Annotated in this window: 117 protein-coding genes and 4 tRNA genes (2 of these 121 running past the window's edge); 29 read left to right on the top strand and 92 right to left on the bottom strand. The window is 39.2% G+C overall.

Annotated elements, in window-relative coordinates:
- Positions 1-340, bottom strand: the beginning of a protein-coding gene (locus MB14_RS05540; RefSeq protein ID WP_062590355.1) for an alpha-2-macroglobulin family protein. It extends 5,216 nt beyond the left edge of the window; 340 of the gene's 5,556 nt are visible here — the first part of the coding sequence; its start codon is at positions 338-340; the stop codon falls past the left edge of the window.
- Between the two features lie 151 nt (positions 341-491).
- Positions 492-872 (bottom strand): hypothetical protein, encoded by a 381-nt coding sequence (locus MB14_RS05545; RefSeq protein WP_062590357.1) that lies wholly within the window; start codon positions 870-872, stop codon positions 492-494.
- A gap of 234 nt (positions 873-1,106) precedes the next feature.
- Between MB14_RS05545 and MB14_RS05550 the strand changes: the two genes are divergently transcribed.
- On the top strand, positions 1,107-1,562 hold the full coding sequence (locus tag MB14_RS05550; RefSeq protein WP_062590359.1) for a hypothetical protein: 456 nt from the start codon (positions 1,107-1,109) through the stop codon (positions 1,560-1,562).
- A 103-nt stretch (positions 1,563-1,665) separates the two neighbouring features.
- Here MB14_RS05550 and MB14_RS05555 read toward each other — a convergent pair whose 3' ends face one another.
- The 10 genes from MB14_RS05555 to MB14_RS05600 form a co-directional block, all read right to left on the bottom strand.
- Complete coding sequence (locus tag MB14_RS05555) at positions 1,666-5,562, bottom strand: DUF2194 domain-containing protein (RefSeq protein WP_132644081.1); 3,897 nt, start codon at positions 5,560-5,562, stop codon at positions 1,666-1,668.
- A 1-nt stretch (position 5,563) separates the two neighbouring features.
- The gene (locus MB14_RS05560) at positions 5,564-7,537 is read right to left on the bottom strand and encodes a hypothetical protein (RefSeq protein WP_062590362.1); all 1,974 of its coding nucleotides are present in this window, start codon (positions 7,535-7,537) and stop codon (positions 5,564-5,566) included.
- An 11-nt stretch (positions 7,538-7,548) separates the two neighbouring features.
- A complete protein-coding gene (locus MB14_RS05565) occupies positions 7,549-8,355 on the bottom strand; it encodes an endo alpha-1,4 polygalactosaminidase (RefSeq protein WP_062590363.1) in 807 nt (268 codons plus the stop codon).
- Positions 8,342-9,952: a hypothetical protein gene (locus MB14_RS05570; RefSeq protein ID WP_062590364.1), complete on the bottom strand. Its 1,611-nt coding sequence runs from the start codon at positions 9,950-9,952 to the stop codon at positions 8,342-8,344. The genes MB14_RS05565 and MB14_RS05570 overlap by 14 nt, the downstream gene beginning before the upstream one ends.
- A 13-nt stretch (positions 9,953-9,965) precedes the next feature.
- Positions 9,966-11,489: a GT4 family glycosyltransferase PelF gene (gene pelF / locus MB14_RS05575; RefSeq protein ID WP_221405464.1), complete on the bottom strand. Its 1,524-nt coding sequence runs from the start codon at positions 11,487-11,489 to the stop codon at positions 9,966-9,968.
- Positions 11,490-11,648: 159 nt separating this feature from the next.
- Positions 11,649-15,095 (bottom strand): pyruvate carboxylase, encoded by a 3,447-nt coding sequence (locus MB14_RS05580; RefSeq protein WP_062590368.1) that lies wholly within the window; start codon positions 15,093-15,095, stop codon positions 11,649-11,651.
- A 124-nt stretch (positions 15,096-15,219) separates the two neighbouring features.
- Positions 15,220-16,146, bottom strand: coding sequence for a glycosyltransferase family 2 protein (locus MB14_RS05585; protein WP_062590370.1), 927 nt, complete (start codon positions 16,144-16,146; stop codon positions 15,220-15,222).
- Positions 16,143-17,399 carry an MATE family efflux transporter gene (locus tag MB14_RS05590; RefSeq protein ID WP_132644083.1) on the bottom strand — a complete coding sequence of 419 codons (1,257 nt, stop codon included), beginning with the start codon at positions 17,397-17,399 and terminating at the stop codon, positions 16,143-16,145. The genes MB14_RS05585 and MB14_RS05590 overlap by 4 nt, the downstream gene beginning before the upstream one ends.
- A 17-nt stretch (positions 17,400-17,416) precedes the next feature.
- Positions 17,417-18,352: a GNAT family N-acetyltransferase gene (locus MB14_RS05595; protein ID WP_062590374.1), complete on the bottom strand. Its 936-nt coding sequence runs from the start codon at positions 18,350-18,352 to the stop codon at positions 17,417-17,419.
- Positions 18,349-18,735, bottom strand: coding sequence for a sugar 3,4-ketoisomerase (locus tag MB14_RS05600; protein WP_221405465.1), 387 nt, complete (start codon positions 18,733-18,735; stop codon positions 18,349-18,351). Before MB14_RS05600 ends, MB14_RS05595 begins: the two co-directional genes overlap by 4 nt.
- A gap of 55 nt (positions 18,736-18,790) precedes the next feature.
- Between MB14_RS05600 and MB14_RS05605 the strand changes: the two genes are divergently transcribed.
- Positions 18,791-19,663, top strand: a complete 873-nt coding sequence (locus MB14_RS05605) for a hypothetical protein (RefSeq protein ID WP_062590377.1) — start codon at positions 18,791-18,793, stop codon at positions 19,661-19,663.
- Between the two features lie 56 nt (positions 19,664-19,719).
- Here the strand turns inward: MB14_RS05605 and floA are convergent, their stop codons facing one another.
- The 3 genes from floA to proS are packed head-to-tail and all read right to left on the bottom strand — an operon-like array spanning position 19,720 to position 22,726.
- On the bottom strand, positions 19,720-20,724 hold the full coding sequence (floA, locus tag MB14_RS05610; protein WP_062300463.1) for a flotillin-like protein FloA: 1,005 nt from the start codon (positions 20,722-20,724) through the stop codon (positions 19,720-19,722).
- A 2-nt stretch (positions 20,725-20,726) separates the two neighbouring features.
- Positions 20,727-21,200, bottom strand: coding sequence for an NfeD family protein (locus MB14_RS05615; RefSeq protein ID WP_053222857.1), 474 nt, complete (start codon positions 21,198-21,200; stop codon positions 20,727-20,729).
- Positions 21,201-21,247: 47 nt separating this feature from the next.
- On the bottom strand, positions 21,248-22,726 hold the full coding sequence (gene proS, locus MB14_RS05620) for a proline--tRNA ligase (protein WP_062590378.1): 1,479 nt from the start codon (positions 22,724-22,726) through the stop codon (positions 21,248-21,250).
- A 133-nt stretch (positions 22,727-22,859) separates the two neighbouring features.
- Between proS and MB14_RS05625 the strand changes: the two genes are divergently transcribed.
- Together MB14_RS05625 and MB14_RS05630 are read left to right on the top strand one after the other, a co-directional pair.
- Entirely contained in the window at positions 22,860-24,359 is a 1,500-nt protein-coding gene (locus MB14_RS05625) for a hypothetical protein (protein WP_157716545.1), read from the top strand.
- Positions 24,360-24,384: 25 nt separating this feature from the next.
- Positions 24,385-25,923 carry an OmpP1/FadL family transporter gene (locus tag MB14_RS05630; protein WP_062590382.1) on the top strand — a complete coding sequence of 513 codons (1,539 nt, stop codon included), beginning with the start codon at positions 24,385-24,387 and terminating at the stop codon, positions 25,921-25,923.
- Positions 25,924-25,936: 13 nt separating this feature from the next.
- Here the strand turns inward: MB14_RS05630 and MB14_RS05635 are convergent, their stop codons facing one another.
- The 3 genes from MB14_RS05635 to MB14_RS05645 are packed head-to-tail and all read right to left on the bottom strand — an operon-like array spanning position 25,937 to position 27,992.
- On the bottom strand, positions 25,937-26,455 hold the full coding sequence (locus tag MB14_RS05635; RefSeq protein WP_062590384.1) for a shikimate kinase: 519 nt from the start codon (positions 26,453-26,455) through the stop codon (positions 25,937-25,939).
- Entirely contained in the window at positions 26,455-27,447 is a 993-nt protein-coding gene (locus MB14_RS05640; protein WP_062590386.1) for a MauE/DoxX family redox-associated membrane protein, read from the bottom strand. The genes MB14_RS05635 and MB14_RS05640 overlap by 1 nt, the downstream gene beginning before the upstream one ends.
- Positions 27,444-27,992, bottom strand: coding sequence for a DUF1599 domain-containing protein (locus tag MB14_RS05645; protein ID WP_062590389.1), 549 nt, complete (start codon positions 27,990-27,992; stop codon positions 27,444-27,446). Before MB14_RS05645 ends, MB14_RS05640 begins: the two co-directional genes overlap by 4 nt.
- Positions 27,993-28,023: 31 nt before the next feature.
- Between MB14_RS05645 and folP the strand changes: the two genes are divergently transcribed.
- Entirely contained in the window at positions 28,024-28,881 is an 858-nt protein-coding gene (gene folP, locus MB14_RS05650) for a dihydropteroate synthase (protein ID WP_062590391.1), read from the top strand.
- Positions 28,878-29,726 carry a diadenylate cyclase CdaA gene (gene cdaA, locus MB14_RS05655; RefSeq protein ID WP_053222864.1) on the top strand — a complete coding sequence of 283 codons (849 nt, stop codon included), beginning with the start codon at positions 28,878-28,880 and terminating at the stop codon, positions 29,724-29,726. The genes folP and cdaA overlap by 4 nt, the downstream gene beginning before the upstream one ends.
- A 15-nt stretch (positions 29,727-29,741) precedes the next feature.
- Here the strand turns inward: cdaA and MB14_RS05660 are convergent, their stop codons facing one another.
- The 9 genes from MB14_RS05660 to MB14_RS05700 form a co-directional block, all read right to left on the bottom strand.
- Positions 29,742-30,905, bottom strand: coding sequence for a DUF4934 domain-containing protein (locus tag MB14_RS05660; protein WP_062590392.1), 1,164 nt, complete (start codon positions 30,903-30,905; stop codon positions 29,742-29,744).
- A gap of 20 nt (positions 30,906-30,925) precedes the next feature.
- Positions 30,926-32,083 (bottom strand): DUF4934 domain-containing protein, encoded by a 1,158-nt coding sequence (locus MB14_RS05665; RefSeq protein WP_062590393.1) that lies wholly within the window; start codon positions 32,081-32,083, stop codon positions 30,926-30,928.
- 13 nt (positions 32,084-32,096) lie between these two features.
- On the bottom strand, positions 32,097-33,254 hold the full coding sequence (locus tag MB14_RS05670; protein WP_157716546.1) for a DUF4934 domain-containing protein: 1,158 nt from the start codon (positions 33,252-33,254) through the stop codon (positions 32,097-32,099).
- Positions 33,255-33,256: 2 nt separating this feature from the next.
- Positions 33,257-34,435, bottom strand: coding sequence for a DUF4934 domain-containing protein (locus tag MB14_RS05675; RefSeq protein ID WP_062590395.1), 1,179 nt, complete (start codon positions 34,433-34,435; stop codon positions 33,257-33,259).
- 31 nt (positions 34,436-34,466) lie between these two features.
- Positions 34,467-35,606, bottom strand: coding sequence for a DUF4934 domain-containing protein (locus MB14_RS05680; protein ID WP_084375972.1), 1,140 nt, complete (start codon positions 35,604-35,606; stop codon positions 34,467-34,469).
- 136 nt (positions 35,607-35,742) lie between these two features.
- Positions 35,743-35,991 carry a hypothetical protein gene (locus MB14_RS05685; RefSeq protein WP_062590397.1) on the bottom strand — a complete coding sequence of 83 codons (249 nt, stop codon included), beginning with the start codon at positions 35,989-35,991 and terminating at the stop codon, positions 35,743-35,745.
- A complete protein-coding gene (locus MB14_RS05690; RefSeq protein ID WP_157716547.1) occupies positions 35,988-36,617 on the bottom strand; it encodes a DUF4934 domain-containing protein in 630 nt (209 codons plus the stop codon). The genes MB14_RS05685 and MB14_RS05690 overlap by 4 nt, the downstream gene beginning before the upstream one ends.
- Positions 36,592-36,897 (bottom strand): 6-bladed beta-propeller, encoded by a 306-nt coding sequence (locus MB14_RS05695; protein ID WP_062590400.1) that lies wholly within the window; start codon positions 36,895-36,897, stop codon positions 36,592-36,594. Before MB14_RS05695 ends, MB14_RS05690 begins: the two co-directional genes overlap by 26 nt.
- Before the next feature lie 27 nt (positions 36,898-36,924).
- Entirely contained in the window at positions 36,925-38,085 is a 1,161-nt protein-coding gene (locus MB14_RS05700; protein ID WP_062590401.1) for a DUF4934 domain-containing protein, read from the bottom strand.
- A gap of 391 nt (positions 38,086-38,476) precedes the next feature.
- On the opposite strand from MB14_RS05700, the gene MB14_RS05705 reads away from it, so the two are divergent.
- Positions 38,477-38,683, top strand: coding sequence for a YgaP family membrane protein (locus MB14_RS05705; protein WP_062590402.1), 207 nt, complete (start codon positions 38,477-38,479; stop codon positions 38,681-38,683).
- Positions 38,684-38,744: 61 nt separating this feature from the next.
- Here the strand turns inward: MB14_RS05705 and MB14_RS05710 are convergent, their stop codons facing one another.
- From MB14_RS05710 to MB14_RS05720, 3 genes are all read right to left on the bottom strand, one after another.
- Positions 38,745-39,917: a DUF4934 domain-containing protein gene (locus tag MB14_RS05710; RefSeq protein WP_062590403.1), complete on the bottom strand. Its 1,173-nt coding sequence runs from the start codon at positions 39,915-39,917 to the stop codon at positions 38,745-38,747.
- A gap of 64 nt (positions 39,918-39,981) precedes the next feature.
- A complete protein-coding gene (kbl, locus tag MB14_RS05715) occupies positions 39,982-41,175 on the bottom strand; it encodes a glycine C-acetyltransferase (protein ID WP_062590404.1) in 1,194 nt (397 codons plus the stop codon).
- Between the two features lie 2 nt (positions 41,176-41,177).
- Entirely contained in the window at positions 41,178-41,441 is a 264-nt protein-coding gene (locus tag MB14_RS05720; protein ID WP_311316238.1) for a hypothetical protein, read from the bottom strand.
- 222 nt (positions 41,442-41,663) lie between these two features.
- Between MB14_RS05720 and MB14_RS05725 the strand changes: the two genes are divergently transcribed.
- Positions 41,664-42,614, top strand: coding sequence for an NAD-dependent epimerase/dehydratase family protein (locus tag MB14_RS05725; protein WP_062590405.1), 951 nt, complete (start codon positions 41,664-41,666; stop codon positions 42,612-42,614).
- A gap of 282 nt (positions 42,615-42,896) precedes the next feature.
- A complete protein-coding gene (locus MB14_RS05730; RefSeq protein WP_062590406.1) occupies positions 42,897-44,309 on the top strand; it encodes a CotH kinase family protein in 1,413 nt (470 codons plus the stop codon).
- 277 nt (positions 44,310-44,586) lie between these two features.
- Here the strand turns inward: MB14_RS05730 and MB14_RS05735 are convergent, their stop codons facing one another.
- The 4 genes from MB14_RS05735 to MB14_RS05750 all read right to left on the bottom strand — a co-directional run bounded on the left by MB14_RS05735 (position 44,587) and on the right by MB14_RS05750 (position 48,954).
- Entirely contained in the window at positions 44,587-45,456 is an 870-nt protein-coding gene (locus MB14_RS05735; protein ID WP_062590415.1) for a transglutaminase-like domain-containing protein, read from the bottom strand.
- 2 nt (positions 45,457-45,458) lie between these two features.
- Positions 45,459-47,087 (bottom strand): acyl-CoA carboxylase subunit beta, encoded by a 1,629-nt coding sequence (locus tag MB14_RS05740; RefSeq protein WP_062590417.1) that lies wholly within the window; start codon positions 47,085-47,087, stop codon positions 45,459-45,461.
- 103 nt (positions 47,088-47,190) lie between these two features.
- A complete protein-coding gene (locus MB14_RS05745) occupies positions 47,191-48,144 on the bottom strand; it encodes an MlaD family protein (RefSeq protein ID WP_062590420.1) in 954 nt (317 codons plus the stop codon).
- 3 nt (positions 48,145-48,147) lie between these two features.
- Positions 48,148-48,954 carry an N-acetylmuramoyl-L-alanine amidase family protein gene (locus MB14_RS05750; RefSeq protein ID WP_062590422.1) on the bottom strand — a complete coding sequence of 269 codons (807 nt, stop codon included), beginning with the start codon at positions 48,952-48,954 and terminating at the stop codon, positions 48,148-48,150.
- Positions 48,955-49,063: 109 nt separating this feature from the next.
- On the opposite strand from MB14_RS05750, the gene MB14_RS05755 reads away from it, so the two are divergent.
- Positions 49,064-51,760, top strand: coding sequence for a putative LPS assembly protein LptD (locus MB14_RS05755; RefSeq protein WP_062590424.1), 2,697 nt, complete (start codon positions 49,064-49,066; stop codon positions 51,758-51,760).
- 299 nt (positions 51,761-52,059) lie between these two features.
- Positions 52,060-52,665: a HEAT repeat domain-containing protein gene (locus MB14_RS05760; protein WP_157716548.1), complete on the top strand. Its 606-nt coding sequence runs from the start codon at positions 52,060-52,062 to the stop codon at positions 52,663-52,665.
- A gap of 70 nt (positions 52,666-52,735) precedes the next feature.
- On the opposite strand, the gene lysS is transcribed toward MB14_RS05760, so the two are convergent.
- Positions 52,736-54,457: a lysine--tRNA ligase gene (gene lysS / locus MB14_RS05765; RefSeq protein WP_062590535.1), complete on the bottom strand. Its 1,722-nt coding sequence runs from the start codon at positions 54,455-54,457 to the stop codon at positions 52,736-52,738.
- A 327-nt stretch (positions 54,458-54,784) separates the two neighbouring features.
- Between lysS and MB14_RS05770 the strand changes: the two genes are divergently transcribed.
- Together MB14_RS05770 and MB14_RS05775 are read left to right on the top strand one after the other, a co-directional pair.
- On the top strand, positions 54,785-55,144 hold the full coding sequence (locus MB14_RS05770) for a BlaI/MecI/CopY family transcriptional regulator (protein WP_053222979.1): 360 nt from the start codon (positions 54,785-54,787) through the stop codon (positions 55,142-55,144).
- Positions 55,137-56,354: a M56 family metallopeptidase gene (locus MB14_RS05775; RefSeq protein WP_062590429.1), complete on the top strand. Its 1,218-nt coding sequence runs from the start codon at positions 55,137-55,139 to the stop codon at positions 56,352-56,354. Before MB14_RS05770 ends, MB14_RS05775 begins: the two co-directional genes overlap by 8 nt.
- 79 nt (positions 56,355-56,433) lie before the next feature.
- On the opposite strand, the gene MB14_RS05780 is transcribed toward MB14_RS05775, so the two are convergent.
- On the bottom strand, positions 56,434-57,645 hold the full coding sequence (locus MB14_RS05780) for a proline dehydrogenase family protein (protein ID WP_062590431.1): 1,212 nt from the start codon (positions 57,643-57,645) through the stop codon (positions 56,434-56,436).
- 82 nt (positions 57,646-57,727) lie between these two features.
- On the opposite strand from MB14_RS05780, the gene MB14_RS05785 reads away from it, so the two are divergent.
- From MB14_RS05785 to MB14_RS05815, 7 genes are all read left to right on the top strand, one after another.
- Positions 57,728-58,825, top strand: a complete 1,098-nt coding sequence (locus tag MB14_RS05785) for a bifunctional 3-deoxy-7-phosphoheptulonate synthase/chorismate mutase type II (RefSeq protein WP_062590433.1) — start codon at positions 57,728-57,730, stop codon at positions 58,823-58,825.
- The gene (locus MB14_RS05790) at positions 58,818-59,360 is read left to right on the top strand and encodes a prephenate dehydratase domain-containing protein (protein ID WP_062590434.1); all 543 of its coding nucleotides are present in this window, start codon (positions 58,818-58,820) and stop codon (positions 59,358-59,360) included. The genes MB14_RS05785 and MB14_RS05790 overlap by 8 nt, the downstream gene beginning before the upstream one ends.
- 199 nt (positions 59,361-59,559) lie before the next feature.
- Positions 59,560-60,657, top strand: coding sequence for a bifunctional 3-deoxy-7-phosphoheptulonate synthase/chorismate mutase type II (locus tag MB14_RS05795; protein ID WP_062590436.1), 1,098 nt, complete (start codon positions 59,560-59,562; stop codon positions 60,655-60,657).
- Positions 60,654-61,688, top strand: coding sequence for a 3-dehydroquinate synthase (gene aroB, locus MB14_RS05800; RefSeq protein WP_062590439.1), 1,035 nt, complete (start codon positions 60,654-60,656; stop codon positions 61,686-61,688). The genes MB14_RS05795 and aroB overlap by 4 nt, the downstream gene beginning before the upstream one ends.
- A gap of 2 nt (positions 61,689-61,690) precedes the next feature.
- The gene (locus tag MB14_RS05805; protein WP_062590441.1) at positions 61,691-62,905 is read left to right on the top strand and encodes a 3-phosphoshikimate 1-carboxyvinyltransferase; all 1,215 of its coding nucleotides are present in this window, start codon (positions 61,691-61,693) and stop codon (positions 62,903-62,905) included.
- Between the two features lie 81 nt (positions 62,906-62,986).
- Positions 62,987-64,738: an ABC transporter ATP-binding protein gene (locus MB14_RS05810; RefSeq protein WP_062590443.1), complete on the top strand. Its 1,752-nt coding sequence runs from the start codon at positions 62,987-62,989 to the stop codon at positions 64,736-64,738.
- 148 nt (positions 64,739-64,886) lie between these two features.
- Positions 64,887-65,396, top strand: coding sequence for a DUF1036 domain-containing protein (locus tag MB14_RS05815; RefSeq protein WP_062590445.1), 510 nt, complete (start codon positions 64,887-64,889; stop codon positions 65,394-65,396).
- Between the two features lie 34 nt (positions 65,397-65,430).
- On the opposite strand, the gene MB14_RS05820 is transcribed toward MB14_RS05815, so the two are convergent.
- The 3 genes from MB14_RS05820 to MB14_RS05830 all read right to left on the bottom strand — a co-directional run bounded on the left by MB14_RS05820 (position 65,431) and on the right by MB14_RS05830 (position 68,943).
- Entirely contained in the window at positions 65,431-66,210 is a 780-nt protein-coding gene (locus MB14_RS05820; protein ID WP_246032617.1) for an ABC transporter substrate-binding protein, read from the bottom strand.
- 5 nt (positions 66,211-66,215) lie between these two features.
- Positions 66,216-67,286, bottom strand: coding sequence for a M42 family metallopeptidase (locus tag MB14_RS05825; RefSeq protein WP_062590449.1), 1,071 nt, complete (start codon positions 67,284-67,286; stop codon positions 66,216-66,218).
- Between the two features lie 76 nt (positions 67,287-67,362).
- Positions 67,363-68,943, bottom strand: coding sequence for an acyl-CoA carboxylase subunit beta (locus MB14_RS05830; protein ID WP_062590451.1), 1,581 nt, complete (start codon positions 68,941-68,943; stop codon positions 67,363-67,365).
- A gap of 134 nt (positions 68,944-69,077) precedes the next feature.
- On the opposite strand from MB14_RS05830, the gene MB14_RS05835 reads away from it, so the two are divergent.
- Together MB14_RS05835 and MB14_RS05840 are read left to right on the top strand one after the other, a co-directional pair.
- A complete protein-coding gene (locus MB14_RS05835; protein ID WP_062590536.1) occupies positions 69,078-70,034 on the top strand; it encodes a Ppx/GppA phosphatase family protein in 957 nt (318 codons plus the stop codon).
- 11 nt (positions 70,035-70,045) lie between these two features.
- A complete protein-coding gene (locus tag MB14_RS05840; RefSeq protein ID WP_062590453.1) occupies positions 70,046-71,119 on the top strand; it encodes an Ldh family oxidoreductase in 1,074 nt (357 codons plus the stop codon).
- A gap of 122 nt (positions 71,120-71,241) precedes the next feature.
- On the opposite strand, the gene MB14_RS05845 is transcribed toward MB14_RS05840, so the two are convergent.
- The 51 genes from MB14_RS05845 to MB14_RS06085 form a co-directional block, all read right to left on the bottom strand.
- Complete coding sequence (locus MB14_RS05845) at positions 71,242-71,817, bottom strand: hypothetical protein (RefSeq protein WP_062590455.1); 576 nt, start codon at positions 71,815-71,817, stop codon at positions 71,242-71,244.
- A 60-nt stretch (positions 71,818-71,877) separates the two neighbouring features.
- Complete coding sequence (locus MB14_RS05850) at positions 71,878-72,177, bottom strand: FtsB family cell division protein (RefSeq protein WP_053222903.1); 300 nt, start codon at positions 72,175-72,177, stop codon at positions 71,878-71,880.
- A 149-nt stretch (positions 72,178-72,326) separates the two neighbouring features.
- Entirely contained in the window at positions 72,327-73,616 is a 1,290-nt protein-coding gene (gene eno, locus MB14_RS05855) for a phosphopyruvate hydratase (RefSeq protein WP_062590457.1), read from the bottom strand.
- Between the two features lie 5 nt (positions 73,617-73,621).
- A complete protein-coding gene (gene carA / locus MB14_RS05860) occupies positions 73,622-74,734 on the bottom strand; it encodes a glutamine-hydrolyzing carbamoyl-phosphate synthase small subunit (RefSeq protein ID WP_062590459.1) in 1,113 nt (370 codons plus the stop codon).
- Positions 74,735-74,845: 111 nt separating this feature from the next.
- Positions 74,846-75,418 (bottom strand): 50S ribosomal protein L17, encoded by a 573-nt coding sequence (rplQ, locus tag MB14_RS05865; RefSeq protein WP_062590461.1) that lies wholly within the window; start codon positions 75,416-75,418, stop codon positions 74,846-74,848.
- Between the two features lie 6 nt (positions 75,419-75,424).
- Positions 75,425-76,414, bottom strand: a complete 990-nt coding sequence (locus MB14_RS05870) for a DNA-directed RNA polymerase subunit alpha (RefSeq protein ID WP_053222907.1) — start codon at positions 76,412-76,414, stop codon at positions 75,425-75,427.
- A 30-nt stretch (positions 76,415-76,444) separates the two neighbouring features.
- Positions 76,445-77,050 carry a 30S ribosomal protein S4 gene (gene rpsD / locus MB14_RS05875; RefSeq protein ID WP_053222908.1) on the bottom strand — a complete coding sequence of 202 codons (606 nt, stop codon included), beginning with the start codon at positions 77,048-77,050 and terminating at the stop codon, positions 76,445-76,447.
- An 18-nt stretch (positions 77,051-77,068) separates the two neighbouring features.
- On the bottom strand, positions 77,069-77,461 hold the full coding sequence (gene rpsK / locus MB14_RS05880) for a 30S ribosomal protein S11 (protein ID WP_053222909.1): 393 nt from the start codon (positions 77,459-77,461) through the stop codon (positions 77,069-77,071).
- A gap of 39 nt (positions 77,462-77,500) precedes the next feature.
- Positions 77,501-77,878: a 30S ribosomal protein S13 gene (rpsM, locus tag MB14_RS05885; RefSeq protein ID WP_053222910.1), complete on the bottom strand. Its 378-nt coding sequence runs from the start codon at positions 77,876-77,878 to the stop codon at positions 77,501-77,503.
- Between the two features lie 2 nt (positions 77,879-77,880).
- Complete coding sequence (ykgO, locus tag MB14_RS18810; protein ID WP_082338105.1) at positions 77,881-77,997, bottom strand: type B 50S ribosomal protein L36; 117 nt, start codon at positions 77,995-77,997, stop codon at positions 77,881-77,883.
- 6 nt (positions 77,998-78,003) lie between these two features.
- Positions 78,004-78,222 (bottom strand): translation initiation factor IF-1, encoded by a 219-nt coding sequence (infA, locus tag MB14_RS05890; RefSeq protein WP_053222911.1) that lies wholly within the window; start codon positions 78,220-78,222, stop codon positions 78,004-78,006.
- Position 78,223: 1 nt separating this feature from the next.
- Positions 78,224-78,997, bottom strand: coding sequence for a type I methionyl aminopeptidase (gene map, locus MB14_RS05895; RefSeq protein ID WP_062590463.1), 774 nt, complete (start codon positions 78,995-78,997; stop codon positions 78,224-78,226).
- A gap of 1 nt (position 78,998) precedes the next feature.
- Positions 78,999-80,327 carry a preprotein translocase subunit SecY gene (gene secY / locus MB14_RS05900; RefSeq protein WP_062590465.1) on the bottom strand — a complete coding sequence of 443 codons (1,329 nt, stop codon included), beginning with the start codon at positions 80,325-80,327 and terminating at the stop codon, positions 78,999-79,001.
- A 4-nt stretch (positions 80,328-80,331) separates the two neighbouring features.
- Positions 80,332-80,778 carry a 50S ribosomal protein L15 gene (gene rplO, locus MB14_RS05905; protein ID WP_062590467.1) on the bottom strand — a complete coding sequence of 149 codons (447 nt, stop codon included), beginning with the start codon at positions 80,776-80,778 and terminating at the stop codon, positions 80,332-80,334.
- A gap of 1 nt (position 80,779) precedes the next feature.
- Positions 80,780-80,959 (bottom strand): 50S ribosomal protein L30, encoded by a 180-nt coding sequence (gene rpmD / locus MB14_RS05910; protein WP_053222915.1) that lies wholly within the window; start codon positions 80,957-80,959, stop codon positions 80,780-80,782.
- Positions 80,960-80,964: 5 nt separating this feature from the next.
- Positions 80,965-81,483, bottom strand: coding sequence for a 30S ribosomal protein S5 (gene rpsE / locus MB14_RS05915; protein WP_053222916.1), 519 nt, complete (start codon positions 81,481-81,483; stop codon positions 80,965-80,967).
- 5 nt (positions 81,484-81,488) lie between these two features.
- Positions 81,489-81,836 (bottom strand): 50S ribosomal protein L18, encoded by a 348-nt coding sequence (rplR, locus tag MB14_RS05920; protein ID WP_053222917.1) that lies wholly within the window; start codon positions 81,834-81,836, stop codon positions 81,489-81,491.
- Positions 81,837-81,844: 8 nt separating this feature from the next.
- A complete protein-coding gene (rplF, locus tag MB14_RS05925; protein WP_062590469.1) occupies positions 81,845-82,399 on the bottom strand; it encodes a 50S ribosomal protein L6 in 555 nt (184 codons plus the stop codon).
- Positions 82,400-82,410: 11 nt separating this feature from the next.
- The gene (gene rpsH, locus MB14_RS05930) at positions 82,411-82,806 is read right to left on the bottom strand and encodes a 30S ribosomal protein S8 (protein ID WP_053222919.1); all 396 of its coding nucleotides are present in this window, start codon (positions 82,804-82,806) and stop codon (positions 82,411-82,413) included.
- Positions 82,807-82,959: 153 nt separating this feature from the next.
- Complete coding sequence (gene rpsN, locus MB14_RS05935; protein WP_053222920.1) at positions 82,960-83,229, bottom strand: 30S ribosomal protein S14; 270 nt, start codon at positions 83,227-83,229, stop codon at positions 82,960-82,962.
- Positions 83,230-83,233: 4 nt separating this feature from the next.
- On the bottom strand, positions 83,234-83,788 hold the full coding sequence (gene rplE, locus MB14_RS05940; protein WP_062590471.1) for a 50S ribosomal protein L5: 555 nt from the start codon (positions 83,786-83,788) through the stop codon (positions 83,234-83,236).
- A gap of 5 nt (positions 83,789-83,793) precedes the next feature.
- The gene (gene rplX, locus MB14_RS05945; protein WP_053222922.1) at positions 83,794-84,126 is read right to left on the bottom strand and encodes a 50S ribosomal protein L24; all 333 of its coding nucleotides are present in this window, start codon (positions 84,124-84,126) and stop codon (positions 83,794-83,796) included.
- Between the two features lie 3 nt (positions 84,127-84,129).
- The gene (rplN, locus tag MB14_RS05950) at positions 84,130-84,498 is read right to left on the bottom strand and encodes a 50S ribosomal protein L14 (RefSeq protein ID WP_053222923.1); all 369 of its coding nucleotides are present in this window, start codon (positions 84,496-84,498) and stop codon (positions 84,130-84,132) included.
- Between the two features lie 2 nt (positions 84,499-84,500).
- Entirely contained in the window at positions 84,501-84,758 is a 258-nt protein-coding gene (rpsQ, locus tag MB14_RS05955) for a 30S ribosomal protein S17 (RefSeq protein WP_053222924.1), read from the bottom strand.
- 7 nt (positions 84,759-84,765) lie between these two features.
- Entirely contained in the window at positions 84,766-84,960 is a 195-nt protein-coding gene (gene rpmC / locus MB14_RS05960; RefSeq protein WP_053222925.1) for a 50S ribosomal protein L29, read from the bottom strand.
- 2 nt (positions 84,961-84,962) lie between these two features.
- The gene (gene rplP, locus MB14_RS05965) at positions 84,963-85,382 is read right to left on the bottom strand and encodes a 50S ribosomal protein L16 (RefSeq protein ID WP_053222926.1); all 420 of its coding nucleotides are present in this window, start codon (positions 85,380-85,382) and stop codon (positions 84,963-84,965) included.
- 28 nt (positions 85,383-85,410) lie between these two features.
- Positions 85,411-86,163 (bottom strand): 30S ribosomal protein S3, encoded by a 753-nt coding sequence (gene rpsC, locus MB14_RS05970; RefSeq protein WP_062590473.1) that lies wholly within the window; start codon positions 86,161-86,163, stop codon positions 85,411-85,413.
- Between the two features lie 6 nt (positions 86,164-86,169).
- On the bottom strand, positions 86,170-86,571 hold the full coding sequence (gene rplV / locus MB14_RS05975; protein ID WP_062590475.1) for a 50S ribosomal protein L22: 402 nt from the start codon (positions 86,569-86,571) through the stop codon (positions 86,170-86,172).
- Complete coding sequence (gene rpsS, locus MB14_RS05980; protein WP_062590477.1) at positions 86,571-86,849, bottom strand: 30S ribosomal protein S19; 279 nt, start codon at positions 86,847-86,849, stop codon at positions 86,571-86,573. The genes rplV and rpsS overlap by 1 nt, the downstream gene beginning before the upstream one ends.
- A gap of 3 nt (positions 86,850-86,852) precedes the next feature.
- Positions 86,853-87,683: a 50S ribosomal protein L2 gene (rplB, locus tag MB14_RS05985; protein WP_053222930.1), complete on the bottom strand. Its 831-nt coding sequence runs from the start codon at positions 87,681-87,683 to the stop codon at positions 86,853-86,855.
- Positions 87,684-87,693: 10 nt separating this feature from the next.
- Positions 87,694-87,981: a 50S ribosomal protein L23 gene (gene rplW / locus MB14_RS05990; protein ID WP_053222931.1), complete on the bottom strand. Its 288-nt coding sequence runs from the start codon at positions 87,979-87,981 to the stop codon at positions 87,694-87,696.
- Between the two features lie 6 nt (positions 87,982-87,987).
- Positions 87,988-88,614 carry a 50S ribosomal protein L4 gene (gene rplD, locus MB14_RS05995; RefSeq protein WP_053222932.1) on the bottom strand — a complete coding sequence of 209 codons (627 nt, stop codon included), beginning with the start codon at positions 88,612-88,614 and terminating at the stop codon, positions 87,988-87,990.
- Positions 88,615-88,618: 4 nt separating this feature from the next.
- Positions 88,619-89,251: a 50S ribosomal protein L3 gene (gene rplC, locus MB14_RS06000; protein WP_053222933.1), complete on the bottom strand. Its 633-nt coding sequence runs from the start codon at positions 89,249-89,251 to the stop codon at positions 88,619-88,621.
- Between the two features lie 212 nt (positions 89,252-89,463).
- The gene (gene rpsJ, locus MB14_RS06005; protein WP_053222934.1) at positions 89,464-89,769 is read right to left on the bottom strand and encodes a 30S ribosomal protein S10; all 306 of its coding nucleotides are present in this window, start codon (positions 89,767-89,769) and stop codon (positions 89,464-89,466) included.
- Positions 89,770-89,787: 18 nt separating this feature from the next.
- Positions 89,788-91,887, bottom strand: coding sequence for an elongation factor G (gene fusA, locus MB14_RS06010; RefSeq protein ID WP_062590479.1), 2,100 nt, complete (start codon positions 91,885-91,887; stop codon positions 89,788-89,790).
- A 13-nt stretch (positions 91,888-91,900) separates the two neighbouring features.
- Positions 91,901-92,368: a 30S ribosomal protein S7 gene (rpsG, locus tag MB14_RS06015; RefSeq protein WP_053222936.1), complete on the bottom strand. Its 468-nt coding sequence runs from the start codon at positions 92,366-92,368 to the stop codon at positions 91,901-91,903.
- Between the two features lie 12 nt (positions 92,369-92,380).
- Entirely contained in the window at positions 92,381-92,764 is a 384-nt protein-coding gene (gene rpsL, locus MB14_RS06020; protein ID WP_053222937.1) for a 30S ribosomal protein S12, read from the bottom strand.
- A 264-nt stretch (positions 92,765-93,028) separates the two neighbouring features.
- Positions 93,029-93,352 carry a DUF3467 domain-containing protein gene (locus MB14_RS06025; RefSeq protein ID WP_062590481.1) on the bottom strand — a complete coding sequence of 108 codons (324 nt, stop codon included), beginning with the start codon at positions 93,350-93,352 and terminating at the stop codon, positions 93,029-93,031.
- A gap of 3 nt (positions 93,353-93,355) precedes the next feature.
- Positions 93,356-97,669, bottom strand: a complete 4,314-nt coding sequence (rpoC, locus tag MB14_RS06030; protein ID WP_062590483.1) for a DNA-directed RNA polymerase subunit beta' — start codon at positions 97,667-97,669, stop codon at positions 93,356-93,358.
- Between the two features lie 42 nt (positions 97,670-97,711).
- Positions 97,712-101,584, bottom strand: coding sequence for a DNA-directed RNA polymerase subunit beta (gene rpoB, locus MB14_RS06035; RefSeq protein WP_062590484.1), 3,873 nt, complete (start codon positions 101,582-101,584; stop codon positions 97,712-97,714).
- Positions 101,585-101,760: 176 nt separating this feature from the next.
- Positions 101,761-102,141 (bottom strand): 50S ribosomal protein L7/L12, encoded by a 381-nt coding sequence (rplL, locus tag MB14_RS06040; protein ID WP_053222941.1) that lies wholly within the window; start codon positions 102,139-102,141, stop codon positions 101,761-101,763.
- A 40-nt stretch (positions 102,142-102,181) separates the two neighbouring features.
- Complete coding sequence (rplJ, locus tag MB14_RS06045; RefSeq protein ID WP_053222942.1) at positions 102,182-102,715, bottom strand: 50S ribosomal protein L10; 534 nt, start codon at positions 102,713-102,715, stop codon at positions 102,182-102,184.
- Between the two features lie 2 nt (positions 102,716-102,717).
- Positions 102,718-103,416: a 50S ribosomal protein L1 gene (rplA, locus tag MB14_RS06050; RefSeq protein ID WP_062590486.1), complete on the bottom strand. Its 699-nt coding sequence runs from the start codon at positions 103,414-103,416 to the stop codon at positions 102,718-102,720.
- A gap of 12 nt (positions 103,417-103,428) precedes the next feature.
- Entirely contained in the window at positions 103,429-103,872 is a 444-nt protein-coding gene (rplK, locus tag MB14_RS06055; protein ID WP_062590488.1) for a 50S ribosomal protein L11, read from the bottom strand.
- Between the two features lie 2 nt (positions 103,873-103,874).
- Positions 103,875-104,435, bottom strand: coding sequence for a transcription termination/antitermination protein NusG (gene nusG / locus MB14_RS06060; RefSeq protein ID WP_062590489.1), 561 nt, complete (start codon positions 104,433-104,435; stop codon positions 103,875-103,877).
- Between the two features lie 8 nt (positions 104,436-104,443).
- Positions 104,444-104,638: a preprotein translocase subunit SecE gene (gene secE / locus MB14_RS18815; protein WP_084375975.1), complete on the bottom strand. Its 195-nt coding sequence runs from the start codon at positions 104,636-104,638 to the stop codon at positions 104,444-104,446.
- 21 nt (positions 104,639-104,659) lie between these two features.
- A tRNA-Trp gene (locus MB14_RS06065) sits at positions 104,660-104,732 on the bottom strand.
- Between the two features lie 197 nt (positions 104,733-104,929).
- Positions 104,930-106,117, bottom strand: coding sequence for an elongation factor Tu (gene tuf, locus MB14_RS06070; protein WP_062590491.1), 1,188 nt, complete (start codon positions 106,115-106,117; stop codon positions 104,930-104,932).
- Positions 106,118-106,191: 74 nt separating this feature from the next.
- A tRNA-Thr gene (locus MB14_RS06075) sits at positions 106,192-106,263 on the bottom strand.
- A gap of 74 nt (positions 106,264-106,337) precedes the next feature.
- Positions 106,338-106,410 (bottom strand) — tRNA-Gly (locus MB14_RS06080).
- A gap of 79 nt (positions 106,411-106,489) precedes the next feature.
- Positions 106,490-106,572 (bottom strand) — tRNA-Tyr (locus MB14_RS06085).
- 322 nt (positions 106,573-106,894) lie between these two features.
- On the opposite strand from MB14_RS06085, the gene MB14_RS06090 reads away from it, so the two are divergent.
- Genes MB14_RS06090 through frr form a run of 3 tightly spaced genes read left to right on the top strand, consistent with a single transcriptional unit; the run spans position 106,895 to position 108,683 of the window.
- Entirely contained in the window at positions 106,895-107,392 is a 498-nt protein-coding gene (locus MB14_RS06090) for an acyl-CoA carboxylase biotin carboxyl carrier protein subunit (protein ID WP_062590492.1), read from the top strand.
- Positions 107,393-107,405: 13 nt separating this feature from the next.
- Entirely contained in the window at positions 107,406-108,113 is a 708-nt protein-coding gene (gene pyrH, locus MB14_RS06095) for a UMP kinase (protein ID WP_062590495.1), read from the top strand.
- Between the two features lie 9 nt (positions 108,114-108,122).
- Complete coding sequence (gene frr / locus MB14_RS06100) at positions 108,123-108,683, top strand: ribosome recycling factor (RefSeq protein ID WP_062300517.1); 561 nt, start codon at positions 108,123-108,125, stop codon at positions 108,681-108,683.
- Between the two features lie 59 nt (positions 108,684-108,742).
- Here frr and MB14_RS06105 read toward each other — a convergent pair whose 3' ends face one another.
- A complete protein-coding gene (locus tag MB14_RS06105; RefSeq protein ID WP_062590497.1) occupies positions 108,743-109,168 on the bottom strand; it encodes a type II toxin-antitoxin system VapC family toxin in 426 nt (141 codons plus the stop codon).
- Positions 109,168-109,416, bottom strand: coding sequence for a DUF6364 family protein (locus MB14_RS06110; protein ID WP_062590498.1), 249 nt, complete (start codon positions 109,414-109,416; stop codon positions 109,168-109,170). Before MB14_RS06110 ends, MB14_RS06105 begins: the two co-directional genes overlap by 1 nt.
- Positions 109,417-109,691: 275 nt before the next feature.
- Here MB14_RS06110 and MB14_RS06115 point away from each other — a divergent pair, with 275 nt between their 5' ends.
- The 4 genes from MB14_RS06115 to MB14_RS06130 form a co-directional block, all read left to right on the top strand.
- The gene (locus MB14_RS06115; protein ID WP_062590500.1) at positions 109,692-110,024 is read left to right on the top strand and encodes a PadR family transcriptional regulator; all 333 of its coding nucleotides are present in this window, start codon (positions 109,692-109,694) and stop codon (positions 110,022-110,024) included.
- Complete coding sequence (locus tag MB14_RS06120) at positions 110,021-112,648, top strand: ABC transporter permease (protein ID WP_062590502.1); 2,628 nt, start codon at positions 110,021-110,023, stop codon at positions 112,646-112,648. The genes MB14_RS06115 and MB14_RS06120 overlap by 4 nt, the downstream gene beginning before the upstream one ends.
- A 153-nt stretch (positions 112,649-112,801) precedes the next feature.
- Positions 112,802-113,128, top strand: a complete 327-nt coding sequence (locus MB14_RS06125; RefSeq protein ID WP_062590538.1) for a PadR family transcriptional regulator — start codon at positions 112,802-112,804, stop codon at positions 113,126-113,128.
- A gap of 12 nt (positions 113,129-113,140) precedes the next feature.
- On the top strand, positions 113,141-115,343 hold the 5' portion of the coding sequence (locus MB14_RS06130) for an FtsX-like permease family protein (protein ID WP_062590504.1). It continues 419 nt past the right edge of the window; the window shows 2,203 of its 2,622 coding nt (coding positions 1-2,203); its start codon is at positions 113,141-113,143; the stop codon falls past the right edge of the window.

Raw genomic sequence — 115,343 nt, forward strand, 5'->3', positions numbered from 1 at the left:
GCGTTCCGTTGTACAGTGTTCCGGGTTTAAGGGGTGAAGAAGGCTGAAATTCTACCACATTATTTCCAACCCAACGGCCTTTACCAGAAATACTTGGTGTGAACTGAAAAAGTGAAGTCGGGTCAGTTTTTAACTGAGCATCCGTTACGGGTTCTACCAATCGAACCATAATGGTTGATCGTGTAGATACTTTTCCAGAAGTATAAGAGGAAACATAAGCCGAAAAAGCCTGATCGGCTTGTTTGTTCAGCTGATCTATCGGGGTTTTCTTATCACCACAAGAGGTGACAAAAAGCAGGCACAACAGGGCACCCAAAAGAGAGGTTTTGGATAATGACATTTCAATTTAATTAAGACAGTAAGAGATTGGAACGCTGATGGTTCAATATAAAAATTACCGCTCCAAATAGATAACTAAGAATGATGAATTTATTGCGTACTAATGAAAAGATTAGAAAAATAAAACTGATTTATTAATACTCAATAATCTTTCAAAAACCTTTAGCGGTTACTAAATATACTCCTTTACCTTGACAGTTAGTACATGGCATTCCCAAGCCAGTTTTTCCGGTACCAAAACAATAATAACAGGTTACCATTTTTTCCGTTCTGGCTTTTGGCTGGTTTTCTCTTTTAATATTTTCTGATTCCTTGTGGGCTTGGCGCACCTTTCTTTTTTCTGTTTTCTCAATATGCCTATCTACAGAGGCTTGCATCTCTGGAATTGACGTAAACTCAGGATGAGCACCAAGCATCTCTTCAATAGTTCTATAAGAGAGTTGAACGCCTCTATCCTCTACATGCCACAACCTACCTTTGGGAGTATACCATGCTCTTTTATTATTACAGATATGAACCTTTATGTTCTTCATACATTACTTCAAATATCACAAATGTAATATTTAATATACATATTGTATTTACGAAAATTTATAAGTATATTTTTATTTTTTAGCAAAAAGACTGGCACTTGTGCGAATGAGTTGAAATTGATATGAGAAAATCAATCAACTTTCACATTCCAAAATTTGTGTGGAGCTGTGGAAATAATTTTTAAAAAAAAATTCTCCCCAAAAGATTTACCCCATTTTGCTAACTTAGTCGGCATGAAAACGATCAGACTATTTTTTCTTCTGCTGTGCTTCTGCTTTTCTCATCAAGCCTTAGCGCAGCATGTTTTTCCAGATGTAATTGATAATTGCTATTTGGATCAATTTGTTTATGAAACTGATGAGATACTTGCTAAGCTTGATAATGAGAAAATCATTGAAGTGGTTACAGCCTCTTGGGATGAAAAAACGAAAAAGAATGCTGAAGGAATACTTGGGTTTCAGGTTTTGGTGGACAATAGAGGTACTAGTTGCTTGATGAGCATTAGAAATGAAACCAATATTAAAACCAAGAAAATGAACCTCGAAAGCAGCATTAACGACAACCTTAAATGGCCAAGAATGCAACAGAAGGTTTCTGTAATTGTGGTGATGGAGTTTAAAGAGGGTGAAATTACGATGAAAAGAATGGGCACCAAAGACATGAAAACTCTGACTGAGGTTGGTGGATAATAACTGAATTCAAACAAAAAATAATAAGGGCTTGAAGAGGAATCTTGAAGCCCTTATTATTTACACTTTGCTCAAAATGGAGTTTTCAATCGCAAATAATAAACTAATAAGACCTAGGCTTGTAAGAGTATTTTCGTTTTCGATCTAAGAAATGCTTGATACCGAATTGAATACCATTGGAGTAATAAAGCGATTGATTGAACAACTCAAATTGGGTAGTCACATAGGTAAATTCTTTTATTGGGAAAGACAGGTTACCCGTTACTCTTAAGAAGCCATCGGTATAGCTATCGAAGAAATAACCAGCTTCTATTCTGCTCTTTAACTTTCGTTCATCTTTTCCATAAGTCCAAGCCAAACCTCCTCCACCGTATAACCTACTATCGATAATCCAATAAGGGTTTCCGTTTTCCTGACTTGTATTGGCTGCCGACAGAAACAGTTCTGCAAAAGGCGAGAACCTCGATTTATTATCTCGTTTTAAGTTGGCAAACAAACGAGAGGTTAATGCTCCTTCCACACCTCCATTGGTATAATAGCTGCCCACTAAGGCAAAGCTTGATTGCAAAAGCTTGGTGGAGCCACGTTCATAGTAACCAATGATTTCAGACTTATAAATTTCTTTTGAAATACCCACACCTGTTTGTACGGGGGCAAAGTCGAAACTTAATGACTTAAATACGTTTTCTTTTGATTGAGAAATACTAGCCTCCAAATCAACAAACATCTTATTGAAGTTATCCCTTTGCAAACCAGCCCCCGCACTAAACAGTGGCTTAGACGGATTATTGGCAGTTTGGTAGCGGTAGCGCAAACCATAAAGCTCATGTGCTACATTTTGCGGGTCGATATCTGTTAGCGCTAAATCGGATACACTTGCATGAGTAACCGAAAAGCTATGCTGCCTCCCTCTTTCTGTTCTGAGATTGAAAGTAGCGCTGCTTTCCCAAACGGACTGATTGAAATTATCTTCTACATAAGCCGTATTTACTTCAACAGAATTATTCTCATTATAACGAAGCTCTTTCTTTAGGGTATGGAGAGTTTCTGGACTAAAAAGTTCAGGGGTTCTATCGATCAAAAATTTCTGAACATCGGCATCGAAGTAAATTACATCTGGATTAAAGCGCTTTTCAATTTCAATCTTTTTCTCATGATCTTCGGGCAACTGATTGGCTACTAGAGCTGACCTTTCGTATTCACCGATGTCATACCAAGCAGAACTCACAAACGCCTTAGCCTCGTGGTCTTCTGGATGCTCTACAATATATTCATTATAAACGCTTTCCATTTTGTTGAAGGCTTCTAGTTCAATCCACCATTGCAATACTGTAATCATTGGGATTTCATCTGAATAATCAGACCATAATAATGCCTCCTGAATTCTTCCCTCATCGGAAAATGTGTAAGTAATGGTAGTTGCCTTCGGCCAAAGAAACGGAAACTCTTCTGGATTTTTGCCTATTAACTCTTCACTAAGATTTTCGAGCTCAAAATCTATAAGGAACTGAATATATCGAGCATAATTTTCAGGCGTAGGGTTGTTTTCGTTTAAGTGAGTAAGCAACTGCTTGATTTGCGGCACATATTCGGTAGTATAAAAGAAAGTGAAGTAATCCTTGATGGCTGCTTCGTCTTTTGCGCTAAAGAAAATTTTCCGATAGAGCCATCTTTCTGTTAACTCTTCATTTGGGTATGACTCCTTCTTTAAATAGAGGTTCAGATAATCCAAGGCTAAGGATTTCGACTGTTTTTGATATACCTCTTCCATAAAACCCCAAACATCCATTGGCTTTTCTTGGTAGCCAGAATAGAGCATAAAATCAGAAAAAGTTACTGAATCAACCGAGGCTTGTTTAAGAAGTTTAGCTTCAAGTATTACTGTTGCTTGCTCTAACTGACTATTTTCAACAAACCATGCTACCGAATCTTCTGTGGTAGTTAATTGGGAAAGAACCTCCTCTGTCGATTCATCAGTTTCACTACTTTCAGCCAAATAACCATTAATTATTTTAGCCCTTTCCGATAAGTAGTTCCCATAGTCTTCCGTAACCATAGCCCTAGCCTCTGACAAATCAAATAAAGGTTCCTCCTTCCATTTTACATCGTTAAATAAAAGTTGAGGTTTTGATGTTTTAAGGGTGAATAGAGTTCCACCAAAAAAAGCTGTTTTCGTATATGCCTCTACTACTTTGGAAAAAGCCTTTTCCATCGCCTCTGCATTTTCTTCTTTTGCAAAAACAAACCAATAGAATTCCTTGTAATTCCATTTATTCGAACTACTCTTTCTCACCGAATAAAAATCTCCGCTTTTACTGTATTGATAAGAAGAGTTTCTCCAGTTTCTGGTAATTGTACCTCCTTCGGTTGCTGTAAGGAATCTGGTGGTGGGATGTATTGTTCTCACTTTATCAAGATATGACACCCATCTAGAATACATCCCTTCTTTATTACCTGAAGTTCTGTACCAGTTCAACCCCTCTCCATTTCTGTATTCAAATTCACCGGCTGAGTTATTGGTTTCAGTAGGAAGTTGAAACACATCATCAGGGTGAATAAAATGCGTCCAAATTCCGGTGTATAAATAAAGCGACTGATGGATGTACTCCTTTTTATCATTGAAAGTATAGCCGCTTGTGATCCTAGGAAAATCAAAAAGGCTTGGTTCATACGGATCTGGGTCAAAATCTCTTCCACCTCCTTCTTCAATTTCGCCTTCATAAGTAGTACTCATAAACTCAATCTCAGGCATGGCTCTTTTCAAATGTACCAAGCCCATGCTGTCAATATAATTTGATGGTGCTACATAGCTTGTGGGATAATCTCCGAGTCGATCTACAGTCCATTTTTTTCTAGCCGCCCTAAACGCTGACTCTACGCTTTCAGGGTCATCCCAAACCTCTTTCAATAAAGACTCATGGTTATAACCATGAATTGCTAATTCAAAGTCATTTCTAATAACTTCCCTGCTCATCCAAACCGAGGTACTCAATTGTTTTCCATTTCTTTGCGTCTTTTGAATATCCCATTGATCGAAAAGAAAAGGTGAGTCCTTTATTACATTATAGTTGAAAATTGGGTAAGCTGAATACTCGATTCCAAACCTCTTTGACAGCTTAAGCATATCAGGCCACCAAACATCGGTCACAAATTCTGCTTGGGTAATATCAAATTCAGACTTAATGGGTTCAGACTTTATATCATAAGTAGGGCTAGGAAAATCATCAATAAAAATAGTACTCACGTTTACAACTGGGTAAGGTGTTCCTTCTAACCCACTCAAAATAGCCGCAAACAAAAGCCCTCTATCAGACCTTTCTAATTTGATAGTTGTATTAAAATTTATTACCCGACCATTGCCAATAAAATTTTCAAAAATGACAGGGAATTCTACGTTATTGACTGCTGTAGCCAACACATTAACATTCGGCTTAAAATTTTCTTTAGCCAAAGCAGTATGCTCTTTGTTAACGTAAAGGCTAGCACTATCTAAACCAGGTAATACGTTCTTTATAAACCTAAAACCTTTAGCTCCTAAATCATAAGCAAAGGTGGCGTCCTCTTTAATTCCTGACAGATAACCCATCCGCTGATCTTCATTAACGCTTGAGAAAATAAGCGTACCACCTTCCCCCACAAAGCCTACTAAGTAGTCTATTGCTTGTTCTTTTAACTCTACCGCACCCGTACCGTCTATTATGATTACTCTAGGCGCAGATTTAAAAACAGGGGAATCATTAAAATTTTTCAGTGAGACCTCTTTATATGGAATTTTAGTGTAATCCATAATTTTACCAATATGGCCTGAGTAAGACTCACTCAGTTCACTTCCAGCAAAATGAATATACACCACCAAAGGCTCATCTAGCGCTTCAAAAGCAACTGATTTTCGTTGTGTTTCACTTTTGACTTCATCTGAATTACCACAACTCGCCAAGGCTACTATAAAAAATAGAGCCCATAGTATAATTGGTCGATATGTAGTGCAATGGTATTCCAAACTATAACAATTCTTTAATTCTCGCTTCTCCTGGATTATTTACAATTTCGTAAACGGTTAGATCTTCCTTTTCAAAAAACACTCTGATTGTTCTTCCTTCACTTTTTAATTTTTCCATACTCACCATAACCTCATCCGTCAAGTTTAAGTTAATCGCCAACCTATTGAAGCCATCCTCACTAGTAGTATTATAGATAAACACCAATAGGCTATTTGGAATAATATACTGGGTGTTTGCTCTTAGAAACTCTTTATCTTCCTTATTAGCAAAGTACACGGAGTCTCGAACTGTGTATTCACCAAGAAAATCTCTGTAGTTAATAAAATTATGAGAGTTGGTGCTGAGTGGTTGGAATGTTCCGCTATTTACCACAGCATAGGAATAGGGTAGATAACTAGATGAAATTTCCTGATAAGCCGCAATTACATTTTTTGATAGACGCGAGGTGGGTTCTTCGTTACCAAAAAGGTTTTTCTGACCATAAAATGCCCCAGTAGCAAAAAGTATAAAAATGAATACCACAGCAATTGCTTCAGGCATAAACACTTTTTTCACTTTGGTTACGAAAGAGTACATCACCAAATAAATGGCTATACCTAAAATGATAGAAATAAATACGGGTAATACCTCATTAAATAAGTCTTGGTCTAAGTATCTGAAATTGAATGAACTTATCAGTATCAATGCGTTAACATAGATGACGAAAGCTATTAAACTAGCCCATTTATCCTTCTTGTTTTTCAACATTAATAACATGACCACAACAATAGCAACAGAGGTGATTTGTACAATGCTGATTAATTGATCATATGGAAGCACCATATTACTTGTGTAAGTAGATGATGTTACAGACAGCAAGTTTGAAACAATGAATTGAAGAAAATCTATGCCCTCGCGATAAAAATGCAGGGCATAAATACCGAACACCAGGCCTGTTGCTAGCAAATACGACTTTAATGCACGCCAATAAAAACGTCTATAATTTTTACTGATGAAGAAGGGAGCAACCAAAAAAAAGGGTGGTATTAAAACTATAAGAGCGTAAATATCTATAAGGGCGATGGCCGTGAAAATGACAAATATTTTGGAAGTGTAGGTTCGGGGAGACCTTGCATAAAGTAACCATGGTTTATAAATATATACCATAGCCGGAAGCACCAACGTAAGCGCCATTAAAGTTTCTTTACCGTGGGTGATTTGCGAAAGGTTAATGGGGACAAGATTAAAGAAAAAGGCAAAACTCAAGGTAGCCATTAATGGAACGGTAACCTTTGAGCCCGTCATTACATTCATAAACCAGAATATGATAAAGCTTAGAATAAAAGCTTGAAGTATACCGAATGATTCAAGGGTGATTTCAGGACTTATTCCTGTCATTTTTTCGTAAAAAGTCATTAGAGCATGTTGCCCTACTACCCCTGTATCATTACTCAACCAATTTTGTTGCGAAATTTCCTTAAGAATTGCGAGCTCACTAAACCAAGATTCTGAGAGTTGGTAATTATCATACTTGAGTAAGTAAAACCTTACTGTCATCGCTACGAAACCTGTTAGCGCCATAATTACAAACCCAAAGTTGACCGATAATCTTTTTGTCGGTTTCTCTTCTACAATGTCAATCAATGGTTCTTTGTCTTCTACCTTCTCAATTACATCCAACAAAATCATCTTTCTTTGGCGCCTAAACTGAACCGAATCGGAAAGCACATATTGAATACCTACTAATCGAACTCCAAAAAAGATAACCATGATGAAGAGGCAGGTCATCAAGTCGTAGCTGTTGATTTGAACCAATAGAAAAATTCCAATTACAATAACGCTGGCAAAGAAAGACCACATTCCTGCCATAGAATTGATTTGGTTCTTAGACCCTTTTCCTTTGAAAAAAAGGCGTTTCATTACATATAGGAACAGAATCCAGAGAAAGAGCCTAATGAGGCCAATAAATATGGAGTCGGTATATGGAATGTTCATCTCCTAGATTCCTATTTAAAATTTGGAATAGTTTGTAAGCCTATCTGACCAATAAAGTAATCCCAGTTTAATGGAGTTATTTGCTGTTTAACCTTCTGATATAGTTTTTTACTATCGGCATACTCAATAAGTATTACCGGCAATTGATATTTCTTTCTTATTTCTTGCAACTCTTCAACTCTTTTGTAGAACTCATGCCATTTATGCATTCGGTATTCTGACTTGTCGAATGAGTAGTTCGTGGCTACCGATTCAATAGCGACAGTATTAATGTACTTGGACGACTTTGGAATTAAGGAAAGTCCAGCATTCTGCATTAAATGAAAATCAGGGTATTTCTCCTTTATCATTTTTAAGAGATTTACCAGATCATCTCCCATATTGGGATATGGTCCCCATTCTGCAAAAGTATCTACCGTATCTAGAAAGAGTCCGTCAAAGCCTTTTTTGGCCATTTTATCTACAAAGCTTAGCAGTACCTTCTGGGTGTTTTCATCCCTTAAGTTCAAGTAATAACTCTCCCAAATCTTGTTCTTACCGAGGGTACTTTCTTTTAGTTGATTATAGTAAAAACGGCCTTCGCTTACTTCACCTACACTTATATAACCCAATACATTTTCGTTATTTTCCTTGATTAACTTAATATCAAATGCGGTATAGTGTTCTGATTCTAGAATTACATATTTATACCCTTGAATTTGATCAGGGTTGATTTTACCATAACAAATAAGCACAGAACTGGGCTGTACCTTTTGGGCGAAAAGCCCCGAAAACGAAAACAAGGCCATAAGAAGGAATAGGGTTTTAATAAGCCGCATAATAGTAGTAGTCAAGATTTTTGAAAAACTCCGTTACCGACTTCAATGTCAAAAGCATGAAGGTGGTTGACCCTACCAACATGCCCACTACACTATATTCATAGGAAACCAACCTGCTTAGGAAAAGCCCTACCACCAAATTGACTACCGAGGCAATCATAATGGCTTTTAAAGGCTTAGTAGGCTTATTTAATGTAAATAAATACAAAGAGTTAAGCATACCCCAAGCCAGTAAAATATAACCCAAACCTCCCAGAATACTCACTTTTATACTTATTGGGCTGAGTGTTTCATTAAAGGCTCTTTCATAACCAAACCACACCCATATTACTGTATACAACAAGGCAATCATTACCACACCGGTAATAAGTAGTATTTGAACATGTTCCCAATAGGTTTTCAATGATTTACGATTAAATACCTTCGGCTGATTGTACGGAATCTGTTTTTGTAACAAATCGCTCAAAGTACTAAAAGAGGCGATACTAAATTCTAGAACTCCAACAAGCAGGAAGAATATTAGAATTGCGATATCCATGCCAACCTCATAATTCTTTTCATAATACACTGCATAGGGCAACAGGCCATCGGCAGAAGTAGACCATGCTAGAATCCGATCAATGAAAATGAAGACGAAAAACAGTAAACCATAAAAGAAATAGCGGTAATTACGGTAAATCATTACGGCCGCTTTTGAAGTAGCTCTACTCACATTTCGGGTGGCTTTCATCTTCTTATTGAAGAAGTAGTTCAAGTAAATCACCATTAAAATGATAGCTACCCAAATCCCTATCCAGTGAGTAAAGTAAGTATCTATATTAGTAAATAGTTTCAAGCTCAGTGCTAATCCAGTCGCCACAACAAAGGCAACTGTAATCATCCAGCGCTGCTTCAAGGGGTGAAAAACAGCAGAAATAAGCAGCAAAATTCCTATTGAAAAGGAATAGATATATACGATGTAGAGAAAACGATATGGGTAAATATTTGCAAAGAAATTAACAACCAATAGCAGCACACTCAGCACCGACATGAACAATAAGCCATCCTTAATTACTTCGATGGTACTTTTTCTCGCCATCACAAAATCATTGTTATACCAATAATGTGATATTTGCCGACCAATGACCTGAACAAAACCGCCAGTTCCTACAAGACCAAAAATAACCCCAAGCACCACAGCTGTGGATTGAAGTTGGTTAAAGCCGATATACGTCCAAAGTGAATACCCAAAAAGAATAATGGTTAGAATTTGAATAAAAACCGGAAGCCCATGAAAAAGCCCTAACGGATAGTAATAAAAGAAATACTTTGTTTTAATTCGAAGATAGTCGGAGGCAGAAGTTACTTCACTTTTAAACTGATCATTCACTTTTAATTTACTTGGGTGAACAGCTATAAAATCGGCACTCGTAATTTGACTAAAGACTATTTTAGCCAGCTCCTGCAAATCGTCTACACCATAATCAGTCTTAGCATCAATTGCTCTAATACTCATGGATTCGAGCATAGCACGCACAACATTTACGTTGACAGGCTTACCTACCTTATCGTAAACATCTAAACCCAGCTGCTCTATTTTACGCTCAAACTCCTTCATCCAATCACCTCCATTATTTCTTTAAACCCTTTGCATAAACTGACTCATAAATGTTTTCATAAGACCTAATGAAAATATCGAGAGTGAAATTATCGATCACACGCTGACGGGCCTTTTTACCCATTTCCATTCTCAGTTCATTATTGGTAAGCAATTCAACTACCTTACCTCCTATTGCCTCTGGGTCTCTGGGTTTGCATACAAAACCAGTACCTTCCTCAATCGCCTCACTTACTCCTCCAACATCGGTAGCTACAACCGGTATGCCACAACTCATCGACTCTAAAACTGTAAAGGGAAAGCCTTCTGAAATAGAAGTAAGAATTGAGATGTCTCCTTCACTAAAAATTAGGTGTGGCTGACTATGAAAACCTTTGAGAAAGAAGTTATTTTCTAAGCCTAATTCTTGAATTAAAGCTTCACATTCTTCTGTATATTCAGGCACTGCATTTTTATCTCCGTAGACCAAATACTGAACATCTGGTATCTTCTTCATTACTACCGCGCATGACCGGATCATGGTAAGCACATCCTTTAATTCAAAGATTCTAGCTACTGCTACAACGGTAGGAATTCCCTTTAAATGTTCAGGCTTTTCTCTAGGCACAAACCTTTCATGATCTACACCATTATAGGTGATTTCAACTTTTTCTCTATCGGCTCCATACATCAGCTCCCAAGTAATATTGAATTTATTCACTGAGAGAATTTTATCGGCCTTGTAGTAAGAAAGTCGAGTAATACATTCTGTTAGTTTTATCAGAAATACCTTTATGAAATATGAGTAGTCAGAACGATTAATATAAAGTAAACGCTCCCTTACGTACACCCCATGTTCTGTAATCATGAGTGGAGTACCGTATCTATATTTTAAAACCAGGGCTGGAATCAATGGGAAACCAGAAAGCGTAATGTGTGATACATCCACTTTTTCAATGGCTATGGAAAAGGGAATCAAAAACCTATACAACCAGCGTAAACCAACAGTTAAATCAAAAAGTGTAGCTTCTACGCCTCCAGCCTCTGTTTCTTGAATAGCTTCTTCCTGAAAAACGCGCCATACCTCTTCGCTCTTCATGGTTTCCTTGTAGTCGTAGTCCTTAAAGTATTCCCACATACTCCGGAACACAAAATCAAGCGCCTCCATGTTCTCAGAATCACTGTAAAGTAGGTCCAAGAATTTTTTAAAAATGGGAACAAAGTGCTTTTGGATGGCTTCTGGTGAAGTATTTTCTTTCTTACTAACAACCTTATAGTATTCTCTACTAAAGCTAACATAGTCTTGAGGTTCGTCTGGAGCCCAAAGCGGAACTTGAATGACCTTTTTTACATTCTCGCTAAGCTCAAAAATAGGTTCCTTCTCAAAGCCAGCATTGATGGAATATAGTGTATAGTTAACGTTTGACACCCTATCGCAGAGCATGTGGCTCCATGTAGAAATTCCTCCTCCATAAAACGGATAGGTCCCTTCTGAGATTAACAATACATCGATTTTTCCCTTCTTTTTAGTAGGCATATAGTTGGTACGGGGTGTCATTCATTGTAAATCCATCATTAAAGTATGGACACACGTATTGAATGAGTATATTTTATACAAAAATAACATAATAAAGTTGAGGAATAATTTAAAGCTATTGCTCAACTTTATTCTTTAATACACACAGTTTGTTTAAATATTTGGTAAGCCGATTTTTAGCTACTCCATTTCTATTACCAAATCTTCTTGATCTAGCATAGTTCCAGCCATTAAGTGAATTTTCTTCACTTTACCGGCTTTTGGAGCAGAAACCGTAGTTTCCATTTTCATCGCTTCAATCACAAATAATCCAGTATTGGCTTTTACTTCTTGCCCTTCCTTCACTTTAATTTCTGCCAATCGGCCTTGCAAAGGTGAGCCAATCTCATTTTCGGCTTCTGCTTTACGATGAACTGCTTTGGTTACTTTTACATTCTGATCTTTTACTTCAATGACTCTGGTTTGACCGTTCAAATCGAAATATACTTTTCTTATAGCATCTTCGTCTGGCTCAGACTTATGTAGCATTTTTACAATGATATGTTTGCCCTTGCCTATTTGAACAAACACTTCTTCGTTCTCTTTTAAACCATAGAAAAACGCTTTTGTTGGAAGATGTCGTACTTCTCCGTAAGTCAGCCAGTGCTCATAGAAATCCCTGAACACTTTTGGATAAAGTTTATAAGACAGAAAGTCTAATTCATCACAATATTCATCAAAGTCGATTTGAAACTGCTTAAACTCTTTATCGAAATCCACTGGCTCTAAATGAGCATTTGGCCGATCGGTATAAGCCGTTTTTCCTTTGAGAATAATTTTCGAAAGCTCTTGAGGGAAACCTCCAGGAGTTTGTCCTAAATCTCCTCTGAATAAACTCACCACCGATTCTGGAAATGAAAGAGACTCTCCACGGGTCATTATATCTTCAACCGTTAGGTTATTCGAGGTCATATAAATGGCCATATCGCCCACCACTTTTGATGATGGGGTTACTTTAACTATATCTCCAAATAACTTATTGACGATTGCGTAATTCCTTTTTACTTCTTCAAACTTATGCTCTAAACCTAAGGCTGTTGCTTGCGGGCGTAAATTAGAATATTGCCCCCCAGGAATTTCATGGTCATATACTTCTGCCGTGCCTGCTTTTAAGCCACTTTCAAACGGATAATAGTATTCACGAACGTCTTCCCAATAATTAGAATACTCATTCAGTTTTGATAAGTTGATTTTTGGATCTCTTTCATGACCTTCTAAACAAGCCACTATTGAGTTAAAATTCGGTTGTGAAGTAAGACCCGACATTGATGCAATGGCCACATCAACAATATCGACTCCGGCCTCAATGGCGTGGAAATAAGTTGTGGCTTGCATTGAAGAAGTATCGTGGGTATGCAAATGAATTGGCATTTCCACCGACTCCTTTAAGGCTGTTATCAACTTGGTGGCGGCTCTAGGCTTTAATAAACCTGCCATGTCCTTTATACAAAGTATATGTGCACCTTCATCTTCCAAAGCCTTGGCCATGTCGATGTAATATTGAAGATTGTATTTTGAGTTTGCATCTAGCACATCGCCTGTATAACAAATACAAGCCTCTGCTACCGAATTAGTTCTTTCCCGAACCGTTTTGATACTCACTTTCATGTTTTCAATCCAGTTCAGCGAATCAAAAATTCTGAAAACGTCCATACCATACTCAGCCGTTTTCTCTACAAACCGCTCAATCAGGTTGTCTGGATAAGCCGTATAGCCCACACCGTTAGAACCTCTCAACAACATTTGAGTTAAGGTATTAGGCGCAGCTTCGCGAATAAGTTTTAGTCTGTCCCATGGATTTTCATTTAAGAATCGCATGGAAACATCGAAAGTGGCACCGCCCCACATTTCTAGAGAGAAAATCTCTGGGTGATTTTTCGTGAAACCATCGGTTACTTTAAGAATATCCAAAGTCCGCATTCGGGTGGCCAAAAGCGATTGATGAGCATCACGAAAAGTGGTGTCAGTAAACAAAATCTGTTTCTGATCTTTTACCCATTTCACCAAGCCTTCTGGTCCGCCTTCCGTCAATATCTGTTTTGTGCCTCTAGGATGAGAAGCAAGTCTATCGCTGGCTGGTATTTTCGGCTCTCTAAAATGAACGTACGGATCGATTCGCTTTACATTTGGATTTCCATTTACTGCTACTTCACCCAAGTAATTTAGTAGACGCGTTGCGCGGTTCATAAACCTTGGCATTTCAAAAAGCTCAGGGTGCGATTCAATAAACTTTACCGTGGCTTCACCATTATAAAAGGTAGGATGCTTCAGTACGTTTTCGAGAAAACCCTTATTGGTTTTCACTCCTCTTATTCTAAATTCTGAAAGTGCCCTTTGCAGCCTTTGTGAAGCCCCCTTCAATGTTCTTCCCTTTGCCGAAATCTTCACCAGCATGGAGTCGAAGAATGGCGATATGGTTACGCCTGCATAGCAATTTCCGGCATCGAGCCTGATACCAAATCCACCCGCACTTCTATAAGCTATAATGGTTCCATAGTCTGGTTTGAAACCATTTTCAGGATCTTCAGTGGTAATTCTACACTGTATTGCAAAACCATTGCACTGTATATCTGACTGATCCTTAATGAAAATTCTAGGGTCAGAAAGCGGGTAACCTTGGGCAATTTCTATTTGTGAACGAACAATATCAATTCCAGTAATCTCTTCGGTAATAGTATGTTCTACCTGAACCCTTGGATTTACTTCAATGAAATAAATATTCTCTTCGGCATCCACTAAAAACTCAACCGTACCAACGTTGTTATAATTTACCTCTTTGGTAATTTTTAGGGCGTACTCATACAACTTATCGCGAGTGGCTTGACTTAAATTTATAGATGGCGCTACCTCCACTACCTTTTGATACCTTCTTTGGACCGAGCAATCTCGCTCATACAAATGCACCAAATGGCCATAATTATCACCCATAATCTGCACTTCGATGTGCTTAGGATTATCGATGAATTTTTCAAGAAACATGGTGTCGTCACCAAAAGCTTTTGAGGCTTCACTTTTGGCTTCGTTAAAGGCTTTTTCGAGCTCCACTTCTTCACGCACAACGCGCATTCCACGGCCTCCACCGCCTGCTGCAGCTTTCACCATTACAGGAAAACCAATTCTTTTAGCTTCTTTTAAAGCAACATCAAACGAATTTAGCGATTCCTGACTGTCTTCAATTAAAGGCACTTGGGCTTTACGAGCTACAATTTTCGCTTGCACTTTATCGCCAAGCCTTTCCATTACTTCAGGTTCAGGCCCAATAAAGATGATCCCCGCTTCTTTACATGCCCTTACAAAATGTACGTTCTCGGAAAGAAATCCATATCCCGGATGAATAGCGTCTACGCCTTCGTTTTTAGCCAAAGTAATAATCTCTTGAATATCGAGATAAGGCTTTAAGGGCTCTTCATTTTCACCTATCTGATACGCTTCGTCTGCTTTATATCTATGTAATGAGTAGCGATCTTCATAAGTATACATGGCCACCGTTCTGATTTTCAATTCAGAAGCAGCGCGTAAAACACGGATGGCAATTTCGCCACGATTGGCGACCAGCAGTTTTTTTATTTTCTTGATTTTAGGTCCCATAAAGAAAGGAGGTGTTCTTAAAAAGGTAAGTTAACAGAATATGGGATAAACGGCTATGAATAGAGCCTTATGATTTTCAAAAAAAGGATTTTATTTACCAAGACTACAAACAAGAGTGCAGTTTTCAAAAACGATTTCGGTCAAGACCCAACCGAATCAAAAAACCAATCAACCGTAGTTTAACGGCACCTCGACCTATTTTTTTTACCAAAACAATGTAGCTCTCAGCTAAGCCATAAGCCTGATAACGAATGCATTGACGATGTTCATAGGACAGCCTTTGGTAAAGTGAATCTAACTCTGATTTGCTTTTACATAAGCTGAAAGCCTTTCTACAAACGGTAAATATCGACTGCATCTGATCATTATGCTGATGCTTATACCTCAATGCCGACATACTGCTTGTCAATTTGCGTTTCTGCATCAGAATCTCATCTAGAAAAGTGTATTTATAGTAACGAGAGGAACGCACCCAAAAATCAAAATCTTCATAAGCCAAGCTTTCATCATAGCCACCCATTCTATCGAAAACACTTTTGCGAATGACCATAGTAGGGGTGCAAATGAAGTAGCGCTTAAGCACCATTTCGAAAATATCGCCTTGAGGAATTTCAGAAATCAACTTCTTAGCTCGAAGGGTGTCATTATGATTGCCAATTGTTTCTGACTTAGAATTGATGTAGTCAGCGTTGCTAAAACAAACCCCGTATTCTTCACCTAACGTTTCAAGTCGTTCTACACTTTTTCTTAAAAATTCAGGCTGCATTACATCGTCTAAAGCGAAATCAATGAGATACTTCCCTTTTGCTAAAGCTAAGCCCTTATTGAAGGTTCGAGTGTAGCCCTCATTTTGAGTATTAGGAATAAAAACCACTTCTGGTTTACCCTGAATCATCTTTTCAATTTCTCCAACGCTAGTATCTGAGCTTCCATCGTCCAAAACAATGATTTCTATTTCAGTATAAATTTGGGCGAAAACCGACTTTAAAGCCTCACTTATATAAGGAGCATGATTATAGGAAATGCATATTACCGAAACGAGTGGATTCATTTGAATAAGAATTTCCTGTTAAACAGAATGAGGATAAGGAAGAAGCCGATGTAGCGCCATAAGTAAGCCAATGTAAGGGCTTCTAAATTAAACCGGTCCATTAATAAATACACCAGCGTAACATAGATAAGAGCTGAAAATAACTGTGCTACAATGTATTTTACGGTTTGCACTTTGGCCGAAAGTAAATAAGCCAACAGGTAAGAAAGAATACAAAAGAAGTCGCCAATGGCCTGAAAACGCACCAAATAGGCTGCTCTTTCAAAGCCTTTTGCAAAGAAGAGGTTTAATATAAATTCACGATTGAAGTAATAAATCCCCAAGCAAATAACGGTTATGAAGCCTACGAAACCCATTACCTTGAGTACATAGCTCCTTAAGGCAACTTCATCATGAATAAGCGATGCCATTTTAGGATAATACACCACTCCTACCGTGCCGCTAAACACCAACAAATAACTACTCGACATTTTGGCTACGGACTGCCAAAGCCCAGTGCGGTCTAGGCCATACAGTTCAATTACATAATCACGGACCATAAAATCCAACAGTTTGCCAAGCACAATGGAGCTAATGGCCATCAGAACGAACTGACTTATTTTCTTCAATGAAGCTCCATCGGGGGTTCCAATCCGTAGCTTAACCTTATTTCTATTTAGAATAAAGTAAACCAGCGAACAGAAAAACATAAGCCCATAGCCTACCACAAAACTAAGCAGTGCCTGGTCTAAGTTACCTAAGCTTACCGCCCAGAGTACCACCGCCACCAGAAGAATAATTCCCGAAATACTAACTAAGGCATAGCCTTTTACATCTCGAAAAGAAAGAATTACTGAATTGAGTAAGCCGGTCATCAACATTAGAAAGATGGCCGGAAGGAAAATTGTCAGAAACTGACCAATGCTATAAAACTCTACAAATCGACTAAAAAAGTAATCTCTTCTCCAAAAAAAAAGCAAACAGAAAATGGCTATAAATATCAGGTTAGTTACCCAAAAGCCTGTTTGCCAAAGTTTATGTTTACTCTCTTCACTGGCTTTAGGGTCCGACCAATGCTTCATTACGGCCCTATTGATTCCTTCAGAAGGAAGCAGCGTAAATAATGAAGTAAGGTTTTGAAAGTGAGAGAGTAGCGTAATTCCATTGGTACCGAAGAAAACCGCAAAGAGTTTATTGATAGTAAGGCCACCAATGGCGCGAAAGACCACTGCGAGAAAAGACCATCGAGAACTTTTAAAGAATTGAGACGCCAACAGCAAAAGATTTAATGCTAAGATACGGCTTTCCGAAAACTGTAGCTCAAAAAGCTTTGGCCTCCTAAGTGCGACTTAAACTGTTTGAGTCCTTCGTTTACCCTACCGTTTAGGTAAGACGTACCTAAATCAAGGTAGTTTAATTCCTTGGCTCTACAAAAATCATAAAGCCCTTCTGTAAGCAAAACCACTGGACTCAATTGGTCATATTCAGGATGATGTGCTGGAGAGAAATTATAAAGCACTTTATCAGAAGCTAAAATGCCAATGGTAGCTGCTATAATTCGCTCATCATCTTTCACTACAAAAGGAATATAGGCTTCAGGGTTTAGCTTTTGCGCCAATTTCATCTGAGGCCAATCCATGGAGAATTCGTAGCCCTTTTTCTGACGCTGGTTCCTCACGAAATCAAATACATCGGCCAATTTGTGCTTTGGAAGCCTACTGAACTCAAAGCCCCCCTCTTTGCATTTCTTCAATTTTCGAACTTCCATTGAGGCCAAGTTTAGCTCAAAGACTTGATCAGTAACAGGAATGGCTTGGTATTCTAACTCTTCCATTAATTCAAAACCTGCATAAACCAAGTTCTCCTTCTGTAAGCGTGTATTAGTGAAATAACAATCAGGCGCCAATTTCATTTGGATGGAATTCACACCTCGTTCTTTGAGCTTTCTCAGAACTTCAAAAATAAAGAAGGTAATTTCTCTGCTGGTCAAATCATGAGCTAAAGCAAAACCTCCAAAAGGAGCTCGATAAGGACTAAAAGCGGTTCCTTCTTCCAAAGAAAAACCAATATGACCTACGCCAACTTTGGTTGCGTTATCAAGTAAGTAGAAATGGATTTGCGGCAATTGGTTATTGCCAATAAGAAAATTAGGTTGTGTATAAAGCAGTTCAGAAAAATCCTTTTTGATATTCTCTGGTAAAGCCTCAGTCACTTTTAGGTTTCTCATTTGAACTCAGAGCGTTTTCTTATGTAATCATTCTCATCAAACTCATCGGAGGCGAGCCCAATCATTATGGCGTTTTTACTGAAAATCATTCGCCCCCACCACATGGGTGGAATATAAAGCGCTTTATCTGCCCTATCTAAAGTGCAATTGAATAGGTCACCTTTTTTAGATTCTAGCAAAACTTCAACTTTACCCTTGATAGCAACAATAACCTGCTCACCGGTTTTATGAGCATGGTCCCCCCTTACTTGCTGTTCTGGCAAATCGTATAGCCAATACACACGTTTTATTTCAAAAGGAATGCTTTTCAATTCTTCTAAATAAGTAAGGTTTCCCCTCAAATCGGGTTTCGAATCGAATGTATACACTTCAGGTTTTTTCACGGCAGTTATTTAATCACTAAAGTAACAATTAATCTATTCTGTATCTTCGCGCGCTATGCTTTACCTTTTACTCGCAATACTTGGCAATGTTGCCGTTTTTCTTTCCTTTAGATCGTTTACACGATATAAAATCAACACCTTTCCTGCCATTGTTACCAATTACTTGATTTGTGTAATTACAGGAAGTATTTATGTGGGCTTTGGGCATATAAAATCCAACATCGCTTTCGATCAACCTTGGTTCTATAGCGCTTCGGCATTAGGGCTATTGTTTATAGGCACATTTTACCTGATGGCCTTAACCACCCAGTTAAGAGGTGTTGCTGTGGCCACAGTGGCCAGTAAAATGTCCTTGGCCATTCCAGTTTTGTTTAGTCTATTTATTCTGAAAATAGGAACTTCTGAACTAGGCCCATGGAACTACATTGGTATCGTTACCGCCTTTGTAGCCATCTTTTTGGTATCGAAGAAAAAGGTTTCATTAGAGATAAAAGAGCCATTACCCCTTGGCTATGTAGCCTTACCTTTTGCTGTTTTTTTACTGGGCGGGGCATTAGACACTTGGCTAAACTACGCCAGCGAAAACTTGATTGAATCGCACATTGAAGGCATTTACCCTATCATTACTTTCGGTACAGCTTTCCTTATTGGTAGCATTGTAATTTTGGTGCGTGAAATTAAAGTGCGTAAAAAAGACATTTTAGGAGGTCTCTACTTAGGCATACCGAATTACTTTTCAATTTACTTTCAAATCAAAGCACTTTCTGCTTTCGACAATAATGGTGCAATTCTTTACCCTGTACTGAACATCGGAATCATCATTGCTTCCACAGTTTTCGCAGCCTTTATTTTTAGAGAATACCCGAGCAAGCTGAATATTATAGGAATAGCACTTGCCATTGCAGCACTTATTCTCATCAGCATGTAAAACAAAAAAAGGCCGCCTTTGCAGACAGCCTTTTGAAGTTCTCCCGAGGAAGATTATTATTTTTTATCCTTGTCGTCAGACTTTCTTCTTGAAGTCGATTTTTGCTCTGGATTAGCAATGGATTCTCTCATGTCGGTATCGGCCTGAATGTTCTCCATTTTATAATAATCCATCACTCCCAAACGACCACTTCTGAAAGCTTCGGCCAATGCTTTAGGTACTTCTGCTTCTGCTTCAATTACCTTAGCTCTTGCCTCTTGCGACTTGGCTTTCATTTCTTGTTCTTGAGCAACGGCCATTGCACGTCTTTCTTCCGCCTTAGCTTCGGCTACTTTCAAGTCGGCTTGCGCTTGGTCAGTTTGAAGTATCGCACCAATGTTCACCCCTACATCTACATCTGCAATGTCAATAGAAAGAATTTCGAATGCCGTTCCCGCATCCAAACCACGGCTTAGTACTAGTTTCGAAATTTTATCTGGGTTGGCTAATACTTCTTTATGAGAAGCAGCAGAACCAATTGAAGTTACAATACCTTCACCAACTCTGGCAAGAATAGTGTCTTCACCAGCTCCCCCAACTAATTGCTGAATGTTAGCACGAACTGTTACTCTTGCCACAGCAACCAACTGAATACCATCGGCAGCCACAGCAGCTACTTTAGGTGTAGTGATTACTTTTGGGTTTACTGAAATCTGTACTGCTTCAAATACATCTCTACCCGCAAGATCAATTGCTGTAGCTTGTTTAAAGCCTAAAGTGATATTTGCTTTGTCGGCAGAAATAAGTGCTTTAATTACGGAAGGAACATGACCGCCTGCTAGGTAATGCGTTTCAAGTTCAGTAGTAGTAAGCTCCAAACCCGCTTTTGTAGCCGTAATCATAGCGTCTACCACAATTCTTGGTGGTACTTTTCTAATACGCATGAACACAAGTTCAAGCAAGCCTACCTTAACATTCGAAAACCTAGCCGTAATCCATAGATTGACCGGTACGAAATAGAAAAAAGCAAAAAACAGAATTATACCGGCTCCAATGGCAACCAGCGTTATGTATTCATTCATATCTAATTATTTATTCGTTCAACTGTAATTCTATTCCCTAGAACTTTAATGATTTCAATTCTACTACCTGATTCAATGTGAGAACCCATGGAAACTACTTCGTAACTTTTATCTCCAAACTCTCCTTTGCCAACAGGCTTTAAATCAGAAATTGCAATTCCTTCCATCCCAACTTCCAGGCCCAAGGAGTAGCCCTCATTGAATTTACCCTTGTTGGTGTCTTTGAGTGAAAACCGATCCCAGGATTTCGATTTAAAGCTAAAATAAATGGCCACCACCGAAATAAGAAAAGAGCCCACAAGCATATAGTTACCTGCTAAAGCACCGTGTTTCTCATAGGTAAGGTAAATCCCCGCGCATGTAAGGGCAAAACCAACCACGCCTACTACGGTAGTACCCGGTACAAAGAGCAATTCTATATAAATTAGAATCAACCCAATGATCACCAATAAAATAATAGCAATCCACTCTCCCATTTGCTCAGCTTTTTAAACTTGTCCGAATATACTATTTATTAGTAATATCAGTACGCTTTTGCAAAAAGTACTCGGCCAGCAGATGGTTTTCCAGAGTAGATACAAACTCCAGCTTCTTCTTTTCTATCTAAAGGAATACAACGTATGGTTGCTTTAGTCTCTGTTTTAATCTTGTCTTCAGTTTCGGCTGTACCATCCCAATGAGCAGAAACAAAACCTCCCTGTCCATCAATGACTTTTTTGAAATCATCATAAGTATCCACCTCAGTAGTATTTTCTGCTCTGAAATCGAATGCTTTTTGATAAATAGAATTTTGAATCTCGTCTAATAAAGCTTCTACTTTGTCAGCCAAGTTGCCTTCTAAGCTAAAAAGCTCCTTGACACCTGTGTCTCTTCGGGCAATTTCAACAGTGTTGTTCTCTAAATCTTTTGGTCCAATAGCCAACCTTACCGGCACTCCTTTTAATTCCCATTCGGCAAATTTGAAACCTGGCTTGTAAGTGTCACGGTTATCGAATTTCACAGAAATACCTTTGGCTTTCAAACCTTTGGTAAGCTCGGCTACTTTATCAGAAATGGTTTGAAGCTGCTCTTCTCCTTTATATATAGGCACAATCACCACCTGAATAGGCGCCAATTTTGGAGGAAGCACCAAGCCTTGATCATCTGAATGCGCCATAATCAACGCTCCGATCAACCTTGTACTTACACCCCAGGAAGTTCCCCAAACGAAATCTTGTACTCCTTCTTTATTCGTGAATTTCACATCGAAAGCCTTTGCGAAATTCTGACCTAAAAAGTGGGAAGTTCCCGCTTGAAGCGCTTTTCCGTCTTGCATCAAAGCTTCGATACAATAGGTTTCCACAGCACCTGCAAATCTTTCGCTTTCTGATTTTATTCCTTTTACCACTGGCATGGCCATATAATTCTCAGCGAACTCAGCATAGACATTCATCATTTGCACAGATTCGTCTATGGCTTCTTGCTTAGTAGCATGTGCGGTATGCCCTTCTTGCCAAAGAAATTCGGCAGTTCTTAAGAAAAGACGAGTTCGCATTTCCCAGCGAACCACGTTGGCCCATTGGTTTATGAGTAGAGGCAAATCTCTGTAAGATTGCACCCAGTTCTTATAAGTGTTCCAAATTACTGTTTCTGAAGTTGGCCTAACAATAAGCTCTTCCTCCAATTTAGCATCAGGATCGACTACAACTCCCTTTCCGTCAGGGTCGTTCATCAAACGATAATGAGTGACTACGGCACATTCCTTAGCAAACCCCTCTACATGGTCAGCTTCCTTACTTAGGTATGATTTTGGAATGAAAAGAGGAAAGTACGCATTCACATGCCCAGTCTCTTTAAACATTCGGTCAATTTCTGCCTGCATTTTCTCCCAGATGGAAAAGCCATAGGGTTTGATTACCATGCAACCACGAACAGGTGAATTTTCAGCTAAATCTGCTTTTTTCACCAGCTCATTGTACCACAACGAGTAATCTTCACTTCTTTTTGGTAATCCTTTGCTCATATCAGTTGTTTGGTATGAATCTTGTTTGTTAATGGTTGTTAAAATAGTTGATACAAAGATATATCATTCGATTATTTTATCGACCAATTTTGATAAATACACGTTAACATAAAAAAGCCAAGGAGGAAACATCATGAAAAGACGAGACTACATCCGGATATTAATGGCACCACTCAGTATGCTTACGGTGTTTGCATGCTCACCAAACCAATTTCAATCTACCCAAGAGTATGATGATGTATACTTTACATCAGCAGACAGAACAAGCAAACCAACGATTATTGAATCGACAAAAGAAATTGAGTCTTCTAACGAAAAAGCATTTTCGCTGGGTGACTATTCAAGCGAATCGATAGACCCCTCTTTGGTAAGTAAATACAATAATAGCCAGGACGGAGAAGTAGTCTATTTTGAAGAAGGCCCTCTAGTAACCAAAGCCAGCGAGCTGAACTATGATGATTTCGTTTATGATTACGAAAATGAAAATCTAGCCTATTACGAACTTCCTTTGGATTGGAACACAGACTGGGATAAATGGAGTTTCAATAAATTAATGGCAAATGATTTTCAGTTCCAGTTGGCTTGGTATGAACAATACTATTTAAACCGTGATTTCAGAATGAACAACTACCTATCAGGTAGATATGGTAGCAGGAGAAACGGAGGAACAGTACCGAGAGTTGGTCTAGATTTATTTGGAGCAAGTTCGTTTTACCCTGGTTTCGGTGTAAGTATGTCTTTTGTAAGTTTAAATAACTTCTACGGTCCATCTAATCTATTTTGGTCACCAATTTATGATCCATTCTGGACTTATGGCGGTTTTTACTCACCATACTATACCGCGTTTAGTTATGGCCGCCCCTATCCACGATATGGTTGGGATAGATGGAACAGATACTCACCTTACTATAGCTACAACAGGTATTACACCAGTAATTATTACTACAACAATGAGGGAAGTCTAGTAAATAGAGATGGTAGAGATGTTACCAGAGGTGCTAGAATATCATCAACTTCTGTAAGTAGTGTAAGAACTGATGCTGTAAATGGTTCAACTCCAAATACACGTTCGGCTAGATATGCTAGTGATTTAGGTGCTAGAGGATCTAGAGCTGGTGGTTCTACTGATGGCTATCAAGTAATTGGAGGAAGAAATAGTTCTACAGCTACTACAGCTGGCAATACTAGAAGTTCAAGGGTTAATACCAATGCTTATCAGTTTTCTAACGACAGTCGATTAACACGTTCAAACGTAGTAAGAAGCAGCACAGCTAGAAGTAGCAGAAGCACTTCAACTACTTCTCGTGTGACTTCAGGTAGAAGCAGTTCTTCAAGTAGTAACTTATTTAGCAGATCAAGTTCTACAAGATCGGCAACACCTACTTACAGCCGATCTTCAAGCAGTAGCAGAAGTTCTGGTGTGTCGAGCAGTAGGTCTTCCTCAAGCTCATCAAGAAGCAGCGGAGTTTCTTCTAGTAGAAGTAGCAGTTCTTCTTCGAGCAGATCATCGGGAACAGTGAGTAGTTCTTCTTCACGAAGTTCTAGCTCTAGCAGCCGCTCTGGAAATACCAGCAGTTCTAGCTCATCAAGAAGTAGTAGTAACAGTTCATCAAGAAGCGGAAGAGGTAATTAATACAACTCACAAAAACTCACAAAATATGAAACTTGGAATAAAGCTTATTATGATAAGCCTGGGCGTGGTTTGCCTATTTCAAACCTCTCAGGCACAAATTCAACAAGGCTCTTTTGGTTATTATAATGATGCCTTAAGGTATAGTCAATTACAAAACTTTGGAACTGCGAGGTTTTCAGCATTAGCAGGTTCTGGTTCGGCACTTGGTGGAGACATTAGCTCTGCTATTTACAACCCCGCTGGGCTTGGTGTTTTCAATAGATCTCAATTCACCTTTACCCCTAGTTTTTCAACTTTACAAACAGAGGGAAACTCGTTTGGCACTATTAATAAGGATGAAGCCACCAAATTCACCATTGCTAATTTAGGCGTAGTGATCAATTTCAATAAAGGAGATCTTGTTCCTGGAACATTTAGAGGAGGATCATTGGCCGTTACTTACAATAGAATTAACGACTTTAATCGAAATGTACTGTCCAGCGGATTCAACGGCAACAACTCCATTATTGATAATATGCTCCAGCAGGCCGATGGCTTTTTTCCAGAAGAGCTTAATGGAATAGCTCAAACTGGATACGACCATTATATTATCAACCCTGACCCGAATGATGAAACACTCTATCATTCTCCCGTTTTAGGTTTTCCCACACAAACAGAAACTCTTAGAACCAAAGGCTATACCGATCAAGTGAATATTGCCTACGGAACCAATTTTGACGACAAAATGTATTTAGGTGCTGGAATGGGAATTACCTCTTCTAGCTACACGAATAGTAGAATTTATACTGAAAGCTTTACCAACGAACCGCTTAAATCTTTTGCCATAGATGAAAGACTAGAATTGAATGGAACGGGTGTAAACTTCAATATTGGCGCAATTATTCGTCCTATGGATGCTTTGAGAGTGGGCTTATCTTACACATCTCCTACCTACAACAACTTTAATGAAGAGGGAGACAATATTTACGTTTCGGACTGGAACAATTACGATGTTTCAAATTTTAGAGATAACCAAGGCAACCGCATCATTTTGGAAGACACTGTTCTGAACAGATTAGAAACCGCAACGGACATATTTGTTTCTACTTTCAATTTAAGGACACCTTCAAAACTGAATGCTGGCTTGGCCTTTTTCTTCAATAAAAACGGATTTATCACAGCCGATATCGAGCATTTGAATTACGCTAACGCCAATATTTCATCGAATGATTTCTTTACTGGGCCTGACAATGCCACCATTGAAAATATTTACAATTCTGTAACCAACATTAAATTAGGTGGAGAATACCGCTACGAGATGTTTAGGTTTAGGCTAGGTTATGCAAACTATGGCGACCCATATAAAAGTAATTTTGACGGAGTAGAATTAGATAGATCGAGAAAGATTGTTTCCGGTGGTTTAGGAATTAACATGGGGAAATACTTCTTCGATTTAGCTCTAGTAAACACCAAATATGATCAATCATTTAGAAGCTATAGGATGGCCGTGCTCGAAGATTCTCCATTGACAATCATTAAGCACAATTTTACAAATGCAAAACTGACTTTTGGATTGAATTTCTAAAACCTAGTTTTAGCTAAGACTTTAAATACGAGATGACTTTATCCAGTGTGATTCTGTTGTCTCGTATTTTTATTTTGGCCTCATTATAAAAAGAGAGTCTTCTTTCGGCCAAATCACGCACTTCCTGAATCAAATCTTGCTGATCGTAACTTTTAAAAAGGGGCCTTTTTTCAACGCCTTGATCCAATATTCTCAAGGCTAAATCTCCAGGACTAACATCTAAAAATATCGTGGTTCCCATTTCATTCATGTGGTCCATATTGAAATGGAAACAAGGTGCTCCTCCACCGGTAGCCATCACAAATTGTTCATTGGCAGAACCTAGATTTCTGAGTGTCTCCTTTTCTTTAATTCTGAAGTTCCCCTCTCCTTGAAAATCGAAGTATTCGGGAATGGACTGCCCCACCACCTTAACAATTTCAGCGTCCAAGTCCATAAACTGGACACCTAAATGTTCGGCCAATTGTTTTCCAATTGTAGTTTTACCCGAGGCTGGCAAGCCCACTAAATAAATCCTGCCGATTTGATTCATTATCTAAAATTAGACATTAAATCACTGGCCGATGGAATATCGTTGTAATGCCATTTCTTTAAGATTGTTCCGTTTTCTATCAGCACTAAACCCGGGTTTGAGCGTACCATAGTTTTGAGCAAAGTAGCATCGGAATACACATAAGGAATAGCCAATTGAACACTATGCCTTAACTCTTCAAACTGTTCACCAGAAGAAGCTGTTACTGCAATTGCCTCCACTTGATTTCCTAAAGCACTAATCAATGAGTTTAAATCAAGGTATGAATCCGCATCGGTTTTGTTCGCTTCGTGAATTACCACCAATAACTTTCTTCCTGTCAGAATATTTTGTGTTTCGTCTGCCGTATCGCTCCACATGGCAAAATTAGTGATTTTAGGCACCTCATTTGGGTCATTTCCGGGGGGCAGCATTTCGGTAGGAATATGGGTTCCTTCCTTATAAGCTCTGAAATCGATAAAAGGTAAATGAGCAATGGCCAAGAATGAAATCACCAAGCAAAACACAAGCGTTCCTGCCAAAGCAATTGACTTAGTTTTAATGCCAGCTGTAAGTTCTTCTCTCTTCCGATTAATAAATAGCACCAGTATTAAAACCAAGAGAATGATGTCTTTAGTAAACGACTCCCATGGCGTAAGTTTAATGGCATCACCAAAACAACCGCAGTCGGTTACTTTATTGAAATAGGCCGAATAGAAAGTAAGGAAGGTGAAAAACACAATCATGGCCAAGAGCAACTTGGTTACGATTTGCGGCTTATACCTCAACAAGACTGCTAATCCCAGCACTATTTCCAAAGTAGAAAGCAGTACCGAAAGGAATAATGCAGCTGGTTTTAGTGCATCAAAAAATGGAGCAATATCCACTGAAAAAACGGTGAAATATTCTTCCAATTTAATCTGCGTCCCTACAGGATCGTTAATCTTAATAAGACCAGAGAAAATAAAAAGTCCTCCAACCAAATACCTTGAAATCGAGGTTAATAGCTTCATGATTTTGAAAATTTCATTAAGATCAAGCAAAACACTGCGTAGTTGATCATGTCTTGATAATTGGCATCAATTCCTTCAGAAATGATGGTTTGCCCTTGGTTGTCTTCAATCTGCTTCACGCGGAGCAATTTCATCAGAATAATATCCGTCATAGAACTCACCCGCATGTCGCGCCAAGCTTCACCATAATCGTGATTTTTATTCATCAACAGATTAAAAGTGCTTTCTACTTTTTGGTCGTACAAAGGCTCAAGGGTTTCCACTTCCATTTCGAAGGGGTCATCTTCGCTCAACTCCATCTGGATCAACGCAATAATGCAGTAATTGATAATGCCAATAAACTCTCCAGCAATATCATCGTCAACCTTCTGATTTCCTTTATTCTGAATAGATTGAATGCGCTTGGCCTTGATAAAAATCTGATCCGTAATAGAAGGCAGCCTGAGTATTCTCCATGCCGTTCCGTAATCTTTGGTCTTCTTCAGAAATATGTCTTTACAGGCCTCTATAACTTGCTTATATTCGCCTACCGTTTGCTCCTTCAAGTTGAGTGATTTTAATTGCTAAAGGGAATTTTTGAAAGCGAAAGATAAAATATTTCAGGTTAAAAAGACATTGAACTTACGTGGAAATCTAGTTTCGCTCGATACGCCAGCGGTAATGGGTATTTTAAACATTACCCCCGATAGCTTTTATTCGCTTGGCAGACAAAACACTGAGAAAGAAATTCTATCAACAGCTGAAAATATGCTGGCAGAAGGCGCCCTCATTTTAGATATTGGTGGTTATTCTTCTCGCCCAAATGCCGAAGATATAAGTACCGAAATTGAAACTGACCGAATCAGTAAAGCTCTAGCGCTTATAATTAAAGAATTTCCAGAAGCCTATATTTCTATCGATACATTTAGAAGTTCGGTAGCCAAGGTTGCAATCGACCAAGGCGCCTGCATTATCAACGATATTTCTGGCGGAACATTAGACACCAACATGTTTGAGACTGTTGCTAAATTGAATGTGCCCTACATTATGATGCACATGAGAGGAACACCTCAAAACATGGCTCAGCAAACCGACTATAAAAATTTATTAAAAGAGGTTATATTATTCTTCAGCGAAAGAGTAGAAAAACTTCGAATTTTGGGCGTAAACGACATTATTCTTGATCCTGGTTTTGGTTTTGCAAAAACCGCAAAACAGAGTTATGAGATTCTCCAAAATTTGGATTATTTTAAAGGATTGCGGTTACCTTTGCTCACTGGCTTATCCAGAAAATCTATGATTTATAAAACTCTAGGTATTTCGGCTGAAGAAGCACTCAATGGCACTACTGCCTTAAATATGGCTGCGCTTATAAATGGGGCTTCTATTCTTAGGGTACACGATGTGAAAGCCGCAGTAGAAACAGTTAAATTATATAAAGCAATACATCCTTGATTTACGCTTTTAAAATAGGATTTCTAGAAGTACGATGGGTCGATATTATCGATATCCTGCTCGTAAGTGTATTGCTATATCAGGTTTACAAGCTCTTAAAGGGAAGTGTTGCTGTAAGGGTGTTAGTTGGTTTTCTCTCGCTTTACCTTATTTATTTGGTAGTTAGGGCTGCTCAAATGGAGTTACTGGCAGGTATTCTTGGTCAGTTTATGGGGGTTGGAGTTTTAGCCGCTATCATTATTTTCTCTCAAGAAATTAGAAAGTTCTTACTTATTCTAGGCAAAACTTCCTTCCGAAAAAATGGAGTGCTTGAATCACTACTGATTTGGCGGAAAAAGAAACCTAAAGTGAACATGAATCTTACCGCAGTAATTGAAGCCTCAAAGAGTTTATCAGGTTCAAATACGGGTGCTCTGATGGTATTTTCTAGAAACACCGAACTCAAATTTTATGCAGATTCTGGTGACCTACTCGATGCCTTTATTTCCAAAAGACTACTGATTTCTATCTTCAACAAATACAGCCCATTGCACGATGGTGCGGTAATTCTGTACGAAGGAAAAATAAAAGCGGCACGTTGTTTATTACCTGTTAGCGAAAGAGAAAACCTACCTGCGCAATACGGCTTACGACACAGAGCCGCATTGGGAATGTCTGAGGCCACCGACACCCTTATTCTCATTATTTCAGAAGAAACTGGGCAAATGTCGATTGCAAGAAATGGCAAAATAGATAGTAACCTTTCGGCCCCAGAAATCAGGAAAAAGCTGAATAGATACCTAAACGAGGAAGAAGAGGAAGCTACCGAAACCGACAAGAAAGAAAGCCTTGAAGTGGCCTCTTAATTAAAAAAACGCTTTCTAAAACTCTTTAAACTTCACCCAAAGCAACACCGGATTCTGAGAAGATTGTATTCCTTCAAGGGTTGATCCCTCAAGAAACTTATAGTTCTCGCTATTTAAAGTACTCAGCAATTGCGGTAAATCTTCTGGCAGAATACTAAATAACATTCTATCGTCCTCCCAAGTTAATGGAGACAATGAGAGTTGTTGATTACCTTCCCCTTTCAAATCGAAAATCTCATAATTTCTTGTGCTTCTATTCAGTACAAACTGAGAATAATCGGCCAAAGAAGTATAATAAGTAAGGTAAATGAGTTTATCGTTTACAAAAGGGTTCATTGCCCAAACTTGACCATCTTCCCTAATTCGGCTCATCACGCTTGGGTCTTGCATTGCAATCCCCTCTCCGTTCCAAAACCAATTTTTACCAAAATCAATTTGAGCAATTGGCTTGCTCTTCTTGTCTTTCAAATAGAAAATAGTATCGTTCAATACAGAATGATATGTTAAATCCTCTTTATACGGTTTAAAGCTATTTATCGACAAAAGTAGTGGCACCCTTAAAAGTCCAGTATTAGGGTTTGCCATCGCTTCTACATTAAACTCCTTATCCATAAAAAGCACATTGTAAAAAAGGCTGTCTTGATAAGGATAGTAGTTCATATTGGCTACATAACCATCATGGTATGGGAAAATATGTGTTGGATTGAAAGGGAGGTTGATACGATCAAGTTCTTCGCCTTGTATATTATAGCTTACCAAGCGCCTGTTAAAATAAATAGAGATAGAATCTGAATTTGTCCAAGAGCTTTGAATGAACATATACTCATTTAAACTGCTGCCTTTATGGCTAAACGTACCCAAAAACTTGCCGTCTTTGGTATAGGAGAAAATTTCTCCTTTTCGGGCGGTAGCGAAATAGAGCTTATCATCCTCTCCCCTTTCAAATGACATTACATCACTCAACTTGGCTTCCTCGGTTTCTTCCAAAGCCAATATTTCCACATTATCAATTAAATCTGTAAACGCAGTTCGTTTGCTTTCAACATTGATAGAGTAAGCACGGAACTGATCTGCATCTACATCAACCGTTGTGGTACTTTGGGATTTGTTATCTGAACATGAAAAGACCAACAGGCCAACTAAAACGAATGTTAATACTGCTTTTACCCTCGATTTCATTCTTAAATTCTTTGTAATCACTAGTTAAAGTCTTTGAACTTCACCCACAATAATACTGGGTTTTCTGAAGATTCTATACTTTCTAGCGTACTCCCTTTTTTGAAAGTGGCGTTTTCACTACCAATTTCCTTGATTAATTCGGCCAAATCGTAAGAATTGAAACTAGCAAGCAATACGTCTTCATCCCATTTAATAGGAACAAAAGCATAATTCTCCTCCACATTCTTTTTAGTATCTATTTGATAATAGTTTCCTGAATTTCTGTCAATCAACAGCCGAAACACCTCCGAGAAGCTCGTATTGAAATTCAAATAAATTTTCGAATTACCCACCTTAGAATAGAAAATCCATACTTTTCCACTCTCCTGAATACTACCCATCGCCTTTTGCCCATCAGCCCTCATTTTTTCATCATTCCATAAATACTCCGATCCAAAATCAAGTTTAAGCAATGGCTTGGTGGTTTTTTCTTGAATTAGAAAAACGGTATCACCAAAAATCTCTTTATACAGGAGGCCATCACCATAAGCCTCCAGACTGTTTACACTACTCACGATAGGAAAAGGCACTACGTCTTTATATGGGTTCTCCATCCCCTCAATCTTCAACTGATCGTCATAGAAAACGATATTAAATTTAAGCGAATCGTTGATCGGTATTCCACTCATATCACCTACATAACCATCCTGGTAAGGGTAGTAATGAGTAGGTTTAACATTTGGTTTTATCTGTCCCACATATTTCCCGTCAAAATCATACTTATTTATTTTTCCTCGCTGGCCATCATGGATGAACAAAGTGTCTTTCTTTATCCAAAGGCTTTGCAAGCTTCCGTATTCTTCAGGCCCATCACCTTTTCTATTGAAAGTGGAAATGAACTTTCCTTCATTAGAATAAATAAAAACATCACCCTCTGACCCGCTAGGAAAAATGATTCTGTTGTTTGCTTGAGAAAAATTATAGACCCCGCTTAAAAGTCCTTCATCCGTTTCTTCCAAACCCATTATTTCAATGGACTCAATCATTTCCGAGAGTTTTCGTTTCTCTGATTCTATAGACAGAGAAATGACCTTAAACTCGTCATTGGTTTGATTTTTCTCTTCAGTAATACTCTCTTTTTGACTGCCACAGGCTGTAAACAATGCAGTAACTAATAGCGCTGGAAAAACTCGTTTCATATATTCTGATTTCTTATTTCAATTCTTTAAACTTTACCCACAATAATACCGGGTTTTCTGATGATTCTATTTCTTCTAAAGTAGTGCCTTGACGGAATTTGACCTTTTCTTCACCCAAGTCATTTATAAACGCTCGAACATCGGGAGATTGCAGACTAACCATAAACCTATCTTCTTCCCATTTAATAGGCGTCATCGCATACTTTGTTGCAGCACCTTTGTTCACTTTGACAGTCTTTTGAATTCCAGACATACGGTCTATCAGTACTTTAAAAACATCTTTGAACGATGTTTTATAGCTCAAGTAAATCCACTTTTCATTTATGTAAGAATCGACCCACCAAACCAAGTCTGTTTCACGAATAAGACCAGTTGTTCTTGGGTTGTTTTTTATTGTTTCTTCTGTCCAAAGCCACTCCTCACCAAAATCAAATTTAAGCAGTGGCCGAACTTGATTCTTTTCAATAAGAAAAACTGAATCGCTTTTAAACCCATGGTAAATGAGGTCTTTCCCATAAGGTTGAAAACTATTGACACTGCTACCTACATATAGAATCAGTGGTGATAAGTATGGATTAGCCATTTGTTTGACTTCCATATTTTCATCGAGAAAAAGGACATTGAACTGTAATGAATCTTGAAAGGCTGTATAATCCAAATCGGCAACAAACCCTTTATCATATGTAAAAAAGCTCTTAGCTGAGAACGGGAGTTTCCAACTTCTCAAATGATTGCCCTCCAGGTCATATGAAAGTAATCTTCGTCTATTGATATCGGATACAAAAATGCGATCTCCATCCACCCAGAAACTCCAGATGAACTCATACTCTCCTGGGCCATTCCCTACATGGCTAAACTTACTAATGAACTCTCCTTCTTTGGAATAAGAATAAATACTGCCGTCATTTCCACTGGGAAAAATAATTCTATCCTCTGTGCTAGACACTTTAAATACACTGCTCAACAACGACTCAGCCGTCTCTTCCAATCGCATGACTTCAACTTCTTCAATCAATTCAAAAATTGAAACAGCTTTGGCCTCCGTATCGATTTTAAAAGTTTTGAACTCATCTGTCGCAACAGCCTGCTCTGTTTGCTTCTGTTCGTTACCTGAAGAGCAGGAGACCATCAGCCCCAGAAGCAACATTAGGATTCCAAATCTAAGCTTCATATTCATTTGGTAAACTCTTTAAACTTCACCCACATCAACACTGGATTTTCAGAGGATTCAATTTTTTCTAAAGTAGTGCCCTCACGGTAATTGATTTGATTTTCATCCAAGGCTGATAAAATGTTAGGTACATCGGCTGTGGTGACAGAGAACATCAGTCGATCTTTTTCCCAACCCAAGTATAAAAACTCTTCACTCACAGATTTACCCTTCGGCATTTCCATTCGCTTGACCTTACCACTCATTCTGTCAATTAAGAAATACTCCCAATGCGAATAGCCGATCAAGGCATCTGCATAAATGTGTTTTTGACCAATCGCCATGCCTATTACCCAAGCTTTATTCTCGGCTTCTACTTTCTGCCAAACCTCAGAAGTAGGTTCAGGTCTGTCTGTCCAAAACCAATCCTCCTTAAAATCAAAATGCACCAAAGGGGCGAGTTTATCATTTGTATATGCGTAAATGGTGTCACTAAAAACCCTGAAAAGCTGCACTCCATCTTGATATGGAATCACAGTGGAGTAATTAGTAGGCCTCCACATTCCATTAGGTGCATCCTTATATTTCAGAAATGCTTTTTCCAGTTTCAAATCTTTGTCCAGCTTCGCGAACTTGTAATAAGAGGTGTCATTGATGGGGAGATAATTCATTTCAGCAACGTAGCCATCTTTATAAGGCCGAATATCTCCAACCCGAAGTTGATCAGGTAATTTACGTGAGTCGACAAACTCACCTTCAGTGGTGTGCCGATAAATCACCGATTTGGGCATTGAATACACAGCGACCAAACCGTTCTCCATCCATAAACTTTCGATTGATCCATACTCTTCTGGCCCCTGTCCTTGACGGTTTATTTTATTCTTGAAATTTCCATTTTCGTCAAAAAAGTAGATTGTCGTATGTTCATTCGTCCCCATCTTTTTATCTGTATGAAAGACAAAGCCATCATCGAGCCTGTTGATTTTGCGGATTGTAGATAAAAGCGACTCATCGGTTTCTTCCAATTGCATCAGCTCTACCGATTCAATCATATCTATAAAATTCTCTTTGGGCAAATCCAAATCGAGATGATATGATTTGAAATCATCTAAACCCGTGACCTGCTTGTCGTTAACGCCTCCCTTTTCAGCGCAGCTAAAAACAAGTGTAAGCATTAAAAAGCCGAATAATTTATTCTTCATTTCTAAAATCTAGTTACTCAATACTATCTACTTACTCTTTAAACTTCACCCACATCAGTACAGGGTTTTCTGAAGATTCTATTTCTTCTAAGGTTGTGCCCCTTCTGAACTTTATTCGAGACTGATCCAACTCACTTATCAAAGTAATTAAGTCGTTGGACTGAATCGAGCCAAAAAAAGAATTGCCTTCCCATTTTATCGGAGAAATTGTATACCGCCCATCGCCTTGGTTCTGCAGGTCGATTGAAACGACTGCCCCAGTAAGCCTATTTATGAGAAAGGGTTGAGTATCTGTCATTATATAGGTGGCAGTTAGCCAAATATGCTCCTCTCCAATGTACGAGTTAATATTATCCACCTTTTCGCCCTTGCTCGGCATATACATTTTAGGGTTCATTTTAGCCTCTTCAGTCCAATACCATTTCTCCCCAAAATCAAAATGAGCCAGTGGTCTGACTTGATTATTCTGGACCAGATACAACGAATCACTCATTACCCCTAAATAAGTAGCCCCATTACCATAGGGCTTTAATGAAGGAGAATTAGAGAAGTAATACATTTTTGGGAAAGCATTAAAGGGCAAAAGTGCTTTTCCCAACTTATATTCTGAATTGACCACTACTACCCTATACTTGAGTGAATCTTCAATCACCCCATAATTCAAGTCATACACGAAACCATTTTTTATTGGGTAAACATGATGAGCGTAATAGGGAACTCTAACTGAACTTATAAAATTACCGTTGAAATCATATCGTTTAATATGCTGACTTGCTTTAGAAAAAATGGCAATCGTATCTCCCTCAATCCAAAAATCATAAATGTCAGCATACTCATCTGGCCCTGATCCTTTATGATTGAAACCATGCATAAAGTCACCCTCTTTATTAAAAAAAATGATTCCAACCTTTTCGCTGGCCATAACGAAGCCATCGCTGTACTCTTGTAAACGACTTGCATAACCAAGCAGTGATTCTGGCGTTTCTTCAAGCCTCATTACTCCAAGGGTATCTATTAAGTCGGCCAGCTTAGTTTGAGACATATCCATGTCTATTTTATAAGATCGAAACTCATCTATGTCCAAACCAGATTTATCTAAGCTCTCTGACTTACCATCAGAACAGCTCCATACGACTATTAGAAGTAGTAAAACAGAAAAATATATTCTCATTGTCAATTGTATGTTTAGTAAACAACCTTTTGGAGGGACTTTAAGGGTGAAGAAAACCCTCCAAAAGGCAGTATCCCATATTTTTCCATTTATCAAAAATCTAGTTACTCAATACTATGTACTAAATACCCTCTTATCAATACTCCTCCTTAAACTTCACCCACATCAGCACTGGGTTTTCGGAAGATTCTATTTCTTCTAAAGTGGTGCCTTGGCGAAATTTGATTTGACTGTCTTCCAGTTCTGATAGAAAGGAAGCTATTTGCGTAGATTGAATTGAGAAAATCATGCTTTCTTTATCCCAGCCTTCGGCCTTTATGCTAAACGTATCCCCTTGCTTGCGAAAATCAAGATTATGCGTTTCGTCTGTAGCTCTATTGATCAAAAAAATGGTGAGCTAGTTGTGCTTCCAAAACTCCCTAGTCCCATGACATAAATGTACTTTTCTCCCATATACATGATGGCATCCCATATGCCATCATGATTTTGAAGCTCTTCAATATATTTAGCGCTAACTTCCCCCTTACCTCTCCAAAACCATTCTTTACCAAAATCTAAATGAGCAATAGGCCCAAACTCCTGATCCTTTAAAAAATATATTGTATCACTTAGCATTCGAAAAAACAGCACCCCATTATTATAAGAAGAGACGGTCTGAAAGTTTTTGTAGATAGTGAAGGAAGGCGAAGTTTTATAAGGTAAATAGGTCGCTTCTACTTCTAAATTCTCATCTAAAAATGCATATCTAAACCTAGCAGAATCATCTATCAACTCATAGTTCATATCCATGGCATAACCATTTTCATAACCAAGAACATGACCAACCTGATATGGTAATTTTTTCGAATCAATAAAGCTTCCGTCAATAGTATACCTGTTCACCTTGGTGTCAATTTTTGAATAAATTGATAGTGTGTCACCCACCAACCACATATCATCTATTCCAGTATATTCTTCAGGCCCATTTCCTTTTCTATTTACTTTACTAACTAGGTTTCCTAGCCAAATCAAATACATAGACATTAGCCCCTCCTCCGCTCAAAAACACCAAATAGTCATCAGTTTTTTTAAGGTTTGACACGTCAGACAAAAGTGAATTGTCCGTTTCTTCAAGTTTTACAATTTCGACCGATTCTACTAGGTTTGAAAAGCGCTCTTTGGGCTGATTTATATCCAAATGATAAGACCTGAATTCATCCAGATTGACAGCTTCCTTGTTGCTAGTACCTCCCTTTTCAGCGCAGCTAAAAACAAGTGTAAGCGTCAAAAAACTGAATAATTTATTCTTCATCTCTAAAATCTAAATACTATGTACTACCTACTCCCTCTTAAACTTCACCCACATCAATACTGGGTTCTCTGAAGACTCAATTTCTTCTAAAGTAGTGCCTTGGCGGAATTTGATTTGGTCTTCGTTAAGTTCGGAGAGGAACGATCTCATATCTGGGGACTGTACAGTGAAAATTAAACGGTCATCGTCCCAATCCATAGCCACCGCTACCCCCTTAGGTTTATCCTTAGTGCGCATATCTACAGATCGAATTTGACCAGTAGCCCTGTCAATTAAATAGCTAGGAGGGGCTTTTTCTTGACTTACTCCCGAAAAGGTGTACACCCAAATCGCCTTAATACTAATTTGAGCATGAACGCTCCACAATTTATCGGTGGTTTGCATTGCGCCACCAAATGCTTGAAGCAAATCCCTACTTTCATTCCAGTACCAGTCTTGACCGAAATCGAAGTGAATAAATGGTGTAAACTGGTTATCACTCAACCTATAAACCGTGTCGCTCATCATTCTCAATAGCGTAACTCCATCTTTATACGGGCTAATCGGGTTCATACTTAAACTCATCCACATATCCATTTTATTGTCTACAGGTAGATACATTCCGCTTAGTTGCAGATCCTTACCCAGCGAGGCGTATCTATAATAAGATGTGTCGTTAATGGGACTGTAATTCATCTCCATAGCATAAGCCCCATTATACCCATGAACATGAGCACCCGCAACAGGTAAGGTGACAGTAGAAATAAAATCGCCTTCGAGACTATAGCGTTTTACTGTCTTTTTACTGGAAGTGTAAACAGCCAAGGTATCTGACTCCATCCATATGTTGGAAACAGCCTGATACTCTTCTGGGCCATCGCCCTGTCTGTTGATCTTGTTCACAAATGCGCCATTCCTATCAAAAACAAACACATCGCTTTCCATTGTACTGCTGTTAAAAACTAAGTAATCCTTAGTTTGCTGAAGGTTTCGAACATAAGCCAACAAAGAATTATCCGTTTCTTCAAGCCTTACTACCTCCACTGATTCAATTAAATCGGCAAAACGTTCTTGGGGCTGGTCACCATCCAGACGGTAAGATTTAAAATCATCGGTAACGACTACGGCTTCAGTTTCTTCTTCAGAAGTGTTTTTTGAGCATGAAAATGTGACCAACAGTAGGAGAAAAAATAGGCTAAACTGCTTCATAGTTTTTTTGAGGTTGAAGGAAGTTTGAACTTGATAATTAGGTCAAGCATTCACTAACAAGAATAACTAAAAGAATAGTCGCTTCAAAAGAATAACAGATCAAATTTGATTTTGTGTATTCTATAGTTTTCAGATGGTATAAGATGAAAAATACCCCCAACTTCCCAAGGCGCATTACTGCCAAATAGAGCCCTTTGTCATTTTATCGCAAGGCCTAAACCGGTGATTAAATCTCCTTTCGGCATGACATATATCAGGATTCGGCAACAGGGCATTCGCTAACTTCATGACATGAAAGCAAAAGCATTTAAACTGCTGATCGTTGCGGATTGTGTCTGATAATCATCACGGGGATTGTGCTTTTATTCCAAACCACCTAACTATTGAGATTATGAAAAAGAACATGGGAAGTGCTGACAAAGCCGTAAGAATTTTAATCGCAGTGGCTATTGCGATACTTTATTTTGGCAACATAGTAACGGGTACTTTGGGCATTGTATTATTGGTGTTGGCCGCAGTATTTCTTCTGACCAGCTTGGTGAGCTTTTGCCCACTTTATACGCTTGTGGGACTCAATACTTGTCCAGCAAAAAGATAGCATAAAAAGAGGCCATCAGATTGAATCCAATGGCCTCTTCACCAAAAAACATAAGAGATTTTCATTTTTTTGAAAAGTCTTTAATAAGGATGCGCACTAAAACTGGGTTTTCGGACGATGCTATTTCTTCCAAACTAGTCCCTCCTCGGAAAGACCAATTCTTTGAACTGGCTTCAGACACCAATCCAACAGCATCTAGTGCAGGAAGAAAGGCATAAAAAGTATCATCAGACTCCCAATGGCTCACTTGTAAATCGAAGGACTCCTTTTTTGAAGACCTTTCAAGGTCAATGAGAATGGCTTCAGCATTGCTTCTGTCAATCACATGTTGCAACCTTAAGTTGCCACTTCTTCCGTAAAGTGATGAGGTAATAACATACCGTGAACCTATTTTAGGCTTAATCGACCAAACCTTCTCCCCTTCTCTTAATCCTTTGATTACATCCGGACCAAATGGGTCGTAATTATCCCAATGCCAATTGCTACCAAATTCGAAATGTATGAATGGAACGAATTTATCTTTCTGATACAGATAGACCGTATCGGAGTTTGCTCTATAGTAGCCAACTGATTTCTTATACTTAAACAGCGGACTTTGTGAAAGCATGGTGGCAATGGGAGCTTTCGTAAATGGTAAATACCTTCCTGCAATACCCAGATTTCCATCAAGCTTTACCACTTTATATTTCGACTGATCTTCAAGACTACTGAAGTTCATATCGAGGAAGTAGTTTCCAGAAATACCCAAAGCATGCCCCGCAGTCAATTTCAGTTTATTACTACTCGCGAAATCACCGTTGAGTCGATAGCGTTTGATGTCATTTAAAGAAGTATGGACAGCTATTAAATCGCCTTCTATCCAAATATCTTTGATTGAAGGATATTCTTCAGGAGCGTTTCCTTGTCGGTTGATTCGATTAATGAGTTTACCCTGATCACTAAAAACGAAAATATCGCCCTTATACTTATTGCCCATAAAGACAAACTTATCTCCGACTACATGGACATCTCCAACACTTCCCAATAAAGACTCTGATGTTTCTTCTAATCGGATAAACTCGACTTCTTCAATGAGGTCAATGAGTTTGATTTTTCGGTCATTCTTGCTCAGGCCATAAGATACGAAGGAGTCCGAGACTTTTCCCTGCCCAATAACTTGAGCAGAGAAAAGGCACATGATGGCTAAGGTTTGTAGGCCTTGGATTAGCCTTCTTTGATCATAAATTTTCTGCATACACCAATATAATCTACAACAGACTATACTGCATATTCAAATAGTGATGAACGGGCTGATTTTATTAAATCACTCCTAAATCTTTACCCACTTCGGTAAAGGCTTGAATGGCTTTGTCTAAATGGTGCATTTCGTGCCCAGCAGAAACCTGAACTCTAATTCTGGCTTGGCCTTTCGCTACTACAGGGTAGAAGAAGCCAATCACGTAAATGCCTTTTTCAAGAAGCGCATCGGCCATTTTTTGAGCTAGTTTGGCATCGTAAAGCATTACAGGTACAATAGCGTGCTCGCCTGGCTTAATATCAAAACCAGCTTCGGTCATTTTACTTCTGAAGTACTTGGTGTTTTCCTCCAATTTATCGCGAAGAGTGGTAGCTTCAGAAAGCATATCGAATACCGCGATAGACGCACCTACAATAGAAGGTGCCAAAGTGTTTGAAAATAAATAAGGTCTTGAACGCTGACGAAGAATTTCGATCACTTCTTTTTTACCAGAAGTAAAACCACCAGACGCACCACCAAGGGCTTTCCCCAAAGTACCAGTGATAATATCTACACGGTCCATGCAGTTTCTGAATTCGTGTACTCCTCTGCCAGTTTTACCCATAAACCCTGTTGAATGACATTCGTCTGTCATCACTAAAGCTTTGTATTTATCAGCCAAATCGCAGATTTTATCCAACTGTGCAATCGTGCCGTCCATTGAGAAAACACCATCGGTTACAATAATCTTATTCTTCGCTCCCTTAGCATCTGCATCTTTTAATTGCTGCTCTAAGCTTTCCATATCGTTATGGTCGTAACGGAAACGCATGGCTTTACACAAACGCACACCATCAATAATTGAAGCATGGTTTAGCCCATCTGAAATAATCGCGTCTTCGGCACCCAATAACGGTTCAAAAACACCACCATTAGCATCGAAGGCTGCGGCATAAAGAATGGTATCTTCCATGCCCAAAAATTCTGAAATCTTTTGCTCCAGCTCCTTGTGAATATCTTGTGTTCCACAAATAAAACGAACCGAAGACATACCGAAACCATGCGTATCGATCGCCTTTTTTGCGGCTTCAACCACCTTAGGGTGTGAAGACAACCCTAAATAGTTATTCGCACAAAAGTTGATTACTTCTCTTCCATCGGCAGTTTTGATATCGGCCGCTTGGGGAGTGGTAATGATTCTTTCTTTTTTATAAAGTCCGGCTTCTTTGATTTCTGCTAGTTCAGCCTGAAGTTTGGGTTGGAGTGTATCGAACATAATTAATTTGTTTTCGGTTTGGGCCTCATCATCACTTTAGGGCGGGCTTGCGCTGTTGGCGTTGCCTTTTCCTGCACTTCTTCTTTTAATGGAAATGCTCTCCTAATTGGGTTAATGAGAAATAATTTTTGAGCTGTAAAGCTATTAGGGTGCATTTGGTCGTATAAAACTTTGAATTTAGACCACTGTTCGGGCTGCCCTTTTTTAAAAGCATCCGAGTCAATTTTCTTGTCTTTTAAATAAGATTCAAAGTCCTTGATTTCCATCGCAATGCAAATATAAAAAATATGGGTTCCGAACGACTATTCGTATTGGCAAAGGTTTTACTTATTCTATTCCATTCGCTAATATTGCAGCGCAATTCGGTCAGGGGTTTCATGGAGTCTAGCTCTTAATAACCTAATACCGTTCAGAAACTTTCTATTCCCAAAGCAGAAAAAGAAGAATAGATTTCTGATTCAACGATTACAACTAAAACTAAGAAGCAAATGACTAGAGTACTTATCATCGGAGCGAGTGGACAATTAGGATCGGAACTGACTATTGCGCTCGGTGAGGTTTTTGGAAACGAAAACATCATTGCTTCTGATATTTCTTCACCACACGCCAACATTGCTGGTTTCACTTTCGAAAAACTAGATGTAATGAATGCGGCTCAGTTGAAGGAAGTTGTTGAAAAGCATTCGATCACACAGATATATCATTTGGCGGCCATCCTTTCTGCCAAAGGCGAATCTAATCCTCAGTGGGCTTGGAACTTGAACATGACCAGCTTATTGAATGTGTTGGAATTGGCCAAAGAGAAAAAGCTAGACAAAATTTACTGGCCAAGTTCTATTGCCGTTTTCGGGCCGAACACGCCTTTGGACAATACGCCTCAGTTCTGTGAAAAAGACCCCAACACCGTATATGGCATCAGCAAATTAGCTGGTGAAAGATGGTGCGAATACTACTTCGATAAATACGGAGTGGATGTTAGAAGCATCAGGTACCCAGGCCTTATCGGTTACAAATCATTACCGGGTGGTGGCACAACAGATTACGCTGTAGATATTTACCACAAAGCATTGAAAGGCGAGAAATTCACCTGCTTCTTAAAAGAAGACACGGCCTTGCCAATGATGTATATGTCTGATGCGATTAAGGCAACCATCGACCTGATGCAGGCACCTGCAGAACAAGTGAAAGTACGTTCTAGCTACAACCTTTCGGCCATTAGCTTTACACCAAAAGAAATGGCTGCTTCTATTCAAAAGCAAATGCCTGAATTCGAAATTGATTATGCGCCAGATTTCCGTCAGGCCATAGCCGATAGCTGGCCAAACACGATTGATGATTCTCAAGCCAGAGAAGATTGGGGTTGGAAACACGATTTCAGCCTTGATGCCATGACGGAAGACATTCTTAAAAACCTTCCTCCACTTTTGGATAAGTTTTAGGGTTAGTTATTAGTGTATTGGTTGATTAGTTATTGGTCATTAGTCACCATTGTAACACTGTCGCAGGCTCTCCGATTTACCTGCCCTTAGGCAGGACCTATGACTCCCCATAGACACAAGGAATCCGTCCGCCTGAAAAAGCCAAGCCATAGATCCCACTTAACCATAAGAAGGAGTTCCCAAAACATCCTTTTTCCCAATTATTAAAAAAATCACTCCAACACCGAAGGTTTTTTTCTTAGATGCCATCTAATCATTCGTACAAACAAAAATTGACGAAACATGGCATATCCAAAGGAGAAGTTCCTACTTAAATTTTCTGTAGCACTTTTATTAATCCTAAGCCTCTTTTTCGTGGCTTGTGGCAACGATGATGATGTGGATTTTGAGGAAGAAGTGGTTGAAGAGGTTGATGATACGGATTTTATAGCCGCAGACTGGACCACAGAAACGCACAGCAATGATGCAGACCCGAATTTTGACGAGGTGTTTGAAGACAATGCGGTAAAGAGATTAGACATCGTAATTACGCCCACCCGTTGGCAAAGTATGTTGGACGATATGACCAGCTTATACGGAACCTTTGGCACCCGATCTGGCGGTAGTTTTTCAGATGACAACCCCATTTTTGTTCCAGCCGAAGTATTCTATGAAGGCACTGAATGGTATCGCGTTGGCGTTCGCTTTAAAGGCAACTCTAGCTTACAAAGCACTTGGCAAAGTGGTAATTTGAAATTATCCTTTAAACTCGATTTTGATGAGTTTGAAGATGACTACCCACAAATTAAGAATCAGCGTTTTTATGGGTTTAAAAAACTGAGCCTTAAAAACAATTATGACGACAAATCTATGCTGCGCGAAAAAGTAGCTGCTGATGTTTTCAAGAATGCAGGCTTGGCCAGTTCGCACACAGCATTTTATACCGTGTATGTAGACCATGGTGATGGCCCAACTTATTTCGGCTTATACACTTTGGTAGAAGAAGTAGACGATACCTTAATCGATACTCAGTTTGACGATAACGATGGAAACTTGTATCAGCCCGATGGCGATGGAGCTAGCTTTGCCGCTGGAACTTTCAGTGAGTCGGTATTCGTAAAAGACACGAATGAAGATGATGCGGATTGGTCGGACATTCAAAGTCTATTTACTATCCTACATGATGATACCAGAACTTCGGACCCTGCTGCATGGAGAGCAAATTTGGAAGCTGTATTTGACACAGACGTTTTCTTAAAGTACTTGGCTACCAACACGGTAATCCAAAACTGGGATACTTACGGAAGAATGACACACAACTATTTCTTGTACAATAATCCCGACAATAATTTGCTGACGTGGATTCCTTGGGACAACAATGAAGCACTTCAAGACGGGAAAATGCAAGGCTCACTGGAATTAGATTTCTCAGACCTATCAGCTGCAGAATGGCCTTTGATTGGATACTTATATGCTGACGAAACCTATAAAGCTAAATACGATGCCTATATGAAAGAAGTAGTGGATGGGGCATTTAACGCAACAACTATGCAGACAATATATACCAATTATGCTGCCTTAATAGAATCATATGCCACAACTGAAATTTCAGGACATACATTCTTGAATAGTAGCTCAGAATTTCAAACCGCTGTTAATCAGCTGAAGTCACATGCCACGCAACGTGCTTCTGCGGTCAGTGCTTATTTGAGGTAATATATTTAGGCTGTTGCCGAAGCCTAATAGATTAAGAGGCGCAGATTTATGCGCCTCTTTACGTTTCTCTTTACATGGAAAGTTTGGTTTGAATTATACGCTGTCGCAGGTTCTCCAAACCTGTGATTACTTATGGACACTAGGACTCTGTCCGAATGAAAAGACACCTTATCTGTGTTGCTGAAAAACCCCGAAGTCTCGGAGCCTACGGGATGACTTAACGCGGACTAAAACAGAAACTATCATTTCTAGAGAATGCAGCGTATCTCTCAACACCCTACTCCATATCAATGGCCTTGTCTGCCAAAATTTCGATCAGAGATTTAATTTCCTCTACCTTTTCGGTGTTGCCCAGTTTTTCATGGGCGATAGAAAGATTTCGCAATACACGAACCACAATATCTACATTAGTGCAAGGCTCATAATATTGATCCTTCGGTGTCAGCTTTAGGTTGGCTACATAGTCGTCAACTTCCTTTTTAGAGAAAATCAAGCCACGATTGAAAGCATTGATATAAAACTGACTCTCCCCTTTTTTATAGGTAAGCACAAATAGGTTTGGCAAATTCACACCGTATATAGGAAGCTTCAATTTTTGAGCAACCAAGGCATACACTACGCAAAGAGAAACTGGGTTTCCTTTTTTGGTCTGAAGCACCACATTCATCATAGAGTTTCCAGTAGAATGGAAATTCTTAGTATTCGCTCCAAATTTGAGTTTATTGAAAATAACTGAATTCAATATTTTCACCTGGTCCACCGGATGCACATCGGTTCTAAACTCCAGCCAAGCCTCGTAATAAATTTGCTCTAGTTCCTTTTTCAGGTCATCATATTCTAAATCAGGATATTGATAAGTATTCACCAACCACATTCCTTCCAAAAGATCGTCACCGTCTTTTTCCTTCCAAGCTTCCAGCTTTTCTCTGAGCAGTTGAAACTGAAGAGAATGCACCAGCTCCTCAATTCTTTTCTGCACTCTTGGGTTAAAACTTCCCTCCCATTCAAATTCTAAATAAGGGATAATATGAGTGCCTAGCGATTTGATTTTGCTTTCCACATGATCAACCACTTCAGCGTCATCATCTTCTAGCAGCGAAATCAATGCTTTTAATTCTTTATTGGTCAGGTTTTCTGTTTCGTTCATTATCAGGTCTGAATAATCCCTACATTGAATTGTTCACGAATTGGTGCATGATTGGCCGCTTGAATCCCCTTGGCAATCACCTTTCTGGTGTCTAAAGGATCAATAATTCCATCTACCCAAATGCGAGAAGCCGCATAATACGGACTCAATTGCTCATTGTAGCTGTCTGTGATTTCTTCTAACAACTTCTTCTCTGCTTCTGGTTCAATTACTTTACCCTGTGCTTTTAGCGAGGCTACTTTGATTTGAAGTAATGTTTTGGCTGCTGCTGCACCACTCATTACCGCCATTTGAGCGGTTGGCCAAGCGTAAATCAATCGTGGATCATAAGCCTTTCCGCACATAGCATAATTACCTGCCCCATATGAATTACCAATTACTATGGTAAATTTTGGCACTACAGAATTGGCCATGGCATTTACCATTTTGGCTCCATCTTTAATAATTCCTCCGTGCTCTGCGCGACTGCCGACCATAAAGCCGCTAACATCTTGCAAAAACACCAATGGAATTTTACGTTGGTTACAGTTCATGATAAATCGCGCTGACTTATCGGCTGAATCGGAATAAATTACTCCGCCCATCTGCATTTCGCCCTTTTTCGATTTTACAATCAAACGCTGGTTGGCTACAATTCCTACAGCCCAACCCTCTATTCGGGCATAGCCACAAACGATAGATTTGCCATAAGCCTCTTTATATTCATCAAACTCAGAGTCATCTACTATACGCTTAATGATTTCTTTGATCTCGTAAGGTTTTACCCTACTATCAGGCATAATACCATAAATTTCTTCTGGGTTTTCCTTTGGTGCCTTAGGCTCTTTTCTATCGAAACCTGCTTTTTCAAACTCTCCAATTTTATCAAAAACGCTTCGGATATAATCTAAACAAGCCTGATCATTCGGAAACTTGTTGTCCGTTACACCAGATATTTCAGAGTGAGTTGTAGCGCCACCTAAAGTTTCATTGTCAATATCTTCACCAATAGCAGCTTTTACTAGGTAAGAACCTGCTAAGAAAATAGAACCGGTTTTATCAACTATAGCAGCCTCATCGCTCATAATTGGCAAATAAGCACCACCAGCAACACAGCTACCCATAATTGCGGCTACTTGAATTATGCCCATAGAGGACATTTTCGCATTGTTCCTGAACTGTCTTCCGAAGTGTTCTTTATCGGGAAAAATTTCATCTTGCATTGGAAGAAACACACCTGCACTATCTACCAAGTAAATGATTGGCAGACGGTTTTCCATCGCAATTTCTTGAGCACGAAGGTTCTTTTTTGCCGTAATCGGAAACCAAGCCCCTGCTTTCACGGTGGCATCGTTGGCTACAATCATGCAGTCGCGACCGCTTACCTGACCTATACCTGTGACTACACCGCCAGAAGGGCAACCGCCTACATCGGCATACATGCCATCACCAGCCAAAGCCGCTACTTCTAAAAAGTCGCTACCATCATCAATAAGGTATTCGATTCTTTCGCGAGCGGTGAGTTTGCCTTTTTTATGTTGTGATTCAATCTTTTTTTCGCCTCCACCCAATTTTACTTTCTTGAGTTTTTCATCGAGTCTATACACCAATTGGCGCATAGTGTCATCGTTTTTATTGAATTCAATATCCATATGCAAGTGTTAGCCCGATAAGAACGGGAGTATGTGTATTTACCTTTGATCTAAAGTAAACCCAAGATTTAATGATATCAAAAAGATTTATTCGCTCAGGAATTTATTTTTTCTTCTTGTCTGCTGGAGGCCTGTTCTTTCTTCCAAAAATTGAAAAATGAACATAGCGTTTTGGGTTCTCTCTCAGGTCTATGAACAGACTATCTAAATCGGTCATAGAACTATTCAACGCATTATATAGCGAATCATTGGTCATCAGTTTACCTAGAGTTCCTTCATTAGAATTGAGCCTACTCATAAATTCTTGAGTGCTCATAAGCACCGAATCCATTCGCATTAAGCGCGATTCTACATCTATAGCATTAAGCTTTTCACCCAAAGCTGTGTATTCATCCAATAGTGGTCGAACACCACCCATGGCCGCTACAATAGAATCGGTAACATACTCAATTCTAAGGTTGATTTGCTCCATACCAGAATTGAGCGTACCAGCCATATAAGTCAAGGAGTCGGAAAAGTGTTTAAAGTTATCTATTGCTAAAGCAATGGTGTCGGCTCTAGACGCGAATGGTTCCAGTACATCGTTTATTTTTTTTACCACAGAATTTAAGCTGTTAGCCGCTGAAAGGCCTTCTTCGGTAATCATTTCGGTAATTCCTCTGTCCATTTCACCGCTCAAAAAATCACCACTTTCAAGTATCCGCTCACCGTCTTGGTTTAAAATCAGCTGTACTTCCAAGGCCCCAAGAATATCTGGTTTGGCCAATCGAGCCACGGTACCCTCTTTCATTTTGATGGTGTTGTCGATAGCGAGTGTTACCAATATTTCGTTATAGGCATCTGAGCTGAATTTACGCTCAAGCACCGTACCAACATTTAATCCGTTAAGAATTACCCTGTCGCCCTTATTTAAGCCACTGATATTACTATACTTAACGTAATAGGTGTTTAATGGGGAAAAAACATCGAGTCCCCTTAAATAGTTGAAACCTATATAAAGTGAGCCCAACATGAGCACCGCAAATAAACCGACTTTAAATTCTCTTCCCTTTGCCACTATCTACCTTGTTGATTCCAAATAGTTAATATAATCTCGAATTGCTCTAAAAATTGCCGAAGCTAAATAATCCTGTACTTCAGCAGATCCCAGCTCTCTTTCCTCTTTTGGGTTGGTAAGATAGCCAAGTTCTATCAAAACACTAGGCATAGAGGTATTCCATAATACCCATAAACTTGACTGCTTCACTCCTCTACTCTTCCTTCCTGCCCTTTTAGAAAACTGATCTTCAACGTTTTGCGCAAGCAAAATGCTATTTTCTTGAAATGCTTCCTGCATAATAGAAAAAGCAATATTTACTTCGGGCGAAGTAGGATCAAAGCCTTGATACTTCTCTTTATAGTCTTCTTCTAACAAGATTACAGAGTTTTCTCTTTTGGCTACTTCAAAGTTTCTGCCCTCATTTTTAACCCCCATTACATAGGTTTCTGTTCCATATACGTGCTCATTGCCCGCAGGCATGGCATTGGCATGAATAGAAACGAATAAATCAGCATCCGCCTTATTTGCCACAGTGGCACGGACTTTGAGATCGTGGTAAACATCAGTTTTTCTAGTATAAACAACCTCAACGTTGTCTAAAAGTTCATTTAAATACTCACCTACTTTCATGGAAACGGCCAATACCACATCTTTTTCTAATAAGTTTTTGCCGCGCGTACCAGGATCTTTTCCTCCATGACCTGGGTCAATCACCACTTTAAATTTAGGCTTAGCCGCTTGAGAAAGCCCTTGATATGGAGCAAAAACTATTAAAGCCAATGACAAAGCAAGAAGAACAAGCCTATTATTTTTTATTTTGGTTCGCATAGAAATGGTTATTAGAATACCTTTACACAAAAATCTGAATTTTTTCCATAAAGCGAAAAATCCTTTGGTCTCTGTTAGAAACATATCTTTCATATTAGTTTTACTCCTGATGGCGTTTGGCCTAACGGCCCAAGAAGGAGGTTTAAAGAATGATCCTGTTAAGATCGAACCTACTCCGCTCAGCACCAGTCCAACAACAACCAGACCAGTTGGCACAGACACCCTCAAAATCAAGAACAATGGCATAGAAACTACTATTTTGTACTATGCCGAAGATTCGATTATTACCAAAACTGCTACGAATGTAACGTACTTATACGGAAATGCTTACATCGAGTATGGCGATATTAAATTAGATGCTGCACAAATTATTATCGATAGAAATCAAAATGAACTTATTGCCAAGGGTGTTCAAGACTCTACAGGCAGCTGGATTGGGCTTCCTGTTTTTCAAGATAAGGGCGGAGTGTATGAAACTCGGGGTATTCGCTACAACTTCGCAACCAACCGCGCCAAAATTACAGGCGTAGTAACCAAGCAAGATGAAGGCTACGTTTCAGGTGAAGAAATCAAAAAGAACCAAGATGGTAGCGCCTATATTAAAGGTGGAAAGTTTATTCCTTGTGCCGACTTGTTGGCCACTACCTACATTAAGGCTGATAAAATCAAGGTAATTCCAGGCGATAAAATCATTACTGGCCCTGCCCAATTATATATTGGCGATATCCCCACCATATTCGCTCTGCCTTTTGCGTTTTTCCCCGATGTAAAAAGTGATGCGCAATCTGGAATTCTGTTTCCAAAATATGGGGAAGAAAGGGTGCGAGGAATTTTCTTGCGCGAAGGAGGGTATTTCTTTGGCAATAATGAGTACATAAGAACAGCCGTTACAGGTGATTATTACTCGAAGGGAAGTTTTGGATTAAACGTACGCTCTACTTACAAAAAACGATATAAGTATAGCGGCAGCATAGACCTAAGGTATAACAAAAGTAAAACCCCAGAAATAGAAGAAAACCCATTGAATTCAAACGACTTTTGGGTTTCCATTTCTCACAGGCCAGAATCAAGAGGTAAAACTCGTTTTTCGGCAAGTATTAATGCAGGAACAAGTTCATACAACAACAATAATATTTCGACCGAAAACTTCCAGAACACGATTCGTTCAGAGTTCCGTTCGAACATATCGCTAACAGGAAGTTTCGCGAATAACCGCTTTAGTTATGGCTTAAATGCCCGTCATTCGCAGAATATTCAAACCAATATTCTTGATGTATCTCTGCCTGATTTTTCTTTGAACATGACCCGGGTTATGCCATTTTCAACCGCCAAGCAAGAAGCTTTAAAGAGGCTTTCTTTCTCTTGGGCCTTCAGTACATCAAATAAGATCACCAACTTAATCAGACCAAATACCGCTGGATTTGACATTTCCAATTCTACCAGTGAGGCCGATACCTTAGCAGTTACTTTTGCCAAACTTCCAGAGTTATTTGCCAATGCCCAAAACGGTGCAAAACACTCAATTCCTATTTCCACTTCATTTCCATTTTTGAAAAACTTTAACGTTTCTCCTTCTATCAATTTTCAGGAACTATGGTATTTACAGGAACTCGATTACACCTATTTAGAAGATGAGAATGCGGTTAGAATAGACACATTAAATGGCTTTTCTAGAGCCTCTACCTACGGGGCTAACGTTAACGTTTCTACTCAATTATATGGTACTAAAAACTTTAAACCTAGTAGTAAAATTGAATCTTTACGCCATATCATGCAGCCCAGTTTAAGTTTCAGTTACCGTCCTGATTTTGGGCAAGAGAAGTATGGTTATTATAAAAACATTCAAGTAGACACCACTTCTACCGGAGAGCCGGTTTATCAGTTTTTATCTAAATACAACGGCTTTGTGTTTGGAAGTCCATCATTAGGAGAATCGGCAGCCATTAGTTTTAACGTTAGTAATAAAGTTGAAATGAAAGTAAGGAACGATACCACCAAATCTGAAAAGGTGTCGATTCTTGAGAACCTTTCGTTTTCTACCAGCTACAATTTTCTGGCCGACTCATTCAATCTTTCGGATTATAATATAGCCGCAAGAACTACACTGTTTAAAAACAAAATCGACATTAGTGCGGGTATAGTTTTAGACCCTTACACTTATTTAACCACCAATGATGGCGAGGGCGATGTAATCAAAAGGGTAGATGTAATTGCACTAACACAAGGCAAAGGGCTTGGAAAAATAAGAAGTGGGCGTTTTTCTTTGAGCACAAACCTCAATTCAAAGGCATCAAATAATAATTCGTCTTCATCTATGAGAGGCGGAGCTGGTGGTATGGCGGCAATTGAAGGAGGTGGATTTTTAAACGGAGAAGACGATGGCTATGGCACTTTAAATAACGGAGATATGGTGAATCAACAGCGGGTACCTCAATATTTTGACGACCCCAATGCTTATGTTGATATTTCCGTACCATGGAACGTTAGGTTCAGTTATAATTACTCCTTTAGCCAAAATTTATTTAATAATAAGTTTTCTACAACCACACGTCAATCCATTAAAATGAATGGCCAAGTGGCCGTTTCCGAAAAGTGGCAACTCACTTTTAATACGGGTTATGATGTAGAATTAAAAGAGTTTACACAAAGTTCATTAGGCGTTTACCGCGACCTAGGCTGTTGGGAGTTAACAGGTAATTGGATTCCATTCGGACGATTTACCTCCTACTCTATCGACATTCAAATTAAAGCTTCGGCACTTAAAGATTTGAAACTTAGCCGCAGAAGAAGCTTCTTCGATAATTGATTTTTTGAGGAGTTAGATGTTAGATAATAGAGCTTAGACTGTTGCCAACCATAAGTTTAAATGGTTAAAACCATTTCGCAGAGACATACCCACAACCATAGCCCACGGTTTAAACCGTGGGCTATGGTAATGCAACTCCGCTCTGAACCGTTTTAACGGTTTCTCATTAGGCGCAAAAATTGGCTTTAAAAAAATCTCTGTGCCGCTGTTTTATTTGAATTCTTATTAAGAAGTTTTTAATAACTTACGTAAGTTATATGCGCCATGAATGTGGTGGGTATATAACGTTACCTGCCATAATGAGTAATTGGGAAAAACTAAACGAAGAATTGAAACAGGCTGGAGTTCCACAACGAACTTTTATGAATGAACCCATGGAGCCAGTTGACACTTTGGTTAACACTGACATTTCATCTAAGCCCTTCAACAACATTTTACTCAACTACCTGAGTAAGCTCTCTGGTAACGAATGTGAAATGGTTGTGAGAGCCTTAACGGAGAAATCAAATAAAGAAATCTCATCTGAGCTTATTCCATTATTTGACCGTACTGACTTGAGTGAAGGGAACCTTTGGGCCGTTGGACATGCCTTAAATATTATAAAAGACAAATCAAGAATTAATGAATACATCAGAATTTGCAAGAATTCCGAACTCGGAGCGGCAAGAAGTGAGATAATCCGTTTTCTCGGTTCTATCCGAACTCCTGATATTTATGATCTTCTCACTGAACTTCTTAACGACTTGACAATACGGTTTGCTGTAATTGAGGCTCTCGGTCGAATGAACAATTCGGAAGCAGTTGAACTTCTGAATTCACTAGAACTTGAACCGAAATCCGTTGAGAACCGGAACCGGACAACAGCACTCAAGCGGCTCCAAAGAGCGCCAGCCAAAAGACGTTAATCAATTGATACGTAAAAAGCCATTTCACTCTCGCAAAATGGCTTTCTGTATTTTTAGATTGGGTTAACTGTTAGTTCAACCAGCCTTCTATTTCTTCTAGGCTAGCCGCTTGCACCTCTTGAAGTTTGAGTTTCTTTCTCATGCCGCCCATATCGTTAAGCAGTTTTGAAGCCGTTTGTTCTTTGAGCTGCGCAATGGTATTAATGTTCAGTTTTCTAAGAATTTGAACCAGTTCTAATCGAACGCCTTCTTTTACAAACTCTTCATCCGTTGCCATTTTGGCTTTCTTCTCTGGCTTCATTTGAGGGAAGAACAATACATCTTGAATCGACTTTGAGTTGGTCATTATCATAGATAACCTGTCGATACCAATGCCCAAACCAGCGGTTGGCGGCATACCGTATTCCAAAGCACGAAGGAAATCTTCATCCAAGGTCATGGCTTCATCATCTCCTCTTTTGCCTAACTCCAGTTGTTCTTCAAAACGCGCCCTTTGATCGATTGGGTCGTTCAATTCAGAGAAGGCGTTACAAATTTCTTTACCGTTACAAATCGCTTCGAAACGCTCTACCAAACCTTCTTTGCTACGGTGCTTTTTCGCCAATGGCGACATTTCCACTGGGTAATCCGTGATGTAAGTAGGCTGAATCAGTTTGCCTTCACAGTGCTCACCAAAAATTTCATCAATGAGTTTCCCTTTCCCCATCGACTCATCGGTAGCCACTTTTAGTTTTTTGGCGGTTTCTCTCAGCTCGGTCTCGTTCATTTCAGAAATATCAATTCCTGTAAAATGCTCAATGGCTTCGAACATGGTAAAGCGTTTCCAAGGACGTTGGAAATCAATTACATTTTCACCCACCTGAACTTTGGTAGTTCCGTGTAAGTCAATGGCTACTTTCTCTACCATTTCCTCCACTAAATCCATCATCCAATTGTAATCTTTGTAAGCCACATAAAGCTCTACTTGGGTAAATTCCGGATTATGGAAACGTGACATTCCTTCGTTTCTGAAATCTTTAGAGAATTCGAAAACACCATCGAAGCCGCCTACAATTAATCTCTTTAGGTACAGTTCATTGGCAATGCGCAAATAAAGCGTCATGTCCAAAGTATTGTGATGCGTTTTAAAAGGCCTTGCTGCTGCCCCACCGTAAAGTGGTTGAAGAATTGGCGTTTCCACTTCTAAGTAACCTCTGTCAGCCAAGAACTGACGCATTGAGTTTACCATATGCGTTCTTTTAATGAAAGCTTCTTTTACATGTGGGTTCACCACCAAATCCACATAGCGCTGCCTGTAACGCTGCTCCGGGTCGGTAAAAGCATCGTGCACTTTGCCTTCGGCATCAGTTTTTGGTAATGGAAGTGGCTTTAAAGATTTAGTAAGCACGGTCATTTCCGTAACGTGCACAGAAATTTCGCCTACCTGTGTTTTAAACACATAGCCTTTAATTCCAACAAAATCACCAATACTAAGAACCTTCTTGAAAACCGTATTATAGAGCGTTTTGTCTTCGCCTTCGCAAATATCATCTCTTCTTACATAGACCTGAATTCGGCCTTGTGAGTCTTGAATTTCAGCAAAAGAGGCAGAGCCCATAATTCTACGGCTCATCATTCTACCTGCAATGGTAATCTGTTTAAAGCGTTCAGGATCCTTATCAAATCCTTCCTTAATTTCCTTTGAATAAGTGGTTACTTCATAGGTTTCTGAAGGATATGGGTTAATACCGAGCTTTTGAAGTTCCTCCCGCTCTTGTCTTCTGACAATTTCCTGTTCGCTTAAAATCTGCATTGCTTTATTTTTTTCGAGGCGCAATTTAGTCATTCACTCACATTTATTAAACAATTAAAAGCGGTCTCTATGTAGTATTCACCTGAACTCGATGAATAAAACAGCCATAGTTTGGGTAGTGTGGAAATTTCTGAAGTTAGAAACCCTCCAAAAGTTCTTTGTTGTGCTTCAGATGAACCATTTATCCTATCTGATATTTGAGAGTCAACTTTTGGAGGGTTTATGCAGAATTTAAAAGCGGTCTCTATGCTCTATCGAAAAATTTTACTCCTAAATAATTAGGAGTTATCCGAAAAGTTTAAGACATTTCCGAAAGAATTAGGAGTTATGAAAGACTTAACAAAAGCTGAAGAGCAAATAATGCAGATTGTTTGGGAGCATGACAAAATGTTTATCAAAGACATTGTGGATCAAATGCCCGAGCCAAAACCAGCCTATAATACGGTAGGTACTTTCTTGAAAATTTTGGAAAACAAGGGTTTTGTAAACAGAGAGAAAGTGGGCAATACATTTTCTTATTCCGCTACAGTGAAAAAGAAAGCTTACACTAAAAACTTCATGAATGGGTTTTTGAGCAATTATTTCGAGGGCTCGGCTGAAAAGCTGTTTTCATTTATGATGCAGGAAAAAAAGCTAAGCCCCGAACAAGTGGAAGATTTGATGAAAAAACTAAAAGACCATGAATAGCTATTTAATAGAGTCTTCGATTTGCCTGGCAAGCTTTTATGGCTTCTATTGGCTCTTCCTTCGTGGGGAAAAATTACTTTCTGTGAATAGGTTTTACCTGTTATTCACAGTTGTGGTTTCAATGCTAATCCCTCTATTGAGTTTCGAAAGTCAATTTGCTTTTAGTTCAACAACAGCTTTGGCGGCTCAGGCTACTGCCTCCACGCCAATTGGTGTTACCGAAATTTCTACCCAAGCAAACCCACTGGTTTCTATCGAAGCCCTATACCTTTTAGGTTTAATCGTCTCGGTCATTATTCTGGTTTTCAAACTCTTCATTGTAAAGCGAAAAGTGGACAAGTGGCCTTCGTTACAGAACAACTGTATCGAAGTAGTTGAAACCGAAGGAAATGATGCCTATAGCTTCTTCAACACCATTTTTGTGGGTAAAGAACTGAACAAAAACGAAAGCTTAAAACAGCAGATCATCGCGCATGAACTTGCTCATATTGAAGGAAGGCATTCACTGGATTTACTGCTTTTTGAAGTACTCAAGTGCGTGTATTGGTTCAATCCATTTAGTTACCTCTACGCTAAATCCATCCGTCTTCAACATGAATACATAGCCGATCATTCGGTATTGCAACGTACGCATCCAAAACATTACGAAAGATCATTATTACAATTCGCCTTGGCCAAAGTGAACAGCAGTTTGATTTCCAGCTTTAACGAGCACCCTATTCAGAAAAGATTAAAAATGATTCAAAAACTAAACTCAAATGTCATGAACAAATTAAAACCATTACTCGCCCTGCCTATTTTAGGCCTCTTATTTATTGCTTACGCTTGTACAGATGCTATTGAACCCGTATTAGAAGATGAACTCGAAGAAGTTCTCATCGATGTGGAAGTTGAGGTTGAACCTTACCTTATAGAGTATCTCGATTCTGCACGCACTTCAGGTAATGAAATCATTTTCGAAAATGAAATTGAAGTGCCAGTAGAAATAATCGAGGTAAAAACCGTTAAAAGTGCATTCAGACTACCTGTTTTGGACGACAAAGAATGGACAACAATTGAGGGGAAAAATACTAGAAGACTAAACACAGGAACTGTCACCACTTTTGAAGGAGATAAAGTAGTTGAAAGCTTTAATCTCCCAATGATAACCATAACAGAAATTGTTGAACAACCTGTAACAGTCAAGAGTGCACTGAGAAAGAAAAATTAACATCAAAACAACACGCATAAAAAAGCCTGACCTAGTTCAACTAAGTCAGGCTTTTTACTTTACTTCAAAAGCGGTTAGCTTAAAATTTATCTTGGTGAGCAAATTGTTTTTTGGTTCCTTTTCTTCTTTTTAACTCCTTCTTAATCAAAGTTAATTCGCGACCACTTTGTCCTTTTACAGAAGTGTTTTCATTCGCCCTTCTCATCAAATAAGGAATGGTGGCCTTAATAGGTCCATAAGGCACGTATTTAATTACGTTATAGCCAGCAGCCGCCAAGTTGAATGAAATATGGTCGCTCATGCCATACAACTGACCAAAGTAAACCCTTCTATCGTCTCTTGGTAAACCATACTTTTCTAGATAAAGCGTTACCAAATAATTACTCTTCTCGTTGTGTGAACCTGCAAAAAGGCCTATATCATCAATGTGTTTAATGCAATATTCTGTTGCTGCATCAAAATCTCTATCTGTTGCTTCTTTGTTAGGCTGAATTGGGTTTTCATAACCCATGTCTTTCGCTCTTTCAGCTTCTTTTTCCATATAAGCACCACGCACTAACTTTGCGCCTAGCCTATAGTTGTTCTCTTTGGCATCGGCATGCAACTCTTTCAAATGGCCTAACATGCTATGGGCATACATCTGAAATGTATAAAACACTAATGCCTTCTCTGTATTGTATTTGGCCATCATGTCCCTCGTAATTTCTGTTACGGGTTTCTGAATCCAAGTTTCTTCCGCATCAATCAAAACAGAAACATCCTTTCGCTTGGCTTCGGCACATATCATATCTACCCTTTTCTTTACCCTTTCATAAGCAGCGGCTTCCTCTGCTGTCAGCTTTTCTCCTGCATGAATTTTGGTCAGTAAATCAAAATGAGCCAAGCCTGTAATCTTAAAAGCAGAAAACCGAATGAACTCATATTGGCTCGCTCGGTCTATAGTTCTCATTATCTCTTGTGCACTTCCATCAAATCCCTCCTCGGTTTTTTCACCTTCAACAGAATAATCGAAAATGGCTCCAATACCAAAAGCCGCCAACTCATTGGTAGCACGCTGACATCCATCTAGCGTTTCACCTCCACAAAATAAATTGAAAATGGTTTTTTTAATGATTCCCTTTACTGGCAAACCTACATTCAACGACCACTTGGTAAGGGCCATTCCTACTTTTACCAATCCGGGAGATTGCATAGTAGAAAAGATAAAATGCGCTTGCTTTAATGCTTCGTCAGTTCGAGCCGCAAAGGCATTCGTAAGGTTGTCAAAATCAACAAACTTTTTTAGTTCCATAGCGATATTCAAAGTCCGCAAATATAGTAACAAACCAATAGTCTCCTACCTTTGTTACTAATGAGTTGCAAACGAAATATACATGACTAATCTCCCTTTACACAGACGGTTAGACAGCGACAAAAAGCCCATTATTATTGCCGGGCCTTGTAGCATAGAAAGCCAAAGTCAATTTTTAGAAACGCTTAAAGGATTAGACCTTTCTAAAGTAGACTTTATCAGAGGCGGAATTTGGAAACCCAGAACCCGCCCCGGCTCTTTCGAAGGTATGGGCGAAGTGGCCTTTGAATGGGTGAAGGAAGTGCAAAAGGAACTCGGTTTTAAGTTTGCTACCGAAGTAGCCTCCACCGAACATGTAGACATTGCTTTAAAAAATGGCGCTGGCTTATTGTGGATTGGGGCGCGCACTACCGTAAACCCATTTAACGTACAAGAAATTGCCGAAGCGCTCAGAGGCACAAACCTTCCTGTTTTTGTAAAGAACCCCATCAATCCAGATTTGTCGCTTTGGAAAGGGGCTTTAGAAAGGCTAATGAAATGTGACGTCAAAAACCTTGGTGCCATACACCGTGGCTTTCAAACTTTTCAGCAAAGCAAATACCGCAATACTCCGCTGTGGCAAATCCCAATGGAATTGAAAAGTGAATTTCCTGACTTGCCTTTGCTCTGCGACCCAAGCCATATTGGTGGGAAAAGAAACCTTATTGCTGAATTATCGCAACGGGCTTTGGACCTTGATTTCGATGGTTTAATGATTGAAACTCATATTGACCCTGACAATGCACTTAGTGATAATGCGCAGCAATTAACACCCGAGGCCTTTAATCTTCTTTTAGAGAATTTAATTTTAAGGAATCATACTTCTAAAAACGAAGACTTTAACAATCAGCTAGACATTATCCGTGAGCAAATAGATCAAGCGGACAGGGAAATATTGGAAGCTATTGCCACCCGATTAAGCCTGGTTGAAAAAATTGGAGAGTTCAAAAAAGACAACAACGTGGCTATCTTTCAAATCAGCCGCTGGAAGGAGATTTTGCAATCCAGACCAGAATGGGCGAAATCTTTAAACTTAGACCCCGAATTTATTCGCGAACTTTACCGACATATTCATCAGCAATCCGTAAGGATACAAACATCCGTATTTAATACAGAACAAGACAAACAACCTAATGACTGAACTAGGACTACTCGGCCCTGACAACACTTATCATGATATGGCTAGGCAAAAGTTTTTGCCCAATATGAACCATATGCTTTTCACCTCTTTTGATGAAATTTTTAAAGCGCTCAAAGAAAAGCGAATTAAAAAGGCATTGATTGCCATCAAAAACAACACCTCCGGATTAGTTGGAGATAACTTAGAGCGAATCAAAAACTCTGGTCATCGTATTCTGGAGCAATTTGAGCTGCCAATTCATCTTTGCTTGGGGAGTTTTAAGGCAACCAATATGGAGGGAATAAAGAAGATTTATTCTCACCCAATGGCAATCAAAGAGACCCAAAAATTCTTTGTCAAATACAGCCATATTACTTTCATTTCAAGTACTAGCACGGTAAGTGCCATTCATGAATTGAAGAATAACCGTGAGAAAAACGCAGGGGTAATTGCCAGCAAAGATGCTATAGAAGCCAATGATCTTATATTGTTATCAGAAAACATTGAAGACCATTCAACCAACAGCACTACTTTCGCTTTGGTAGAGAATGCTTAAAAAATAATTTCATTTTATATTTTTCTTTAAAGAAGAGATACCTAAGTTTATCGCATGTTAGCAGCAAGGACATCATTTTATTACTTTTTTTACTTTAGAACCCACTCGGGATCGGGCCTGCGCTATCATTAAATGAAATTGTAAAAATATTTTATTAGCCCGGTTCGAAAGAGTCGGGCTTTTTTTTTGACCAAACGTAATTATGAACATCATCGACATTAAAGATTGGGGGCTAGGATTATCAGAGCATGTGCTCATTGCCGGCCCTTGCAGCGCAGAAAGTCCGCAGCAAATCGAAACCATTGCCAAAGGCCTAAAAGGAAGTCCAGTTGAATTATTTAGGGCGGGTGTATGGAAACCAAGAACTAGGCCTGGCTCATTTGAAGGCGTTGGTGCCGAAGCTTTAGAATGGCTACAAATTGCCAAAGACATTCTGAATGTGCCCGTTACCGTAGAAGTAGCAAAAACAGAACATGTAGAAGCCGCTTTAAAAGCTGGTGTTGACGTGCTTTGGATTGGCGCTAGAACCACGGTAAACCCATTTTCGGTACAAGAGATTTGCGAAGCCTTAAAAGGCACCGACATTCCTGTAATGGTAAAAAACCCGATCAATCCAGACCTTCAACTTTGGTTAGGTGCGTTTGAAAGGCTTAATAAAGTAGGCATTAAAAAAGTAGCTGGCATTCACAGAGGTTTTTCCGATCCTTACGAAAAAAGATACCGCAACAAACCAGAGTGGTCGTTACCCATTCACTTAAAACGCATGATTCCTGGCATTTCTGTGATTTGTGATCCAAGCCATATTGCTGGCGCACGCGAAATTATTGGAGCCGTGAGTCAAAGGGCCATTAACTTTGGTTTGGACGGTTTAATGATTGAAACCCATCATGACCCAGACAAGGCTTGGAGTGATGCCAAACAACAGATTACACCAGACACGCTCAAGATCATTTACGAAAGCCTAATTTTCAGAGAAAACGTAGATGAGCATCCAGAAATGCTCAATGAATTGGAGCAGTTCAGACAAAAAATTGATTTACTAGATACCCAGTTGCTAGAACTTTTTGCCGAAAGATTCAAAGTAATAGAGCAGGTAGGTGACTATAAGCGTGAGCATAATTTGGCAGTTTACCAGCCTAGCCGTTGGGAAGAAGTAATGGAAAGCAGAATTCAGGATGGCTTGCGTAAAAACATGACGGAGAAGTTTATGAAAAGCCTTTTATTTGCTATTCACGAGGAATCGGTGAAAAAGCAAGAAGCACAACTGAAAGAAACCCGTCCATTAACAAAAGCATGAGCCACATTGTAATTGACCACATAGAAACCAGCCTCAAGGCGGTATTAAAGGAAACTGACTTTACGCAACTAGCGGTTTTAGTCGATGAGAATACGCATGCGCATTGTTATCCTTTGGTTCAGGCCGTTTTGCCTGAGCATTTGCTCATTCAAATCACTTCGGGCGAAGAGCACAAAACGCTTCGCACTTGCGAACACATTTGGGAGCAATTCACCACAAACAATTTCGACAGAAAAGCATTGCTGATCAATTTGGGCGGTGGTGTAATTGGCGATATGGGTGGTTTCTGTGCGGTTACTTACAAGCGTGGTATTAGATTTATCAACATCCCCACTACCCTATTGGCTGCTGTAGATGCCAATGTAGGCGGAAAGTTAGGAATCGATTTTATGGGTTTTAAAAACCATTTAGGCTTTTTTCAAGAGCCTGAAAGTGTTTTGATCGATCCGGTGTTTCTAAAAACCTTAGCGCCAAGAGAACTCAGGTCGGGTTTTGCAGAAGTAATTAAGCACGGACTGATAGCTGATGCTGATTATTTTGAACAAACTACTGCCCATGGTTTAGACATTGAAAACTGGGAGGCCGTGATTGCGCATTCCGTAGAAATAAAAACAGCTGTGGTAAAAGCCGACCCAAAAGAAGCTGGACTCAGAAAGATTTTAAACTATGGCCACACTATTGGCCACGCCATTGAAAGCTTCTATTTAAATACTGACAAAAAGCTTTTACACGGAGAGGCAATTGCGGCTGGAATGATCTGTGAAGCCTACTTGTCAAAAAAACTACTGGGTTTTTCGGAAGAAAATCTATTGCAAATTTCTCGCACCATTCTCGAAATTTATCCTGAAATTAACATCGCTAAAGAGGGCTTTTCAGGCATAGTAAAACTCATGTACCAAGACAAAAAGAATCTTAACAACCTCCTCAACCATTCCCTTCTGATGGACATCGGAAAGGCCACTTACGATATCGCTGTAGACGAAAAAGACGTCATTGATGCATTGTTCTATTTCATTAAACTGAAGCAATAACCTTGGACACTATTCACCTTAAACACTCACCCCAACTTAGAGAAGTAGAAATTCCACTTCCTGCTTCTAAAAGTGAGAGCAATAGGGCCCTAATCATTAATGCACTTTCGGGCAATATTTCTGAAATCCAAAACTTATCAGAGGCCAGAGATACACAGACGATGATTCGGTTGTTGGCAAGCAAAGAAGAAACTTTAGATGTTTTAGATGCTGGAACCACCATGCGTTTTCTCACTGCCTTTTCTGTTTTGGGTGAAAGCTCAAGAATACTTACAGGCACAGAAAGAATGCAGCAGCGTCCGATAAAAATTTTAGCAGATGCACTCAAAAGTATTGGAGCCAAAGTCAAGTTCTTAAAAGAAGAAGGCTTTCCTCCACTCAAGGTAAAACCGCTCAAAGAACAGAAATCCAATCGGATTAAGATGAAGGGCGATGTAAGCAGCCAATTTATATCGGCTGTATTAATGATTGCCCCGTGTTTGCCACAAGGACTTAGCTTAGAATTAAAAGGGAAAATCGGTTCTCGTCCTTATATCCAAATGACTTTGGACATGATGAAATTGTTTGGAATCCACTCCAACTGGACCAACCAAACCATTGAAATTAAGCCTCAGCAATACAAAGATTACCCATATGTAGTAGAATCCGATTGGTCGGGTGCGAGCTACTGGTATAGTTTTGTGGCTTTAGCAGATAATGCCAAAATCAAATTGAAAGGGCTCAGACAAAAGTCACTTCAAGGCGATATTGCCATTGTACACATGATGAATCAGCTTGGTGTGATGAGCACTTTTGAAGCCGATGGTGTGGTACTTCAGAAAATCCCTCATTCCAACGAGGTGAATTTTGACTTTAGTGATTGCCCAGATTTGGCCCAAACCATAGCCGTTGTTTGTGCAGCAAAGAAAATTCGATGCACTATGACAGGTTTAGAAAGCCTTGTGATCAAAGAAACCAACAGGGTGAAAGCCTTAAAAAAGGAATTGAAAAAATTTAAGGTCAAGTTAAAGGAAGTAGCACCAGAGGTATTTGAGGTCAGATCGAAATTTGAATTGAGTGATGAACCTATCGAAATTGAGACCTATGACGACCACAGAATGGCCATGGCTTTCGCTCCGCTTTGTGCTTTACAGGACATCATCATCGAAGACCCCAGCGTGGTCAACAAATCATACCCAGGTTTTTGGAAAGACATTGAATTGGCAACAGGTCAGTAATAATGTCATTCAAATTACTTTTGATCAATTGAACTAACTGACTTTCAAGACGGTTGGTCATACTATATTTCAGCGTTTACCATGGCAAAGAAGAAAAAGCTCGACAACATCACAATAGGTGAGGTTTTTAAAAGAATCATTTGGCCCAAAAGAGGGCTTTTACTTTTTGGACTGGTCTTAATACTACTGAGAAGTGCGGCCAGTTTGGTACTTCCGAAAGCCACTCAATACCTTATTGACGATGTGGTGGTGAACAAAGACATGGAAATGCTGAAAACCGTTATCCTTGTCACCATTGCCGCCATTATCACCCAAGCCATTACTTCCTTTGCTCTCACTCGTATCCTCAGTGTTCAAGCGCAAAAACTCATTGCTGAACTTCGGGTTCAGGTACAAAAGAAAATTTTATCACTCCCCCTAAATTTCTTCGATAGCACCAAGTCGGGTGCATTAGTTTCAAGAATTATGACCGATGTAGAAGGCGTAAGAAATTTAGTAGGTACAGGCTTTGTTCAACTGATTGGTGGAACAATTACCGCTATAGCCGTACTCGTATTGTTAATCAACATGAACGCTAAACTCACCGCATTTGTAGTCGTTCCAGTTATTATTTTCGGTTTAATCGCCATGAAGGCCTTTGCCTATTTAAGACCAATATTTAGAAAAAGAGGCCAATTGAATGCTGAAGTTACAGGCCGTTTGACCGAAACCTTAAGCGGAGTTCGCGTAATCAAAGGCTTTGGTGCCGAATTACAAGAAACCGAAAGCTTTGAAGGCGGTGTGAAATCGCTATATGAAAACGTAAAGCAAACACTTACCGCCACTGCCGTTGTTACGAGTTCAGCCACTTTCCTTTTGGCGGGTGTCGCGAGTACTGGTATTCTAGGTATTGGTGGTTATTATATCATTCAAGGCACCATGACTACTGGTGAGCTCTTCGCTTTTATTGGTTTGCTCGCTTTACTGATTGCGCCAATTGTTCAAATGTCGAACATTGGAAGCCAGATTACAGAAGCATTTGCTGGATTGGATCGTACTGAAGAGATTATGTTGATGAAGGCGGAAGACGATGACGAAAACCGAACCATTAAGCTTAAAGAAACAGACGCCAATATCAAATTCGAAAATGTTTCATTCGCCTATGAAGAAGATATAGACGTTTTGAAAAACATCAGTTTCGATGCACCTTCTGGAAGTGTTACTGCTTTGGTGGGAACCTCTGGCTCAGGTAAGTCTACTATTGCAGGTTTAGCCGCTTCATTCCTTAATCCGCGTGAAGGAAAAATCACCATTGATGGCATCGATCTTTCTACCGTACTACTAAAAAGCTATAGAAGAAAATTAGGTGTTGTACTTCAAGATGACTTCCTTTTTGAAGGAACCATCCGCGAAAACATTCTTTTCCCAAGACCAGATTCTTCTGAAGAAGATTTACAGAATGCGGTGAAAGCAGCCTATGTAAATGAGTTTACCGATCGCTTTGAAAAAGGATTGGAAACCGTAATTGGTGAAAGAGGTGTAAAACTTTCTGGTGGCCAACGACAAAGAATTGCCATTGCTAGGGCGGTTTTGGCCGACCCAAAAATCCTTATTCTTGATGAAGCCACGTCTAACCTTGATACCGAAAGTGAATCATTCATTCAGGAAAGTTTATCGAGCTTAATGAAGGGCAGAACCACTTTTGTAATTGCTCACCGCTTAAGCACCATTCGCAAAGCAGACCAAATTCTAGTGATTGAAAATGGTGAAATTGCCGAAAGAGGTACACACGATGAGTTGATTGTTAAAGAAGGCAGGTATTTCCAACTGTACACTTATCAGGCAAGAATCTAAAGCCAACGGTATTACATTATTCTGATACCCACTTCCCTTCTGACAGCGCCACGTTTAGCCAATTCTCGCACTTAAAAAGTTTTATGTAAATATGTTGAATATTTCATATTAATACTTCATCTTTAAGTCCGTTTCACCTAAACGTTTTATGAAAACTGTCACTAATTTAGTGCTCGTGCTATGCACGAGCCTAGTGGCTTTTCTCGGTACACCTCGTGCCGAAAAAGTTACTGGACCTTACACTAGTCCAATGCTCGAACAGATCGAGGGTACGGTTGATTTCTATCGTTCAGATACCACACTACATACTTCAGACATTCCGGAAAAGGATAACAAAAAAGAGTATCATATCTATTTTGAGAATCGTTCACGTGAAAAAATTGAAGTCGCCATTCGGTACAAAGAATACAATGGTGACTGGGTGACCTCGGGCTTCGAAGTTTTAGACCCAAATGAAAAGAAGTTAATGGGTAATTCTGACGAACAAACATACTTCTACTATGCTGCTACACAGCATAAATCAAAAAAGAAGGTGTGGCAAGGAGATCATAAATTCGCTTTAAAAGAAGGCTCTAGAAAGAAGCTTGGCTTTAAGCGCCAAAACATTTGGGAGTGTTACAATTCAGATGCGTGCAACGAGATTGCCGTATTTAAGTAACCTTGTATGAGGAAGCTGCTGGGGCTTCCTCTTTTTATTTTAGGTTTGCGAAATAAGAAGGGGCTTGTATTAACCTACTTCCATACCAACTGAACATTTCACCATCTACAAGCTGAACATCACAATTAGGTAAAACTGCCTTTAATTCGGTAATGTGCTTTTCTTTAAAAGGGTAAGGTTCCGAAGAAAGAAGAATAGCTTCTGGCGCTAATTCTTGAATAGCCTCTAGTGTAAGTTCTGGATAACGTGTTTCTGAAAGCACATTTTCAAAGCCAGCGAAATCCATCATTTCATCAATAAAAGTTGCTCTGCCTGCCCCCATATAAGGCTTCTTCCAAATAAGATACAGCGCCCTTTTTCTCGACTTATAGGGAAGCAAAGCAAAACCTTCTTTCACCTTTTCAACAATAGAAATGGATTTGGCCCTTTCATCTACCAAATTACCAATGGCCAAAATCATATCGAAAGCCTCATCCAACCCAGTGATATCACTCATCCAAACTGGGTATTTCTTATCGAGTTCTTCTATGCCTTCAAGGTAATTTTCTTCTTTGTTCCCAATGATTAGATCAGGTTTGAGCTCATCAATTACATTGAACTTAAACTGCTTGGTGCCACCCACAAAGGTTTTGGATTGATGCCATTCGCTTGGGTGTATACAAAACTTGGTGACCCCAACAACGCGGTCACCAAGTCCTAAATCATATAATAACTCTGTTTGGGAAGGTACTAAAGAAACAATGCGCTGAGGCAAACTAGGCACTTCGACCTTTCGCCCCATTTGATCCAACACTACTCTTACACTCCCTTCCAAACCAATTACTTTAAATAGCTGAAATCATGATCGGCAGGCAATTGAATAATGAATTGATACATCAATTCAATTACTTTCTCAATATCACTTTCGTGCGCAGTTTCTACGGTAGTGTGCATGTACTTCAAAGCCAAAGAGATTAAAGCTGAAGGCACCCCTTCGTTTGAATAAGCAAAAGCATCGGTATCGGTGCCCGTTGATCTTGAGCTTGCATGACGCTGGAAGTCAATCTTATTTTTCTCCGCAACTTCGATAAGCATTTTTAATACATTGTTATGTACCGCTGGGCCATAAGCCAACACAGGGCCTAAACCGCATTTCTGATCGCCTTGCAATTGCTTTTCATACATTGGCGAAGCCGTATCGTGACATACATCTGTAATGATGGCTACGTCTGGTTTAATTCTAGCGGCAATCATTTCTGCCCCTCGCAAACCAATTTCTTCTTGTACCGAATTGACCACATAAAGACCAAATGGAAGCTTCCTACCTTCCTCATGGAGTCTTCTGGCTACTTCGGCAATCATGAAACCACCAATACGGTTATCGAGTGCACGCCCACACCAGAACTTCTTATTCAGTTTGAAAACTTCATCGTCAAAAGTAATTACGGTTCCCACATGAACACCCATATCGAGCACTTCCTGTTTCGACTCCGCTCCCACATCGATAAAGATATTTTTCAGTGAAGGTGATTTTTCAGAAGCCTTATCACGCACGTGAATGGCTGGCCAGCCGAAAACACCTTTTACTATTCCTTTTTCGGTGTGAATGTTCACTCTTTTAGAAGGTGCTATTTGGTGATCAGAACCACCATTTCGAACTACATAAATGTAACCGTTGTCGTCAATGTAGTTTACGAACCAGCTGATCTCATCGGCATGTGCTTCGATTACTACCTTAAACTTTGCATCAGGATTGATTACCCCTACTGCCGTTCCGTATTTGTCCGTGAAATAGGTATCTGTAAATGGCTTAATATAATCTAGCCAGATTTGTTGACCTGAAGCTTCAAAACCTGTTGGCGAAGCATTATTTAAATATTTGGTAAGGAATTCCTGACTCTTTTGATTCATAATTTTCGGTATTCTAAATGCTAAAAAACTGGCCAAGGCCAGTTCTATAATTTAATTCAGTACGGAGAAATCCTTCTTACAAAGGAATGTTCCCGTGTTTCTTTTTCGGCAGTGTGGCCACCTTGTTCTCCAACATGGTAAAGGCCCTAATAAGTTTCTTGCGGGTGTCTTGCGGTAGAATAACTTCATCCACATAACCTCTTCGGGCAGCACGATAAGGGTTGGCAAACTTCTCAGTGTATTCGTCTACTTTCTCTTCGAGTTTGGCCTCTGGATCATCGGCAGCAGCAATTTCTCTTTTGAAAATGATTTCTGCAGCACCCTTAGCTCCCATTACAGCAATTTCAGCCGAAGGCCAAGCATAGTTCATATCTGCCCCAATATGCTTTGAGTTCATTACATCATAGGCCCCACCGTAAGCCTTTCTCGTAATTACGGTAATTCTTGGCACTGTAGCTTCTGAAAAAGCATACAACAACTTGGCTCCATTGGTGATAATGGCATTCCATTCTTGGTCTGTACCCGGTAAGAAACCTGGCACATCTTCTAACACCAATAAAGGCACATTGAAACAGTCGCAGAAACGCACAAAACGTGCACCTTTTACACTCGAATCAATATCTAAAACCCCGGCCATAGAAGCCGGTTGGTTTCCTACAATACCAATACTTCTTCCACCAATTCGGGCAAAGCCGACCACAATGTTTTCAGCATAGTTTTTATGGACTTCGAAGAAAGAATCTTCATCAACCAAACCTTCAATTACCTCACGCATATCGTAAGGCTGATTCGGGTTTTCGGGAATAATATCATTTAATACGGTTCTTACCGCATCTTCATTTAAATCATATTCATATACTGGAGCCGTATCTTCACAATTTTGAGGAATGTAAGACAACAGTTGTTTGATTTCATTAATGCACTGCACCTCGTTGACAGAAGCGAAGTGTGTTACTCCACTTTTTGTACTGTGCGTGCTGGCGCCTCCTAGTTCTTCAGAAGTTACTTCCTCTTGCGTTACAGTTTTTACCACATTTGGCCCCGTAACAAACATATAAGAAGTGTTTTCTACCATAAAGATGAAATCGGTAATGGCTGGTGAATACACCGCACCTCCTGCACATGGCCCCATAATGGCAGAAATTTGAGGTACTACGCCTGAAGCCAAAGTATTTCTATAAAAGATGTCGGCATAACCGCCAAGCGACACTACGCCTTCTTGAATACGAGCTCCACCAGAATCGTTCAAGCCAATCACTGGCGCTCCGTTCTTCATGGCCAAATCCATAACCTTGACAATCTTTTCGGCATGCGTTTCAGAAAGAGAACCTCCAAATACGGTGAAATCTTGTGAATAAACATATACCAAACGGCCATGAACCGTTCCGTACCCCGTCACTACCCCATCACCCAAGTAGATTTCCTTTTCAAGACCAAAATCCGTAGCTCTATGTTCTACAAACTTGCCTATTTCTTCAAAGCTTCCTTCATCTAACAAGAGCTCAAGACGTTCTCTAGCAGTAAGCTTACCTCTTTTATGCTGGCTATCTATCCGTTTCTGGCCTCCACCCAATAAGGCTTCTGCATTTTTCTGCTCTAACCATTCAATTTTTTCTGCTTTGGTCTTGTGCTTTTTAAGCGGGGTATTCTTAGCCATAGATGTGGTTTTATATACTCGCCAAAGATATACAGGTCAACACAAAAAAAGAACATAATCGGCATCTATTACCTTTCAATGAACACCCATATTTTAATAGAATGCCTTATATTCGCCCATCTTTGCAGAGGGGCATGAAAGAGAGAATAGCAGTTATTGATTTGGGCACTAATACCTTCCACTTATTTATAGTGGAGTTGAGCAAGTGCGAAGTCAAAACCCTATACCGCGAGAAAATAGCCGTAAAAATTGGCAAGAATGGCATAAGTAAAGGGAGAATCTCAGCGGACGCCAAGAAAAGAGCCTTACATACCCTTCAGGTTTTCAAAACTATTATTGATCAATTCGAGGTAAAAACTGTAACGGGAGTTGCCACCAGCGCTATCCGATCGGCTAAAAATGGCCAACAACTGTTGGATGAGATCAAAGAAAAAACTTCTATCGACATTCAAATTATTTCTGGTGACCGTGAAGCTGAACTCATTTTCTATGGAGTGAAGTCTACTTTTCACCTCACAGAAACGCCACAGTTGGTCATGGATATTGGGGGCGGAAGTGTAGAGTTTATTATTGGAAACAACGAAGAAATCTTCTGGAAACAAAGCTTCGAAATTGGAGCACAAAGGCTTTTGGATAAATTCCATAAAGAGGATCCAATGCCTCAAGAAAGTATAGAAGAAATGGACTCTTGGCTCGAAACTGAACTTTCTAGCTTAGTAAGTGCGATTGAAGAGTTCAAGCCTCAAGGCTTAATTGGATGTTCGGGCACCTTTGACACCCTTTCTGAAATTTACATGAAAGAGAATGGAATCGAAAGAGCTCAGAATAGCTTGATTTTCCAATTCCCGATAGAAGCAAACAACCGTATTTACAAAGAACTGATTACCAAGAACAGGAAAGAACGAATGCATATACCTGGCATGGTAACCATGCGTGTAGATATGATTGTTGTAGCCAGTTGCTTAATACAGTTTGTATTAAAACACATGAATACCGAAAATATTACAGCCTGCGCTTACGCATTAAAAGAAGGGCTTTTATATACTTCGTTTTCGCACATTAAGATTTCGGAGAAAAGCACTCCGAATTAAAAAATAAAAGCATGTCGAATTATTCTTACCAAGATTTATATCAGTTTTCTCATTCTGTTTTCATTAAAATGGGTTGTTCAGAAGCAGATGCTACCCAGGCTTGTGAAACGCTTCTTTCTGCCGACTTAAGGGGAATCGACTCTCATGGAGTAGCGCGACTTACTGGCTACGTTAGGCTTTGGGAAAAAGGAAGAATTAATGCGAGCCCGAACATCAAAGTAACTTATGAAACCCCAAGCACAGCCGTTGTTGATGGGGATGCGGGCTTGGGTTTAGTCGTTGCTCCTTTCGCTATGAGAGTAGCCATGGAAAAGGCAAAGAATGTAGGAACAGGCTGGGTTTCGGTAAAAAACTCTAACCACTATGGCATTGCTGGTTTTCACTCATTATTGGCTGCCCAAAACGACATGATTGGCATTTCAATGACCAATGCCAGTCCCTTAGTTTCTCCAACTTTTTCTAAAGAAAGACTTTTAGGTACCAATCCAATTGCCATTGCAATTCCAGCCGGAAACGAACCTCCCTTTGTGGGCGACTTTGCTACCACCACTGCTGCCAATGGTAAACTCGAAATACTGCAAAGAAAGGGAGAACCTGTGCCTCAGGGTTGGGTGCAAGACAAAGATGGTATAGATACCACCAATGCTTTCGGGGTAAAAGAAGGGGGCGCTTTACGTCCTTTAGGTGGAAGTAGGTTACACGGAAGCCATAAAGGCTATATTATGGGCTCTGTTGTGGATATTTTCTCTGCTGTACTCTCAGGTGCCAATTATGGCCCTTGGGCACCTCCATTTGTAAGCTTTATGGACCCAGTAAGTGACCCCGTTGGCGAAGGCCTAGGTCATTTCTTTGGCGCTATGCGTGTAGATGCTTTCCGCCCTGCAACAGAGTTTAAAGAGCATATGGACAATTGGATTCAGCGATTTAGAAGCTCAACTCCTGTAGATTCAGAACAGCCTGTGCTTATTCCCGGTGACCCAGAACGCGAAATGGAGAAAATAAGAATGGAGCAAGGAATTCCACTACTTCAACCCGTGGTAGATGATTTGAAAGAAGTAGGTAAGAAGTTTGGGATTGATTTCTAAAAACCAGAGTAGAAGAACCCTCCAAAAGTTCCTATTTGGACTTTAAACACAGTGAATTACCACTGATGATGTAATTATATCAACTTTTGGAGGCTTTTCCCAAATTTGAAATCAAGCTTAGATCAAAAAGTAATCCCCCCTCGTATTACCAATGCACTTCCGTAAGGTGACCTAAGGTCATCATGAAGCAGGTTATATAATACCGTTATATTTACTCCGCCCTTTCCAAAAATAGGTTGAAATGCACCGCCTCCTATAAATAAGCCTGGCACCCATTCCCGATTCGTAGCTTCACTAAAAGGATCTGGGGCAAATTCAACATTCAAAGCCTCAAACTCCATATGGGCAAAATAAGTCTCGAAAATATTATGCCTTAAGAAAGTACGTCCACCATATACACTACTACTTACTTTAAATTCGTCACGTGAAGGTAGAAGCGCGTACTTACGGGAAAGGTAAAGATACGTGGCACCCAAACCCGCAGAAAAGTCCTGAGTAATCATATAACCAGCCAGCGGTGAAACATCGATATAAGTAAAGTTGGTGCCGAGATTGAATGAAAAATTTCCTCCAAAATAAACCCGATCCATAAAACTAACAGAATCCGCTTCTTGAGGTTCTTCCTCGAAGTAAATCTGAGCCTGAAGGCTTGAAAAGCTTATAAAAAAGAAGGCGACAAGGGTGAATAGTTTTCTCATAGTTCTGATAACGAAAAAGTCCTCAAAAAGAGGACTTGGTATGCATATTTTTTTCTTGATTTAGTCTTCCGTTACTATGACGAAAAGATCTTCAGATGGTTTCTTCATTAAGTACTTTTCTCTTGCAAACTTTTCAAGCAACTCCTGATTAGTCGTCAACTCTTCTTTATTCTTCAGCACTTCTACTTTTTTCTCTAGGTAGTATTCTTTCTGTTTTTCAAGATTACTTAGTTTCGACTTCAGCCTAATCTGAGTCACGATGTCATTTGAGTCTACAAACAGCATCCAAATAATAAAAAACGTTCCGAAGAGGAAATAAAAACTCTTTGCGAAGCGAGGAACCTTGGTGAAAGCCTTCATAGTACAAAAGTAACTAACTTTTTAGCACAAAATCAAAAGTATGACGATTTACTGTTAACGAATCTGGTAGGCTTTTAATTACACGTAAAACAAAAAGACTTCATCCTTTACAGAATGAAGTCTTTTAACTATTAAGTATTGTATTCGGCTTAGTAAGCCTTTCTGAAATTCTTTCCAGGATATTTGGCTACTTCTCCCAATTCCTCTTCAATTCTAAGTAATTGGTTGTATTTCGACATTCTGTCTGAGCGCGAAGCTGATCCAGTTTTGATTTGACCAGTGTTCAGCGCTACTGCTAAATCCGCAATGGTATTGTCTTCTGTTTCGCCAGACCTGTGTGACATTACAGCAGTATAGCCATTTCTATTGGCTAAGCTTACGGCCTCAATCGTTTCTGTCAAAGTTCCGATTTGGTTTACCTTAATCAAGATTGAGTTGGCAATACCACCATCAATCCCTTTTTGTAAACGTTTCACGTTAGTTACGAACAAATCATCTCCCACTAACTGCACTTTGCTGCCAATCTTATCAGTTAAAGCTTTCCAACCTTCCCAATCGTCTTCAAACATTCCATCTTCAATCGACATGATTGGATACTTTTTGCAGAGGGAAGCAAGGTAATCAGCCATTTCAACTGGCGTCATTTTCTTTCCCGTAGAATCTTTAAAGTAATAAACCTTCTCATCTTGTAAATAAAACTCAGAAGAAGCCACGTCTAGCGCGTAAACGAAATCTTCGCCTACTTTATAACCTGCATTTTTTACGGCTTCAGAAATTACTTCAAGGGCTTCATCATCCGATGCCAAGTTTGGTGCAAAGCCACCTTCATCGCCTACGTTAGTAGAAAGACCACGAGAAGAAAGTACTTTCTTTAAGTGATGGAACACCTCAGCGCCCATTTGAATTGCCTCAGTAAAGCTCTTAGCCCCAACAGGCATAATCATGAATTCTTGAAAGTCGATAGAATTATCTGCGTGAGAGCCTCCGTTAATGATGTTCATCATAGGAACAGGAAGCGTATTTGAATTAACGCCACCCACGTAACGGTAAAGCGGAAGACCAAGCTCAGCCGCAGCCGCCCTAGCAATGGCCAAAGACACGCCCAAAATAGCATTGGCGCCTAGGTTACTTTTATTTTCCGTTCCGTCTACCTCAATCATAATCTTATCGAGCAAGTTTTGCTCGAAAACAGAAAAGCCAATTAATTCGGCAGCAATGGTGTCATTAACATTTTCCACAGCTTTCAAGACTCCCTTACCAAGGTACACGTCTTTATCTCCATCTCTTAATTCAACAGCTTCATGTGCTCCAGTTGAAGCTCCAGATGGAACTGCAGCACGGCCTAAAACACCGTTTTCTGTAATTACATCTACTTCAATGGTAGGATTTCCTCTTGAGTCAAGAATTTGTCTTGCGTGGATACTTTCAATTAAACTCATTGATATTATGATTTGATAAGGTTAATAAATTGATCGAATAAATAGCGTGAATCATGTGGCCCAGGTGAAGACTCTGGGTGGTATTGCACTGAAAATGTTTTTTTCCCCTTTACTTGTAAACCTGCAACAGTATCGTCATTCAGGTTAATATGGGTTAACTCCATACTTCCTGCTTCCTTTAACGTAGTTAAATCTACTGCGAAACCATGGTTCTGAGAGGTAATTTCACTTTTGCCTGAAATAAGGTTCTTCACTGGGTGGTTCAATCCTCTATGTCCGTTATGCATTTTAAATGTAGTTGCACCACAGGCCAGGGCAATCACTTGATGACCAAGACAAATACCAAAAAGTGGTTTATCCTCAGCCATTATTTTCTGTGCAGTTTCAACAGCATAAGGCATTGCAGCGGGGTCTCCAGGGCCGTTTGACAAGAAGTAACCATCAGGATTCCACTTGCTCATTTCTTCAAAAGTAGTTTTGGCATTAAAAACTTTTAAATAGGCACCTCTACTTGCTAAATGTTTCAAAATACTCGTCTTTACTCCGATGTCGAGTACTGCGATTTTTATATCAGCATTCTCATCTCCTACAAAGTAAGGTTCTTTAGTGCTTACATATGAAGACAATTCTAAGCCATCCATGGAAGGAATCTCGGCTACCTTTGCTTTTAATTCATCATCCGAAAGGTCTTCTGAACAAATAATAGCATTCATAGCACCTTTATCTCTGATATACCTTACCAAAAGACGGGTATCCACATCAGAAATTCCAACTATATTATTTTTTTCTAAATAATCTTGAAGTGAACCATCGGCTGTTTTACGGCTATAGTCATTTGAAAAGTCATTAACTACTAATCCTCTAATTTTTGGAGAATCGGACTCTTGCTCGTCATCTTCTACACCATAATTACCAATGTGAGATGTAGTATTTACTACAATCTGACCATAGTATGATGGATCGGTATAAATTTCTTGGTAACCTGTCATTCCTGTATTGAAGCAAATTTCGCCTCCGGCAATACCTATTTTACCAATGGCAGTACCTTCGTAACGGCTTCCATCTGCTAAAAGAAGAATGGCTTTTCTTTTACTGTTGATATTATTCGTTGTGGACATATTTATAGATTCGTGCGCAAATTCAATTCTTCAATGCGATACAAAAGTAAATAAAAAAGGGATTGAACAAATTAGCTCAATCCCTTATTCTATATTTTTAAGAAAGTAGAATTATTCTCCGTCTTTCTTATCATCTTCTTTCGCTTCTTCAGCTTTAGCTTCAGGAGTTTCTTCAGTTTCAGCAGCTGGTGCCTCTACAGCCTCTTCTTTTGCTGCCTTAGGTGCTTTTGCTGCCGGAGTAGCTTCAGTAGTAGCGTCATCTTTCTTACCACCTCTTCTGCTTCTTCTGCTCTTTTTAGCAGGAGTTGCTTCTTTAAGTAGTAATTCGTTGTAGTCTACTAATTCAATGATACACATATCAGCGTTATCTCCTAATCTGTTTCCAGTTTTGATAATTCTAGTGTACCCTCCAGGTCTGTCTGCTACCTTTTCTGCAATCTCGTTGAAAAGTGCTGTTACCGTTTCCTTATTTTGAAGATAAGAGAATACAACTCGTCTTGAGTGAGTAGTATCAGTCTTAGCTTTTGTAATAAGAGGCTCAACATATTTCCTAAGCTCCTTTGCCTTCGCTACAGTAGTTGAAATTCTCTTGTGCGCGATCAAAGAAGAAGCCATGTTAGAAAGCATTGCTTTTCTATGCGGTGCCTTTCTACTCAGGTGATTAAATTTCTTCCCGTGTCTCATCTTACTTTATTCCTCGTCAAGTTTATATTTTGATAAGTCCATACCAAAAGTAAGGTTCTTATCAGCTATTAGTTGCTCCAATTCAGCCAAAGACTTTTTACCGAAGTTTCTGAATTTCATCATGTCAGAAATTTCAAGTCTTGCTAAGTCGCCTAATGTTCTTACATCAGCAGCTTTAAGACAGTTGTAAGCTCTTACTGAAAGATCAAGATCGTTCAGTTGAGTTTTTAACAACTTACGCATATGAAGCATTTCTTCATCTACTTGCTCTGGCTCATCTAGAGAACCTGTTTCCAAGATCATATTCTGATCAGAGAATAGCATGAAGTGTTGAATTAAGATATGGGCTGCACCTTTCAAAGCGTTTTCAGGGTGAATAGAACCGTCAGTTTGAATATCCAAAACCAACATTTCGTAGTCAGTTTTTTGTTCAACCCTAGTGTTTTCTACACTGAATTTTACGTTTTTGATTGGCGTATAAATAGCGTCAATTGGAATGTATCCGAATAATTGCTCAGAAGGTCTGTTCTCTTCAGCAGGAACGTAACCTCTCCCCTTATCGATAGAAAGCTCAATTTCGAACTTTACCGAACTATCAAGGTGACACACTACTTCATCTGGGTTAAGGATTTCGAAAGCACCAGTGAATTTTCCAATATCACCAGCAGCAAACTTATCCTGACCTTCAATAATTACAGTAATTTTATTATCAACAGTGTCGGAGATTTTCTTGAAACGAACCTTCTTTAAATTTAGAATGATTTCCGCTACGTCTTCTACAACACCCTCAATCGTTGAGAATTCATGCAAAACACCAGGAATCTTAATACCTGTGATAGCGTAACCTTCTAATGAAGAAAGAAGAATTCTTCTTAATGCATTACCGATTGTAACCCCGTATCCTTTTTCAAGCGGTTTAAATGTGAACAGACCGTGAAAGTCGTCCGCCTTTTCCATCACCACCTTTTCAGGGATTTGAAATGCGAGTATTGACATATGATTAGATCGTTTAAGTTCTTAAATAGATTATTTAGAGTAAAGCTCGACAATAAGCTGCTCATTGATTTTTTCAGGAATTTCGTCCCTCATAGGTAGAGCAATCATCTTACCGTTCATTTCAGCTTTATTCCACTCAATCCATGGATATTTTTGTGCTGAATTGTTAGCTAAACTGTCGGTGATGGCCTCTAGAGATTTAGATTTCTCTCTTACTCCTACTACATCACCTGGTTGTACCACATAAGATGGGATGTTAACCAATTCTCCATTCACAGTGATGTGTTTGTGAGAAACTAATTGTCTTGCACCTCTTCTTGTAGGAGCAATCCCCATTCTATATACTGTATTATCAAGTCTTGCCTCCAACATTTGTAAAAGGATTTCACCTGTAATACCTGATTTTCTTGATGCACGATCGAACGTGTTAGCAAACTGACGCTCCAATACACCATAAGTGTATTTTGCTTTTTGCTTCTCCATTAACTGGATAGCATATTCAGATTGTTTCTTTCTTCTACCTCTTCCGTGTTGACCAGGAGGGTAAGCTTTCTTTTGCAATGCTTTGCTATGACCAAAGATAGGATCGTTAAATCTTCTCGCAATTTTGGCCTTAGGACCTGTATATCTTGCCATTACTTTCTAATTTCTGGATTAAACTCTTCTACGTTTTGGAGGACGACATCCGTTGTGTGGCAATGGAGTAACGTCTTTAATCATCGTTACTTCGATACCAGTATTTTGGAGTGATCTAATAGCAGACTCTCTTCCTGAGCCTGGTCCTTTAACAAATACCTCAACTTTTCTCAAACCCAAATCGTAGGCAGTTTGAGCGCAATTTTGGGCTGCCATTTGGGCTGCATAAGGAGTGTTCTTTTTAGAACCCTTAAAACCCATTTTACCAGCAGATGCCCAAGAAATCACTTGACCTTGTAGGTTAGTGATTGATATGATGATGTTATTGAAAGAAGCCTTAATGTGGGCTTGTCCAATAGCTTCAACCTGAACTACTCGCTTTTTAGCTTTATCTTTTCTCTTCTGAGCCATTCTTCAAATATTTTCAGACCTAGCGGCCATTAATTCAAATTACTTGGTTGCTTTTTTCTTGTTCGCAACAGTCTTTCTCTTACCTTTTCGGGTACGTGAGTTGTTTTTAGTATGCTGACCACGAACAGGAAGACCCTTTCTGTGTCGCAAACCACGGTAACAACCAATATCCATCAGACGCTTAATGCTCAATTGAACCTCTGATTTTAAAACTCCTTCTACTTTGAACTCTTCACTGATGATTGTACGAATTGCTTTTTGCTCCTCGTCATCTAAATCACCAATTTTCTTGTTCACATCGATACCGGCTTTACCTAAAATGTAAACAGCCGAGCTGCGACCAATTCCGAAAATATAGGTCAAACCTATCTCTGACCTCTTGTGATCCGGAATATCTACTCCTGAAATTCTAGCCATAATTACCCTTGTCTTTGTTTGAATCTAGGATTCTTTTTGTTTATCACGTATAACTTTCCATTCCTACGGATCAGCTTACAATCAGCACTACGCTTCTTGATAGATGCTTTCACTTTCATGATTTCTTATTTATATCTGTAAGTAATTCTTGCTTTGCTTAAATCGTATGGCGACATCTCCATTTTCACTTTGTCACCTGGTAATATTCTGATATAGTGCATTCGCATTTTACCAGAAATATGAGCAGTTACGGTGTGTCCATTATCAAGTTCAACTCTAAACATTGCATTTGGTAATGCTTCTAGAATAGTACCGTCCTGTTCAATAGATCCTTGTTTTGCCATACTAAAATTTAAAAACTTCTTCTATATACTTATGTGTTGTTAACACTTCTGTTCTGTCCTTGAATATCGCCACAGTATGCTCGAAATGGGCTGAAGGTTTTCTATCTCTGGTTCTGATGGTCCAACCATCATTCTCCTGAACTATATTCCTTGTACCCAAATTGACCATCGGCTCAATGGCTATTACCAAACCCTCCTGTAATTTGACTCCTCGTCCACGTTTACCGTAGTTCGGAACCTCAGGTGATTCGTGTAAGCTTCTTCCTAATCCGTGTCCTACAAGTTCTCGTACTACAGTGTAGCCCCTGTCTTCAACGTATTTTTGGATAGATGCACTTACATCGCCTAACCGATTGCCATACTTGGCTTGTTCAATACCTATATACAACGACTCTTTCGTTGCTCTAAGCAGTGCTAATGTCTCTGGGGAAATTTCTCCTACGGGGTATGTATAAGCGGAATCGCTATGAAAACCTTTGTAGAAGACTCCACAATCTATAGAGATTATATCACCGTCTTTCAATTCGTATTCTCCTGGAAACCCATGAACTACATTTTCGTTCACCGAAATACACAGGGTAGAAGGAAATCCATTGTAGCCTTTAAACGATGCTTTCGCATTGTGATCACGAATGTATTCTTCCGCAATCTTATCCAAGTCTTTGGTTTTAACACCAGCTCTAACTTGTTTAGCTACTTCTCCGTGAGCTCTGCCAAGAATATCGGCACTCTCTCGGATTATCTGAATTTCCTCTTCAGTCTTGTAATGAATCATATTATGCTACAGCTACGTTCTGAGATCGGCCACGCATCTTGCCTGACTTCATCATTCCTTCGTAGTGTCGCATCAACAAATAACTTTCTATTTGTTGTAAAGTATCTAAAATCACACCCACCATAATTAGAAGTGAGGTACCTCCATAGAAGTAAGCGAACTGCTGTCCTACACCTGCATTGTATGCGAAAGTTGGAAGGATTGCGATTATCGCTAAGAATATTGATCCAGGAAGCGTAATTCTATCTAAAACATCTCCTATAAATTCAGAGGTTGGTCTTCCTGGCTTAATACCTGGGATAAAACCACCACTTCTCTTAAGGTCATCTGCCATATTAGATGGATTCACCGTAATGGCAGTGTAGAAGAATGTAAATGCTATAATTAATAAGGCAAAGGTAACATTATACTGCCAAGAGTATGGATTACTAAATGCAGCTCCAATTGAGTTAGCTATATCACTGCTGTCTTGCCAGATACCAGCCAATAAACTTGGTAGGATCATTAAAGCTTGAGCAAAAATGATTGGCATAACACCAGATGCATTCACCTTTAAAGGAATAAACTGACGTTGGCCACCATATACCTTTCCACCTACTACTTGCTTTGCATATTGTACAGGAATTCTTCTGGTTGCTTGAACCAAAGCTACTGTAACAATTACAACAAAGAACAAAACAATTACCTCAATCACAGAGAACAATGCTCTACCTATACCATTTGTAGTTACAAACTCCATCCATGCTGCTCCAGGTAAACTTGAAATGATACCGATCATAATTAGCATAGAAATACCATTGCCAATTCCTTTATCAGTAATCTTCTCTCCTAACCACATACAGAACATTGTACCTGCAGTTAACAAGATCATTGAACTGATCATGAAAAGGGAAGGATCAATGCTTGGTAAAACAGCATCTTGAGAAATAATAGTTGCCTTTATATATCCAAAGCTTTGTGCTAAGGTTACCAAAATAGTAAGTACTCTAGTAATTTGAGTAAGCTTCTTCCTACCAGATTCGCCTTCTTTCTGCATTTTCTGGAAGCTCGGTACAGCCACAGTCATCAATTGAATTACAATTGAAGCGGAGATATAAGGCATAATACCTAAACCGAATATAGATGCTCTACTAAATGAACCTCCTAACAATGAGTTAAGGATACCAAATATCCCACCCGCATCATCGGTTAATTTAGCTACGTCTACACCAGGTAAAACAACAAAAGATCCAAGTCTGAAAACGATCAAGAATCCCAGCGTAGCTAGGATCCTATTTCTCAATTCCTCAATGGAGTATATATTTCGTATGGTAGTAAAAAACTTCTTCATGTTATTAAAGCTTTGTAACGGTTCCGCCTAATTTTTCGATTGCTGCTTGAGCAGAACTAGAAAATTTATGGGCCGATACATTCACTTTAGAGGTTAATTCGCCTCTACCTAAAATCTTAACTAGATCATTCTTCTGAGCAAAACCATTCTCCATCAAAGTATTGAAGTCAATGGTGTCAGCATTTAATTTTGTTGCTAACTCTTGAAGTGAATCAAGGTTTAATGCCTTGTATTCAACTCTGTTAGGGTTAGTGAAACCAAACTTAGGCACACGTCTTTGTAATGGCATTTGACCACCTTCAAAACCGCCTTTGCTTTTATAGCCAGATCTAGATTTAGCCCCTTTGTGACCACGTGTTGACGTTCCACCACGACCAGAACCTGTACCTCTAGCTATTCTTTTTCTATTTTTCGTAGAACCTTCTGCAGGTTTTAAACTATTCAAATCCATCTTACAGTTCCTTTACAGATACTAAATGATTTACCTTATTAATCATACCAGCAATAGATGCAGTTAACTCTACCTCTACTGTTCTGTTGATTTTACCAAGGCCTAAAGCCTGGATTGTTCTCTTTTGTCTTTCAGGTCTGTCGATTGTGCTCTTAACCTGTGTAATTTGAACCTTTGCCATTCTTATTATCCGTTAAAAACTTTAGACATTGTTATTCCTCTTTGTTCAGCAACAGTATAAGCATCTCTCATACTCAAAAGAGCATCAAATGTAGCCTTTACTACGTTGTGAGGGTTTGAAGAACCTTTAGACTTGGCCAAAACATTGTGGTATCCAGCACTTTCGAATACAGCACGCATCGCACCACCTGCAATCACACCAGTACCTTCAGCTGCTGGCTTCACTAATACGAAACCTCCACCAAATTTACCGATTGACTCGTGAGGCACAGTACCTTTCAACAAAGGAACTTTCACCAAGTTCTTCTTTGCATCATCAATACCTTTAGTTATCGCGTCAGTAACCTCATTAGCTTTTCCTAAACCGTATCCAACAACACCATTTCCGTCACCTACTACAACGATTGCAGAGAAACTAAATCTTCTACCACCTTTAACTACCTTAGCCACACGCTTGATCGCAACTACCTTTTCTTTAAGGTCGATCTCACTTGCTTTTACTGATTTTATATTTTTCTGTGACATCCTGATTAAAATTTAAGACCGCCTTCTCTAGCTCCTTCAGCCAATGCTTGTACTTTACCATGGTATACATAACCATTACGGTCGAAAACCACACTGGTGATACCTTCTGCTATTGCCTTTTCAGCCAACTTTTTCCCAACTTCTTTAGATAACTCTATGTTGGTATTTTTCTTCTTACTATCAAACTCAACAGAAGAAGCTGATACTAGCGTATGCCCTTTTGAATCATCGATAATTTGGGCAGATATACGTGAATTACTTTTGAAAACTGAAATTCTCGGTCTTTCGGAAGTTCCAGAAATCTTATTTCTAATTCCTCTTTTTATTCTTAGTCTACTTTTACTAACAGCCATAATTACTCTTATTTAGAAGCAGTTTTACCAGCTTTTCTTCTGATTACCTCACCAACGAACTTGATACCTTTACCTTTATAAGGTTCTGATTTTCTCAATGACTTAATCTTAGCAGCCACTTGACCAATCAATTCTTTATCAATTCCTTCTAAAGAAACTGTAGGGTTCTTTCCTTTCAACATTTCGGCACTCGCCTTAATCTCATCAGGAACTGCAACAAAGATATTATGTGAGTAACCTAGGCTCAACTCTAACACGTTATTAGTAACGGTTGCTTTATAACCTACACCTACTAATTCTAAATCTTTCTTGTAACCTTCACTTACACCAACAACCATGTTATTGATTAATGAGCGGTATAAACCGTGTAATGATTTGTGCCTTTTTTGCTCAGTTGGTCTTTCAACCGTAAGAACAGCACCATCAACGGTTATTTTTATATCAGGATTTACTGCCTGTTTCAGCTCTCCTTTAGGTCCTTTAACAGTAACCACATTTTCTGCGGTTACGTCTACAGATACTCCTTGAGGTAGATCAATCGGTTTCTTACCAATTCGTGACATCTCTTCTTATCTTAGTATACGTGACATAAAACTTCACCACCGATATGAAGATTTCTCGCTTCTTTATCGGTCATAATTCCCTTTGATGTAGAGATGATAGCTATACCTAAGCCATTTAAAACTCTAGGTAATTCCTCTGCACCAACATATTTTCTTAAGCCTGGCTTACTCACACGGAGTAATTTCTCGATAGCTGACTTTTTAGAAACTCTATTATATTTTAGAGCGATTTTGATATTACCCTGTGGGCCTTCATCTTCAAACTTGTAGTTCAAAATGTATCCCTTTTCGTGTAATACACTCGTCAGCTGCTTCTTCAAGTTAGAAGCAGGAATGTCTACGACTCTATGCTTTGCCTTAATGGCATTACGCAATCGTGTTAAATAATCTGCTATTGGATCAGTCATTGTTTTTTGTTTATGACGGCTCGATTTTTCAAAAATCCGTCTCCAATCTGGCGATATCACCCAGAATTGGAATTCTATTTAAAATTAATACCTCCCGACCTAAATCGGCCTGCAAAGGTATTGAAAATATTTTATTAGCGAAATAAAAAAAGCTTACCAGCTTGATTTTGTTACTCCAGGTATTTTACCTGCAGAAGCCATTTCTCTAAATGTAACACGAGAAATACCAAATTTCCTCATATATCCTTTAGGACGACCAGTAAGTTTACATCTGTTGTGTAGTCTTACTGGAGATGCGTTTCTTGGCAATTTATCCAAACCTTCCCAGTCACCAGCAGCTTTAAGCTCTGCTCTTTTTTGAGCGTACTTAGCAACAAGACGTTCTCTTTTTCTTTCTCTAGCTTTTATCGATTCTCTAGCCATAGTATTATTTTTTACCAGTTGAGAAAGGCATTCCAAATGCTTTCAACAACTCGAATGCTTCTTCATCAGAATTTGCAGTAGTAACAATAGTGATATCCATACCAGTGATTTTATTCACTTTATCGATGGAAATTTCAGGGAAAATGATTTGTTCTTTGATACCCAAAGTATAATTACCTCTTCCATCAAATCCTTTATCTTTTACACCTCTGAAATCCCTTACACGTGGTAAAGCGATATTCAAAAGTCTATCAAGAAATTCGAACATTCTATCTCCTCTTAAAGTTACGCGGGCACCAATAGGCATCCCTTCTCTTAACTTAAAGTTTGAAATTGAATTCTTAGCAATTGTAGCAACAGCTTTCTGACCAGTGATGGTAGTAAGTTCTTCTACTCCTACGTCAACTAATTTTTTGTCTGCAACTGCAGCTCCTATACCTTTGTTAACCACAATTTTGGTGATCTTAGGCACCTGCATAATAGAGGTATATTCAAACCTCTTCATCATTGCAGGAGTTATATCATTGATATAAGTATCTTTTAATCTAGGATTAGCCATTATAATTAATTTGACTTAGTCTTAAAATACCTTTCTAATTTCCCTTCGCTATTCACTTTTCTACCTGTTCTTGCAAATTGACCAGTAGCTGGATCCTTTACCATAAGGTTTGAAACATGAATTGGAGCTTCTGTTTTTTCAATTCCCCCGTTAGGGTTAGTAGCAGAAGGCTTAGTATGCTTTGATACGATATTAACGCCTTCAACAATTGCTCTCTGCTTTGCGATGAAAACTTCAAGGACTTGTCCTTCTTTACCTTTTGAGTTTCCAGAAAGTACTTTTACAGTATCTCCTTTTCTCAAATGCAGTTTTTGCTGCTTGTTTTTCTTTCTTTCCATTGCTTACAATACTTCTGGTGCCAATGAAACAATTTTCATGAATTGTTTTTCACGCAATTCTCTAGCCACCGGGCCAAACATACGAGTACCTCTTGGTTCATCGTTCTGGTTCAGTAATACAGCAGCATTGTCTTCGAATCTGATATAAGAACCATCTTTCCTTCTTACGGCTTTCTTGGTTCTAACAATTACTGCTTTTGTAACAGTACCTTTTTTCAAATTGCTTGAAGAGTGAGCCGCTTTCACAGAGACCACAATTTTATCGCCAACAGTCGCGAATTTCTTTTTAGTACCGCCTAATACGCGAATACATAGAACTTCTTTTGCTCCACTGTTATCTGCAACGTTCAATCTTGATTCTTGCCTGATCATGATTACTTAGCTCTTTCAATAATTTCTACTAATCTCCAACGCTTATTCTTACTCAGCGGACGAGTTTCCATGATTTTCACAGTATCACCGATACCACAATCATTAGTTTCGTCATGAGCAGAAAATTTGGTAGTTTTCTTAACAAACTTACCGTAGATCGGGTGCTTTTCTTTACGTAACACGGCTACAGTAATGGTTTTTTCCATTTTGTTGCTGGTTACTATCCCGATTCTTTCTTTTCTAAGATTTCTGGTCTCCATGCGTATCTTAATTTGCGAGTTCTTTAGCTCTCAACTCAGTTTTTAGTCTAGCTATCAACTTTCTAGAATCCCTAATTTTCATTGGGTTTTCTATTGGAGAGATGGCTTGGGCAAATTTCAATTTGCCAATGTTATCTGTCTCGGCCTTAATTCTTTCCGCCAATTCCTCAACGGTAAGTGCTTTGATCTCTTGATTTTTCATAACTATCCAACGTAATCTCTACGTACAACAAACTTTGTTGATATAGGTAGCTTTTGGGCTGCCAATCTCAACGATTCTTTTGCCAATTCCTGGCTTACTCCACCAGATTCGAAAAGAATAGTGCCAGGCTTAATACAAGCTACCCAATATGAAGGTGCTCCTTTACCTTTACCCATCCTTACCTCAGCAGGCTTACTCGTGATTGGTTTATCTGGAAAAATTCTAATCCAAACTTGACCTTCCCTTTTCATAGCTCTTGTCATGGCAATACGTGCAGCTTCTATCTGACGTGCTGTGATCCATCCAGCTTCTAATGATTTTATACCAAATGTTCCGAAAGCCAAAGTGTGACCGCGACCCGCAAGTCCCTTCACACGGCCTTTTTGCATTTTTCTAAATTTGGTTCTCTTTGGTTGTAACATCGTTGTAAACTTTTAACAGGTGATGTGATTAACGTCTTCTACCGGCTGGGGCTCCTCCTCTATTGTTTCCAGAAGGTCTTCTTCTGTTTCCAGGTGCACCTCCAGCTCCTCTTTCTGATTGATTTCCTCCTCCTATGTTAGGAGATAGATCTCTTTTACCGAAAACCTCACCTTTGAATACCCATACTTTGATTCCGATTTTTCCGTAAACTGTATCAGCTTCAGAAATTGCGTAATCTATGTCGGCTCTAAGTGTATGCAAAGGAATTCTTCCTTCTTTATACATCTCAGTTCTTGCCATTTCAGCTCCGCCTAAACGTCCTGAACATTTTACTTTAATTCCTTGTGCACCAACTCTGATTGCAGAAGCGATAGCTTGCTTCATTGCTCTTCTGTAAGAAATTCTAGCTGCTAATTGTTGAGCAATTGATTCTCCTACTAGTTTGGCATCCAATTCTGGTCTTTTGATCTCAAAGATATTGATCTGAACATCCTTACTTGTAAGTTTTTTCAGCTCTTCTTTGATACGATCCACTTCTTGTCCACCTTTTCCAATTACAACTCCTGGTCTAGCAGTGTGTACTGTAATGGTGATACGCTTAAGTGTTCTTTCAATAATAATCTTAGAAATACCACCTTTTGGAATACGAGCATTTACATACTTTCTGATTTCTTGATCTTCGACCAATTTATTCGAAAAGTCTTTACCTCCGTACCAGTTGGAATCCCAACCTTTGATGATACCCAATCTTAGACCTATAGGATTTACTTTTTGTCCCATCTGTTCTTAATTAGCAGTTTCGTTAGTGACTTCTTCCTCCTGACCAGCGGTAACCTTAGTAGATGCATTTTTTGAATCTACGATAAGCGTTACATGGTTAGATCTTTTTCTTATTCTATGTGCTCTTCCTTGTGGAGCTGGTCTTAATCTTTTCAAGATTCGACCACCATCTACACGAATTTCTTTGATCACAAGATCTGCATCTTCTAATCTTTCATCTTCGTTTTTAGCAACCCAGTTAGACACAGCTGATCTTAATAATTTCTCAAGACGTGCTGCTCCTTCTTTTGGCTCAAACTTTAAAAGGTTCAAAGCTCTGTCTACACGTTGGCCTCTGATTAAATCAGCTACCATTCTCATTTTACGAGCAGATGTAGGTACATTATTTAACTTAGCTACAGCTTCCATTATCTTCTACCTTTATCTTTTTTAGCAATGTGACCACGGAAATTTCTGGTTGGTGAAAACTCACCTAACTTATGTCCTACCATATTCTCAGTTACGAAAACTGGGATAAACTTATTTCCATTATGAACAGCGAAAGTGTGCCCAATAAAATCTGGGGCTATCATTGATCTTCTGGACCAAGTCTTAATTACAGACTTCTTACCAGACTCTTCCATAGCCTCTACTTTATTGGCTAAACGAAAATCGATATATGGTCCTTTTTTTAACGAACGTGCCATGTTTTATTTCTTCTTTTTACCAATGATCAAACGATTCGAGTATTTCTTAGGTGTTCTGGTTTTCAAACCTTTAGAGAACAATCCCTTTCTTGATCTAGGATGTCCACCTGAAGATTTACCTTCACCACCACCCATCGGGTGATCAACTGGGTTCATTACTACACCCCTTACTCTTGGTCTTCTTCCTAACCATCTTGTTCTACCTGCTTTACCAAGCACAACGTTCATATGCTCTGCATTTCCTACAGCACCAATTGTTGCCATACAAGCAGAAAGAACGTTTCTCATTTCACCAGAAGGCAATTTAAGAGTAGCATACTTTCCTTCACGAGCTACAATCTGAGCATAAGCTCCAGCACTTCTCGACATTGAAGCTCCTTTTCCAGGCTTCAATTCAATATTGTGAATAATTGTACCCATTGGAATTTTAGAAAGAGGCATTGCGTTACCTACTTCAGGTGCAACACCTTCACCAGACACTACAACCTGACCTACTTCTAAGCCTTTAGGGGCAATGATATATCTTTTCTCTCCATCAGCGTAAAACAACAAGGCAATTCTTGCTGAACGTGTTGGATCATATTCAATTGATTTTACCGTGGCAGGTACATCAAATTTCTCTCTCTTGAAATCAACAATTCTGATTTTTTGTTTATGACCACCACCCATGTAACGCATGGTCATTTTACCAGTATTATTACGTCCACCAGATCTCTTAGAAGGTACGGTCAACGATTTCTCAGGAGCACTCTTTTTAACAGTTACTTCTGCAAAGTCAGGAGCCATTCTATGTCTGGTTCCTGGAGTCATTGGTCTTAGTTTTCTAACGCCCATTATTATCTATTTAAATGCCGCTATAAAAATCAATAACATCACCCTCAGCAACTGTTACAATTGCTTTTTTGAATGCACTGGTTTGACCTTGTACTACTCTAGACTTTGTCATTCTAGATTTGGTCTTACCACTATATCTCATGGTGTTAACATCTTCCACGGTTACACCGTACATCTGTTCAACAGCCACTTTGATTTCTATTTTGTTGGCTTTGTAGTCTACAACAAATCCGTACTTGCCTTTTTCGTTCAAGGCCGATACTTTTTCGGTAACTAAAGGTTTTTTAAGAACACTCATTTTCTGTTACTTCAATAAGTTTTCGATTATTTCAACTGAGCTTTCACTCAAAAGCAAGCTTTCAGCATTCAGTACATCATAAGTATTCAATGCACTTGCTGTGATTACTTTAGTATTCTGGATATTTCTTCCAGACAAAAGAACATTAGTATCATGTTCACCTACAACCACAAGAGTTTTCTTACCAGACAATGACAAACCGTCAATCATCTTTTTGTACTCTTTTGTTTTAGGAGCATCGAAAGTAAAGTCTTCCAAAATCAAAAGATTATTATCTTTTGCCTTGTATGCTAAAGCTGATTTACGAGCTAAAACTTTAAGTTTTTTATTCAACTTGAAGTGATAATCTCTTGGTTCAGGACCGAATACTCTACCACCGCCTCTAAATACTGGTGATTTAATACTACCAGCTCTCGCTGTTCCTGTACCTTTTTGCTTTTTAATTTTTCTGGTAGAACCTGCAATCTCGGCTCTCTGCTTCGACTTATGTGTTCCTTGTCTTTGGTTAGCCAAGTACTGCTTTACGTCTAAGTAAATTGCGTGATCATTCGGTTCAATACCGAAGATGTCGCCTGAAAGCGTTACTTTTCTTCCAGTGTCTTCGCCACTATTTTTTAGTACTGCAATCTCCATCTTCTTATTTCTCTAGGATTACGGTTGAATTTTTCGCACCAGGAATAGAACCACTGATTACAATCAGATTCTTTTCTGGCACCACTTTCATTACGCGCAGGTTGATTACTGTCACTCTATCTCCACCAGTTCTTCCAGCCATACGAGTACCTTTAAATACTCTTGCAGGATAAGAAGCTCCACCAACGGAACCAGGTGCTCTCAACCTGTTGTGCTGACCGTGCGTTGCTTGTCCAACCCCACCAAATCCGTGTCTTTTTACAACACCTTGAAAACCTTTACCTTTTGAAGTACCAACGGCATCAACGAAATCGCCTTCTTTGAAGACATCGCCTACAACGATTTCGTTACCTAAAGCCACCTGACCTTCAAACTCTTCGCGAAAATTTCGGAACTCAACAACATCTTTCTTTGGAGTAGTATTCGCCTTAGCGAAATGACCCTTTAAAGCCTTAGGAGTATTTTTCTCCTTACGCTCTCCAAAAGCAAGCTGTACAGCTGTATACCCGTCTGTTCCCTCATTTTTTACTTGCGTTACTACGCAAGGACCAGCCTCTATCACCGTGCATGCGACACTACGTCCATCGGCACTGTAAATGCTAGTCATTCCGATTTTTTTTCCGATTATTCCAGACATCTTATTAATTCATTTTGAACCTCATAAATCCGAGGCTCCCGTGAAACGGATTGCAAAGATAGAGAATTAATTTTCTGCTACAAACTCTAGATTTGAAATTTCAATAATAAATTCTCTCAAATTCAAGTCGTTAGTAACGACTTGCTTTCTTTGCATAAAAAAGAGGCTAGCCAAAAAGACCAGCCTCTTATATTCTGTATCTAAAAAAGTACTTATACTTTGATTTCAACGTCAACACCACTTGGAAGCTCAAGCTTCATAAGAGCGTCTACAGTTTTAGCACTGCTAGAATAAATATCTACCAATCGCTTGTAAGTACAAAGTTGAAATTGCTCACGCGCTTTTTTATTAACGTGTGGAGATTTCAATACTGTAAATTTCTCCTTTACTGTTGGTAACGGAATTGGACCGCTAACAATAGCTCCAGTAGTTTTCACAGCTCTTACGATTTTCTCTGATGACTTATCCACCAAGTTGTGATCGTATGACTTTAATTTGATTCTTATCTTCTGTGTCATTATTCTAAAATTTACAGATTATTCTCCTTTGGATTTTTTGATCACTTCGTCTGCAATGCCATTAGGTACTACGTCATAGTGAGAGAAAGTCAAAGCAGCCGTAGCACGACCAGAAGACATTGTTCTCAAATCTGTAACGTAACCGAAAAGTTCTGATAAAGGAACGCTAGCTCTAACAACTGTAGAAGTTCCTTTTGTATCCATACCTTTCATTATACCTCTTCTCCTGTTCAAATCACCTGTGATTGAACCAGTATACTCGTCAGGAGTAACTACATCTACCGACATAATTGGCTCTAGTAATTTTGGACCGGCTTGCTTACCAGCAGCCTTAAAGCCCATTCTAGCCGCAAGTTCGAAAGAAAGCGCATCCGAATCCACATCGTGGAATGATCCGTGGAATAATCTCACTTTCATGTCTTCAACAGGATATCCTGCCAAAGGTCCATTCTTCATTGCTGAAGCGAATCCTTTTTCAATTGCTGGGATAAATTCTTTTGGAATTACACCACCAACGATTTGATTCACAAATTGAAGTCCTTTTCCTACGAAATCTTCGTCTTTTGGACCAATTTCGAAAGAGATATCGGCAAATTTACCTCTACCACCAGACTGCTTTTTATATACTTCTTTATGCTCAATTGACTTAGTAAGCGCTTCTTTATAAGCTACCTGAGGTGCTCCTTGATTCACTTCCACCTTGAATTCTCTTCTCATACGATCCATGATGATATCAAGGTGAAGCTCACCCATACCTCTAAGAATCGTTTGACCAGTTTCTTCGTCAGTGTTTACTGTCAATGTAGGATCTTCTTCTACTAGCTTGGCAATTGCCATACCTAGCTTATCAACATCAGCCTGAGTTTTTGGCTCAATAGCGTAACCAATTACTGGCTCAGGGAAATCCATTGATTCAAGAACAATTTTATGTTTCTCGTCACAAAGAGTATCTCCAGTTTTAATATCCTTAAATCCTACAACCGCAGCGATATCTCCAGCATGTAGCTGATCAATAGCATTTTGCTTGTTCGCATGCATTTGGAAGATTCTAGAGATACGCTCTTTCTTACCAGTTCTTGTATTGAATACATAAGAACCTGAATCTAGCATACCTGCATATGATCTAACAAAACACAAACGACCTACAAATGGGTCAGTAGCGATCTTAAATGCTAGAGCTGTGAATGGCTCTGATGCAGATGGCTTTCTAAACGTAGGCTCTTCAGTATCAGGATCAATTCCCTCAACACTTTCTCTATCAAGAGGAGATGGAAGCAATTCCATAACATAGTTCAACATTGACTGAACACCTTTATTTTTAAAGGCAGAACCACACAACATTGGAACAAAAGCTAAATCTATAGTTGCAGCTCTTAAAGCTTTGATAATCTCTTCTCTAGAGATTGACTCTGGATCTTCGAAATACTTTTCTAATAGTGATTCGTCATACTCCGCAACAGCCTCTAATAGATGCTCTCTATATTCAGCTACTTCATCAACCATGTCAGCTGGAATTTCGATTTCGTTATAGGTCATCCCCATATCTTCTTCGTTCCAAACAATAGCCTTATTCTCTACCAAGTCAACCACACCTTTAAAGGTATCTTCAGCTCCGATAGGTAATTGAAGCGGAACAGCTTTAGTTCCTAACATTTCTTTCACTTGCTTACACACGTTCAAGAAGTCAGCACCAGACCTGTCCATTTTGTTTACGAAGCCTAAACGAGCAACCTTATAGTTATCCGCAAGTCTCCAGTTAGTTTCTGATTGTGGTTCAACACCATCAACAGCAGAAAACAAAAACACCAATCCATCAAGAACTCTTAGAGAACGGTTTACCTCTACAGTAAAATCTACGTGACCAGGAGTATCAATAATGTTGATATGGTATTGTTCGTCTTTGTAAGGCCAGAATACAGTAGTCGCAGCAGAGGTAATTGTAATCCCTCTTTCTTGCTCTTGCTCCATCCAGTCCATTGTAGCCGCACCATCGTGAACCTCACCAAGTTTGTGAGAAACACCAGTGTAGTACAAAACTCTTTCGGTAGTCGTTGTTTTACCCGCATCAATGTGCGCAGCGATACCGATATTTCTTGTTAATCTTAAATCTCTTGCCATTTCTATCTAGGAATTAAAATCTAAAGTGAGAGAATGCCTTGTTTGCATCGGCCATTCTATGAGTGTCGTCCTTTTTCTTCACGGCAGCTCCTTCTCCTTTTGATGCAGCAAGAATTTCGGCAGCCAAACGGTCCCTCATTGTCTTCTCACCTCTTTTTCTAGAAAAAGAAATCATCCACTTGATCCCCAGTGAAGTTTTTCTAGCCGGCCTCACTTCAGTTGGTACCTGAAATGTTGCTCCGCCTACTCTACGGCTTTTTACTTCGACTGAAGGCATGATGTTACTCAATGCTTTCTTCCAAGTCTCAAGACCATTCTCACCACTTTTCTTTTCAACGATCTCGATCGCATCATAGAAAATGTTGTAGGCAATACTCTTCTTCCCATCTACCATTAAGTAGTTCACAAACTTTGTCACCAAAGTATCATGGAACTTAGGATCAGGAAGAATATATCTCTTCTTTGGTTTAGCTTTTCTCATTTTATAAAAATTCTATTTTTTAGCTGCTTTAGGGCGTTTTGCGCCATATTTTGATCTACGTTGCGTACGACCATTAACACCAGCGGTATCTAATGCACCTCTAATGATGTGGTATCTTACACCTGGAAGATCTTTTACTCTTCCTCCTCTAATCAAGACGATTGAGTGTTCTTGAAGATTGTGACCTTCACCTGGGATGTACGCGTTTACCTCCTTACCGTTAGTTAACCTTACTCTAGCTACTTTTCTCATAGCTGAGTTTGGCTTCTTAGGCGTAGTAGTGTAAACCCTTGTACAAACCCCTCTTCTTTGCGGGCAGCTATCCAGAGCAGGAGATTTTGACTTAGAAGTCAATTTCTTTCTGCCCTTTCTTACTAATTGTTGTATAGTAGGCATTTACAGTTATTTTTTAGATTTTATTTCCCTATGTACAAATTTAGGACTGCAAAGGTAACAAAAGAAGTTTTCAGAACAAACACATCAGATTAAATAAATCAAACATGTAACTTCCTTACTTCCACCGTAAAACCCGTATTGCTAATCCTGTTTCAGAACGTCTAAAAGATGATTTTAGAGTTGTTCCTTTCTACCATTTTTATACCTAAAAAGCCCCAATCTTTCGAAAGGGGCTTTCTAAAAATATTTATAAGTACGAGCCCATTAAGCCTCTCCTATTGTTCCTCCGAAATTCATTGGGAATTTTGGAGCTTCTTCGGACTGGGTAATGGTACCAAAATGACTTTCAAATTTATCGATATTATCTTTTAGCGCCATCAAAAGCCTTTTGGCATGTTCTGGTGTAATGATAATTCTCGATTTTACTTTCGCCTTTGGTACACCTGGCATCATCTTGATAAAATCAATCACAAACTCACTGTTTGAATGTGCGATCATAGCCAAGTTCACATATTGGCCTTCCGCAATTTCTTCGGAAAGCTCAATATTGATTTGGTTCTGATTTTTTTGATTTTTATCCTCAGCCATGACTTAGTACTCTACTTCTTGTTCTTCTGATTCTGATCTATTGTAGGCGGCTTTCGCTGCTTGCAATCTCTCATAAGCTTCTTTGTTTCCAACGATAAGGTCTTCATATTCTCTCAAACCTGTACCTGCTGGAATCAAGTGACCCACGATTACGTTTTCCTTCAAGCCTTTCAAGTGGTCGGCTTTACCTCTAATTGAGGCTTCACTTAACACTTTGGTTGTCTCTTGGAATGACGCTGCAGAAATGAAACTTTCAGTTCCTAATGAAGCTTGAGTGATACCTTGAAGTTTCGGTTGTGAAACTGCTGGTTGTGCATCTCTAACTTCTACAAGCTTCATGTCTTTTCTTCTCAACGAAGAGTTTTCATCTCTTAATTGACGAGGAGTAACAATCTGACCTGGTTTTAGATTTGTAGAGTCTCCTGCATCTGAAACCACTTTCATATCAAGCATTGCATCATTCTCTTCTCTAAAGAGGAATTTATCAACCACTTGACCTGGAAGGAAGCTAGTATCACCAGCATCCATGATTTCTACCTTCTGCATCATTTGCTTCACGATTACTTCGATGTGCTTATCATTGATCTTCACACCTTGTAGTCGGTATACTTCCTGAATTTCATTTACTAAATATTCTTGAACCGCAGTTGGACCTTGAATATTCAAAATGTCATTTGGAGTAATAGCACCATCAGATAAAGAATAACCTGCTCTTACAAAGTCATTGTCTTGTACAAGAATGTGTTTAGACAATGGCACCATGTATTTCTTCTTCACACCATCTTTAGATTCGATGAAGATTTCTCGGTTACCTCTCTTAATTCCACCGTAAGTAACAACACCGTCAATTTCTGACACTACTGCTGGGTTAGATGGGTTTCTAGCTTCAAACAATTCCGTTACTCTTGGAAGACCCCCAGTAATATCTCGAGATTTACCCATTGTTCTAGGGATTTTAGCAAGTGGTTGCCCCACTTTAACTTTATCACCGGCTTCAACAGCTAAGTGAGCCCCTACTGGAATGTTATAAGCTTTAGTATCGTTTTTAGAGTTTACAATAACCGCAGGGTTTTTAGTTTTATCTCTGGTGTCAGTGATAACTTTTTCTCTGTGGCCTGTTTGCTCATCAAACTCTTCTTTAAATGTAACACCTTCTTCAATGGCATCGAATTCTACTTTACCATCGAATTCAGAAAGAATTACAGCGTTATATGGATCCCACTTACAAAGTTGTTGTCCTTTTTCAACCTTATCTCCTTCTTTAACATCAAGAGTTGCTCCGTAAGGAACGTGGTTAGAAATAAGCACTTTGTTAGTTTTGGCGTCAACGATCTGAATTTCTCCAGTACGCCCCATTACCATTTCTATTTTATTACCATCGTTGTCGGTAGTTGGAAGTGATCTAAGTTCTTCGAACTTGATAACACCATCAAACTTGGCTTTAACTGTTGCATCAACTGCAATGTTAGAAGCCGTACCCCCAACGTGGAAAGTTCTCAAAGTAAGCTGTGTTCCTGGCTCACCAATCGACTGTGCTGCAATTACACCAACAGCCTCGCCTTTTTCGACCATATTAGAGGTAGATAAGTTTCTACCGTAACATTTGGCACAAATTCCGCGCTTGGTTTCACAAGTCAACACCGATCTGATCTCTACTTCGTCAATCGCAGTTTCATCAATACGAGCTGCTATTTCTTCCGTGAACTCTTCTCCGGCTGAAATTATCAATTCCTCGGAGATTGGATCGAAAATATCGTGAACAGAAACTCTACCTAAAATTCTCTCAGATAAAGATTCAACTACATCTTCGTTATCTTTCAAAGCAGATACTGTCAAACCTCTTAAAGTTCCACAGTCTTCTTCGTTAACAACAGCATCTTGGGCAACATCTACCAAACGTCTAGTTAAGTAACCTGCATCAGCAGTTTTAAGGGCTGTATCGGCCAAACCTTTACGAGCACCGTGAGTAGAGATAAAGTACTCAAGTACATCTAGCCCTTCCTTAAAGTTAGATAGAATAGGGTTTTCAATAATGGCACCCACAGAACCCGCAAGGTTCTTTTGTGGTTTCGCCATCAAGCCTCTCATCCCACCTAGCTGACGAATTTGCTCTCTTGAACCCCTGGCTCCAGAGTGCATCATCATATAAATAGAGTTGAAACCTTGATTATCTTCTTCCATCTCGTTCATCAAGTCATTGGTCAACTTAGTGTTAACCCTTGTCCAGATGTCGATAACTTGGTTGTAACGTTCGTTATCAGTAATCAGACCCATTAGGTAGTTTTGCCATACAGCATCAACTTCCTCTTTAGCTCCTGATACCAATTCTTCTTTATGTTCTGGAATGTGAATATCATTCAATCCCATTGATAGACCACCTTTGTATGCCATTTGGAAACCTAGTTCTTTGATATCATCAAGGAACTGAGCCGTTCTAGCTACACCAGAGATGGCAAATACATTGGCAATAATTTTCTGAAGTTTCTTCTTCGTCAATAACTCATTCACGTATCCTACTTCTGCAGGTACTGCTTGGTTAAATAGAATACGACCAGCAACAGTTTCGATTACTTTATCTACTAAAGCATCTCCTTCTCTCACTTTCGTTTTCACATGAATGTAAGCATGCTTAGAAACTTTTCCTTCGTTCATTGCTATAATCACCTCTTCGGCACTATAGAAACGCATTCCTTCACCATCTACTTTGAAATCTTCAGTAGATCTTCTGCCTTTAGTTACATAATACAGACCCAGAACCATGTCTTGAGAAGGTACAGTTACCGGAGCTCCGTTAGCTGGGTTAAGAATGTTGTGTGAAGAAAGCATTAGTGTTGAGGCTTCCAATACTGCTTCGTGCCCTAGTGGTACGTGAACAGCCATTTGGTCACCATCAAAGTCAGCGTTAAATGCTGTACATACTAATGGGTGCAATTGAATTGCTTTTCCTTCAATTAATTTTGGCTGGAAAGCCTGGATACCCAACCTGTGCAATGTAGGAGCACGGTTAAGCAATACAGGGTGTCCTTTCAATACGTTTTCAAGGATATCCCAAACCACAGGGTCTTTACGGTCCACTATTTTCTTGGCAGACTTCACAGTCTTAACAATACCTCTCTCAATCAGTTTTCTGATAATGAATGGCTTGAAAAGCTCGGCAGCCATATTTTTTGGCAAACCACATTCGTGAAGCTTCAACTCTGGCCCTACTACAATTACAGAACGACCTGAGTAATCCACCCTTTTTCCTAGCAAGTTCTGACGGAAACGACCTTGCTTACCTTTAAGCATATCACTTAAAGATTTCAAAGCTCTATTACCATCTGAACGCACAGCATTTACTTTTCTCGAGTTATCGAAAAGAGAATCTACTGCTTCCTGAAGCATCCTTTTTTCGTTACGAAGGATTACCTCTGGTGCTTTAATATCAATTAATCTCTTAAGACGGTTATTTCTAATGATTACCCTTCTGTAAAGATCATTCAAATCTGAAGTTGCGAAACGACCTCCATCCAATGGCACCAATGGACGCAATTCTGGTGGAATTACAGGTACCATTTTAATGATCATCCACTCTGGACGGTTCTCGATTCTTGTTCTTGCATCACGGAAAGCTTCAACAACTTTCAACCTTTTTAAAGCTTCTGCTTTTCTTTGTTGAGAAGTATCTGTTGCTGCTTGGTGACGAAGTGCATAAGAAAGTTCGTCAAGATCAATTCTTGCCAAAAGCATCTCTAATGCATCCGCTCCCATTTTAGCGATGAATTTCTGAGGATCTTCATCATCTAACATCTGATTCTCTCTTGGAAGTTTATCTAGAATATCTAGATACTCATCTTCAGTCAAGAAATCCATGTAGGCGATTCCGTCCTCTTCTTTCATACCAGCTTGAATTACTACATATCGTTCGTAGTAAATAATCTGATCAAGTTTTTTGGTTGGAAGACCTAGAAGGTAACCAATCTTGTTAGGCAATGATTTGAAGTACCAGATATGAGCTACAGGCACTACCAATTCGATATGACCCATGCGCTCTCTTCTTACCTTTTTCTCGGTAACTTCAACACCACATCTATCGCAGATAATACCTTTATACCTGATTCTTTTATATTTCCCACAATGACATTCCCAATCCTTAACAGGTCCGAATATTCTTTCACAGAATAAACCGCCCATTTCTGGTTTGTATGTTCTATAGTTTATCGTTTCCGGTTGTGTAACCTCACCATGAGAACTCTCAAGGATTGATTCCGGAGAAGCTAAGCTGATAGTGACTTTATCAAAGTCATTGTTAAGTTTTCTATTCTTTTTAAATGCCATAGCTTTTGTATTCTAATTTATTGGCCGAAGCCTGTTTAAGAATTAGTCAAGTGTAATTTCAAGTGCCAAACCTCTTAGTTCGTGAACCAATACGTTGAATGATTCAGGAATATTTGGTTTAGGAATATTCTCACCTTTCACGATGGCTTCGTAGGCTTTCGCTCTACCAATCACGTCATCAGATTTTACGGTTAGAATTTCCTGCAACACATGAGATGCGCCAAAGGCCTCAAGAGCCCAAACCTCCATCTCACCAAAACGCTGACCACCAAACTGGGCTTTACCACCCAATGGCTGTTGAGTAATGAGAGAGTAAGGTCCGATAGAACGCGCGTGCATTTTATCGTCAACCAAGTGACCTAGTTTCAGCATGTAAGCAATACCTACTGTAACTGGTTGGTCAAATTTTACACCAGACAAACCATCATATAGATAAGCACGACCAGCATCTGGCAATCCAGCCTCAGCCAATTCAGCTTGAACTTCTTCCATAGTAGCACCGTCAAAAATTGGAGTAGCATATTTTCTACCCAACTCTAATCCAGCCCATGCCAATACAGTTTCGTATATCTGACCAATGTTCATCCTCGAAGGTACACCAAGTGGATTCAATACAATATCCATTGGAGTTCCATCCTCTAGGAATGGCATATCTTCTTCTCTAACAATTCTGGCTACAACACCCTTGTTACCGTGACGACCCGCCATTTTATCACCCACTTTAAGCTTACGCTTTTTAGCAATGTAAACTTTGGCCAATTGCACGATACCTGTTGGCAATTCATCACCTACTTCGATTGTGAAACGCTTACGTTTGAATTCACCCGCAATTTCGTTTCTCTTCAGTTGGTAATTCTTCACCATACGAACGATAATCTGATTAGTCTTATCGTCAGTAGTCCAATTATCAAGGTTCAAATCAGAAATTAGGTTAACTTCTTCCTGAACGTTGTAGTTACTTTCGTCTCTGTATATGTTTTTCTCAGGGAAGATGTTTTCTGTAATATTGGTTTTGTTGAACTTCACTCCTTTCGAAATGACCTCATCACCAAATTTATGTTTTACTCCTTGAGAAGTTTTTCCTTGTAGCAAAGAGAAGATTTTGTCAATCATTTCATTTCTCACAGCAGTCAAATCTTTGCTGTACTGAGCTTTCAATGCTTCAACCTCTTTCTTTGATTTTGCTCTAAGATCTTTATCTTTCTTAGGTCTTGAGAACAACTTAGTGTCAATCACCACACCTTGAAGCGAAGGAGATGCTTTCAAAGATGCATCTTTCACGTCACCAGCTTTATCTCCGAAGATGGCTCTTAAAAGCTTCTCTTCTGGAGTTGGATCAGTTTCACCTTTAGGGGTAATTTTACCAATCAGAATATCACCTTCTTTGATTTCAGCTCCTACTCTGATGATACCATTCTCATCAAGGTTTTTCACTGCTTCCTCACTTACATTCGGAATCTCAGAAGTTAATTCTTCTTCACCTCTTTTTGTATCTCTAACTTCAAGTTCGTATTCATCGATGTGAATTGAGGTGAACACGTCATCTCTAACTACTCTCTCTGAAATTACAATTGCATCCTCGAAGTTATATCCTTGCCAAGGCATATAGGCTACTCTCAGGTTTTTACCTAAAGCTAATTCTCCATTTTGGGTAGAATATCCCTCACAAAGTACTTGTCCCTTCACAACCTTGTCACCTTTCAATACGATTGGTGTAAGATTTATAGAAGTGTCTTGGTTGGTTCTTCTGAACTTAATCAATTTGTACGTTTTGTACTCATTGTAGAAGTTCACTAACTCATCCTCAGTACTTTGTTCGTACTTTATAATAATTTTTTCAGCATCAACATAGTGAACAACTCCAGTTCCTTCAGCTATTACTAGCATTCTAGAATCTCTCGCTGCTCTACCTTCCAAACCAGTTCCTACAATCGGAGCTTCAGGTTTTAATAAAGGCACTGCTTGACGCTGCATGTTCGATCCCATCAATGCCCTGTTTGCATCATCATGCTCAAGGAAAGGAATCAATGAAGCTGCAACAGATACAATTTGGTTAGGAGCTACATCCATGTAAGTAAGCTCATTCGGCTCTACTACAGGAAAATCTCCTTCAAATCTTGCTTTTACTCTGTCGTTTACGAAAGTACCCTTATCATCCAAAGGCGCGTTAGCCTGTGCAATGTTGTGAGTATCTTCTTCTTCAGCAGTAAGGTAAACCACATCTTCAGACATGTTTACTTTACTTTCTTTTACTTTTCTATATGGAGTCTCAATGAATCCCATGCTGTTAATCTTAGCATGAACACATAGAGATGAAATCAAACCAATGTTTGGTCCCTCTGGAGTTTCAATTGTACAAAGACGTCCGTAGTGAGTATAGTGAACATCACGAACCTCAAAACCTGCTCTTTCTCTTGAAAGACCACCTGGCCCTAAGGCTGACAATCTTCTTTTGTGAGTAATCTCTGCCAATGGATTCGTTTGATCCATAAACTGAGAAAGCTGATTCGTTCCAAAGAACGAGTTAATCACAGAAGAAAGTGTTCTTGCGTTAATAAGGTCCACAGGTTTGAAGTCCTCATTATCACGAACGTTCATTCTTTCTTTGATCGTTCTAGCCATTCTGGCCAAACCAACACCAAACTGAGCGTATAATTGCTCACCTACTGTTCTAACTCTTCTATTAGATAAGTGGTCAATATCATCCACTACAGCTTTAGAGTTAATCAACCCGATCAAGTATTTCACAATTGAAATAATATCCTGAGTTGTTAATACTCTCTTATCGAAAGAGATATCCAAGCCGAGCTTCTTATTAATTCTGTATCTACCTACTTCTCCAAGGTCATATCTCTTATCTGAGAAGAAAAGGCTTTGAATAATATCTCTTGCAGTTTGCTCATCTGGCGCCTCAGTATTTCTCAACTGACGATAGATTTGCTCTACTGCCTCTTTTTCAGAGTTAGAGTTATCTTTTGAAAGCGTATTATATATAATAGTATAATCTGCAATGTTGATATCCTCTCTATGAAGGATAATAGAATCAACACCAGACTCAAGGATCATTTCTACATCATCCTCACTCAATACAGAGTCACGCTCTAATAACACTTCGTTTCTATCGATAGATACTACTTCTCCAGTATCCTCATCTACGAAATCTTCAATCCAAGTCTTAAGAACTCTTGCTGCAAGCTTTCTGCCTACACCCTTCTTAAGCTGGGCCTTATTAGCTTTAACCTCTTCAGACAAGCCAAATAGGTCAAGAATATCTTTATCTGTACCGTAACCGATGGCTCTTAAAAGCGTGGTTACTGGGAATTTCTTTTTACGGTCAATGTAGGCGTACATTACGCTATTAACGTCTGTCGCAAATTCAATCCAAGAACCTTTAAAAGGAATAATTCTGGCAGAATATAAAGCGGTACCGTTAGTATGCTTGCTTTGCGCAAAGAACACACCAGGAGATCTATGTAACTGAGAAACAATTACTCTTTCCGCACCATTTACCACGAACGACCCCTTTACGGTCATATAAGGAATATTCCCTAAGAATACTTCTTGTTCGATGGTTTCAAAATCCTCGTGATCTGCATCATTACATGTTAGACGAAGTTTTGCTTTTAATGGGACAGAGTAGGTAAGTCCTCTATCAATACACTCTTCAACAGAGTATTTTGGAGGATCAACCAAGTAATCAATGAACTCTAATACAAAGTTATCTCGTGAATCAGAAATGGGGAAATTTTCTGAAAATACTTTGAAAAGGCCATCTTGAGTCCTTTTTTCAGCAGGAGTTTCAAGCTGAAAAAAATCTTCGAAAGACTTCACTTGTATGTCAAGAAAATCAGGGTAATCAAGAACTGATTTAATTGAAGAAAAACTTATTCTTTCTGTTTGAATTGCGTTAGCCAAGGCCGTAATATTTTAGTTTAAACCAAGAATAATTTTTGCACTTAAAGCGTACAAAGGCTTGTAGAGAAAAACCTCTTTACTGTATACAAACAGGAAAAGACCCATGATACCGATCCCGAAATTCGGGAAGGGATCAGGGCCTGTTCCTTTGCCATAGTTAGCTATGGCCAGTCAAATTACTTAAGCTCTACTTCAGCACCAGCTTCTTCAAGCTGCTTTTTAAGTGCTTCTGCTTCGTCTTTAGCTACACCTTCTTTAATTGCTTTAGGAGCGCTGTCCACGATTTCTTTAGCTTCTTTCAATCCCAAACCAGTCAATTCTTTAACTAGTTTAACAACGGCTAGCTTTGAAGCACCAGCAGCAGTCAACACTACGTCAAAAGCCGACTTTTCTTCAGCAGCACCTTCGCCATCACCACCAGCAGGACCAGCAGCAACTGCTACCGCTGCAGCAGCAGGCTCAATACCGTATTCGTTTTTAAGGATATCAGCTAATTCGTTAACTTCCTTTACAGTTAAGTTTACCAACTGCTCTGCGAAATCTTTTAAATCTGCCATTTTTGATTTTGTTTATTAAATTCTAAATCTTGATTAATTACTAATTTTCACGCTCAGATAATGTCTGAAGAATTCCTGCCAATTTGCCACCAGCACCTTTAAGGCCTGAAATAACATTTTTAGCTGGTGATTGTAACAATCCTATCACCTCTCCGATAAGTTCAGCCTTAGACTTAAGACTGCTCAACATATCTAAATTCTCCTCCCCAATGAAAAGATCGGTATCGATGGAAGCACCTTTCAACATTGGAGATTTTAAACCTGATTTTTTTCTAAATTCTTTGATCAATTTCGCAGGAGAATTCGCGTCCTCACCTGAGAACATTATTCCTGAAAAACCTTTCAAAACTTTTTCGTCAAACGGAGCATAATCAGCATCCATTTTCTCCAAAGCTTTCTGAATCAAAGTATTTTTAAACACTCTATACTCTATACCCTTTTCGAAGCATAGTCTTCTAAGTGCCGTGGTTTGTGCAACCGACATTCCGGAAGCATCAGTTATGTAGAAATTGTTGTTAACAGAAAATTTCTGAAACAATTCTTCAATTAATACGCCTTTTTCTGCTCTAGTCATGATTATATGCCCGAAATGGAGTTTTTATCAATTTTAATACCTGGACTTTGAGTCGAAGACAAGTTGATACTCTTAAAATAAGTACCTTTTGCCGATGCAGGTTTCAATCTTGAGATGGTTTGAATTACTTCAGTCGCATTTTCAATAATCTTCTCTGCTGAGAAAGACGCCTTTCCAATACTTGTATGAATAATACCAAACTTATCGACTTTGAAATCGATTTTACCTCCCTTAACTTCTTCAACTGCTTTTCCAACTTCCAAAGTAACTGTACCAGATTTTGGGTTTGGCATCAAACCTCTTGGCCCTAGAACTCGACCTAAACGACCTACTTTCGCCATAACCGTTGGCATAGTGATAATGACATCAATGTCAGTCCACCCACCCTCAATTTTAGCAATGTAATCATCTAGACCAACGTGATCTGCACCAGCATCTCTTGCTTCCTGCTCTTTGTCAGGAGAACACAATACTAATACTTTCACTTCTTTTCCAGTACCATGAGGAAGTGCCACCACTCCTCTAACCATCTGGTCTGCCTTGCGCGGATCCACTCCTAAACGAATATCGATATCAACAGAAGCATCAAATTTTGCAGTGGAAATTTCCTTTACAATTGATGATGCATCCGTCAAAGAATAATCTTTTTGTGGATCGTATTTACTTAAAGCTTCTTTTTGCTTTTTTGTCAACTTTGCCATTTCAACAAATCTTTAGTTTTCCCAAGGTGCTTTACCGGTCACTCTAATGCCCATGCTTCGTGCAGTGCCAGCTACCATTTTCATAGCAGATTCCACTGTAAAAGCATTCAAATCCGTCATCTTAACTTCCGCAATCTCTTTCACTTGAGCCCAAGTTACCGAACCGACTTTAATACGGTTTGGCTCATTAGAACCCTTTTTGAGTTTCGATGCTTCCATTAACATTACCGGTGCTGGTGGTGTTTTGATTACAAAGTCAAAAGACTTATCAGAATAAATGGTAATTAATACAGGTAGTACCTGTCCCATTTTATCCTGAGAACGTCCATTGAATTGCTTACAAAACTCCATGATGTTAAGTCCTTTCGAACCTAAAGCAGGACCAACCGGAGGGGAAGGGTTTGCTTGACCTCCCTTAACTTGCAACTTCAGATAACCAGATATTTCCTTAGCCATCTTTAATCTTGTTTTTCGACTTGCATGTAACTTAATTCAACAGGGGTATTTCGGCCGAAAATCTTAACCATAACATTAAGTTTTCTTCTCTCCTCAAAAACCTCCTCAATTGTACCTGTAAACCCACTGAAAGGCCCATCCATTACTTTAATGGACTCTCCAACTATATATGGTGTATCAATGTGTTCATCAAATTCATCGATTTCCTCAACCTTACCTAAAATACGGTCGACTTCAATCTGTCGTAACGGAACAGGAGGAGTGTTGGAAGCATCCCCCCCCTTTTGACCTAAGAACCCTATGATACCAGGAATATTTTTAATCATATGAATGACCTCACCATTAGTAAGATCTGCTTGAACCATGATATAGCCCGGAAACATGTTTTTATCACGCGAACGTTTTTTTCCGTTACGCATTTCATACACCTTTTCCGAAGGAATCAACACTTGAGGAATATGGTCTTGGAATTTCTCCCTATCCACTTCATTCTCCAAATACTCTTTAGATTTCCTTTCTTGACCAGACACGGCCCGAACCATATACCACTTCAGCTCTGCCATTCTATCAATTATCTTCCAATTGTGTAAAACCAATCCATGATATTAGTAAAGCCCAAATCAATGATCCCTATAAAGAGAGCAAAAATTAAAGACGCCACTAACACCAACACAGAACTACTCTGTAGCTCAGAATATTTAGGCCAGCTCACCTTATGTCTCATTTCGAGATAAGATTCAGCGATAAATGTTTTCAGTTTACTCATCGGCTTTACATTACTTATTTGCACGGGTGGTAAGAATCGAACTCACGACCTTTGGTTTTGGAGACCACTGCTCTACCAGCTGAGCTACACCCGTGTATACTCATTAAGTCTTTTCTTTATTAATCTCTCATTTTCAACCTAAAACCAGCTCTAAAAAAGAGAATTAACATTTCAATCTTCACTATATAGCCCCAAAACGGGCTGCAAATGTAGGTAAAAATACTATATGAAACAAACGCGTTTCCGACAAATCGAAAACGCGTTTGAAATATCTAATAAGCTTAGAAAGTTTTAGTCAAGAATTTCAGTTACCTGACCGGCACCTACTGTTCTACCACCTTCTCTGATCGCAAATCTCAAACCTTTCTCAAGCGCTACTGCATTGATCAAGTTTACTTCGATAGTTACGTTATCACCTGGCATTACCATTTCGATATCAGCAGGAAGCATAATTTCACCAGTTACGTCAGTAGTTCTTAAATAGAACTGAGGACGGTATTTGTTAAAGAATGGAGTGTGACGTCCACCTTCTTCTTTCGAAAGAACGTATACTTCAGCTTTAAAGTGAGAGTGAGGCTTAACAGAACCTGGCTTACAGATAATCATACCTCTCTTAATTTGAGATTTTTCAATACCTCTCAAAAGAAGACCAACGTTATCACCAGCTTCACCTCTGTCCAAAATCTTACGGAACATTTCTACCCCAGTAATTGTAGACTTAAGGCCTTCAGCTCCCATACCAATGATATCAACAGGATCACCAGTGTTAGTAACACCTCTTTCAATTCTACCAGTTGCAACAGTACCACGACCAGTGATCGAGAATACGTCTTCAACAGGCATTAAGAATTCCTTATCAACTGCACGCTCAGGAAGTGGAATAAAATCATCCACTGCTGCCATTAACTCATTGATTTTCTCAACCCACTTAGGCTCACCATTCAAACCACCCAAAGCAGAACCTTGAATTACAGGAATGTCATCACCTGGGTAATCGTAGAAAGAAAGAAGTTCTCTAATCTCCATTTCTACTAGCTCAAGTAGTTCCTCATCGTCAACCAAGTCAACTTTGTTCATGAACACCACTAGAGAAGGCACACCTACCTGACGAGCCAAAAGAATATGCTCTCTTGTCTGTGGCATTGGACCATCAGTCGCAGCTACAACAAGAATTGCACCGTCCATTTGAGCAGCACCAGTTACCATGTTCTTCACATAATCCGCGTGACCTGGACAGTCAACGTGTGCATAGTGTCTGTTCTCAGTTTGATACTCAACGTGAGAAGTGTTAATTGTAATACCTCTTTCTTTCTCTTCAGGAGCATTATCAATTGAAGAGAAGTCTCTGTTTTCAGCAAGACCCGAGTCTGCCAAAACTTTAGTAATAGCAGCAGTTAATGTGGTCTTACCGTGGTCAACGTGACCGATAGTACCAATATTAACGTGCGGCTTAGAACGGTCAAAGTTTGCTTTAGCCATAACTTGAAAATTAGTTAATATTTAAATTCAATTATTTAATTTAATCTTAGACATCTGATTTTTTCAGCGTCTTGAGCCAATGACGAGATTTGAACTCGTGACCCCTTCCTTACCAAGGAAGTACTCTACCCCTGAGCTACATCGGCTTTACTAAGTTTAACGTTCGAAGTTTTTCAGTTCGACAAACATTAAACTTCGCACTTTATAACTCAAAGTTTTGAGCGGGTGACCAGGTTCGAACCGGCGACCTACAGCTTGGAAGGCTGTCGCTCTACCAACTGAGCTACACCCGCTTTTAAAAAAATCAACAATCAAACTCCAAATAACAAACTTGCCGTTTGGAGTTCTAAATTGATAATTTTTATTTAAATGTGGGGGGAGAAGGATTCGAACCTTCGAAGACATAAGTCAACGGATTTACAGTCCGTCCCAGTTGGCCGCTTTGGTATCCCCCCAACTAGTTTTCCTACCGACTAAATGCTTGTTTTAACCATGCTTTTAGCGAAAGGGAATGCAAAATTAGACCCTTTTTTATATTATTCAAACATATCCCAAAAAAAGATCAAGAGTTTTTATTGAAGTTTGAAAACAACGCTTCAACAGCTCATTTTGACGGTTATCATCAATATTTTTTCTTGACAATGATTTTCAAGTACGCCTCTATTACCTATCCCTAATCAAAATACTTCTCTATATTTGCAGGGTTTAAAACAAAAAACTCAATGGGGCTTGAATATTATAGCATCCAGAATTGAGCCCTACTCATAATTTAGCCTGATGTACAAAGTAAGTCTTAAGAAAAACATCGAAGCAGAAGTCAAATTCAAAGACAGTAATATACTTCTAAATGGTTCTGATTTTGATTGGAACATCTCAAAAACTTCAAAGGACAAATTTCAGATCACAAAAGACGGGAAAAAATTAAATGCCGAGGTTATTGGCTATGAGAGAGAAAACAAGGTAGTTGAAATAAAAATCAACAATCAGATTTATAATGTATCTGTTAAAGATAAAATGGATCAGCTTCTTCAAAAAATGGGAATTACCAATTTAAGTAGTTCGACTATAAAGGATGTTAAAGCACCTATGCCTGGGCTAATACATGATATTTTGGTTGAAGTTGGGCAAGAGGTAAAAAAAGGAGACCAACTCATGATTTTAGAAGCCATGAAAATGGAAAACGTTTTGAAATCTCCTGGCGCTGGGACTATTGCCTCAATTGAAATTAGTAAAGGCGACAGCGTAGAAAAAAATCAAATTCTGATAAAATTTTAACATAACCACACGGATGAAGTATAAAAGAATTCTTCTAAAGCTTAGCGGAGAAGCCTTAATGGGTAACCAACAATATGGAATTGACCCTGTGCGAATAAATCAATACGCTGAAGAAATTAAGAAAGTGCACGCAAGTGGCGTTGAAGTAGCGATTGTAATTGGAGGAGGCAATATATATAGAGGAGTTCAAGCCGAAGCTTCAGGCATAGACAGGGTTCAGGGTGACTACATGGGAATGCTGGCCACCGTCATTAATGCGATGGCAATTCAAAGCACTCTTGAGAACCATGGCTTGTATACAAGATTGATGTCTGGGATAAAAATGGAAGCGGTTTGCGAACCTTTCATTAGAAGAAGAGCTGTTCGGCATTTAGAAAAAGGAAGAATTGTTATTTTTGGTGCTGGGATAGGAAACCCTTATTTCACTACTGACTCTACAGCAAGTTTAAGAGCTATTGAAATTGAGGCGGATGTTGTTTTAAAAGGAACTCGGGTTGATGGTGTATATACCGCAGACCCAGAAAAAGATTCTTCTGCAACTAAAATACCTAACCTATCTTTTGAACAAGCGATTAGAGAGGGATACAACATTATGGACATGACCGCTTTCACGCTTTGTCAGGAAAATAACGTGCCGATTATTGTTTTTGATATGAACGCTAGTGGTAACCTCTTAGACATAATGGAAGGAAAAGAAAATATCGGAACATTGATAAGCTAATTTACAATCATGGAAGAACTGGAATTATACTTGGATACCGCCAAGGAGATGATGGAGAAAGCCATCTCCCACACAAAACAAGAACTAGCAAAGATTAGGGCAGGCAAGGCGATGCCAAGCATGCTTGACGTGATTAAGGTTGATTATTACGGATCGCTTACCCCCCTAAATCAAGTAGCTTCTGTAACTAGCCCAGATGCGAGAACGCTTTTTGTAAAGCCTTGGGAGAAATCTATGACTACGGCTATTGAAAAGGCAATCATGAATAGTGATTTAGGTTTAAACCCTCAGAATGACGGTGAACAGATCATTATTAATATTCCGCAGCTTACAGAAGAAAGAAGACGCGATTTAGTAAAACAATCTAAAGCCGTTACTGAAGATGGTAAAATCAGTATTCGAAGCGCCAGAAAGGAAACCAATGATGAGCTTAAAAAACTTCAAAAAGATGGTTTGGCGGAGGACTTAGTAAAAACTGCTGAAGACAAAGTTCAAGACCTTACGAATACATACAATAAGAAGCTTGACGATTTACTGGCTCATAAAGAGCAAGAAATCATGACCGTTTAATAGTCCTGAGAAATTAGAAATACACTGAAAGGCAACCGAAAGGCTGCCTTTTTTATTATTTAGGAGTTAAATACATGGGTTTTCAAAAACCCTTCAGAGGAATAAACTGGAATTTCAGCAAAGTGATAGTCCGATAAATTTTCTGTAATTAAACAATTACACCCGGCCTCCACAGCAGCATAATACTGAAAACCATCTTCTATATCGTTAATCTTCGCATTGTTTAAGGCATTCCTCACTGCATTTTCATCAATTTGCGCGATTGATAGATGACAGCATAACAATTGGATTTTACGCTTAGCTTCAACTTCTCCGCATTTTTTAGAGGCAAAATAAAATCCAATAGCCAAACAAAGGGAAGAAGTAAAAAGCTCAAATCCATTTCGCTCGGCCAATGAAAGAACACGAGCAGAATAGGTAAATAGTGGATATTCCTTATTGAGTACCGAAACCAATACGTTCGCGTCAACAAATGCCTTTACCATTACTTACGCTCGTAATAGTCAGACTTAGATATTTTTTTAGGCTTAGTATGATACTCGGCTTGCCCCTCAGCTACTGCATTAACCCAATCGGAAATCGGTAAGCTTTCCATGGATTGATAATCTTTAGAAATGAGCTGACGATATAAAAATTCAGTAAGTCTAGATAGACTAATATTGTTCTTCTCAGCAAAAGCTTTTGCCGACTTAATCACCTCTTGATCAAAACTTAAAGTCACCTTGGCATCCATAACAATCTATTTATACGACAAACTTATTTTTTCTTTACGTATAAAACAAATTTTAGTTGGTGGTTGGATTACTCCATCAACTAAAAGCTCAACTCTCTGATTCATCAGTTGGCTACATGAATTTTACACCTGACTACCATTCATTTTAAAACTCAATGCAAAGAGGCTATTTATGTAGCGTCATGAAGTACGAATCTATATATTCATCATTTGTATAAAAAATAAATTTAAGTTGTATTAATTTTTTATACATTTAAGGAATAAATAAAAAGTCTATGAAAGGAACTAACCTAGGGGAGTTTGAAGAAGTGGTTTTACTAACCATAGCAAGTCTAATGTCAGAAGCCTATAGCGTTGCCATTTGCGATGAGATTGAAAGAATAACAGAAAGACAGGTCAAATTAGGTGTTGTACATTCTGTTCTCAATCGCCTGGAAGAAAAAGGATTTGTAACCTCCCAATTAGGAGAAGCCACTAAAGCCAGGGGCGGAAGAAGAAAACGATTTTTCGAAGTAACCCATGCTGGAAAAGCCACGCTGCAAAAGGTCAAAGCGCAGCGTGATGAGCTCTGGAGCTTAATTCCTGAATTCAACCTAAAAATGATATGAGCAATAAAAGTGCACACCAACCTCCTCGCTGGGCCGATAGGTTTCTGGAATGGTATTGTCGTTCCGAAATCCTTGAAGACTTGCAAGGAGACTTATATGAGCACTTTGAGCGCAATACGATTAGCAAGGGAAAAAGAAAGGCGAGACAGATTTACTGCTTAGACGTACTCAATTTTTTTCGCCCCTACACCATCAAGAAATTCAAAATAGTCAACAACTTAACATCATTTATCATGTTCAAAAATTATTTCAAAACCTCCGTACGAAGCATCGCTAGAAACAAGCTTTTTTCAGCCATAAACGTCATTGGTCTGGCGGTTAGCATGTCCATTGGTCTCCTCATGATTGCTTTTATTTCCGAAGTTTTCAGTTTTGACAAGTTTCATAAAGATGGAGATAGAGTTTATAGAGTAAATAATATTTACCAAGAACAACAAGAAGATCCCACACCATTCGCCACTACTTCAATTATTATGTCAGACAGAATCAAGGAGTCTATTCCTGGAGTAGAGTCGCAGGTTTTGATGACAAGAGGATTTGGGGGAGATGCCAAACTCGATGAAAAAATTATACCCATAAGCGGCTTATGGGCAACCGAAGGTTTTAACGATGTATTTTCTTTCGAAATACTGCAAGGAAACCCCGAAACCATGCTTTCGGAACCAAACTCAATTGTACTGACAGATGAGACGGCAAAAAAAATATTTGGCGATACAGATCCAATGAACCAAACATTCATTCTTGGTAAAGAAGATCTTTATACGGTTACGGGTATCATTAAAAAACCTCCCTTTAATTCACATTTCACCTTTCAGGCACTAGGTTCATACATTACCTACACAAACCAAAATCGAAAAGGTGAACGTGGCGAAAACTGGTATAACGCTTGGAACAATATGTGGATGAACTATGTGTATGTAAAGTTAGCTCCAAACACGGATGTTAATGATGTAAATCAGAGACTCCTTGCCTTAGGAGAAAAGGAAAGTGAGAAGTATGAGCATATAACAATTACATCAGAGCTTCAGCCCTTATATGGAATGATGGCTGGTCCTGATTTATCCAACAATATAGGGGTTTCAATAGGTGGGGCGGTTATTTGGGTATTGGCAGGCTTTACGCTAGTGGTACTGCTTTCTGCTGGCTTTAATTACACTAATCTTTCTATTGCGCGGTCATTAAAAAGAGCTAAAGAAGTTGGAGTACGCAAAGTTGTTGGTGCCACAAAGCGACAAGTATTTAATCAGTTTATTACTGAAGCCACCATCATATCAGTAATAGCATTGGTATTTGCCTACCTAATTTTCATGTTCATAAAACCTCATTTTCTTGGCTTGGATCCAAGTATTGAGCGTAGCCTCCAACTTGAAATTACCCCAATTCTCTTTTTATACTTTTTCATATTTGCGCTTGCAGTCGGCCTCTTAGCAGGCTTTGTTCCAGCCATGTTTTTATCAAAGTTAAAGACCGTACAAGCATTAAAAAATGCGGGATCAACTAAGCTTTTTTCAAAAGTGAACATGAGAAAAGTTTTAATCGTAATTCAGTTCACTTTGTCAATGGCCTTTATCATTTCCGCCAGTATTGCCTACACTCAATTTAAATATGCTTTAAACTTTGATTTAGGTTTTAAAACAGAAAATGTACTCAATATTGAACTTCAAAATAACGATTGGCAAAAAATTGAAACAGCATTTGCTTCAATTCCAGAGGTTCAAATGATTTCGAAATCTGCCATGATACCAAGTGTAGGAAGCACCTATTTAGTAGACATGAAATACAATAATGACTCTACCGAACTTTTCTACAATACCATTGACGAAAACTACATTGACCTGATGGATCACGAAATTATCGCTGGAGCTCACTTTACCAAAAAGTCATCCGAATCTGAAGAGTCTGAGGTTATTTTAAACGAAGAAACCCTAAAACGTTTTAATCTTGGCACTCCAAATGAAGCTATTGGCAAACAGGTTGAAATTGACGAAAATAACTTAACAATTATAGGTGTGGTGCGTGACTTCCATTATGATAAGCTTGACCAAGGCATTAAAAGCTTTGGGTTTAGAAATAGAAGCAATTCGTTTTACTATGTAAACCTAAAACTCAATTCTTCGGATTTACCAGCTACAATGGCTAAAATTGAAAATGCATGGAATGAGGTAGACCCTGTTCACAAACTTCAAGCTCAATTTTACGATGAGAATATTGAATCGGCTTATTCCGAATATGTAATTATGGGCACCATTGTAGGCTTTCTGGCCGTACTCACCGTTTCCATTGCCGCTTTAGGTTTGTTAGGTATGGCCGTGTACACTGCCGAAACTCGTATGAAAGAAATCAGTATTCGTAAAGTTTTGGGGGCCACAGAAGGAAGTCTTGTTAGCTTATTAACACGAGGTTTTATGTGGTTACTGGTAATTTCAGCAGCATTGGCCATCCCCCTCACCTACTTACTCTTCGAACAGCAAATATTGAATGACATTGAGAACCGCGCTACAATTGGAGTGCTGGAACTCTTCACCGGTGTACTCATAATATTTGCCATAGGAATACTGACTATCGGTTCACAAGTAAGAAGAGCGGCTAAGGCCAATCCTGCCCAAACATTACGAAGCGAATAATTTCTAATTTGAAAATGAGTTGATTTGGTGATTTGAAGATTGATTTTCGAATCACCAAATTTTCAAATTATCTCATCTTCAAATCAAATTCCATGTCTTCATTTTAGAACTTGGATTTTATTTCATACATTGGTCTACATTTTAGAACATGCTATGAAAGGAACAAATCTGGGTGAATTTGAAGAAATAGCTTTACTCACCATTTTGGTTTTAAAAGATGACGCCTACGGAGTAAGCATTAAGCGCGAAATCAACGAACAGGGAAAGAGAAATATTAGCAGAGGTGCTTTACACACTGCCCTTTCCCGTTTGGAAGAAAAAGGGCTTTTGACTTCGAAACAAGGCGAAGGCAACGAAGACAGAGGCGGCAGACCAAAGCGTTATTACGAGGTAACCAATAAGGGCTTGACTGCTTTGCAGGAAGCCAAAGAAGTTCGCGACCAATTGTGGAGTCAAGTACCGGCTTTCCGTCTACAATAAACCCTTTACAACATGCGCATCGCTCCTCCAAAACTATACACCCGGCTCTTTAAAGCCTTCTGCAAGCCTACTCTTTATCAAGAGCTTCAAGGCGACTTAGAAGAAGAATTCAACTTTAACCTAAAGATCTTAGGAGAGAAAAAAGCCAAAGCCATTTACCGCAAAGAAGTGATCAAAATGATTAGACCTTCTGTGATTAGAAAACCTAAAATCATTGTCAACATGTTCAGAACCTCATTATTTCAAATCCATTTAAAGTTGGCTTTCCGCAATTTGTGGCGCAATAAGGTATTCAGTGCCATTAATATTTTCGGGCTTGCTGCTGCGATAACCGTGAGCATGTTCGCGCTAAATATTCTTTACACAGGCCTGTCTGTTGATAAACAACATCCGCATACTGAGAGGTTGTACAGGATTCTAACAAAGGTTGAAAGACCCAACATCAGCCCTCATGTTTTAGCTTCTACACCTTCCGTCTTGGGAGAAAAACTTCGTGCTGATCTACCAGAAATTGAAGTTTTGACTCAGTTCAGTCCTTACCACCAATTCAAAGAAACCATAAATGGAAATTCGGTAAGCCTTATCAACTTAATGGTAGACGACCATTTTTTCAAAGTATTTCAATTCAAAGCAATCGATGGTGATCCACATGCTGCATTACAAAATAAATCGGGTTGCATTATTACAGATGACATAGCAGAACGCTTCTTCCCAGGCGAAAACCCTATTGGGAAAATTCTTGGTTCAGGGCTGATCGTTAATGCCATAATTGAAAGCCCAAAAGGTCTTTCACATTTAAATTTCGACATAATATCAAGTAGTTCCGAAAGTCCATATTTGGCGACTTCGGAAGAATCTGACTACCTCGAAAGCTGGAATCACTTTTATCAAGGCTATACTTATTTTCGAACCATTGAAGGGGTAAGCCAAGAGCAGCTAAATAATAAACTGAAACAAGTCTCGGAAGAAGTAAATAACATAAAAAAAGGTGCAGAATCCACTTTTGATTACCGTAGTCAGAAAATCAGTGACATAATGTTTAGTGCTGAAGTGTATAACGCTATAGGGTCTAGTTTATCTAAGGGTATGCTTTACATCCTAGTAACCCTGATTACCATTCTACTCTTGTTGGCCAGTTTCAATTACACTAATTTATCCATTGCCAGAGCCATTCAACGGACCAAAGAAATTGGCATTAGAAAAGTAGCTGGGAGCACAAAATCTCAAATTGTTGGCCAAATTTTAGTGGAAACCATTGTGTTCTCGGTGGCGGCAACACTGGTAGGATTCTTACTCTACCGCTTTTTCGTACCTGAATTTGTTGTTCTAATGGATACTGGTAGTTTATTATTCAACCCCAACACTACCCTACCTCTTCTATTGGTCTTTTTAGTTTTTTCTGTAGTCGTTGGCTTAGTAGCTGGCCTTTTTCCTGCGCTTTATTTTGCTTGTATTTCTCCTCTGAATGCTTTTCGCTCAAATATCAAAAGTAAAACCATGTCGCTCATGAACATTCGAAAAGGCTTGGTGGTGTTGCAAATCACCATTTCTATGTTCTGCATTATGGTTGTTACCGCGGGTTCAGATATCTACCATTCTATTGTGCAAAACAACTGGAATTTCAGCAAGGAAGGAGTAGTCAGCGTAGAAGTCGAACCTAAAAACAGGCAATTATTGAAATCCAAATTTGAGCAAGTCCCTGGAGTCGTTGGCGTTTCTGCAGTTTCGTCCCTACCTGGTGTAGGCACAATGGGAATGACCATGTTAAAACGACCTAACAGTACTGACAGTGTGTTTGTCAATTTTTCTGTAGTAGACACCGATTTCAACAAGGTTTTTGAACCTAAGCTATTTGCAGGCCATGATTTTCAAAGATTATCGTCCGACTCAACACTTACCGAAGTTTGGGTAAACAAGAAGCTATTGTCTGACCTTAATATTCCATTAGACAGCGCACTTGGTCACACGCTATCATTCCAAACAAATGTTGTCCGGTATCAAATTACTGGCATTATGGAAGATTTTGTCTTCGATCGTCTCGATGCTCCTGAAGTAAAACCAATCATCGTTGCACATGAAAAAATAGACTTATATAGAAGATCACTCGCCATCAAAATAGAAAGTCAAAATATGGCAGTTACTTTAAGTCAACTTGAAAAAGCAACGAAGGAAGTAGACCGTGAACAGGCCTTCACTCCTATCTTTCTCAATGACT

It is taken from the genome of Roseivirga ehrenbergii (assembly GCF_001593005.1).
GTDB classification, from domain to species: Bacteria; Bacteroidota; Bacteroidia; order Cytophagales; family Cyclobacteriaceae; genus Roseivirga; species Roseivirga ehrenbergii.

Bases quoted from the DNA above. Each gene is read 5' to 3' on its own strand.
- rplA (WP_062590486.1), bottom strand. From the start codon at position 103,416: ATGGCAAAGTTGACAAAAAAGCAAAAAGAAGCTTTAAGTAAATACGAT.
- rpsN (WP_053222920.1), bottom strand. From the start codon at position 83,229: ATGGCTAGAGAATCGATAAAAGCTAGAGAAAGAAAAAGAGAACGTCTT.
- MB14_RS05625 (WP_157716545.1), top strand. From the start codon at position 22,860: ATGAAAAGACGAGACTACATCCGGATATTAATGGCACCACTCAGTATG.
- MB14_RS06105 (WP_062590497.1), bottom strand. From the start codon at position 109,168: ATGGTAAAGGCATTTGTTGACGCGAACGTATTGGTTTCGGTACTCAAT.
- eno (WP_062590457.1), bottom strand. From the start codon at position 73,616: ATGAGTTTAATTGAAAGTATCCACGCAAGACAAATTCTTGACTCAAGA.
- nusG (WP_062590489.1), bottom strand. From the start codon at position 104,435: ATGGCAGAGCTGAAGTGGTATATGGTTCGGGCCGTGTCTGGTCAAGAA.
- secE (WP_084375975.1), bottom strand. From the start codon at position 104,638: ATGAGTAAACTGAAAACATTTATCGCTGAATCTTATCTCGAAATGAGA.
- rplW (WP_053222931.1), bottom strand. From the start codon at position 87,981: ATGAGTGTTCTTAAAAAACCTTTAGTTACCGAAAAAGTATCGGCCTTG.
- MB14_RS05705 (WP_062590402.1), top strand. From the start codon at position 38,477: ATGAAAAAGAACATGGGAAGTGCTGACAAAGCCGTAAGAATTTTAATC.
- rpmD (WP_053222915.1), bottom strand. From the start codon at position 80,959: ATGGCAAAGGTTCAAATTACACAGGTTAAGAGCACAATCGACAGACCT.
- MB14_RS05615 (WP_053222857.1), bottom strand. From the start codon at position 21,200: ATGGGAGAGTGGATTGCTATTATTTTATTGGTGATCATTGGGTTGATT.
- MB14_RS05740 (WP_062590417.1), bottom strand. From the start codon at position 47,087: ATGGATATTGAATTCAATAAAAACGATGACACTATGCGCCAATTGGTG.
- secY (WP_062590465.1), bottom strand. From the start codon at position 80,327: ATGAAGAAGTTTTTTACTACCATACGAAATATATACTCCATTGAGGAA.
- MB14_RS05605 (WP_062590377.1), top strand. From the start codon at position 18,791: ATGCTTTACCTTTTACTCGCAATACTTGGCAATGTTGCCGTTTTTCTT.
- lysS (WP_062590535.1), bottom strand. From the start codon at position 54,457: ATGCAGATTTTAAGCGAACAGGAAATTGTCAGAAGACAAGAGCGGGAG.
- map (WP_062590463.1), bottom strand. From the start codon at position 78,997: ATGATTCATTACAAGACTGAAGAGGAAATTCAGATAATCCGAGAGAGT.
- MB14_RS05830 (WP_062590451.1), bottom strand. From the start codon at position 68,943: ATGGCTAAGAATACCCCGCTTAAAAAGCACAAGACCAAAGCAGAAAAA.
- MB14_RS05700 (WP_062590401.1), bottom strand. From the start codon at position 38,085: ATGAAGCAGTTTAGCCTATTTTTTCTCCTACTGTTGGTCACATTTTCA.
- rplF (WP_062590469.1), bottom strand. From the start codon at position 82,399: ATGTCACGAATTGGTAAGAAACCGATTGATCTACCTCAAGGAGTATCT.
- MB14_RS05545 (WP_062590357.1), bottom strand. From the start codon at position 872: ATGAAGAACATAAAGGTTCATATCTGTAATAATAAAAGAGCATGGTAT.
- rplX (WP_053222922.1), bottom strand. From the start codon at position 84,126: ATGGAAAGAAAGAAAAACAAGCAGCAAAAACTGCATTTGAGAAAAGGA.
- rpsH (WP_053222919.1), bottom strand. From the start codon at position 82,806: ATGACTGATCCAATAGCAGATTATTTAACACGATTGCGTAATGCCATT.
- proS (WP_062590378.1), bottom strand. From the start codon at position 22,726: ATGAGCAAAGGATTACCAAAAAGAAGTGAAGATTACTCGTTGTGGTAC.
- carA (WP_062590459.1), bottom strand. From the start codon at position 74,734: ATGTCCACAACGAATAATATCAACAGTAAAAGAAAAGCCATTCTTCTT.
- infA (WP_053222911.1), bottom strand. From the start codon at position 78,222: ATGGCAAAACAAGGATCTATTGAACAGGACGGTACTATTCTAGAAGCA.
- rplV (WP_062590475.1), bottom strand. From the start codon at position 86,571: ATGGAAGCTGTAGCTAAGTTAAATAATGTACCTACATCTGCTCGTAAA.
- rpsE (WP_053222916.1), bottom strand. From the start codon at position 81,483: ATGTCACAGAAAAATATAAAATCAGTAAAAGCAAGTGAGATCGACCTT.
- kbl (WP_062590404.1), bottom strand. From the start codon at position 41,175: ATGTTCGATACACTCCAACCCAAACTTCAGGCTGAACTAGCAGAAATC.
- rplR (WP_053222917.1), bottom strand. From the start codon at position 81,836: ATGGCTGTTAGTAAAAGTAGACTAAGAATAAAAAGAGGAATTAGAAAT.
- rpsJ (WP_053222934.1), bottom strand. From the start codon at position 89,769: ATGACACAGAAGATAAGAATCAAATTAAAGTCATACGATCACAACTTG.
- rplC (WP_053222933.1), bottom strand. From the start codon at position 89,251: ATGTCTGGAATAATCGGAAAAAAAATCGGAATGACTAGCATTTACAGT.
- floA (WP_062300463.1), bottom strand. From the start codon at position 20,724: ATGAATGAATACATAACGCTGGTTGCCATTGGAGCCGGTATAATTCTG.
- MB14_RS05760 (WP_157716548.1), top strand. From the start codon at position 52,060: ATGAGTAATTGGGAAAAACTAAACGAAGAATTGAAACAGGCTGGAGTT.
- MB14_RS05665 (WP_062590393.1), bottom strand. From the start codon at position 32,083: ATGAAACGAGTTTTTCCAGCGCTATTAGTTACTGCATTGTTTACAGCC.
- MB14_RS05810 (WP_062590443.1), top strand. From the start codon at position 62,987: ATGGCAAAGAAGAAAAAGCTCGACAACATCACAATAGGTGAGGTTTTT.
- MB14_RS05825 (WP_062590449.1), bottom strand. From the start codon at position 67,286: ATGAATCAAAAGAGTCAGGAATTCCTTACCAAATATTTAAATAATGCT.
- MB14_RS05630 (WP_062590382.1), top strand. From the start codon at position 24,385: ATGAAACTTGGAATAAAGCTTATTATGATAAGCCTGGGCGTGGTTTGC.
- MB14_RS05815 (WP_062590445.1), top strand. From the start codon at position 64,887: ATGAAAACTGTCACTAATTTAGTGCTCGTGCTATGCACGAGCCTAGTG.
- MB14_RS05725 (WP_062590405.1), top strand. From the start codon at position 41,664: ATGACTAGAGTACTTATCATCGGAGCGAGTGGACAATTAGGATCGGAA.
- MB14_RS05870 (WP_053222907.1), bottom strand. From the start codon at position 76,414: ATGTCAATACTCGCATTTCAAATCCCTGAAAAGGTGGTGATGGAAAAG.
- MB14_RS06120 (WP_062590502.1), top strand. From the start codon at position 110,021: ATGAGCAATAAAAGTGCACACCAACCTCCTCGCTGGGCCGATAGGTTT.
- MB14_RS05720 (WP_311316238.1), bottom strand. From the start codon at position 41,441: ATGGAAATCAAGGACTTTGAATCTTATTTAAAAGACAAGAAAATTGAC.
- MB14_RS05775 (WP_062590429.1), top strand. From the start codon at position 55,137: ATGAATAGCTATTTAATAGAGTCTTCGATTTGCCTGGCAAGCTTTTAT.
- MB14_RS05670 (WP_157716546.1), bottom strand. From the start codon at position 33,254: ATGAAGCTTAGATTTGGAATCCTAATGTTGCTTCTGGGGCTGATGGTC.
- MB14_RS05785 (WP_062590433.1), top strand. From the start codon at position 57,728: ATGACTAATCTCCCTTTACACAGACGGTTAGACAGCGACAAAAAGCCC.
- MB14_RS05770 (WP_053222979.1), top strand. From the start codon at position 54,785: ATGAAAGACTTAACAAAAGCTGAAGAGCAAATAATGCAGATTGTTTGG.
- MB14_RS06025 (WP_062590481.1), bottom strand. From the start codon at position 93,352: ATGGCTGAGGATAAAAATCAAAAAAATCAGAACCAAATCAATATTGAG.
- MB14_RS05570 (WP_062590364.1), bottom strand. From the start codon at position 9,952: ATGAAGGAGTTTGAGCGTAAAATAGAGCAGCTGGGTTTAGATGTTTAC.
- rplQ (WP_062590461.1), bottom strand. From the start codon at position 75,418: ATGAGACACGGGAAGAAATTTAATCACCTGAGTAGAAAGGCACCGCAT.
- MB14_RS06125 (WP_062590538.1), top strand. From the start codon at position 112,802: ATGAAAGGAACAAATCTGGGTGAATTTGAAGAAATAGCTTTACTCACC.
- frr (WP_062300517.1), top strand. From the start codon at position 108,123: ATGGAAGAACTGGAATTATACTTGGATACCGCCAAGGAGATGATGGAG.
- rplK (WP_062590488.1), bottom strand. From the start codon at position 103,872: ATGGCTAAGGAAATATCTGGTTATCTGAAGTTGCAAGTTAAGGGAGGT.
- rpsD (WP_053222908.1), bottom strand. From the start codon at position 77,050: ATGGCAAGATATACAGGTCCTAAGGCCAAAATTGCGAGAAGATTTAAC.
- rpsL (WP_053222937.1), bottom strand. From the start codon at position 92,764: ATGCCTACTATACAACAATTAGTAAGAAAGGGCAGAAAGAAATTGACT.
- MB14_RS05735 (WP_062590415.1), bottom strand. From the start codon at position 45,456: ATGAACGAAACAGAAAACCTGACCAATAAAGAATTAAAAGCATTGATT.
- MB14_RS05835 (WP_062590536.1), top strand. From the start codon at position 69,078: ATGAAAGAGAGAATAGCAGTTATTGATTTGGGCACTAATACCTTCCAC.
- rpsG (WP_053222936.1), bottom strand. From the start codon at position 92,368: ATGAGAAAAGCTAAACCAAAGAAGAGATATATTCTTCCTGATCCTAAG.
- MB14_RS05750 (WP_062590422.1), bottom strand. From the start codon at position 48,954: ATGCGAACCAAAATAAAAAATAATAGGCTTGTTCTTCTTGCTTTGTCA.
- rplP (WP_053222926.1), bottom strand. From the start codon at position 85,382: ATGTTACAACCAAAGAGAACCAAATTTAGAAAAATGCAAAAAGGCCGT.
- rplO (WP_062590467.1), bottom strand. From the start codon at position 80,778: ATGGATTTGAATAGTTTAAAACCTGCAGAAGGTTCTACGAAAAATAGA.
- MB14_RS06115 (WP_062590500.1), top strand. From the start codon at position 109,692: ATGAAAGGAACTAACCTAGGGGAGTTTGAAGAAGTGGTTTTACTAACC.
- MB14_RS06090 (WP_062590492.1), top strand. From the start codon at position 106,895: ATGTACAAAGTAAGTCTTAAGAAAAACATCGAAGCAGAAGTCAAATTC.
- MB14_RS05710 (WP_062590403.1), bottom strand. From the start codon at position 39,917: ATGCAGAAAATTTATGATCAAAGAAGGCTAATCCAAGGCCTACAAACC.
- rpsK (WP_053222909.1), bottom strand. From the start codon at position 77,461: ATGGCTCAGAAGAGAAAAGATAAAGCTAAAAAGCGAGTAGTTCAGGTT.
- MB14_RS05565 (WP_062590363.1), bottom strand. From the start codon at position 8,355: ATGCGGCTTATTAAAACCCTATTCCTTCTTATGGCCTTGTTTTCGTTT.
- rpsC (WP_062590473.1), bottom strand. From the start codon at position 86,163: ATGGGACAAAAAGTAAATCCTATAGGTCTAAGATTGGGTATCATCAAA.
- rpsM (WP_053222910.1), bottom strand. From the start codon at position 77,878: ATGGCTAGAATTTCAGGAGTAGATATTCCGGATCACAAGAGGTCAGAG.
- MB14_RS05550 (WP_062590359.1), top strand. From the start codon at position 1,107: ATGAAAACGATCAGACTATTTTTTCTTCTGCTGTGCTTCTGCTTTTCT.
- fusA (WP_062590479.1), bottom strand. From the start codon at position 91,887: ATGGCAAGAGATTTAAGATTAACAAGAAATATCGGTATCGCTGCGCAC.
- MB14_RS05840 (WP_062590453.1), top strand. From the start codon at position 70,046: ATGTCGAATTATTCTTACCAAGATTTATATCAGTTTTCTCATTCTGTT.
- rplN (WP_053222923.1), bottom strand. From the start codon at position 84,498: ATGATCAGGCAAGAATCAAGATTGAACGTTGCAGATAACAGTGGAGCA.
- MB14_RS05695 (WP_062590400.1), bottom strand. From the start codon at position 36,897: ATGAAGAATAAATTATTCAGTTTTTTGACGCTTACACTTGTTTTTAGC.
- MB14_RS05595 (WP_062590374.1), bottom strand. From the start codon at position 18,352: ATGAGAAACCTAAAAGTGACTGAGGCTTTACCAGAGAATATCAAAAAG.
- MB14_RS05680 (WP_084375972.1), bottom strand. From the start codon at position 35,606: ATGAGAATATATTTTTCTGTTTTACTACTTCTAATAGTCGTATGGAGC.
- rplL (WP_053222941.1), bottom strand. From the start codon at position 102,141: ATGGCAGATTTAAAAGATTTCGCAGAGCAGTTGGTAAACTTAACTGTA.
- rplJ (WP_053222942.1), bottom strand. From the start codon at position 102,715: ATGACTAGAGCAGAAAAAGGCGTATTAATTGAAGAATTGTTTCAGAAA.
- MB14_RS05560 (WP_062590362.1), bottom strand. From the start codon at position 7,537: ATGAACATTCCATATACCGACTCCATATTTATTGGCCTCATTAGGCTC.
- MB14_RS05580 (WP_062590368.1), bottom strand. From the start codon at position 15,095: ATGGGACCTAAAATCAAGAAAATAAAAAAACTGCTGGTCGCCAATCGT.
- ykgO (WP_082338105.1), bottom strand. From the start codon at position 77,997: ATGAAAGTGAAAGCATCTATCAAGAAGCGTAGTGCTGATTGTAAGCTG.
- rpmC (WP_053222925.1), bottom strand. From the start codon at position 84,960: ATGAAAAATCAAGAGATCAAAGCACTTACCGTTGAGGAATTGGCGGAA.
- rplB (WP_053222930.1), bottom strand. From the start codon at position 87,683: ATGGGCGTTAGAAAACTAAGACCAATGACTCCAGGAACCAGACATAGA.
- MB14_RS05730 (WP_062590406.1), top strand. From the start codon at position 42,897: ATGGCATATCCAAAGGAGAAGTTCCTACTTAAATTTTCTGTAGCACTT.
- MB14_RS05780 (WP_062590431.1), bottom strand. From the start codon at position 57,645: ATGGAACTAAAAAAGTTTGTTGATTTTGACAACCTTACGAATGCCTTT.
- MB14_RS05790 (WP_062590434.1), top strand. From the start codon at position 58,818: ATGACTGAACTAGGACTACTCGGCCCTGACAACACTTATCATGATATG.
- pelF (WP_221405464.1), bottom strand. From the start codon at position 11,489: ATGACACCCCGTACCAACTATATGCCTACTAAAAAGAAGGGAAAAATC.
- aroB (WP_062590439.1), top strand. From the start codon at position 60,654: ATGAGCCACATTGTAATTGACCACATAGAAACCAGCCTCAAGGCGGTA.
- MB14_RS05635 (WP_062590384.1), bottom strand. From the start codon at position 26,455: ATGAATCAAATCGGCAGGATTTATTTAGTGGGCTTGCCAGCCTCGGGT.
- rplD (WP_053222932.1), bottom strand. From the start codon at position 88,614: ATGGAGATTGCAGTACTAAAAAATAGTGGCGAAGACACTGGAAGAAAA.
- MB14_RS06110 (WP_062590498.1), bottom strand. From the start codon at position 109,416: ATGGATGCCAAGGTGACTTTAAGTTTTGATCAAGAGGTGATTAAGTCG.
- MB14_RS05585 (WP_062590370.1), bottom strand. From the start codon at position 16,146: ATGAATCCACTCGTTTCGGTAATATGCATTTCCTATAATCATGCTCCT.
- tuf (WP_062590491.1), bottom strand. From the start codon at position 106,117: ATGGCTAAAGCAAACTTTGACCGTTCTAAGCCGCACGTTAATATTGGT.
- MB14_RS05850 (WP_053222903.1), bottom strand. From the start codon at position 72,177: ATGAAGGCTTTCACCAAGGTTCCTCGCTTCGCAAAGAGTTTTTATTTC.
- MB14_RS05845 (WP_062590455.1), bottom strand. From the start codon at position 71,817: ATGAGAAAACTATTCACCCTTGTCGCCTTCTTTTTTATAAGCTTTTCA.
- MB14_RS05675 (WP_062590395.1), bottom strand. From the start codon at position 34,435: ATGAAGAATAAATTATTCGGCTTTTTAATGCTTACACTTGTTTTTAGC.
- rpsS (WP_062590477.1), bottom strand. From the start codon at position 86,849: ATGGCACGTTCGTTAAAAAAAGGACCATATATCGATTTTCGTTTAGCC.
- rplE (WP_062590471.1), bottom strand. From the start codon at position 83,788: ATGGCTAATCCTAGATTAAAAGATACTTATATCAATGATATAACTCCT.
- pyrH (WP_062590495.1), top strand. From the start codon at position 107,406: ATGAAGTATAAAAGAATTCTTCTAAAGCTTAGCGGAGAAGCCTTAATG.
- rpsQ (WP_053222924.1), bottom strand. From the start codon at position 84,758: ATGGAGACCAGAAATCTTAGAAAAGAAAGAATCGGGATAGTAACCAGC.
- MB14_RS05755 (WP_062590424.1), top strand. From the start codon at position 49,064: ATGGCGTTTGGCCTAACGGCCCAAGAAGGAGGTTTAAAGAATGATCCT.
- rpoC (WP_062590483.1), bottom strand. From the start codon at position 97,669: ATGGCATTTAAAAAGAATAGAAAACTTAACAATGACTTTGATAAAGTC.
- MB14_RS05640 (WP_062590386.1), bottom strand. From the start codon at position 27,447: ATGAAGCTATTAACCTCGATTTCAAGGTATTTGGTTGGAGGACTTTTT.
- MB14_RS05660 (WP_062590392.1), bottom strand. From the start codon at position 30,905: ATGAAATCGAGGGTAAAAGCAGTATTAACATTCGTTTTAGTTGGCCTG.